Here is an 83,339-nt window from a genome sequence, read left to right on the forward strand (position 1 = left end):
TGAACGTCGGCCATGCGCTCTTCAAGGGTCGGGCCCTCGGGAACGAATGTGATGTCGGAAAAGCCGCGGTCGATGTAACCGCCGTGCTCGGCCGAGGACCCCTCATAGCCGAGCAGGGGCCAGACATCCTTGTTGTCGTAAATGCCGAAATAGGCGGTCCAGCGGACACCCTGGAAGAAGCCCTCATGCTGGAAGTGTCTTAACAGACCCTCACGCGCGTCCGGATCTTCAATTTTGGCATAGGGAACCCCAAAAAGTTCCTGCGCTTTCGCATCAATCTGATCCAGACCATCAGTGAGGCCCTTGGCCATGTCTGCATCAGCCTCGGCATTGGTCATGACGGTCATTGCAATGGCTTCGTAATGTGACAGATGCAAAAAATCGGGGTGCGGGTAGATATCCTGCACCATGCGCAGCAGGCTGGTGCTTTGCGCCTCAGTCAGAACTTCCGACGCCGCAAAGGCTGCGCTACTCAGCATGGCGTTAGTTGTGATGCCGGCCATGGTTGTCGTCATCAGGAACATGCGGCGGCTCATAGCCATGCGGTCCTCGTCCGATTTGCCTAGCCGGTGGAAACGAATACTCATTTTCTTCCTCCCAGTGGGTTTGTTTGCGCGGTCAGGCCGCTTTTTCTTCACGGGGTATTAACACAGACAGCCGATCCTCTGCGGCTCTGATCAATGCTCCGGGAAAGCTCTTTTGTTGAAGGGGTGCCCCCGACATGAGGGTGGTGATCGTGGTGTGGGCATCCGGTCGTAGAAGCGGCTCAGATGGGAAAGCCGCCTGATGTATCAGGCAAAGCTCGGCCCAGTGACCTGGATCAGGGAGGCGCAACAGGATCGCGGCATGCAGCAGCGCGACGCGACCGTCTTGAGTGGTCCGTACCCTTTGCGCCGTTCCGGCAAGTTTGCACCCCTTTACCAGCACATTCCAGGCACCGTCACAGAACGATCCGGGGCAGGCGCCTGTCTGTGCATCGATGTCAAAGCGGGTGAGCGCCTCGGCCAACGTGCCACAGATCAGAGCGTATCCATCCTCCACGGTAAAGTTCGGCCCGCAGGGCAGAACTATCGCAATGTTCAGCGTACATGGCCCCTGCGGAACGATGCCGCCACCACTTCCGCGGGTCACCACCTGGCGCCCAGCGGCCCGGGTGTCGTGTAAATGCGCCTTCATCGCCGCACGTCGCGCCAATGCTGCGGGAAGTACAAGCGCTTGATCTTCGGCCTGCCACAGCAGCATGGCGGGTTTGCCCGCCTGAAACATGGCCGTCTCACGTGCGATCCCATCTTCAGCAGTGGCAAATGGGGCAATAATCATGGCACGAATTCCTCGATCATTGTGCAAAGATCGGTCAGGAACGCGGCGGCAGGTGCACCGTCGATGGCTCTGTGGTCGAATGTCAGTGATAGGCCCGCATAGGGCTTCCAAACCACATTTTCCCCATCCCGTACTGGTGTGTCCACGGTGCGCCCGATACCCAGAATGGCGATTTGGGGCGTGTTGATGATCGGGGTGAATTGCTCCACCCGGCTAAGCCCAAGGTTGGAGATCGTGAAGGTGCCGCCAGTCATTTCAGGCACGGTCAGCTTGTTTGATTGTGCCCGCTGCACCAGATCTCGCCGCGCCGCACGCAGCTCCGGCAGGCTCATGCGGTCCGCTCCAAAGATCGCGGGCGCGGCAAGCAGGTTGCCCGGCAGCGCAATGGCAACACCAAGATCGACAGCATCAGTGAGATGCACTTCACGCCCTTCGACCCTGCCATTGATGTCGGGATGATTTTTGAGGGTCCGGATGACCGCCCCCATCAGCAAATCCTCGACCGATAGAGAATTCCCTTCACCCTTGAACTGCGCCTTGGCCGCCAGAAGGGCCGTCATGTCGGCACGGGCATGGTGGGTTAGCTGGGCGGCATCCCGCAGCGAAGCGCTCATCTTGTCGGCTATCATGCCGCGCGCGCCGCGCAGAGGCACCACCGTTGACTCTGTGACGGTTTGCACGGTCACGAGACCGCTCCGATCACATCGCCCTTGGCCGCAACCTCATCCTGCGCCTTGGCTATGCTTAGCGTGCCGGTGGCAGGGGCGGTGATCTCGTATTGGACCTTGGCTGTCATGATCTCGGCGATCAGCGCACCCTCGGTGACCTGTGCCCCGTCACTGGCCAGCCAGGCGGTGATGACGCATTCTTCATCGCCGTCCCAAAGGTCGGATGGAATGATGATATCGGTAGCCAATTGGCAGTCTCCTCTTGCGGCCACCCCATCATTCCAGGGTGGCATCTGCTTGTAATGGGTTTGTCTGAGGTTAGGCCGGAACCGGCGCTCCACAGATCTCACGCGCGGCGGCGACGATCTTGTCCGCATTAGGCAGGCAATGCTGTTCCAGAACGCGGGCAAACGGGATCGGCACATCCGGATAGGCGATGCGTTTGGGGGGGGCCTTAAGATCCGCCATATTGCTTTCGGTCACGGTCGCGATGATTTCGCCCGACACTCCGTAGCTGTGGTAATCCTCGTCCACCACGATCAACCGCCCGGTCTTTGCGACGCTGGCGCGGATCGTGTCGCGATCCAGCGGCACCAGAGACCGCAGATCTACCACCTCGGCTCTGATACCCTGATCGGCCAACCTTTCCGCCGCTTTCAGCCCGTGATGAACGCCTTGCGCAATCGATACGATGGTCACGTCGTGCCCTTCGCGAGCAATCGCGGCCTTGCCGATTTCGACCTCATAGCTTTCTTCCGGCACATGCACGATGGCGCCCGCTTCGGTGCCGAGCCAGCCCATACCCTGCAATCCCTTGTGATACATGTAAATCACCGGATTCGGGTCGCGCAGCGCCGCTGTCATCAGCCCCTTGGCATCATAGGCATTGGACGGACTGACCACTTTCATGCCGGGTAGATGGGCAAAGCTGCCATAGAGACATTGCGAATGCTGCCCTGCATCGGAATAGCCACCCCCGGTCGAGGTCATCAGCACCATGGGTACGTTGAAATTCCCGCCCGAGAAATAGGTGTTCTTGGCCATCAGATTGTAAATCGCATCAAAGCAGACGCCGAAGAAGTCAACGAACATCAGTTCGACAACCGGCTTCATGCCATCCTGTGCCGCCCCCACGGCGGCACCGATAAACCCAGTCTCCGAAATTGGCGTGTCGCGGACCCGTTCCTTGCCAAACTCCTCCAGCAATCCACGGGTGTTGCCAAAGACACCGCCCAGTTCCGCGATGTCTTCGCCCATGACGAACACGCTCGGATCATCGCGCATTTCCTGTGCGGTGGCCTCGGCCATTGCCCGGGCAATTGTAAGTTTACGTTCATTTTCCATTATCATTTCTCCCTTGGCCTATCAGGCGAACACAGCTGTCAGCGCGTCTTCAGGTTTCGGATCGGCGCTTTCGCGCGCAAAACCGATTGCTTCGTCCACAGCGGCCTGTGCCTTGTCTTCCAATGCATCCAGTTCCGCTTCGGTAAAGTTGCCGTCAGCCAGGAGCTTGGCGCGCATTGCCGGGATCGGGTCCTTCTCGAACAGCCCGTCCTTTTCACCGTCTGGGCGGTAGCCTTCGGCATCGCCCATAAAGTGTCCGGCCAGACGATAGGTTTCGACCTCGATCAGTGTCGGACCTTCGCCGCGACGCGCCCGCGCGATCGCTTCACCGGCAACCTCGTAGATCTTCATTGGATCGTTGCCTGGAATGTAATGGCCAGGAATACCGTATGCCGCCGCCCGGTCCGAGTTGCGCTGTATCGCGGTCGAGGCCTCTTTCGACACGGAAATGCCCCAGGCATTGTCCTCGACCACAACGACCATCGGCAATTTCCAGACCGCCGCCAGGTTCATGGCCTCGTGAAAGGCCCCCTGATTAGCAGCACCTTCACCGATAAACGATACCGCGACACCCGGCTTACCCTGTATCTGACGCGACAGCGCCGCCCCGGCCGCAGGCCCCATGCCTTGAGCGATAATCCCCGAACAGGCAAAGTTCACATCGGCGTCGAAGATATGCATATGGCCACCGCGCCCGCCCGACAGGCCCGTCGCCTTGCCGAAAATTTCGGCGGCCATCTTCTTCAGATCCACACCCTTAGCGATGGCCTGATGATGCGGGCGATGCGTCGCCGTCACGACATCTTCGGGATTCAGATGGGCACAGACACCAACCGCCACCGGTTCCTGTCCGTCTGACAAATGCATCTCACCTGGGATCGGTCCGTCCGCCATGTTGAAAACCGGCGACTTGCCTTCCATGTAGATTTTCTCGATGGCGTTTTCGAACCGACGGCTGGTCACCATCTTTTCATACATCCACGCCAAGGTGTCTTTTGCTGGCTGCATTGTTCCTCTCCTCCTTGTCGAAGAAAAGGCTGATGCAATCTTTATAGGTTGTGTAGCGTTTTCCCTCAGCGAAGTGAGACAACGGAAAAACTGTCTCATCTGGTTCGAGTTGGGACACTCAATTGGACAGACATGCGCCAAACAGCATTGAATTATAGAGCGTTCGTCGGTGAAATTGGTCGACTGTTTCGTGGGTCGAGACCTTCCGCTATTCAGCTACAACCACACCACTGACGAGGTTTGTTCCCGCATTTACAACCGCGTCCGCTTGGCGATGTATCGTTCCCATTGATGCACTGCGCAGCATCCGTTGCTAAGGGCTCACTGCCGACATTCTCTGCAGTATGGGTAGACGGGTAGTATGAGCCCATTGCTGCCGCTGGACAAGCTTTCGCCTTTCGCCTGTGCAGCACGTCGCAATCCCCGCATTCCGGACGTTCCCAGGCGCTTCACAGATGGCAGGGCTGCGGACTTTTCCGGCGTTGCCACTCTGGGTGTTCGCTGACGCAGCATCCACTCGCAGTTGCGACACACTCATTGCTGCGCTGCAGCCGATGCCGCCAGACCGGGCATTAAATGCCAGCCTGAGGGACGAAATTCGAACTCTCTTTTCACCGCAACCGAGACCGGCAAACGAGGAACGGTCAAATCCACCATTCACTTGCACAACGCAAATGTCCGGTTTCTAACGGTTCCAACATTTTTCAGATTATGTTTTGACCCCCGAAGCTGCAATCATAGTACACGGGCCAATGAAACCGGTGTCGGTTTCAAAGGCTTCCAGCGCGGTCTCTACTTCCTCCCAAGCAGCCTGTTTGGCCTCATCGTCCAGCCCTCCAAGCATTTGGTGTAGGGCCCCAAAGCTTTCCTGTTCAAAGCGCAGGCATTCCTGCGCCGTTTCAAGGACAACGGGCGCTTCGATTTTTTGCGTTTGAATATCACCGAGTCCGGCCGCTTCAAAAAGGTCTTCGATTACACCAGGTGCACCGAGGCTGAACGGGCCGGGCAATCCCGGAGCCGGTGCGGGAAGATTAGCGTGTTTGCGAATGATACCGACTGGGTCGGAAAAGAAACGGCATTCCTGCGGCGTCGCATAAACCAGAGCGCCTACCGATCCACCTTTGTGCAAGGCGGAGATCTGACTTTTCATCGAGCGTTTCTGATCCGGGAAGAAAATGAGGCCGACCCGTGAAATCACGGCATCAAACCGTTGATCCCCGGTCTTAAGGTTTTCGCCGTCCATAACTGTGGCACGCGCCTGTGTCAGTCCGGCCCGTTCAAACTGATCATTGGCAAGTCGGGTAAGGTTCTCAGAAAAATCGGTGGACAAGACAAAGCCGTCTGATTCGACGCGCCTCGCGCTCTGCAGCGCATCCTGACCAGAGCCACCTGCGATATGCAACACTATGGACCCTGACTGGACACCGCACATGTCCAGGAGCGTTTCGGTCGCTGGTCCGAGCCATCGATCCAGCAACGGCCCCCAGGCATTCCAGTGTTCAGCGACATTATCCCACTGACTTCGAGTGGAGTTCTTAAAGGCAACGGGATCAAAATTTGTCATATATCAATATCCTTATAGCAATTCGTGAAGCATGGCCGCAGCGCGCGATGCCCCGTCGGCGGCGACGGTATTCGGGATGCGTGGAGCGCCCAATTCCTCGAGCATGGCCGTCGCAATCCTTTCGGGATCGCTTTCGGCAAAAATCATCTTGCGTCCGGCGTTGTAGCGTTCCAGACGGCTGGCCACGTGGAAGTTTTGTTCGAAATGGTTGCGCAACGGAAAGTAAAGGAAGGGAGTGCCTGCTGCCGCAAGTTCCATGCAAGTGGTCAATCCGCCTTGCACCAAAGCCAGATCACAAGCCGCTAAGTGCCGGTCAAGATCTGGCACGAATGCACGCATCTCAACTCCATCGGGCAGATCAAACATTGCCGGATCAAGCCGCGGACCAGCAACCACAATGATCCGCAACTCCGGAATACGGGTGCGCGCCAATGGTACCGCCTTGAGAATTCGTTGGATCAGCGCCGCGCCGACACCGGACCCGCCGACAGCCACGATGCAGGTCGTGCGCCCGTCATCATAGCCGAATTCAACGCGTAGGTCGTCTCGGCTGCCAAATTCTGACGGATGCTGCCCGATGATGTAGTCGGAAAACTCGAAATGTTTCGGTATCCAGTCGCGCATTTGCGGTAACCCGTCACCGAAGTCCCGATTAACGATGTCGTCGCTCGTGCCCACGAAAATTGAGCGATCCCGGACATCTGGATGTCCTTCTACATGTTTGATCATCTCAGCATTGTAATCGGTAGTCAGGAACGCCTCACGCGGGCCGTTTTCCGCAAATGGCAGCCAACCTACGAAATCTGTAAACCACGCCATCGGCGCTTTTTTCAGGTCTGGGTGTTCGTGCCAGTAGTGGTCCACATCCCAAGCTTCGTCAGCGATCACCAGATCATAGGATTCTTCTTCCAGTACCTCTTGGAACACCATGAAATTCTTGATCAGGATCTCGTCCATGTTGCGGATCGCCTGAAAGGCGTGGAGATCATGTTCTCCACATTCGGCCTCAATATGCGCGCTTTCGTTGGCCAGCAATTTGCTGGCCGGATGGACGCGTTCGGTGTTGGCATCCAGAAACCGGATTACCGGGTCCTGCGCCAGCCAATCCACTTGCAGATCAGGGTGCAGCTTGCGTAGCTCACGTGTTACCGCCAGATCTCGACGTGCGTGGCCCAAGCCAATAGGAGAGGACAGATACAGCACCCGTTTCGGTGCACTCGTCACCTTGCGACTTTCGGGCTTCCACGTCCCCAGATGACGTGCGAGAAAATCGCGCATCAAGGTGTTGAACCGGGCGGGGAAACGCGCGTGGATTGCATGCCCGCCGTCCTCAAAGACCTGCAATTCACCACCCGTCAGCTCCGCGATGGCAAAAGATGTTTCCGGGGGAGTGACGTCGTCATTGTCGCCGACACAAATCAGGCTTGGGCATTGCACTTTGCGATACATGTCCTCGTCAATTGCGATCTCCGGTGTGTCTCGAGCCTCTTGCGTCATGATCAGCATTTCAGCATCACCTTCCAACGCCCAGGCGACGGCATCTTCGTGCTGTTTGGTGGAATGTGGTTCGTTATGAACCCGATCCAGAAAGAAGCGCACAAAATCTGGGTAATCCTTGCGCCAGTAGTCGGGATTGTATTTCTGCCAGAGCTGCGGATGGTCGACCAGATCGTTGGCATAGGCATCTGCCCGTTCTTTTTTGGGGGGAACAATCGGGCTCCACGCGCCGGTTGAGATAACAGCGCTGACGCGATCAGGGTGATAGGCCGCCACGGCAAAGGCGATGGCACTGCTGAAAGAAAGCCCGACAAGTGCAGCCTTTTCAACGCCGATTTCATCCATGACCGCAATCACATCGGCGACAATCTTGTCGATTGTGTAAGCGTCTGGATTATCGGGACGGTCTGATTTCCCATTGCCGCGTGGATCAAACGTAATGACCCGAAACCGCTCACTCAGATATGGCACTTGCGCTTTCCAGACGCGGGAATGGATAAGCGCCCAGGTCGGCACGAACAGGATCGTCTCGGCCCCATCTCCGTAGATTTCATAGTGCAGGTTTACGCCGTCACGATCGGTCGTACCTTCAGTATGGGGAAGTTTAGCGCGCATGATTGGGTTCCTCCTTTTGAAGATTCTCCAAATTCGCGATAACCTCGCCAACCTGGCGCAATGTTTTTCGGACGGGGTGAATCTGTTCCTCGTAGCCAAGCAGGATAAGCGCTTCGGCACCAATAAAGGCGCAGGCGATCAAGGACGCCATCGCCTCTACCGAGAGCGGACCAATATCTCCGTGTTCCTCAGTGGCCTCCTTCGCCAATGCAATCAGCAGTTCGTTCCATTGAGTAAGAGCTGCACGAACCGCGTCCCCGATTTTTGGGTTTGACCAGCCTGCGGCGATAAGTTCCTGCAAAACCCGAACATAACCAGACTGAATATCTTCATCGAGGAAGTCGCAGGCCAGAAACCACTTTTCGGAAATCCGAAGCGACGGGTTTGTGAACGTTTGTTTTTGCCGCTCTATCAATCCCGCGTTCATATATTCAAACAACGCAAGGATCATTCCTTCCTTCGACCCAAAATGGTACCGAATTTGGCTCATCTGCGTATTTGCAATCTCTGATACCCTACGCGTCGAAAGCCTTGCAAACCCTTCTTCGGTAAGTACCTGGCGGGCTGCCTCCAGTAGCTCTAGTTTGGTCTGTTCGACGCGTTCTGCTGTCACTCGGGCCATAGCGAATCCTTTCAAATTACTATTAATTCATTCGAACGAATTAATCAATATTGAGAAGTTTTCACTATCTGCATGAGGCAAGAGACTCTTTACAGGTTCAACGTATTTGGCTGCTTTGGCCAGGATTTCAGCCGTTGAAGTGGGCTCTTTAATTAGAGCTTCAAGAGACTAAGTCGCGCTATAACAGAACAATTCCTGCCTCAGCGCAACACTCGCGTCGCGCGCCATTTCATGAAGCGAATTAGTGTTTGAATCCACTTTGTCGAACGCTGCGCATTCAACGAAGGACACCTAAAATCGCAGGTTCGTTAGCGCAGATCACTTACGCCGCAGCCAACAAGGCTCTCCCGATTTTCTCGACATGGATATAATCGGTACCGCAACACCCGCCAAAAACATTCATCGTTGGATGAGCGGCCCTGATATCAACGTATTGATTTGCCAATTCATCTGGGTTTCCTTCTTCAAGATGCCCCAACTGGCACAACGTGCCGTGATCCAAAGAGGATGCGTTGGCCCGCAGTCCACGGATGCGGTTCGCCCAGAGCTCATTGCCCAGTGCAGGGCCAAAATCGACCGGATGCGAGCAGTTGATCATATAATACGCCGGAGCGTTTGACGTTGCCGCATCGACCATTTCAATTGCTTGTTTCAGCGTTTCACCGCTGCGAAGTCTGCAGTCTTTCTCAATCGTAAAGGAAATCACCGACGGGATGCCTGCCTGGGCTGACGCCTTTGCGATACCAATCGCCTCGTCTGTTGTGTTCAGGGTCAGTGCTGTGACGATATCGGCCCCGGCGGCTTTGAACGTCTCAATCTGTTCACTATGGTAGGCTTCGGCACTTTCTGGAGTGAGGTTTTGGTTTGTTCGATAGGCATCACCCTTCGGCCCGATGCAGCCACTGATAACGGTGTTTTCCGCTGTCAAACCAGCCTCAGCGGCGCACTCCCGGTAAAGCTCGAAGCACTTGTGGTTCATCTCAGCCAGGGCATTAGCAGAGTATCCAAGCAACGCACCCCAATCGCGACTTGCGCGATAAGTCAGGCTGTCGAAGATGAAGGGCGTTCCAAGTTTCTCGGCGATATTGGCGAAGGCTAGGTAGTATTCCCGCAACGCTACGGCTGATCGTTGGTCGTTCAGCAGATGAAATGCGCTAAATTCAGGTATCTCAAAGCCACGTTTATACATAAGCCATGTCTCGGTTCCGCCATCGGTTAAGAAAATGTCGTCCGTCTGATGTGGCAATCGGGGTGTAGGTTTGGTCATATCGTGCTCCTATCAATATGCTGCGCTGGCCTTATGCCTCAGGTGCGATGTTTTGATTGAAGCGGAACCGGTTTTGCGGGTCGAATTTGGTTTTTATCTCGACAAGCCGCTTATAGTTCGGGCCGAAACTTGTCTGCGTCAGCTCCGCGTTGTCCTCGCCATGGCCCGCAAAGTTCAGGTAGGCACGCCCATGATGGCCAAAACGTTCGGAATTTGACCAGCCGACCCGTGACCAGGCAATATTAGCGGCATCATCTGCCGGGTCTGACCAAATTCCATCAAGCGAATACATCCAGCCAAAAGAACGATCGCCGAATGCGGTGGCGTCGGCGGCGACCTTTGCTGTTGTACCGCCAAAATTCCAAAGCGATGAAATCGAATTGTCTGACGGGGCCGCCAATGCATTAGAAATCGCCAGATCGATCATTTCGTCTGACAAGTCGCTGAGATATCGCGCCTTCCAATAACACCGGAAATCTCCGGCGGGGACCAGAGTATCAAATAACTGTTGCACATCGCAGTAGTTCATCCGCCCGGAAAAATCCGTCGACAGTTCGCCAAGTTCACGAAGAGGCTGGGTCAGCACTTCGCCCTCGGCGGCGTCTCCGTTGTAAATGCATGCAAGGGTAAAGACCCGCTTGCCCCAGTATTCTTCAGGAAAATCTTCGCCGCCTGCCGTTGAAAACTCGCACAGTGAACCAACCTTGTCCCCGTGTTTTGTCAAAAAATCTCGCCATGCCCGGATTGGTTCTGGACCGTTTTCCACCAGGTATATTGGCGCGGTAAACATGACTTCCGGGCCCAAAGGGTGTAGGGAAAATTCAAAATTAACAACGACGCCAAAATTGCCACCACCACCTTGGAGTGCCCACAATAGATCTGGGTTTTCGTCAGTACTGGCGCGCACCAATGACCCGTCAGCCGTCACCACATCAGCCGCGACCAGGTTATCGATGGAAAGCCCGTGTTTGGCACGCAGCCAGCCAATGCCGCCCGACAGCGTGAGCCCAGCGACACCGGTGTCAGAAATCAAACCACCCGGCGTAGCGAGCCCATGTTTTTGTGTCGCCGTATCTACATCACGCCACAATGCGCCGCCCTGAACTTTGGCCAAACGAGCGGTTGGATCGACTTCAACACCGCGCATCCCAGAGAGATCGATCATCACGCCGCCGTCACACACCGCGTGCCCAGCAACATTGTGACCGCCGCCCTTAATCGAAATCGGCAAGTCCTGGGCAACGGCGAGCTTCACAGCCGCTTGGACATCCGATGCAGATTTGCACTGTGCAATGACGGCAGGGCGGCGATCTATCATCGCATTCCAGACCGCACGTGCGCCATTAAACCGGTTATCATCCGGGTCAATCAGATTACCACTAAACTCAAGTGAGAGCGTCTCTAACATGTTGGATAAGTCGTTCATCGTAGTTACCCCTTTTGATTTCTTTTCAGGCTAACCCAACTCCTCATATCGCAAGAAGTGGCAATATGGACGCCGCCAAGGCATACTGGACAAATGACCACGGCAAACGTGTCAAAACCGTGCTGAAATAGACAGGAGACCCTGATGAGCCACGGAAAGAACCCCCTGATTGTGTTGCTCGCAGCACCAGAAACCTCGGCCTCAGTATTATACGGGTTGTACGATGTGCTGGCCTCGGTTGGGGCTGTCTATTCAGACATGTTGGCCGGAACGCCGGGAAATGAAGTTTTGGATATCAAGATTGCCTCTGCGGACGGGAAACCATTTCACTGTCTGGGCAATATTCCAGTTGAGCCGCATATTGCGACCGACGACGAGGCCTCTCCTGACGCTGTCGTGGTTTGCGATATGTATACCTCGATTTATGACGTCCCAAAGGGGCGCTATCCGCGCGAAATTGCGTGGCTGCGGAAAGTTCATGACAAGGGAGCGCTTGTAACTTCTGTTTGTTCAGGTTCGCTTTTGCTTGCCGAAGGCGGGATGTTGGATGGCAAAGAGGCAACCGCCCATTGGGCATATCGTGACATGTTTCAGCGCCACTATCCCCAAGTTTCCTTTCGCAACGAAAGCATCTTGTGCTTAACGGAAGAGGCTGACGGGATTGTGACAGCAGGCGGCGTAAGCGCGTGGCATGATCTTACCGTTTATCTGATTGCCAAGCTTTGCGGATACCAGCATGCGATTGAAACCGCGAAAGTGTTCCTGATCAGCGGGCATTCTGAAGGACAATCCCCCTATGCTGTGATGACCCGGCCGATGGAGACATCCGATGCACAAATATCCGACTGCCAGACATGGATTGCCGAAAACTACGAGGTTGCCAAGCCGGTTGAACAAATGGTGGCGCGTTCTGGCCTGAATGCCCGAACATTTTCCCGCCGGTTCAAGGCGGCCACAGGATTTGCGCCGATAGAATATGTGCAGGCCCTTCGGATTGAAGAGGCCAAACAGATGCTGGAGACCGACGAACAGCTTGTCGATGAAGTTGGCGTATTGGTTGGCTATGAAGATCCAGCATCGTTCAGACGGGTGTTCAAGCGCGGCGTTGGCCTGTCTCCCGCCGCCTATAGGAAAAAGTTCCAACGTATCTCACAAATCGCAAAACCTATGGCTGCGAAAGCTTAGACAAATTCTGGGGTAATCTTAAAGCATCTTGAAACCAGCACATGAAAAGCTCGTTCACTGGAGCGGACATTCACGTAACTGCAGCGAAAGCTCAATTTGTCCCGCGATCTGTGAATTTGCCGTTTCAAAATTTCTGCACAATCGACGAATGGCCGATTTCGCCGCCGCACTGCATCACGGATTTTTACGCCTGTGCAGAAAATTCGGTGCTGCGAGCGCGCGCAGCGTAAAATCGAGAGTTCCGGTTAGGGCTCGTCGCGGACATTCTCTGCAGTGGGTTCAGACAGGTGGTTTGAGCCCCCACCAGTCATTGTTGAAGGGTTTGGTTGCTTCAGTGGCATTGGTCCGCTCCCAAACTGAAGCAGACGTAGCTAATAGTGGATAGGAGCGCAAACGCAGGTCTCAATGTAATCTTAGTTAATTCTAAAGTTTTGTTTTCTCGAGCCGTTTCTGCGTTTGGATAAAATGGTCAGCCAGTTTCTTTGCCAGCTCGCTTTGAAGATAAATACCGAGGTTCATTTCCTCATCCACCTCAGAAAACACTGCACCAGGGTAGTCTTGCGTGTGCTTGTCTACAAAGTTGTAAATATTCTGAACACGTCCGTTTCTTGTGGCCAAGACAAGGTTGCTCATAATCTCGCTGTTAAAGCTCACTGTCCTAAGGTCAATGTTGATTGGTTTAGGAGCACCAGTATTGACATTGACCTGCGCCCCGAGGCTCCCTCATTCATAACGAGAGTCTGCGGGTCTGGTTTTCATATTCTTGGTCGTCGGTTTGGGCAAGCGCTCTCTCGTTGTTTACTTCACAAACAACTGTCTGGCAGTGGTCGTGCGCGGAGCCTTCAAATTGCTCAAGCGCTCGACGCGCTTCTGCGGGTGTTTTGTTCGCCAGCGATGAATGGGGTCTGACGTGGTTGTAGTCGTATCGCCATAGGGCCAGCTTACGGCGGGCGTCATCCAGACTATCGAACAACTCCTCATTCAGCAGTTCATCACGCAGGCTGCCGTTGAACGACTCGATGAAGGCGTTCTGCTGGGGCTTACCTGGGTCGATGTAATACCAGTCCACGCCATTATCGTTCGCCCATTTTAGGATCGCTCGGCTGGTGAACTCCGTTCCATTGTCGCTGACAATGCTGGCGGGCTTGCCGTAAATGCGAACAAGCGCATCCAGTTCGCGTACGACACGTGCACCGGATATGGAAGTGTCGGCCATCAGGCATAGGTTCTCCCGACAGCAATCGTCATTCACTGCCAGAATGCGGAATTTACGAGACGCGCCAAAGGTATCTGACAGAAAGTCCAGCGACCAGCGTTCGCCGGGTCTCAGGGCCTCGGGCATCGGTGTCCGTGAGCCACGGGCCCGTTTCCGGCCCTTTCGCCCGCCCTTCTAATGAGAAGAGCTAGGGTACTTCGTCCCCACGCGCCTGCAACACAATTAGACAGGGCCGTGTCCTCGGCTGAAGCCTGCGGGCCGCACCAGCCCCATCGAATTGATTTGCACTTGCTACCCCCAACCCTCGCCGGGAGCAGGTTTTAGAGACGAGCGCCCAGAAAGGCTTCGCTCAAAAACAGTTATTAAAGGGAAACATGCGCAACGTAACCACTTGGCAGAAGGCAAAGCTATGCGGCGCAAAGGAAAGGATTTGTCGCAAAAGGCAAAACTATTTGTCGCCACATAGGAAATGTCGGGCGACACATAGTTTTGCCATTCAACGACAGCTAAACCGTTGATTTTGAATCAACTGGATTTTCTCAAGCACACAAGTTTTATCATTTGCGACTCAAAGTTTTGCCATCAGATCAGAGTAGTCGGAATGCATCCACCAGCCTTCAGTGCGACTTCTATAGGTGAGGCAACTATCTTTGTTCGACTCCGACCAAATCGGAATAGGAACGCTCCCCGCGAGTGATTTGCCGTTTGAGGGTGTTCTTTGCAGCTTTTACTTTACCCACGCTCAGGAGCGCCGTGATCGTTTGATGCTCCTGAAACGACTTCTTTGTTCGATCAGAACGCTTGGACAGATGAGTCCGCATGGTTTGGACGATGTCACCGACTTTTTGGTAACCATCTCTCAAATAGCTGTTTTCGCAGTACTTGAAAAAGGCGTGGTGAAATTCTGCATCTAGTTCCAAGTACTGCTCGAATTCATCCGCTTCCTGCGCTTCTGACATCTTCGAAACAATCGTAGCCAGTTCATTGATCAGAACGGTGGGGTTCTTTTCAAGCGCCTGCTCCAAAGCTGCAGATTCGAGGATGAGCCGATACTGGCAAAGCTGCACCACATCCTCTTGAGAAAGAGAGAATACGAAGGCTCCTCGATGAGGGAAGATCTGAACGAGTCCCTGAAGATTCAGAGCCGATAGCGCTTCGCGAATCGGAGTTTTGCTGATGCCCATGGCATTTGACAGCTTCACTTCCGGCAACGATTCACCCAGTTGAAACGTGCCATTGATAATGCCATTGCGAATGTGTTCTTCGGCAGTTTTACTCAATGAATCCGGGCGCTTGATCTGCAAAATCTCAGTCATTTTCACTTCGTCCCATTTCGCCTTTACAACACAATAACACATGTACGCTTGATTTCTATATTATATCTGATATCTCAGATGGTAGATTGAAAAATCAAATCCTAGGGAGGATACCTTGTTCAAGAAATCAACACTCGCGCTTGGCGTCGCCATGTCTGCCGGGCTTGCCTTCGCAGCGTCAGCTGAAACAGTCATAAAGATCGGGCACGGCGCTGCAGAAGCGTTTCACATGCATCGCGCACTACTGAAGTTTGAGGAGCTGGTCGAAGCAGGCTCAAACGGTGAGATCGACGTTCAGATCTTCCCTTCGTCGCAGATGGGGCCTGATCGTGAGTTGATCGAGGGCGTTCAAACTGGCGTTCTTGAAATGGCCATTCCGCCGTCTTCTTTCTTCGCAGGCTGGGATCCGGCTTTTGCGGTGATCGAGCTTCCCTACATGTATGCCTCCAAGGACATCGCCTTTGATGTTCTTGATGGTGAGGCCGGTGACGGAATGCTCGGGCGGGTCGAAAATCAGGGGCTCGTCGGTCTTGGTTGGCTAGAATTGGGCGTGCGCAACGTGACCAACAATGTCCGCCCGGTTGAAACACCCGAAGACCTCGAGGGCGTTAAGCTGCGCACCATGAAGGTTCCGGCGCATGTGGCAACCTTCGAAACACTCGGCGCCAACCCAACGCCGATGAACTTCGGCGAGGTTTACTCTGCCCTTCAGCAAGGCGTGATCGACGGGCAGGAAAACCCGCTGGCGATTATTACCTCACAACGTTTCTACGAGGTGCAGAAATACCTTTCGACCACGGGCCATGTCTTCGCGGTCTACATGCCGGTCGTCTCCAAGCCATTCTTTGACTCGCTGCCTGCGGAGCATCAGCAACTAATCCGGGACTCGATGGCTGCCGCACGTGACTATCAGGCTGAACTGGTCGCCAGCGAAGATGCGGAGCAGCTGGAACAGATCCGTGCCGCAGGTGTCGAGGTTCTGGAACTGACTGCAGAGCAGAGACAGGCCTTCGCTGACAAAACCGAAAGCGTTCGCCTGCAATATCGCGACGAAGTTGGCGCCGAAGCCTACGACGCTTGGGTCGCGGCGGTGTCCGCAGCAGGCGGAAGCTGACCCACGGTTTACTCAGCCAATCCGGGCACCCGCGCCGAGCAGGTTCGGGCGTCCCTTTCGTTCAAGGGGAGGTGAACGATGTCGGTTATCAAATGGATCGATATGAATGCCGAAAAGGTCCTAGCCAGTGCGCTACTAGCCGCGATTGTCGTGTTGATCTTTGGCAACGTGTTCATGCGCTACATCATGAATGCCTCTCTTTCATGGGGAGAAGAGCTAACGCTTTGGCTATTTGTCTGGTTCGTCTGGCTTGGCGTCAGTTATGCCTTCCATACCGGCGATCATGTGCGCATTACGGTCCTGCGCGATGTCCTGAGCGAGCGGGCAAGGCTTTACGCGGATGTTGTGATCGCGCTTCTTGTCCTTGGATTCCTGATCGTTCTTACAATTGAATGCATCAAGCTGATCCGGCAGCCCTTTGTGGCCAGCCAGACCTCAGTTGTTTTGGGGCTGCCAATCCCGATCCTGTATGCCTCAGCGCCGGTTGGTGCAGGCCTGTCCGCAATCCGCGTTACTCAGCATCTGATCCGAACCCTGCGCCTGATCGCAGAGACCAAAGCGTGAGGAACCCGGCATGCTTGCAACAACGCTTTTCCTGACTCTCTTCGCACTTCTGCTCTTCAGCGTGCCAATTGGCATCTGCCTGGGTCTAGCGACGATGATCGTGATTGTCTTCGTGGATGGCACTCCGCCGATGGTGCTTTTGGCGCGCTCGGTGGTGACAGGCGCAGACTCGTTTCCGCTGATCGCTGTTCCTTTATTCATCCTCGCGGGCGACCTGATGCAGCACGGTGGAATGTCGCGCCGTCTGGTTGGGTTCGCCAATGCACTGATAGGTCATATCCGGGGCGGGCTGGCTTATGTGAACGTGCTTGCCTGCGTGTTCTTTGCCGCCATATCCGGGTCGTCCCCTGCAACCGTCGCCGCCATCGGATCAAACATGATCCCCGAGATGGAAAAGGTTGGCTATACGCGCAAATTCAGCGGCGCTTTGACGGCGTCTTCAGGGATGATCGGCGTGATGATCCCGCCAAGTATCCCCTTTATCATCTACGGTGTTACTGCCGAGGTTTCGATCGGAAAGCTGTTCCTGGCGGGTGTTGTTCCCGGCATCCTCTTTGCCCTCATGTTCATGTTGGTCGCCCGTGTCCTGCTGCGAAAGGATGAGGTTGTTCAGCAATCGACAACCACGTTCTCAGGCCCGGGTGTTTGGCAGAGCTTCCGGTCTTCGATCTGGGCACTTCTGGTGCCTGTAATCATCCTTGGGGGCATCTACAGCGGCATCTTCACCCCAACCGAAGCAGGCGCCGTCGCTGTGGTTTACGCCGCCTTCACCGGCATCTTTGTCTATGGCGATATCACCGTCAGGGACCTGCCAGAGGTCTTAGCAGGCAGTGCAAAGACCAGTGGAACCATTCTGATATTGGTGATCATGGCGACCGCCTTTGGCAGACTGATCACGCTTGCAAGAATCCCGACGGAACTCGCCACAACAATCACCAGCCTGTCCGACAATCCGATCATCATCCTGTTGTTGATCAACCTGCTTTTGTTGGTGATCGGCATGTTCATGGAGACGATTTCGTCGATCATCATCATGACACCGATTCTGCTGCCGGTTGCAACTGCACTGGGTGTCGATCCGATCGTCTTTGGTGTCATTCTGACGGTCAATCTGGCCATCGGATTCTGTACACCGCCATTGGGTGTAAACCTGTTCGTGGCCAGCAGTATTTCGAAGGTCTCCATCGAAAGCCTCAGCCGGGCGATCCTGCCATTCTTTGCCGGCATGCTGATCCTGCTGATGTTCATCACCTATGTGCCCGCAATTTCTTTGGCCTTACCGTCCCTTTGGTGACCGGCTGAGGCGCTTCAAGCGTTAGACAACGAAACCAGAGGACTCTGATGGATCTGGACCTATCCCACCCGTCGATAGAAGATCTTCGGAAAACTGCGCAAAAGCGCATCCCGAAGTTTGCCTTCGAGTATCTCGACAGCGCAACAGGCCGGGAACTAGGGTTGAAGGTGAACCGTGACGCACTTGATTCCATCAGGTTCATGCCGCGTGTTCTATGCGGCCGAACAAAGGCCGATCTGCAGACTACACTAATGGGCAAAACATATGATCTGCCTTTCGGAATAGCACCTGTGGGCATGTCCGGCCTGATGTGGGCAGGTGCAGAGCGGATGCTTGCAAAGGCGGCGGTCGCGCACAACATTCCGTTTTCGTTGTCCAGCGTTGCGGTAGCGTCGCCGGAAGATGTGGCGCCCCACATTGGCAACAACGGGTGGTTTCAGCATTACCCGGTGAACTCTGGCGAGTTGCGCCGCGCAATGCTGCCGCGGATCAAGGCATCAGGGTTTCACACGCTGATCATCACAGTGGACGTACCAGAGGAGAGCCGGCGCGAACGACAACGCCGCGCCAACCTGACCGTGCCTCCAAAAGCTGACCTACGCACTCTGTTAGAAATGGCTTCACGACCCACCTGGTGCCTTGCGCATCTGCGCGAAGGCGTCATGCCACGCATGCGGTTCTTTGACGATTATGTCCCCACACGCGGGCGCGAAAGCTTTACCCACGCGGGCGCCTTGATCCGTGGGATTCCGGATTGGGAGTACCTGCGCGAGTTACGACAGGAGTGGGAAGGCAATTTGATCGTCAAGGGTGTCCTGCGGCCTGAAGATGCTCAAAAAATGGTAACCGAGGGCGTGGACTGCATTTGGGTATCCAACCACTCTGGGCGGCAATTCGAAGCCGGGCCCGCCGTGATTGATCAATTGCCGGGTATTCGCGATGCGGTCGGTACAGACATGCCACTGATCTACGATTCCGGCATTGCCTGGGGATTGGACATAATGCGCGCCCTGGCGAAAGGTGCAAATTTCGTCATGGTCGGACGCGCCTTTCAATATGCTGTCGCAGCGTTTGGAGCGCGAGGGGTCGACCATCTCGTTCACATCCTGAAAGCAGACATTGAGGCCAATATGAGTCAACTGGGTTCTGAAAAACTCTATAGCTTGTCCGAGCATCTTCTCAGGACTGGCTGATCAACCATGCCTGCACGCTGCGTATCACGCTCGCGTGCTCGCATCTTCGTCAAGCAGTCCATTTACGATCAAATCAGCGGTTGAACGCGAACACGCCATCGGAAGGTTATAGACCGTCGCTAGACGAGTCAGAGCCTTAACATCAACATCGTGCGGCATGGGTGACAGAGGGTCGACAAAGAAAATCAGCGCATCCAGTTTCTCTTCGCAGATCATAGCGCCGATCTGTTGATCACCCCCGAGCGGTCCACTTTTCAGGCAAGTCACATTCAGCTCTGGAAAGGCCTTTATTATTCGGCTGCCGGTTGTTCCTGTCGAAAAGATTTGCACGCCGGACAGGCGGGACTGTTGTAGACCCACCCATTCAACGATTTCGTCCTTTCGCGCATCATGAGCTACTAGCGCGAAACGCGACGCGTCAACGGATGAATTGTTCAACGTAGCTTTCTCCAAGTCCAACTTCCGCGAAGTGTTTTCGGCACAGATCAATCTTGGTAAAGACATCTTCGTAGCCAGTGACCTTGCCCCACGGATCAACATAGCACATCACGCCATTGACCTGAAAATATGTGACCATCTCTTCGACATCGTCCGGGACGACCAAAGTATGTGTCTCGCCAGGCGGCTCAAAGACATAACCCCCTTCTTCCGCCACCCAATCATGTTCCAGATAATGCCAACGTCCTTTCAGGACAAAGCCGTGGACAGGTTGCGGATGGCGGTGCCGCGAAAGAACTCCAGCTTTGCGCACTTTGAGAAGGTTCATCCAATAGCCTTGCGAGCGGTTCAGACAGAGCGGCCGGAACCAGACGTTTTCGGCCTGCGGAACCCATAGCCTGTCGTCCTCACTCATCGCTTTCGGGATCACGATCTCTTCTTGCGCATCCTTGGGGAACGGCAATTGATAAGGCATTCGGGCGGTGTCGTCGTCATTCATTGATTTTCCTCACATAGCGAGATAGCCGCCATCGACCGGATAGATCGATCCGGTCACAAAGCCGGCGTTTTCACTCAAAAGCCATTGCACAAGCGCGCCGACCTCTTCGGGTTTTCCCCAGCGTTTCATAGGCGTGCGCGCCATGATTCCTGCCGTTCGCGCCGGGTCTTCCCGTAGGCCTTGGGTCATCTCTGTTTCGATCCACCCTGGCGCGATGGCATTGACCCGGACGCCGTGTTCGGCCCAGCGACCTGCAAGCGCCTTGGTCAATTGTGCAACGCCGCCCTTGGAAGCGGAATAGGCTGGAACCAAAGGCCCACCAAAGGTGCTGAGCATGGAGGCGGTATTGACGATGGCCCCAGCAGTTTCCGTCAGCAACGGATGTGCGGCGAGGCAGCAGCGCATTGTACCGGTCAGGTTCACATCAAGCACCTTGGCAAATACGTCGATGTTGTATTCTTCTTCACGCATAAGAATACCTGCGCAGTTCACCAAAGCATCAAGACGCGTAAGATCGCTAAACACTGTATCGACAGAGACCTGATCAGTCACATCCAGGGTCTGTACCTTGATCCCGTCCTGGAGCACGAACGCATCCAACTCGGATTGTGACGCAGATGCAGCGATGACGGACCAGCCTGCCTCAGCCAGCGATCGCGCAACACCCGCACCGATCCCTCGCGTACCACCCGTAACAAGGGCCTGCTTCATCCAAGTTCCTCCAATACACTGGTGAAGGCGCGCGCGCGCCTGTCGATATCATCCAATGTATAGCTCGGTTTGAACAGTGCGGAGCCCAGCCCATATCCATCTACACCCGCAGCATGATACGACGCCATCGTATCCGGCGTTATGCCACCTACCGCAGCGACGACTGCGTCTGCAGGCAATACGGCGCGCATAGCCGCTATGGCAGCGGGGGGCACCATTTCCGCCGGAAAGAATTTGAGCACCGAAGCTCCGATATCCAATGCCGTAAAGGCCTCGGAGGGGGTCATGACGCCCGGACACCAATACAGACCCCGTGCGACAGCCGCGCGCCCGACGTCCGGGTTCATATTAGGCGACACGATGATCCGCCCGCCTGCATCTGCGACCGCCCCGACCTGATCCGTAGTCAACACTGTGCCAGCGCCGACTATGGCTTGAGCGCCATGTTTCGCAACGATCTGCGCAATCGATTCCAGCGGGTCCGGTGAGTTGAGCGGCACTTCAATAATCCGAAACCCGGCATCGAAGAGCACATCAGACACCGGGCGCGCATTTTCTGGTGCCAGCCCCCGCAAAATCGCAATCAGCGGGTTCTCAGCAAGAGCTGCGGTGAGGTCAATCATCCGACCAACCCCGCAGCGCGAGCAATCAGAAAATGCCCTTTCGCAACGATATCATCTGGCGCGCGACGGCTGTCGAAACCTGCAGTTCGAAGCGCTATTTCGTATCGGTCGGACAAATCGCTCCGTCCAACAACAGTGATCGTGCCGACGTCTTTTAATTCGCCGGTCGCGGCCGCAACCTCGGTCCCGATCAACAAGCCCGACAAGTAGTCGGCCGTAGCAACTTTTGGGATTTTGCCCATGAGAGGAAGCGTCCGAACATGAAACAGGCTGTGCAGCAGGTTCGACTCACCACTGAGGCCGGCCTTGACGCCCATCACGAATGCGTCTTCGCTGAAGGCGTCCTCCTTCATCAAGGTTCCAAGGATCGTGTGTTCTTTCAGCGCCGAAAAGATCTCACCTGTCATGTAGGTCGAAAAGTCCACGATCTTCCCATCCGCAACCTGAACCCATTTGCTGTGCGTTCCCGGCATCACGAACATACCTTCGCTCAAACCGAGCGAAGATGCCCCAATGATCTGGGTCTCCTCGCCGCGCATTACGTCGGGTCCTCCAGCATGTTCTGTCGAAGCACCTGTCACAAAATGAATTCGCGCTCCGTTGGCCGCTTCGTGGGGGACTAACGCCCGCGCAAGACCGCCAGCACCCAGCGGCATTTCGGCATACTGCGTTTCTACCCAGCCATTGCGGCTGGTGATCATGCCAGATGCCAGGATCGGCAGGTTTTCTTTAGTGACCCAAGGGCCGATGAGACGATCAAGAACCGACTCAAACGTTTGTCCTGCAACCTGCATTATGCCTTCAGGCGACGAGACTCCATCGATCACTTCGCCTTCTGTACCAATGAGAAATGCACGGAACGATGAAGTGCCCCAATCTACGCCGATCAGCGCGGGCTCAGATGCGACCGAATTCATTCAGCAGATCCTCGACGGTTTTGCCTTGGGCCACCCATTTACGGGTTTCCTCCTCTCGGTCAGCTTGCTCTTGAGCAAGGCGCACGGTTTCTTCGGCGATTTCCTGTGGAACCACAACGACGCCCATGAGATCAGCTACAATGAAATCTCCGGGGTTTATGACGACGCCCCCACAGGCGATTGGCACATTGATCGAAAGCTCTTCTTTACGTTCTGAGAACATTGTGTGCGTACCACGTGGCGTGATCGCGCGCGTCCAGATTGGCCAGTTGATGTCTTCCAGTTCATCTGTGTCGCGCCCGGTGCCATCAACGATCATGCCGCGGATACCACGGTTCTTAGCCAGGCCACCCATGAGGCCGCCACAGACCGAAGTTTGGCGATCACCACCCGCGTCCACGACGATCACGTCCCCGGGTTGTCCCATTTCAAGCGCTCTCAAAGGGTCGACCAGATCGCCTTTTGAAAGCTGAACCGTCACGGCCTGGCCTGTCACCTTGGCGCGGAAAGCAGGCTTGATGGCGCTGTCCATCACACCTGTTCGGTACTGCACATCCGCAAAAATGGCAGCGGCAGAGTACGCCTCCAACACCTTGTCGAATTTTTTGAGAAGTTCCGGGTTTCTTTCAAAATCATTGAAAACCCTAAGGTCCGTGCTGACGTCTGGCATTCTTGTCTCCTGTTATGCGGTAGATACGGCCAATGCGTCGGCATTGACTGTGTAGTCGGGTTTTTGTCCTGTCAGGACCTTGGCCACCTGAGTGGCCGCGGTGACCCGTGCTGCGTGTATGGATTCCTCGGAATAGTAGGCGGCATGTGGCGTTACGAGGACGTTGGGCAGTGTGAACAACGGGTTGTTATCAGGCGTCCAGTTGGCGCGCTTGGCCGGCTCTTCTTCGGGGTCGTCGAGCCCTGCAGCAGCCAGATGGCCTTCGGTCAGTGCCCGGAACAGCGCCTTGTTGTCGACCGTTGGACCGCGTCCAGTGTTCACGAGTATCGCACCGGGTTTCATGACGGAAAATTCGGCATCAGACAGAAAGTGATGCGTGTTCGGCGTCATCGGAGCCTGCATCAGAATATAGTCGGACCTAGCCAGCAATTCGGGCTTGCTCACCAGCTCGACCCCAAGCTTTGCGGCAGCTTCTCTTGGCAAATACGGATCATAAGCGATGACCGCAACTCCGAAAGATTGCGCCCGAGCTACGATGGCTTGCCCGATTTTACCCAGCGAGACGACACCCATCGTCCTCCCACGTAACCGGTAGACCGGCTGTCCGCTTTGCCACTGCCAGACCCCTGCATGAGTTGCCCGATCATAGTCGGGCAACTTGCGAGCCAGGGTCAGCCAAAGGGCAATCGCGTGATCGGCAACTTCCTCGGTACAATAGTTTTGCACGTTAGTGACGAGGATGCCTTTTTCCGTGGCCGTGCCAACATCCACGATATCCACGCCGACGCCATATCGTGCGATGACCTCACAGTTGCGCATCCGCGTGATCGTTTCCTTCCCGATCCGGGCATATTGATTCATCATCGCAGCGCAATGCGGCGCGACATCGAACAGGTCTTCCTGACGCTTGGCCTGAAGCGCGATCACTTCGGCACCCGCGGCTTCCAGGATTTCCGTTTCAACGGCGACGTCGCCAAAATCGTAGTCGGTTATCACGACCTTGGGCCTGTCCGTTCTGGGGGGAAAGTTGGCGCGATCAGTCATAGGCACCCGCCGAATAGGTCAATTCATACGAGTGACTGTAAAGCTCGAAGATGTTGCCAAACGGGTCCTCCATATAGACCATGCGATAGGGCTTTTCGCCGGGGTAATATTTACGCACCTGTTGCATGCGCTGGCGGCCACCCAAATCTTCGATGACCTTGATGCGACCTTCCAGATCCTCGTCCTGCACGCAGAAATGGAACAAACCGCGCCGCCAGTATTCAAACGGACGTTCCTCTTCGACGGTTCTCGGGAATTCGAATAACTCGATGCCGACGCCATCTCCCATCGACAAATGCGCGATGCGGAAGCTTCCCCAACCTTCCCCAAACACATCGTCGCACATCTGACCAATGGCGCTTTCGTCATGCAGGATTTCGGTTGGTTCCATCAGCACATAGAGACCGAATGCTTGGGAATAAAACTCCACGGCTTTTTCCAGGTCCGGAACCGTGATGCCGATATGTGAGAAAGTAAGAGCAGCCATGGGAGGCTCCTTTTGTTAGCAGTTAAAGAATGTTACGAACGATGCCGCCTTCGATCCGGTGCGCAGAACCGTTGGAGGCTGAGCTGGCCGAGATCGTGACGATCATGCGGGCGACCTCGTCTGGTTGGACAAAGCGCTGTATGAGCGATGTGGGTTCATCTGATTTGAAGTAATTGTCCACGATCGTGTCGAGCGGCTCACCCTTTTGATCGGCGAGGCCGTCAAAATAGGCCTCGACACCTTCTGTCCAGGTTGGACCTGGCAGGATCGAGTTAACCCGGACTTTCGTACCTTTTGTGAGCTCTGCCATACCACGTGTCAGACCTAACATGGCAGTTTTGGTGACAGAATAGTGCACCATCTGAGGCAGTGGTTTGACCGCTGCTTCACTGGCCATATTGATGATGGACCCTTCCCCCCGGCGTAGCATCTCGGGCAGGAAAATCCGGCTCATCCGAACGGCGGACAGGACGTTGATGTTGAAGTAATGCATCCAGTCGTCATCGGTCAGATCCTCAAACGGTTTGACCGAAAAGATGCCGACATTGTTGACCAGCACATCAACTGTACCGCGCGCTTGCGCGAAATCCGCCAGAGTTTCCGCATCAGCGGTTTTTGTTAGGTCGGCCGCAATGCCTTCAACCTCGCCCAGAGATGACAGGTCATCGACGCAGGCGGACACTTCCGCCTCGGTCAGGCCATGCACGATGACCCGCGCGCCTTCTTCCAGATAGACCCGGGCAGTGGCTTTGCCGATGCCGGAACCTGAACCGGTCACCAGAACCTGCTTATCTTTAAGTCCCAGATCCATCTCAGGCTTCCTTTTTAATGCTTGATGATTGCTGTGACGACGAGCGGCCGAATATACGCCCCATGAGGGCAGAGATTTCCGCGCGCCACATGTCTATGCCAACGGCCAACAGGATGATCAGGCCCAGCACGATGTTCTGAACGGACGACGGCGCCGCGTTCAGGTTAAGGCCATTCTGGACAATAACGATCGTCATCGCTCCCATCAGTGTGGCGAGGATGTTGCCACGCCCGCCTGCAAGACTGGCGCCCCCAACTACAGCAGCAGCAATGGCCTGCAGTTCCAGCGTCTGGCCATAGTTGGGCGAACCCGAGTTGAGGCGTGCTGACATCAGGATGGCCCCGACAGCCGTCATGAAACCCGCGATGACAAATGTCGTGGTCTGAACCTTACGGACGTTGATGCCCGTCAGAACGGCAGCGGCTGGGTTGCCACCCACGGCATAGATCTCTCGGCCGAGTTTTGTGAAGTTCATCGTGAACGCGGCAAGGGCATAGAAGAACACGAGGTAGAAGAACGGCAATGGAACGCCGAACAGCTTACCGTAAAAGATCGGCTCCAACGCTGGATCCAGCGAAAAGATCGGCGAGCCGTTGTTGAAGGTCAGCGCAAGGCCTCGAAAGGCAATCAATGCCGCCAGTGTGGTGATGAACGACGGGATGCGCCCGTAGGCGGTTATCAATCCGATAAAAAGACCGAGCAACCCGCCAAAAAAGAGAATGAGTGGCAGCGCCAAAACCAGCGGAATACCGATGAATTTCAACAACTGCGCAAGGATCATGGTTAGCAAGGCCACCATCGACCCTGAACTCAGATCAATGCCCGCCGCGAAAATCACGATGGTAGATCCAATTGCGATCAACGCCACAATGCTCACCTGCAAGGACAGGTTCGACAGGTTGCCTGGGTTCAGAAAGCGCTCTGTCGTAAGGGCGACAATCAGGGCGACGATCACCATGGCTGCAAATGGCCCAATCAATTGAGTGTCAAAGATCCGCTTCATGCGAAAGCCTCCTCAGGCTTGGAATGGGGAATGTCGGCGGAAGCGCGCACTAGATCGTCATGAGTAAGCTCAGATGCATCGACCGTGCGCGCGATTGTGCCATGTTGTACAACGGCAATCCGGTCACTCATCGCCAGCAACTCGTCATGGTCCGAACTGATCAGGATGATCGATTTTCCCGCACGGGTGAGCCTGTTGATCAGCTTGTAGACGGCGATCTTGGCGCCAATATCGATCCCCTGTGTCGGCTCATCGAGGATCAGGATGTCCGAGGCAGAGAACAGCCAGCGCGCGATCACGATCTTCTGCTGATTGCCACCAGACAGGAAATTGACCGTTTTTTCTTCGGCCTGGGTCGAGATTTCCAGATCGCGGATCAGATTATGGGTGGCTTGATCTTCCACCTTAAGGTTCAAGATCCCGAACCGGCTTAGCTCGCCTAAAGACGCTGCAGTGACGTTCCCGCTTGCGCGAAAGTTGAAGAACAACCCGTCAAACTTGCGGTTTTCCGGAACGAGGGCCAATCCAGCACGGATCGCATCGATTTCCCGGCGGAAGTGAACCGGTTTGCCGTTCAGCGTTACTTGCCCGGCAATCAATTCGTCGGTCCCGAACAGCGCGCGCGCAATTTCTGTGCGGCCACTGCCCAGGACGCCGCCCAAGCCCAATACCTCGCCCCGGCACAGTGAAAACGAAACATCTTTCACACCTGATTTTGTGGCCAGACCGGACGCCTCCAGCACAATACCATCGGTGGCGTTCCGCTCTTTGGGATAATGCTCACCAATGTCCTCACCAACCATGGCGCTGACAATCTCAGAGACGTTGATCTTGGTCTCACCACTTGCGCGCACAACGCATCCGTTGCGTAAGATCGTCACTTCATCGACGATCCGCTCAACCTCATCCAGCCTGTGAGAAACATAGAGGATGGCGGTGCCGCGTTCGCGCATATTTCGCAAAAGCTGGTGCAGGCGCTCAATCTCATCTTCGCCCAATGCCGCAGTTGGCTCATCAAGGATGATCATGCGGGCATCCATCGCGATGGCTTTCGCGATCTCGACCAACTGTTGCTCGCCTACCGACAGCGTACCGGTGATAGTTTCGGGTGAAACATCGACATCCATTTCCGCCAACACGCGGGCGGCTTCATCGTAGACCCTGGCCCAATCGATCACACCAAAGCGAGACCGAGGCATATTGCCAAGGAAGATGTTTTCGCCAACCGATAAGGTCGGCACGATCGAGAATTCCTGAAAAACTGTCGCGATGCCCAAATCGCGCGCCGCCTGCGGGTCGCTGATTGTGACAGACTTTCCATTGTACAGGATTTGGCCGCTATCTGGTTGCTGTACGCCGGACAAGGTTTTGATCATCGTGGACTTGCCACAGCCGTTTTCGCCCAGCAGCCCATGAATGGAACCGGGCATAAGCCGGATGCAGACCTTGTCGTTCGCCAAGACACCGGGATAGGCCTTGGTAATATCGACAAACTCCCAAAGGGGCGTTGCGGGTGTCATTGCGATTGCCTCGACAAAAATGAAATTCGGCTGGTTTGCAACCCGGCAGCACGCACGCGCGCCACCGGGATGCGGGGAGATGGCTCAGTATTCTTTGGACGGTTGTGGGAAGAGCTTTTCAGGCTCTTGCAGCACACTGATCGCGCCATCCTTGTCCTCAATCGATGTGGGCGTTTCGATCCAGCCACCGGGATAAGACCCGTTAAGCGCATCAATAGTGGCGTGCATTGCTGCTTTACCCATCAGGAATGGTGAAGTGTTGACGGTTGCCGTGATGTTGCCCGCCGCGATCTCTTCAAGGCCGGACGTGTCGCCATCATTGCCCAATAGAACGATGTCATTTCGGCCGAGTGCTTTCGCAGCAAAGGATGCTCCAATGATCATGTAGTCATTCGCAGCAAAGATCATGTCGAGATCGGGGTTCGACTGCAGGATATCCATGCCAGCTGTGTTGCCGCCTTCGACGTTCCATTTGCCATCGATGGATACAACGACTTCAAAGTTGTCGTTGCCCTCAATGCCGTCAAGAAAGCCACCGACCCGCTCGGTTGAGTGATACCCTGGCTGCCCTTCGATGATGCCGACCTTCAATGGTTGATCGCCATAGGTCTCGATGGCCCAATCAGCGATGGCCTGAGTACCATTGCGCTGAGAATACCCGACCACACCGTGGATCGGAGTCGGAAAGTTCGGGATGTCCGAGTTGATCATCAAAACAGCCATGCCCTTGTCAACGGCCTGCTTAAGTAGCGGCGCCGCAGCAAATTCATCATGCGTTCCAAAGATGATCGCATCCACATCCTGTGTCAGTACATCCTGGATCATACCCATCTGACCGTTGATATCCGCGCCAGACTGAGGCGCGAGCATGAAGACTTCGACCCCGGCCTCCGCAGCGACCGCTTTGATGCCCTCACCAATGGCGATGTAGTAGTTGAACTCGGTAGCCGGTGGCATATACGCGATCCGGAACGTGTCATTCTTGGGTTCAATCGCATCAATCGCAGCCTGTGCCCCGTCCTGCAACGGCACCGGTGTCGGATAGTTCTCGGCCATTGCGACCGTTGCCAGCGTGACGAATCCTGCGGCAAGCGTAGTGCTCATAAGCGTTTTCAACATTGTTTTCTCCTCCAGAAATTCGTTGGTTATCCGTTGAACGGCGTGTCGATCACGCCACGAATGCCGGGTTTCACGGCGAAGAGACCGCCGGATTCCGGTTCTTTTGATAAAGCGGCTTCGTCACTCATCAGCCGCGATGTCGTTATGAAAAGCGTGTCGAGGTCTGGACCGCCGAATGCGCAACAGGTGGGCTTCCAGACCGGCACCTCGATCACGCGATTGATCGTGCCGTTGGGTGCAACACGCACAACGCGATGGCCTTCCCATTCGGCATTCCAGACACCGCCTCCTGCATCCACGCAGGACCCATCGGGCAGGCCGGGTTCATCCTCGAAAGAAACATGCATCCGACGGTTCGAAACAGATCCACTATCAGTGTCGTAGTCGAACGCCACGATTTCCCGATCCGGGGTATCGGCAAAGAACATTGTAGTTCCATCCGCCGTGAAGCAGGTCGAATTGGCGCAAGACACCCCTTCGATGATTGTGCGCACGTTCAGATCCGTGTCGACGCAAATAACCGACGAATCGGCATTACCCGAGACTTCGTTCATCCCCCCGACAATCAACCGCCCCTGGCGATCAGTCCGCCCGTCATTCAACCGCGTCTCCGCGTTATTCGACTCGAATCGGGTGACGAGGGATTCTTCTTTCATGGCCTGATCGAGCAAAACGACACGATCTGCATAAGCAACGATCAGCCCTCCAGAGATCCGCGGAGCAAAGCAACATACGCGCTCTGGCATCTTATGAGACGTGCTTTTCGAAGTTACCGGATCAAATGAGAAAAGCGCGCTGCCTTCGATGTCGGTCCACCAGACAAGCCCATCGGCGGGATTCCAGAAAATCCCTTCCCCGTGCTGGTTCTTGCAGTCAACCACCAACTCTGCGCGCAATTTTTTGACCTCCATTATCGCATTCTGATATCTGATATACCAGCTTGCCTAATCTGGTGTATCAGATATCTTGCATCTAGCAACACCTTTTTTGGAGATATCCCCAGATGGCCCTTGAGAGACCCAAATCATTGCGTGAACTCGCACTGGAGCATTTGCGGAACAGCATTATCGATGGCTCCCTGAAGATGGGTCAGGTTTTGTCGGAGCGAAAAATCTCCGAAGAGCTGGGCGTGTCTAAGTCACCGGTCCGCGAGGCGCTCGCTCAATTGCGTGACGAAGGGTTGGTCAGTATCGAACCGCAAAAAGGCGCACGCGTGTTTTCCTTGTCTGAACCGGAAGTCACCCAAATCTGCGACTTCAGACAAGCGATTGAAACAGCCGCCTTCGAACTGGCATTGTCGCGTGACCCTGAAGGACTAGCGAATGAAATGCAACGCGTCGTGACGGAAATGGAGCGAGAACGGAGGCGCGGCAACGAGAAAGGCTACCTTTCACTAGATACCACGTTTCATCAGTTGATCTTCGAACATGCCGGGAACGATTATTTGACGGCTAGCTATACCCGATACATCGGTAAGATTGCAGCACTACGAACCCACCTGGCGAAGCTGCCGCAGCACACCGAACTCTCTTTTGATGAGCATGCGAAGATTGCGATTGCAGTGCGCGAAGGGGACATGGCCAAGATCAAGTCTCTTCTTACGGCACATATTGATCGCACGCGGCAGGCCTACAAGAGCGCTGCAATTGTTCTCGAAGGAGCCGCTGCGCCCTGACGCATAGAACAGCTGAGTTTTTGAAGGGGGGCGGGCCATATCGGCACCGCCCCTTTCTTGTTCCGCTTCACCGCTATCTCTTTTTGATTGACATCTGAGATATCAGATGCCAATCAAAAAGCGGGAGGAGCTTTGTATGACACCTGCAATGGAACATGGCGCACTGAGGTCACAGCCACTGATTCAACTGGAAGCGGCTGGCAAAAGCTTCGGAACGAACATTGTTTTGGACGGTGTCGACTTCGAGTTGAGACCCGGTGAAGTTCACGCGCTTTGTGGTGAAAACGGTGCTGGGAAATCCACCTGCCTCGGTCTTCTTTATGGACTTCACCAGCCTTCAGCCGGGCGAATCCTGTGCGATGGCAACCAGCAGCTGATTGAAAGCCCGTCACATGCGCAATCACTCGGTATTGGCTGTGTCTTTCAGGAACTCAGCCTCGCCGGTGCCCTCTCCGTAGCGGAAAACATCTTCGCAGGCCGCGTGCCCACCCGGTTGGGTGTCGTCGACTGGCCTGAATTGCGTCGTCGGGCGGAAGCGTTGTTGGCGGAGTTCGGTCTGGATATTGATGTTTCCATGCCGGTTGACGGCCTTCCGATTAGCTCCCGCCAGATCGTAGAAATTGCCAAGGCGTTGTCACTGAACTCCCGCGTCCTGCTTTTGGATGAGCCAACTTCAGCATTGGCACCCGATGAAGTGGACGCACTATTCGACGTCTTAAAGTCCCTTACAAACAAGGGGATTGGCATCGTGTATGTCAGTCACCACATGGCCGAGATCTTCCAGATTTCAGACCGCATCACTGTTCTGCGCGACGGACGCCGCATCAGCACATTGCCCGTGTCAGAAACCTCACAGGAAAAGGTCGTTGCCGAGATGATCGGCGGCGCACATCCCGGTGATGTCACCCGTTCGGATCAAGGCGGCGGCAACGAGGTTTTGAATGTAAAGAACCTGACGCACCCCGGCGAGTTTGAAGACATTTCGTTTTCCATAAAAGCCGGAGAGATCGTTGGTATTGCCGGTCTAATGGGCGCCCGCCGCAGCGAGATTGTCCGGTCCATCGCTGGACTGATGCATGGCGCGACAGGCGAAATCAGATTGCATGGCAAGCCAGTCAGCTTTGCGTCCTTGCGGCAAGCGATGCGCGCTGGTGTCGGGTTTGTCCCCGAGGAACGCAAGACCGAAGGTCTATTTCTGGAACAATCGCTCAGCGACAACCTGATTGCAGCCAGTCTTTCCGAACACACGTCTGTCGGTTTCATACGTGCCAGAACAATCAAAGCTGCGAGCCAGGCCGCCATTGACGCCTTCAGTGTCAAAACCAGCGGGATTACCGAACTTGTTGGCGATCTGTCAGGGGGCAACCAGCAAAAGATCATGCTGGCAAAATGGCTCAAACGTGCTCCAGCTCTTCTGATCATCGAGGAGCCCACAAAAGGTGTTGATGTCGGGGCCAAATTTCAGATTCACACAGAGCTTTTACGTCGAGCCGCCGAAGGGATGGCCATCCTCGTGGTGTCATCCGATTTCCCTGAACTTGTCTCTCTCTCTTCGCGCATCCTTGTGGTTCACGACGGTCGCCTCATGGGCGATGTCGCGGCAGCTGAGGCAACCGAGACTACGCTTCTTCAATTGGCCGCCGGAAACTCTGTTCCATCGGTGGATGCAACTCAACCCAATCAATCAGGAGTCGCGACGTGACCATGACAGCTCAAGCCAATTTGCCCATGAAACCACCCCTGTTGCGCCGTGTCCTGCAAGCCTTTGTTGATATTCGTGAGTTAACGCTGATCGTCCTGATCGCCGCCATCATCATCGTAATGTCCAACATCAACCCCTACTTCCTGAGCTTCTCGAACTTTCGAGCAGTAGCTGTGGGCATGGCACCGACCGCAATCATCGTGATCGGCATGGCGATCCTGCTTGCATCCGGTGGTTTCGATCTGTCGGTTGGTTCGGTAATGGCCCTGTCTTCCACCGTCGTCGCCATGCTGCTTTTGTCCGGTATGGCAATCCCGCTCGCCGTAGCCTGCGGGCTCATTCTAGGTGGCATCGTGGGCGTGGTGAACGGTGTGCTGGTGACCGGCCTCGGGATCAATCCGCTGATCGCAACGCTCGGTACGATGTCGATCGCACGCGGTATCGCCCTCGTATTAACCGAGGGGTTTTCAGTTTCCAGCCTGCCGGCGTCTTTCGCCTGGATCGGTAAAGCTGACATCGGCGGCTTTCCAGTGATAGTTTTGTTCACCATTCTGCTGGTGATCCTGTTTGATCTGGCCGTCCGCCATACGCCATTCTTTCGTCAGGTCTATTTCATTGGCGCCAATGAAAAAGCCGCGATGCTATCGGGCATCCACGTCACACGCGTGCGCATCATTCTGTACGCACTGACCGGTGTTCTGGCTGCTCTGGCGGGTGTCTTACTGGCCTCCCGCCTGATGAGCGGTACGCCCACGGCAGGCAATGGCATCGAACTGCAAGTTCTGGCGGCGGCCGTCATCGGCGGCGCATCTTTACGAGGAGGAGAAGGCACTATCCTCGGAGCTTTCCTTGGCGTCGTTTTCGTCGCGTTAATCAACAACACAATGACGATGCTTGCCGTATCGATCTACTGGCAAATGATCGTCATCGGCGGTGTACTCGTTACAGCAGTCGCCTTGGACATGCTGATCCGAAGCAAACGAGGCTAAGCCCGAAGCTTTCCAAATCTCAACAACAACCAAAGATCCTAAACAGGGAGACTATGATGACTGAATTGAATGTAAATCGACGCAGGTTGCTGACAGCGGGCACCACTGCTGGATTGGCTGCAGCGTTCGGACTGCCCATGCTGTCCAAAGAAGCCATGGCGCAGGCCGCTGGCAAGGAATACGTTTTCCTGTCCATCGTCACGCAAGTGCCGTTCTGGGTAGATTATCGCAACGCGATGGAAGATCTTGAGGAGTTGATGGGCATCAAAGCCACGTTCACTGGCCCTCTGGATTTCGACACTGCAGCACAGGCGCGCCAATTGGACGAACTGATCGCCAGACGCCCCGCAGGTATCCTCATCTTCCCCGGTGATCCGGCTACTTTGGCCCCAGGCGTAGAACGCGCGGTCGAGGCCGGGATTCCAGTCACGTGCTGTATCGGTGACATTCCTGACAGCCCCAGGTCCACTTTCCTTGGGATCAACGGCGTTCAGGCAGGACGTGTCGGCGGCGAGATGCTGGCACAAGCGATTGGCGGCAAGGGGAAGGTCATTCTCGGCACGTTCCCTGCTCCTTCCACGCTGGAACGGGTCGAGGGTTACAAACAAGTCTTCGCTGAGAAATACCCGGATATCGAAGTCGTCGATGTTGTGAACGACAAAGCCGACCCGTCCTATGCTCCGACAGCCTATCTTCAGGCCATTCAGGCAAATCCCGATATTGTTGGCATCGGCGGTACAGACGGTGACAGTGGCAAAGGTGCTGCGATAGCGGTCAACGAGGCGGGTCGCAAGGACATCAAGATCGTCGCGATGGACCGAAATGATGATATGCTTCCCTATATCGAAGACGGCACAATTCACGGCGCAGTGGCTCAGAAATCCTATCTGGAGATCTTTCTCGCCTTCCACATGATGCATTGGCAAAATACCGATGCGTTGAAGGTTTTGCCGGATTGGAAGGCCGCCGGGATCAACCCGCTGCCTGAGCGCGTCGAAACCGGGGTGATGCCGATCACATCCGAGAATGTTGCACAGTTTAAGCACGTCTAAATTGTCATCCCGGCGCGGCTTGTCGCGCTGGGACATAGTCAGGGAGCAAACATGCCAGACAGATGGAGTGTTCTGCAGCTACAGCAGGGCGATTTATGGCTGACACTCCTGCCAGACATCGGAGGCCGTCTGTGGGACGTGAGTATTCAAGGGCGCTCACTCCTCTTTCAAAACCCAGATCTTGACGGAGTGGAGGTGGACGACACCCGGATCGCCGATTTGCCTACACGCTCTCCACAATTTGGCTTTCCACTTTGGGGAGGCGAGAAGACATGGATCGCCCCGGACTCGTCTTGGGAAAACGGCGCTCCGTTTCCCGTGCTAGACAGCGGCTCCTATCAGATCACTTCTAGAACCAGCACTCGCATCGACATGACCAGCGCCGTCTGTCCCATATCTCATTTATCTGTTTCGCGTCGCATCACACTGACTTCTGAAAACAGCTGGGACATTGAACATATCGTTGCCAATCGCGGCACTTCCTCTCGCCTGACCGGCATTTGGTCAGTCATGATGCTTAACACTCCAGCCAAGATCGGCGTCGAAATGGATCATCCTGCGTTTTATCCTGTTTTCGGCTCTGCCGAACAGATGGTTGCAACGCAAAGCAGAAGCACTGTCGTGGATTGTAGCAGACTGCAGGAATTCAAGATCGGGCTACAGAACCCCAACAACCGAACGCTGATACGGTGCGGAACCGATGGCCCCTTGCTGATATGCTCAGTACCAGAACCTCAACAGGGTGACCGATTTGCGCATCACCGTCCGTTCGAGGTTTTCAATTCGGGCGATTACGCCTACTGCGAAGCAGAATGGCACTCACCCGTGCACGACCTCGAACCAAATGAAACAATGAGTTTTCGGCAGACGTTCCGATTATTGACAGACGATACACAGCAAATGCCAGCGAGTCTCACAAGCAACAAGGAATTCATGTCATGCATGTCCTGATCACAGGCGCTGGTGGGCATCTCGGCCGCGAACTTTTCGACACGCTAGAAAGCGACCCCGGTTATATCGTTTCCGGCATCGATATCCGTCCCGTTGACCATCCCGACATTCACACCGCAGACCTCTCCGACAACAGCAGTTGGGTCAGTTTGCTAAAGGGTGTGGATGTTATCGTGCATCTTGCTGGAGATAGAGAGCCAGCCGCCACCTGGGCATCCGCGATCAAACACAATATGGATGCAACTCTTTCTCTCTATCACCATGCGGCAGCCATGGGCGTCAGCCGAGTAGTTCTTGCCAGCTCCAACTGGGTTCACGGCGACAAGAGATTCACGCATGACGCGCTTAATAGCAAGACGCCTCCTGGCCCGGTGAATGCCTACGGAATGTCAAAACTGTTCTGTGAACAGACAGGGGCTTACTTCACCGAGCATCACGGACTGTCTGTCATTTGCCTGCGCATTGGCTGGACGCAATGGACTCATGACAACCAGCCCGGCACGCATATGGCGATGGGCCAATGGGGCCAAGAAATGTGGTTGAGCGATCGGGATTTCCTAAGCGGCATGCGCGCCGCAATTGATGCTAAGGATGTTTCCTTTGCAGCACTGAACCTAATGTCGGATAACCCGGGTATGCGTTGGGATATCACCGAAACGCAGCAAGTGATCGGCTATTCTCCGCAAGATGGGAGCCCGGCAAAAATTACCGCAAGTATTGCCTTTAGGTCTGCGCTGAAGCGCCTGTTTTCAGTCCGGCTCCCCAATTATTTCACGACACGTTTTCCAGATTGGTAGAGTACAAGGTCCGGGCATTGTTGTTGCGTTGCGCAATCAGTTTCCGAAACATATCCTTAAGGTAAGCGCTGAAAAGGTCAGCGTTGTTCGCATTGCGGTTGTAGGCGACCGACGTCTCGAGCGGCAGATTTCGCAACCATTGGATGTTTGATGGTGCGATAACAATCCGCGAACATCGCTAAGCGGTTTTATGTGAACCGATCTCTGGTTGAGTGATGGCCGTTCGGTGGAACGAGTACAAGAGGCTGCCTCGCGGGACAGAATTAGCTTTAGCTGCAAATTTACAAATTACCGCTTTCATCCGAATTTGATCCTTTGGATGCACGTCTGAAGCAAAGTATTTGAGACTGTTGAGCAGTACCAAGGTACGTGTTGTTGTTTGGGTTGCGGCAGAAATTGGATCTGCGTGATGTTACGAGGTCAAAACTCGTGTCGGTTAGTCAACGATTGTATCGCCCAATTTCTTTACCTCAGCACGCGTCCAACTTCGATATGTGCCATTCGAAAGTTGTTTGGCGACACCCCTGTTTTGGATTTGAAAAACCGCGTGAAATGGCCTTGTGCCGAAAACCCTAGAAGCTCCGATATCTCGGCGATCGTCACGCTCGGGTCACTGAGAAGATGTGATGCGCGTTCGCAGCACAGGGTATCGAGATAGGTGCGCGGCGAAAGGCCAGTACATTGGCGAAAGCGGGCATAAAATTGGGACCGGGACAACCCGACACCTTGTGCAACCACATTCAGATCCAGTTCTTTAGAAGGTTCTTGTCGAAAGGCCTTAATGGCCTTACGAATACGGTGATCGCTTACAAACGAGCGATCCGAGCTTTGCTCTGACATGACGTCGGTTCTTGAACATTGAAGGACCACCCAAACCAGATCGCGCAACAAAGTATCGAACTCCTCCTCATCACTATGTAAATCGGCCAGTTGATCCGCGAGCTGGGCAGCCTTCTCTTGCAATAGAGAACTTGTCGTTGCCGTTGCCCTGGCAAATGGTAGGTCTTTTGATCCCGTCAAGATTTGGTTTCCGTGCTCACCAAACCAAAGTGGATCAATATAGAGCGCCAAGAGGAGCGTTGGGTCATTTCCTGACGGGCGCTGATTTGAGTGCACGATCCAAGGGTTGACCAGCACCATTTGCGCGCCTGTCAGCTTCGCCCTTTTCCCGTCTACCTGATAAATCGTATCCGGGCCTGACAGTTTGATCAGCGCGTGGACTTGAGAATGCGCATGATCCAGCACCGGTTCCGTCGCGGACAACAAGGCGACGCGCCCAAACGCCCCCACGGCAATTCCCAATGCGTCAGCCATTTCCACCCCCACAGGCGCCGTAAATAATCGGACAAAAAGGTAAATACCACGAAGCAGAGGCAAAGACCACTCTGACTCAATGTGCGACCCTGGTGACAACGAATTGCTAAATCCACCTGTTGATATCCGGAGACGATAAGGAAAATGACTTTGGCCAAATTGCCTGAATTCTTGAAGACAGACTGTTATGTCGGCGGCGGCTGGGTAAGCGCCGGTTCAGACGCAAGATTCGATGTTTTGGACCCGGCAAATGGCGAGGTTTTGGCATCGGTCCCTCGTATGGGCGAGGCGGATACCGACAACGCCATCGCGGCAGCTCAGGATGCCTATGAAGGCTGGAGCAACCGCACAGCTGCCGACCGGGCAAGAGTGCTAAATGCTTGGGCTGCAGCAATGCGTGAGAATGCCGAAGAACTCGCCCGCCTCATGACACTTGAGCAGGGAAAACCATTGTCCGAGGCGCGGGTCGAAGTCGAATATGCCGCCAGTTTCTTTAGCTGGTTCGCCGAAGAAGGTCGCAGGCTATATGGCGATATTATTCCACCACATCGCACTGATGCGCGCATTCTTGTCACCCGCAATTCGCTTGGCGTTGTAGGGGGCATCACGCCGTGGAACTTCCCTTCGGCGATGGTGACACGCAAAGCCGCACCCGCTTTGGCCGCTGGCAATTGCATGGTTTTGAAACCGGCAGAGGCCACGCCGTTGTCCGCGTTGGCGATTGCTGCCTTGGGCGAGCAAGTTGGCGTTCCGGCGGGGGTATTCAACGTTGTCACCGGTGATCGTGAAGATGCGCCGTTGATCGGCAAGGCGTTGATCGACAACCCGGCAGTGCGCAAAATTGGGTTCACGGGCTCGACCGCCGTGGGCAAACAACTGATGCGCGATTGTGCCGGCGATCTGACCAAGGTCAGCCTGGAGCTGGGCGGCAACGCAGCCTTTATCGTCTTCGACGACGCCGATATTGAGGCCGCTCTTGAAGGCGTTCAGATTTGTAAATTTCGCAATGCTGGCCAAACCTGCATCGCAGCCAATCGCATCCTTGTGCAGGATAGTATCCACGACAAGTTCGTAGCCGCACTTTGTGCCAAGGCTTCAGAGATCGAAATCGGTCACGGGCTAGAGGATGGCGTTTCACAAGGGCCGTTGATCGACACACGCGGGCTGGAAAAGGTTGAACGACTTGTTGCGGATGCAACGGATAAAGGGGCCAAGCTTCACCTTGGTGGACAGCGCCACGCGGCGGGCGGAACCCATTATCAGCCAACTGTCATGACCGGTGTCACGCCTGCCATGGATATCGCGCATCAAGAGGTCTTTGGTCCCGTCGCGGCGATCTCTAGCTTCAAAGACGAAGCAGAGGCCATCGCGATGGCAAATGATACCCCCTACGGTTTGGCCGGCTATTTTTACAGTCGTGATGTTGGCCGGATTTTCCGCGTCGCAGATGCCTTGAAGACCGGCATCGTTGGCGTCAACACCGGCCTGATTTCGACCGAAGTTGCCCCCTTTGGCGGCGTTAAAGAAAGCGGTATTGGGCGTGAAGGGTCGAAATACGGCATCGAAGACTGGACCGAGTTGAAATACATCTGCCTGGCCGGTCTGGGGCGCGCGTCATGATCGTCGAAGAGCGCATCTACACCCTGCATATCGGCAAAGTTCCCGAATACCTGAAGCTCTATGAAGCCGAAGGTCTGGCGGTTCAGACGCGCATTCTGGGCAATCTCCTGGGCTATTATCAGGTCGAATTTGGCCCGCAGAACCAGATCGTTCACATGTGGGGGTATGACGATCTGGCAGATCGCCAGACCCGCCGCAAGGCGCTGGTTCAGGATCCGGAATGGATAGCTTACATCAAGAAAATCAGGCCTTTGGTGCGACATCAGGAAAACAAACTGCTGCTGCCCGCGCCCTTCATGCAGGCACGCGGATAAAGGGGGAAGACGATGGAATTGCATTTGTTTGAAGACAACCTATCAGACGGCCAGCAGGTTACGTTTGGCGATACAATTGCCCGCGCGATCTATGTGACCGCTGGTGAAGTGACCGTCGATGGAATGTTGCACCCAAGCGATGAGGGCTTTGTCACTGACGGTCCGGTGACACTGACCGCCGGGGCGGAAGGGGCTTCGCTGTGGCGGTGGGATCTGTCCGATGCAATGCCTGTTCAACCCGCGCAACACACTGCGGCAAAGCTATCAGGCGAAGTGCCCGCGCATCTGTCGACGTCCGGAAACTTCCTGCGGCTTGACAGCGTGACCTTTCCGGCCTCTGGCACGGCGATGCTGCACACCCATCGAGGACCGGGTATTCGCTGTCTGCGCGAGGGGAGTATTCGAATAGATACTGGCGGCATGTCGACCTCGTTCGGACCGGGTGGCGCTTGGTTTGAAACTGGTCCCCTTCCGGTGTTTGCACAAGCCGACCACGGTATGCACAGCCGGTTCATCCGCGCGATGGTCCTGCCTGATGCACTGCGCGGAAAATCCTCGATCCATTATGAAAATGAAGAAGATCGCGCCAAACCGAAATCCCAGAGCTATCGCAATTTCGGCGAGATCGGGCTGTCGTTGTGAACGCACAGTCCCAGCATAAGACCCTGACAGGTGCGCAAATTCTGGTTGAATGCCTGCGTCAGCAGGAGGTGGACCAGTGTTTTCTGGTGCCGGGTGAAAGCTATCTGGCGGTGCTGGATGCGCTCACGGATGCTCCCGAAATTGATATGACTGTATGTCGTCAGGAAGGCGGGGCCGCGATGATGGCAGATGCCTATGGCAAACTGACGGGCCGCCCGGGCATCTGCATGGTTACACGTGGACCGGGTGCCACCAATGCCTCGGCGGGACTGCACATCGCGCGACAGGACGCGACGCCGATGATCCTGTTCGTCGGTCAGGTGGCGCGCGACATGCGCGAACGCGAAGCGTTTCAGGAAATCGATTATCGCCGAATGTTCGGACAGGTCGCCAAATGGGTGGCCGAAGTGGACAGCCCTGACCGAATGGCCGAAATGGTCTCACGTGCATTTCACGTTGCCATGTCCGGGCGCCCGGGTCCGGTGGTTCTGGCACTGCCCGAAGATATGCTGGTGGAGCAGACGGTGATTAATCCGCCACAGCTTCCGGTCGTAGGCCCAGCACGCGCGACGATCACGGCTGGCGATGCTTCCACGTTGCTTGCAGCATTGGAAACATCCACCAATCCGATGATTGTCGTCGGCGGCGGGGCTTGGTCAGATCAGGCGCGGCTTGACCTAGAGGGTTTCGCCACCAGATGGGCGGTGCCCGTCGCGGCATCTTTCCGGTGTCAGGATTTCTTTGACAATACGCACCCGCTTTATGCAGGGGACGCCGGTATCGGGATCAACCCCAAATTGGCCGCGCGGATCAAATCTGCCGATGTACTGATCCTACTGGGCACAAGGTTCAGTGAGATGGAATCAAGCGGTTACAGCCTGATAGACATTCCCAAGCCCGCTCAACACCTCATCCACATCTATCCTGATCCGGATGAGATTGGACGGGTCTATGTGCCTGATCTCGGTATCGCGGCACCGGCAGCTGAAACTGTCGCTACCATGTTGGAATGCGCTGCTCCAAAGCATAAACTTACAGATCGACAGGTTCATGCCGAAGCTTGCAATGAAGATTACCGTGTATGGTCGACCCTGCCGGACGGGCGCGGCGATCTGGCTATGGCTGAGGTCATTGGGCATCTAAAAAATACGCTGCCGGAAAACGCAATCATCACCAATGGCGCCGGCAACTACACAGTTTGGGTTCATCGGTTCCTGAACTTTCGCACACACCGCACCCAACTGGCACCGATTTCCGGGTCCATGGGGTATGGCCTGCCAGCGGCTGTGGCGGCGGCGCGGACACACCCTGATCGTCAGGTGGTCTGCTTTGCCGGTGACGGGTGTTTTCTGATGCACGGGCAAGAACTGGCAACTGCCGCAAAGTATAACGTCAATCTGACCGTGATCGTGGTAAACAACGGAATGTACGGCACAATTCGCATGCATCAGGAACGGAATTATCCGGGCCGGGTCAGCGCAACAAATTTGGTGAACCCCGATTTTGCAATGCTGGCAAAATCCTATGGATGTCATGGTGAAACCGTAACACGCACAGATCAATTCGCGCAGGCTTGGGAACGGGCCTGTGCCCATCGGGGGCCAAGCTTGATCGAGCTTCAGGTCGACCCCGAGTTGATCACACCGACACAGACAATCAACGATTTGCGCAGTGCCGCTACACCACTTCAGCAGATTGAGACAGGATAGGAACACCACTATGGGCGACAAGAATGTAGTCATCATCACCGGCGGGGCTATGGGTATCGGGCGCGCCATTGCGGACCGGTTTGCCAAGGACGGATCTGCCGTAGTGATCGCCGATGTCTCGGGTGCAACCGAAGCCGCGGCTGAGATTGCAGCAACTGGTGCGCAAGCCCTCGGAGTGACTTGCGATATCTCTGATCCGGCGTCCTGCAGCGCTATGGCAGACGCGACGGTTACCGCCTTTGGTCGCATCGATACTCTGGTGAACAATGCCGGACTTTATTCGACACTGAAGCTGACTGAATTCAAAGACATCACTACGGAAGAATGGCAACGCGTGCTGAACGTGAACGTTATGGGCCAGGCGCTTGTCACTGCCGCCGTGCTTCCAACGATGCAGTCACAAGGCAGCGGCGCAATCGTGAACATGTCGTCAGGCACACCGTTCAAGGGTGTGCCGTACCTGCTGCACTATGTTGCCAGCAAGGGGGCGATCAACGCGATGACCAAGGCCCTGGCAAAAGAGCTTGGATCAGCTGGCATTCGCGTCAACGGCGTGGCCCCCGGTTTCACAATGTCTGACGGGGTCAAAGCAAACCCTCATCAGATCGAAAAGCTCAAGGATATCTCGGTTCAGGCGCGGGTCATTGCGCGTGATCAACTGCCCGAAGACGTCGTGGGCGCGGTGGTCTTCCTTGCCTCACGAGACGCGGCCTTCATGACCGGACAAACGCTGGTCGTCGATGGCGGGGCCTATTTTCACTAACCAACAAATCAAATCAATAGGGGAGAAACCAAATGAAACGTCGTACTTTTCTGAAAACCACATCGCTTGCCGCTGCGGCATTGGCAACACCGGGCCTTGCCCGTGCTGCCGGATCGAAAGCATTGCGCATCGGGACTATCACACCGGGCAGCCATTTCTGGACGCAGACGATGGACCGCGTCGGAAAAGCCATGGCTGAGAAAAGCGGTGGTGCGTTCGAAGCGCAGATTTTCCCGTCCGGCCAGTTGGGTAACGAGGCGACGATGATCCAACAGCTTCAGGCTGGCGGGCTGGACATGGGGTTTCTAACCGTCGCCGAATTTTCAAACCGTTTGGATGATATGGCTGCTCTGTTCACGCCCTATCTGGTGCCAGATGTCGCAAAGGCTTCCAAACTGTTGACCGGTCCCACCGCGACCGGAATGCTGGACCAATATAAAACACTGGGCATGAAGGGCCTTGGTTTTGGTTTGGGCGGCATGCGTCACCTGATTTCGCGTGACCCGGGGCTGACATCTGCCGATCTGGCGGGCCGCAAGTATCGCATCACACCATTTGCACCCCTGCGCGATTTCTATGAGCTGATGGATGTGGCACCAACGCCTGTTCCACTGCCGGGCCTGTTTGATGCACTGGCCAATGGTCAGGTGGATGGCGCGGATATTGACCTGGAGCTGGCCTGGAAACTGAAACTCTATGACCAGGCTCCAAACCTGACCATCACCAGCCAGATGATGTTCCCTGTCGTTGCAGTCGTTTCTGGTAAATACTGGGCCGCGCTGGATGGCGCAGAGAAAGAAATGCTCTCGCAGACGGTGTCTGAACAGATCGATTGGCTCTTTGCACAGTATATAGAGTTTGAGCCGAAATGGCTGAATGATCTTAAAGGCACTGGCATGAATGTGTCCGGCGCCGAACCCGGCTTCTTTGGGGATACGATACCCGAGTGGAATGCGATCTGGGAGCCTAAAGCCCCCTCTATCTCTGCCCTACGCGCCGAGGCAGAGGCATTGGCCTAAAATCAACGGCCGCCCGCGCAGACCTGTGCGGGTGGCCTATTCAAGCAGTATTCTAGGGGATGGAATGGGTTTCATAGTAAAGACGTCAGATTGGATCGCCAGGGTCGAAGCCGTTGTGCTGAAAATTCTGGTCGCCGCTGTGCTATTGCTGATGATCCTGAACGTCACCAGCCGCGCGATAAACTGGTCACTCTACTGGGTCGATGAACTGGCGATTAATCTGATGGTTATATTCGCCTTTGTCGGCTCCAGCCTGATGTTTGCCCAAAGGCGTAACTTTGCCGTCACACTCCTGTCCGATGCGGTGTCCGAGGCGACCCGTCGGTGGATGTCCATCGCCGTGCAATGCGTCAATCTGGGGTTCGCCCTGTTCCTAGCCTATGCATGCTGGGTCTGGTTTGACCCGGCGACGCTGGCCATGCATGGTTTTGATTTAGAATTGTTTTTTGAAAACACCTTCAACTCTGTCTATCAGGAAGTCACCAATACAATCGGTGTGCGCCGTCTATGGTTTTTCCTGATCATGCCGCTCTTTGCCCTCACCTTGACAGTCCACAGTGCAGCCTGTCTGTGGCGTGATCTGGCGGACAAACCCGAAAAGAGTGGCGCGCCATGATGACCGCATTGGCCTTTGTCGTTCTTTTATTCATCGGCGCCCCGATTGGCATCGTTCTTGCCGTCTCTGCCACGATCTATGTGCTGGACACCGGCAATACCGCTTTGATTGGATCTTATGCGCTGCAACTGCAATCGGGCATTGGTAAATACGGCCTTCTGGCGATTCCGCTGTTCATGATGGTGGGCGAAATGATGAATGGCGGAGGCATCACAACCCGGCTGATCGGCATGGCGCGCGCTGTGGTAGGCACCATGAAAGGCGGGCTGGTCTATGTGAATATCCTTGCGAACATGATGATGGCTTCGATCCTCGGCTCTGCCACCGCGCAGATTTCGATCATGTCCAAGGTCATGGTCCCTGAAATGGAGCGGGCCGGCTACCAAAAGACATTCGCCGTCGCCACAACCACGTCGGCGGGACTGTTGTCGCCCATCATCCCGCCGTCGATGATGTTTGTGGTCTATGGTGTACTCGCGCAAATCTCGATCGGGGATCTGTTTATCGCGGGCATTGTGCCTGGCTTGCTGATGGCATTTGGGTTCATGGGGGTGATCTTTATGATCGGCCTTTTCAACCCGTTCCCGGTCGCGCCTCCATTGACCCGCGCTGAGCGAATTGGGCTACTCCGCGACGGATTGCTGACCCTTGTGATCCCAGCCTCGATCATCGGCAGCATCCTATTGGGCATCGCCACTCCAACGGAATCCGCGGCCATCGCCGCTGTCATGGCCTATCTGATCGGCAGGTTTGTTACCCGCGAACTGGCAGACCGAGACATTCCTCAAATGTTGCTGACGGCAGGATCAAACGCGGCACTGGTGTTGTTCATGGTCGCCACGGCCAATGTATTCAGTTGGATCTTAATCTACGGTCAGATCCCGCAAAGCCTTGCCGAATGGGTCGTGACCGTGGCCGAACATCCCATTCTGTTCCTGCTGCTTGTGAACCTGATCATGCTGGCTGTTGGGATGATCATCGACGGTATCCCCGCGCTGATCATGGTCGTACCAATTATCCTGCCTGTCGCAACAACTGTCTATGGCATTGATCCCTACCACTTGGGCGTTGTGCTGTGCTTGAACCTGACGCTTGGCCTTGTGACACCCCCCGTCGGCGTTGCGCTCTATGTCGCGGCAACAGTGTCGGATGTGAAAGCCGGCGCAATCTTCAGATCAGCTTTGCCTTTCGTTGCCGTGGCAGGCGTGGTTGTGGTCCTGATCAGCGTGTTTCCGTGGTTAATCATCCGCTAAGAACGGCAATGTCTGCTATGTCGTTCATCGTGCTCATTCAGGATTAATGCAGCATCGGTCAAAGTGGGCTCGGAGCAGCCATCCAAGCACTTCGATCGAACGACTGCTTTGCCTTGCTTGCGAGGCAGCGCCTGGTCAGTCGATCAATTTCTGCAGTTCCCTGTCAGCGCGGATAAGTTCATTGATCGTCTTGCGCATTTCCTCGGTTTCTCTCGACCGTTCCCCATGCTTCCAAGACGGATGGCTTGGTCCCGCAGCATGCCCACCTCTAGCCCCATGCATGCGACAAACACTCCAACCTTGAACGGCGGGTGCGCGGCACCGCTGGCCGGTGGACTTTGCCGTTGCTGTGCACCTGGGCGCATCATTGAGTCTTTTCGTAGGGTCCATGAGGTTGTCGTCACTTTTTGTCATCCGACCGCCCCCCGTTTTGAACATTACCAACGATTGCCTGCCCGCCTTCTTTGACTTCAACGCGTTCGACACGGACGGTTTGATCTGCCTTGGAGCGGTACCTCTTCAGGGTTTCAACCTGACTGGTGAAGGTCCGCGCAAGTTTGTTGAGCGTCCGTTCCGCTGAATCTTGCTGAGGGAGAGATTTTACGTGGTTCAGGCGACGTGCCATCATCATCGTGGCCTGATGGATCGCGCCCATCTGGATCGCAAGCATGGCTTCGATCTCGTCCTGCGGCTTAACCCCAGCAACAACGGACATTACGAAGTTCGATGCCGTCTCGGAAACAGGGCTGTCCTGTTGCCCGAGAGCTGCCACTTGATTCATGACGCCTTCGAAGAACCGGTGGTCTGCTGTGCCCAGCTCATGCATTGCCAAAGCACTGGCTGCGTTTGGGTCTTTCGCTTTGTGGCCGACTGTAAGCCTTCGCGTTTCCTCCTCGAAGTCCAGCTTGATATCCGGGGCCCGGACACCTGATCTCTTTCGATCCCTCAGATCAGCAATCGCATTGGTCTCCGCTTGTGTAAGCTCGGAGTTCTTTGTCTGCAGATCGTTGCCATTGTCTTTCTGTGACTTGCTCATGTCCGCCTCGCGTAACAGGGAGTGGTTAGTATTAGTGTTCCGTTTCAGAACCGAAGGACCGACGAGAAACCGGTCTGACGGGTTCTGATTTGGAACCATGGGAGGTCTTTGGGTTGGCAGCCATTGCCGAGCGGGTCTGCAACTCGGCATAGAATGCAGGCACTTCTTGCCACTGCATCGCGTCATGGTGCTGCACCTTGGCTTTGACGGTAGGCAGCACCTTGCCTTCGCGGATCGCGGACACCGGGTTCTCTCCCGAGCGGAAGCCCTTAGACTTTGCCACGTCGAGTACTGTCTTGATCCGCTGCGACAGTCGCTTTGCGGTTTTGTGTTTCTCGGTCCAGATGGGCGATAAGCACATCAGTACTTCGGGCTGGCCAATACTGTCCACGGGCATACGGCCGATCTTGGGGAACGCGTAGTCGCGCAAGGTGTTAAGCCATTGCTGGCCGTGTTTGGCATTCTTCCATGTTGGCAGGCGGTCAATGTGAACTTGTCGGCTGAGTTCCTCAAAGGTCGGGATTTCACGCTGGGCGTTGAAGCGCGGGTTCAGCCCGGACTTTGCCATGCGTCGATATTCGAGGGCTCTTTCTCGAGCCTGGTTTAGTGTGACGACATCAGCGCCACCTAACCCGAAATCCGTGCGCAGCGGAGCGCCCTTGCGGTTCTTCTGCCCTTTGACCGTTACACGCACGATCCAGCGCCGTGCGCCCGATGGATCGACAACGAGATACAGGCCAGAACCGTCACCATGCCGACCCGTACCGAGATTCTCTACCAGCTTCTTTGTCAGCTTCCCGCTGAGCGCAGACATGAAAATACCACAAAATATACCACTCAACGAAAGGTACTAAAGACAATTCGGTCAAACTCAAGATGATACTACAAGATAGTAAGTGCCAATTATATTTGAGTTTACGGCATTTTGAACATGCCATGAAAATTTACTCAAATAGGTTGATGGCGGAGACGAAGGGATTCGAACCCTCGAGACCCTTCCGGGCCTACTCCCTTAGCAGGGGAGCGCCTTCGACCACTCGGCCACGTCTCCGCTGGCCGGTATATCCTTGCCTGTTAACCGGATACAAGACGATTTTCGCTGCCTCGGGCATTTTTCTCAGATTGGGCGCAACAGTGGCTGGGTCGCGTCAACGCAAAGCTCTCCAGCCCGGTGTTTGGCTTGCGATCACGGGTCATCTTCCGCGTTCAAACGACCCCGCCCGAAGTGATTGCAGTGACAAATCCACAGGAAACTTGCCAAACACATAAGGTTTAAGGCATATTTGCCTAGAGTTATTTTAAAAATTCAAGCAAATGAATTTATAGGGGCAAAAATCGGGCAGCAAGCGTATCGCGCCTAAAGTGTACCTCTTGGGGAAGGGATTTAAGAGTTGGCCTGGTTTAGATTGTTCGTTGTTGTGTGTTGCGTATTGAGTCTTCCTTCGCAGCTTTTTGCCAATATCGGTAAAGTCATAGGTGTCAAACAAGGCGCCGAAATCACACGCGGGGGCAAGTCGCAGCCGTTGCGCGTGGGTATGGATGTTCAGTCGGGGGATTCCATCTCGACCAACAGAAGTGGCGTAGTGCAGTTGGTTTTCGTTGATGAGACGAAAATCGCCGTCGGTCCCAACGCGAAAATGACGCTGGACGTAACCATGTTGCGCGGCAACAAGAAAGCCAAGAACTTTGCGGTTCAGGCCCTGGGCGGAAGTTTCCGCTTTATCTCGGGCAAAAGCAAAAAGCGGGCCTATTCCATCCAGACCCCCACGGCGACCATGGCCGTTCGGGGCACAACTTTTGACATGTGGGTCGTGCCCGGTACGCAAAGCGCCATGGTGGTTCTTGAAGGCCGGGTCGAGATGTGTGGCCTGAATGGCAGCTGCCAGGCAACCGGCCGGCAATGCAGCCTGTTTGCCACAACTCAGAAGGGCGGTGTCGGCAGACCTGCGGATCAGGCGCAATATGAAAAGGCCCTGCAGGAAGGTTTCCCCTTCATTCAGTCGCAGGACAGTTTGCTAGCGCCGTTGCAGGTCGATTACGGCGGATGCGGGACAGATGCTTTGCCTCTGCCACCACAGCAATCAGACGCCCCCGAACCCAGCCGCGCGCAGTCAGGGGTCCAGAGCGCTCAAAAGTCCGCGCCAAGCACCAGATCACCTTCGCCCGAGCCTCCATCGCCTGGGCCGTCAACGCCCGGACCATCATCAGTTGGCAGCGGCAACGGCGGAAACGTCGGCGGTAGCAGCGGCAGCGGAAGCGGCAACGGCGGCAACATCGGGAGCGACGGCGGCAGCGGTAGCGGTCAGGGTGGCAGCATCGGTGGTGTCAGTGGCGGTTCTTCAGATGGCAGCGGTGGAACGATTGGTGGCGGTGGCAGCGGCAGTGGCGGCAATGCCGGCAGCGGCAGCGCTGGCGGAAATGGGGGAAATAGCGGCGGCTAGCACAAACAGCGTACCTATGCACCCCTGCCAAAACAGCTTCACGCGCTCGGGCCGCGGAAACCACGGCGTTTGGAGACTAACGTGACCGGAAAGCCGAAAGAACGAACTGGTCGGCGGCGCGGCTTTCAGATTGTGGGATTATGCCTGATCCTGCTGGGCTGTTTTATCCGTGTGCTGGACCCCTATCCGGTGCGGATGTCGCGGCTGATCTATTTCGACATTCTGCAACGTATCTCGCCGCGGGACTACAACCCGGACCTTCCGGTGCGCGTTGTGGATATTGATGAAAGGTCGCTGGCCGCCTGGGGGCAATGGCCATGGCCGCGGACTCTGCTGACCGAAATGGTCGAGAACCTGGGCGATTATGGCGCAGCGGCCATCGCATTTGACATGTTGTTGGTAGAGCCCGACAGGTACTCTCCAGCGCGGCTGTTAAATGACCCCGCATTGGCAGGGGTGTTGACCGTGGATCCGGGCGCGGAAAACCTGGACAACGACCAGACCTTCGCTTCTGAAATTGCCAATTGGCCTGTCGTTCTGGGAACCGCTGCCCGGTTGTCGCAGGAGGGTGGCGTGGTCTTCCCCATGGCCGGGATCATTGAAATAGGCGAAGTACCGACTGCCGGGTTGGTTACGGTGCCGCATTGGACACCGCTGGCTCCTCCGCTTGATCAAAATGCAGCTGGGATCGGAGGGGTCAATGTCTCGCCCCTTGGCGGCACGGGCGTTGTACGCCGGGTGCCGGTTTTGTGGGCCGGCCCCGATGGTGCAATGCCCAGCCTTGGGATCGAGGCCCTAAGAGTGGCGCTGGGTGAATCCATCATTATTGCCGAGGGGGCACAAGACGAGGCTGGCATCATGCTGGCCGTCGAGATCGGAGGGTTTCGCTTGCCCACCACCGAAAACGGTGAAGTGTGGGTCAGGTACAGGCGCGACAATCCTGATCTCTACCTGTCGGCCGACGATGTTATGCAGCCCGAAGAGAACCCTGACCTGCGCGCCGAAATCGAAGGCAGGATTATTCTGGTCGGCACTTCGGCTGCGGGCTTGTTCGACATGCATCAGACCGCCCTGGGTGAATCCGTGCCGGGCGTATCGATCCATGCGCAGGTCTTGGAACAGATCATGACAGGTGAAATGCTCAGCCGGTCGGACGTCACTTCGGCGCTTGAATTGTTGTCTTTTGTCATCCTCGGTCTGGTGGTGACAGCTGTGATGGCCAGATTTGGCGCAGTGGCGTCGTTTGTCGCGGGTGGCGTGTCGGCCTCGGTTGTTTTGGGGATCAGTTGGCTGGCCTTTGACAACCAACTCGTTTTGTTCGACGTCACCTTTCCGATGCTGGGCGGCATGGCCAATTTCGGTCTGCTGGCAGGCTATCTCTTCATCTCGACCGAGCGCGAAAAACGCGTGATCCGTCAGATTTTTTCACACTATGTCGCACCAGAGATTCTGGACGAAATGGAAGTGTCGGGCCATCAGCTGCAACTGGGGGGGGAAACTCAGGAAATCACGGTGATGTTCTCGGACATCCGAGGGTTTACGCCCTTGTCCGAGTCGATTTCGGCAACCGATCTTGTGGCCCTGCTGAATGAGCTGTTCTCGCAGGTCGGCGATCAGATCCTTTTGGAACGCGGGACAATCGACAAATTCATCGGCGATGCGGTCATGGCGTTTTGGAACGCGCCCCTGCCGGTCGAAAATCACCCTTGTCGTGCCGCGCAGGCCGCGCTGTTGATGCGGCAGGCATTGATTGACTTCAATGCCTCTGACGTGATGCAGGACCGACCGCCAATTGCACTGGCAACCGGGTGCGCAACTGGTCAGGCCTGTGTTGGCAATATCGGGTCACGACGTAGGTTTAACTATACTGTCATCGGAGATGTGGTGAATGTTGCCGCGCGGATCGAGCAAAGCTGTCGCCACGTGGATTACGACATTCTCGTTTCCAATTCAGTATACGAAAAAACCAAACACGAAATGGCGATGCTTGAGGCGGGGTTTGTTGACCTCAAGGGAAAATCCGATCTGGAACCCGTATTTGTGCTGGTTGGAAATCAGGACCTGCTTGCAACCTCCGAGTTCCAAAAGCTTGAAGCGACGCATAATGCACTTGTGTCAGCAATCAGGCAGCGAAAGCCACAAAATCAGATCGAAAGAATATGTGAGGACTGCGTTGCACTGGCCGAATACCTGGAGCCCGGTCTACGCCGCTTCTATTTTGCCTTGTCAGGCCGGGCCGCAGATTTCCGTTCTGATGTTCAGGCGAGCGAAGTGTTTTTTAGTCACCAAAGCCACGAAAGAAAGACCTCCGCATAAATCGAGCGCACGGGAGGGTTTGCGAAACGGCACGATCTTGCAGAACTCCGCATTTTCCTCAAGAAAGGTACGGACAGTAAAAAACACAGCGATCGGCACTGGGGCTAACCCGGGTCAGTAATCACTGGGGCATAAAAGGACACGAGGCGCGCCACATGGTATTTAAGTTGGTTTCCTGCGATGGCGGAGGAATTCGAGGGTATCTGACATGTTTGATCCTGCAGGGCCTTCATGAAGAGACCGGTTGCCTGGACACCGCAGATGGCTTTGCTGGAACGTCCACCGGCGGCCTGATGGCTGTTGCATTGGCGGATGGCCGCACGCAGGGCAAGGATATGGCAAAGCTGATCGCCGATCTGGCCGCACATTACCGCGATGACGCCGACACGATATTCCGCGAGAACGAGCGCAACTTTCTGGACAAGGCGCTGGATGATTTGCTCAGACGTTTTCACCTGGGAGGTGGCCCCGGCATAACAGCGTCGCAATACAATGCCACAGGGCTTGAAGAGATCGGGCTTTCCCTCGTCGAGGACCGAACCATCGGGTCACTGTCCACGGATATGGTTTTGGCCGTCAACACAACCTGTCTGCACCGCAGCGACAAGATTGGCTGGGCTCCGTTCACGATAACCAACCAGAATCTGGAACACGAATCCTGGCTGGACATGAGCGCGGTCCGCTTGCTGGATGTTGCGCTGGCCAGCTCGGCCGCGCCGTCCTATTTTCCGCCACACCAGATCAAGGCTGGCGGCAAGGATTATGGGTACTTCGCAGATGGCGGAACTTTTGCCAACAATCCGGTGATGAACGGGATCAATGTCGCCATCGCCACAAACCGCGCACACGGGCTTGAGGATGTCGAGGCTCTGTCCATCGGCACCGGCCAACAACCTACAGACATTTCCGAAGAGATGGTCAAGAACCCCGACGACTGGGGGCTGCTCAAATGGTTCGGGATAACCTCAAATGCGCCACGTGGCGCCCTGATCGAATTGCTGCTGAACACATCAGCAGAGAACCAGTATTGGATGGCGCGTTTGGTGCTGAAGGACAGGCTGGTACGCATCAACCCTCCGCTTCCGAAAGTGGTGGGATTGGCGACGCATAAACCTGAATCCTATACGCTGATGGACAAGGCATATCAGGCAAGTAAGCAAAGCACCTATTGGGCAAACGCGGTCAAGATGATGCGCGGATGGGCTCGCAACTGACTGTCCTGTTACCATAAATTGGCTTTTCACCCTTCCGTCCCAGTCGTTTTTGTTGCCTTTGAAACAGGACCGCGTATGGTTAACGCGCAGTTCTTAACGCATTATTAATGTCTGCATTTTGGGGGAAGAAGTATGAGCGATCCCGGCATGGCCGAGAAGCTGGTTAAGGCATTGCAACGCCCGGATGGTGACTTGGCCCTGCGTCCCGTGCACTCCATTGGCATCGGCGCGACCGGGTATTTCAAGCCCTCTCCGATCGCCGGTAACTTTTGTGTCGCCGAGCATTTTAACACCGACAAGACGGACGTATCCGTCAGGTTTTCGAACGGATCGGGTTGCGCCGTAGTGCATGACGGCTGGTCGGATGTGCGCGGTATGGCGGTTCGGTTTCACCTGCCCGATGGCACCGATACCGACCTGATCGCTATGACCCTGCCCGAGTTTTTTGCGCCAACTCCAGCAACCTTTTTGGAGTTCGCCGAAAAGGCCGCGCCAAAACCCTATGAAGGCGAGACGCCCTGGCAGAAAATCTGGAACTACCTTCAGCTGATCCTGCCCAAACGCGATCCCTATCCCGGTGAAACCATCAGCCCCGATGACGGTGCCATCGCCTATGCGGACAAATACGCTTTTTCCCAATTGGGTGTGATGCAGGCGGCGCAGATCGGCGCGCCAACCAGTTATGTGCGTGCGGCTTATCACGCGGTGCATACCTTCATCGTCACTGGCTCGGACGGTGTGCGCCGCTGGGTTCGGTTTTCCTGGCAACCGATCGCGGGGGTTTTGAACACCAACCCTGAAAAAACGCCTGACGATGACTTTCTACGGGCCGAACTGAAAGAGCGTTTATCCAAGGACTCAGCCCGGTTTTCCCTGATGATGATGGTGGGTGAGGTCGGTGACGATTTCAACAATTCGTCGCGCCCCTGGCCACCGCATCGCAAACGCATCATGATGGGCACACTGACCGTCAATGCGGTGCCCGAAGATCAGATTGCGCAATCAGAAAAGCTTAGTTTCAATCCAGGTCTTCTAACCCCCGGCATCGAGGCCTCAGACGACCCGGTTCTGAAGATACGGATCGACACGTACAAAACCTCAAGTGCATGGCGTGGCGGATCACCCTGCCCGTTCTCGGAGGGCTAAAGAATGTCACAACAAAACAGTTGGTTTAACAGCTACGTCAACAGCCTGCCGGAACGGGGCTGGTTTAAATTCCTGTCCCGCTATATCGTCGTGCCCTATTGGAACTGGCGCGATCCAAAGCCAAAATTGCCCGGCGGACCGCGCCCCTCGCCCCAGCCGAGTGAAAACGTTCAGCGGATGATGAACCTGATCATGCCGTTGAAAGACCCCTCACCTGCCGGGCGCGCGCGGGCGACGCTTGCCATCGCCGAAAATGTGGAAGAAATCTTTGCCGGGCTGGACAATGTTGGCACCGTGCATTTTGCACGGTTCCTGCTAATTGACGATAATATCTGCATGATTTCGGTCTATGATGGCGACTTCAGCAACTACATCCGAGATTTCATCACCACGATCGGCAGTGTGTTTGACGACGTCATCTCGCTGGTCGACGGGGCTGAACACCTGATCCCAACCGAGCGCAATGTCGAAGAATTCATTGATTGGGTTCAAGAGCATGACCTGTTTCAGGCTGCCGATTTCCCGACCGATCTGTTTGGTCTGCAGGATGCGGCCAAAGGGCTGCCGCCTAACGAACCGCCCCATATGCTGGCGACGTTACCGCGCGAGTTTGTCCTGCAGCTGCACGCCAACCGCAATATCTCATTGGGAGGCGGCTACCGCGCCTATCCCGGAATTTCAGCCGCGCAAGTGCGCCAAAAATTCGGACAGGGCTGGTGAATACAAAACTCGATCTCGCCGACATTCAGGGCAATATTCTACGTGGCTATCGCCGCGAATATGTGCGCCATCTGATCCTTGAGGTCACGGACCGCACGGCAGCCAGGCAGTTTCTGGGGGCCGCTGTCGATGGCGGCAGCGACGCTGTTCCCGAAATCACACGCGGTGTTCTGTGGGAGGTCAAGCCACCCTTCTGCTTTAACATCGGCATCACCTATGAGGGGCTGCGCGCGCTCGGTACATCATCCGACAACCTAAAGACCTTCCCGTCAGAATTTGTACAGGGCATGACCAAACGCGCGATGAAACTGGGAGATTTCGGAGCAAGCGGGCCGGAAAAATGGCCTGCCCCGTTTGATCAGCCGGACCGTGTGCATCTGATTGCGTCAGTGCATTCAGATGTGCCCGAACATCTGGATATTGTCGAAAAGCAGGTCACCCAGGCCTTCACAGTTCTGGGCGTCCGCAACGGGCGCAACTTGCCCGAAGGAAAGGTGTTTTTTGGCTACGTCGACGGCATCTCGCAGCCTCGCTTTGAACAGGTCTATGACCCGGAACAAAAGGGTGTTGAAGAACCCATCGACCCGCTGGGCACCGCTTTGTTGGGTTATCCCACCAAGCAGGAGGGCGTGTGGTTCCGTGTTCCGTCACCCCGCTCGCTTGGGTTCAACGGGTCATTCAATGCCTTCCGCATTCTGGCGCAGGACGCCGCCGGGTTCGAAGCCTATCTGGATCAGGCCGCAGATGAGTTGATGGAGCACCCGGATCGCGATCAGCTGGTCGATCCCAACAATCTGGATCGCATCGGCAAGGGGCTCGACTTGCGGGGTGCGCTGCGCGAGGTCGTGGCTGCACAAATGTGTGGACGCTGGCGCAATGGGGTGCCGTACGAGCTGTCACCGAATGCCCAATGGCCCGATGATGCCGTCTCGCCCACCAATTTCGACTATACCCATACGTCACGCTGCCCAGCGGGATCTCATTTGCGGCGTGGCAACCCCCGCGGCGGACCAATCGTTCAGCGTATCGCCAACTATACACGGCGTCTGGTACGGCGCGGGATGTCTTACGGGCCTGATTTCGATCCGCAGAACCCAGATACCGAGGAACGCGGCCTGCTGGGCAGTTTCATCGGGGCCAATATCGGTGCGCAGTTCGAAGCGGTGATGTGCGACTGGATCAACCTGGGCTTGCAGGACCCGCGTATTACCGGTGCCAATGACCCGTTGCTTGGGGCCAATACACCCGAAACCAGCTGGTTTGACATGACCTTGCCGGACGGAGGCACAATTCGTTTGCACGGGTTTCCACGCCTGATCTACACGCGCGGCGGGGCCTATACCTTTCTGCCCAGCCTGACCGCGATCAAGTACCTGTCCGAACTGACGACCTAAGCCAAATCCGCCAGCGCCGCGTCGATGCGTTTCAGCATCGGCGACTGTCCGGCAGTTTCCACAATCACCCGGGCTTTGGTCAGGTGGTCTTTGGCCAGCGCTTTCTTTTTCTTCGCTTTGTAAAGCAGGCCTATGATCATGTCACAGCGGGCGATGTAATGCCCCTTTTCGTCGAACTGAGGGTTTGCGCGCACCTGTTCAATCATCGCCTTCAGACGCTTTTCGCCAAACAGCATGACCATTAGGATAGACCAGAAATTTACGACCAGGACCTTAAAGGACCCACCACCTTCACCGGTCAGAATAGCCAGATACATCTCGCACAGGAACAGGCGCGCCCAGTCGGCTGACACCATGGTGCCTTCATCCGTGCGTTTCTGAATCGCGTCTTCAATCTGGCGCAGCCCCTCTGCCACCTGACCCTTCAGGGCGTAGGCCACACCCAGCATTGTCGCCGGGCCAAAGGTGAACAGAGTCCATCCCTTTTCCTCGCAATCTTTGATATGCTCCTGAACCACTTCCATCGCGCCCGGTTTTTCCAGCGGCACCATGGCGCCCACACGGGCGGCCTCAGCTATGGCTAGTTCGAACTCGACCTGCGATTCCTTGCGCGCCTCTTCTGCCATCTTCAGCGCCAGCTCATGGTCGTCAGACACCATCGCAATCAGCGCCTTCATCGCCTTGCCATAGCCCAGCGCGCGGGGGTCGTTCTTGGATTTGCCCAAGGCGATCATCTGGTCCGAGGTCGCATGAGCCCGGGCCACGCGCCCGCGGGTCAGCTCATTCCACCCAACCGTCGCCAAAAAGAAATTCTGGATATAAGCGTCGTCGATCTGCTCCAGCGCCGCTTCGATCTCTTTTTTTCGGGCCTCAAACCGCGCGTTGTCGATGGGTGAATGATAGATCGACACGGATAGCTCGTTGACCATGGCATAGGCCCGGGATGCAGGATCCCTTAGACGTTTGGCCATATCGGTCAGTTCTTGCTGCACCCAGTGGGCTTCGTGGTATTTGCCGTTGCATACCAGACAGGACACGTAATGGTGCAGGAAAAGGGCATGATGCCGGTTGTCCCCGACCTGTTGCAAGATCGGCCGCACTGTACCTGCCAGATCAATAACCGTTTTGACTCGCAAAGAGATGTTTGAACACAGGGCGAAACTGGCGAGAAACTCGGCAAATTGTTCATTCGTGGCGCAGTCAGGGTCGGCCTGATACATCTCTAGTGCAGTGACAAAATACCTGTTGGCTTCGTCCAGTGAATAAACACCCAGGCTTTTGTCGCCAGCCATCGCGCTGTAGCGGAATGCCTGATCCCGACGGTCAGTTTGTCCGTAATGAAAGGCCAACATCTCGGCCGCTTCTTGCAGGCGGTTCGCATTGCGCTGAACCAAGGCTTCGGCGATGGCCAGGTGCAATTCGGACCGGCGCGACATAACCATACTTTGATAGACCGAATCCCGCAGCAGGACATGTTTGAAGATGTAATCAGAGGAGTTCGCCTCGCGAAACAGCACATCCTGCGCCTGAAGCCTTTGCAGAGTGGTACCGGTCTCGTCAGCATTCTCAACCAGTTGCGACAACAATCCGGGGTCGAACCGGCGGCCAATGACGGCAGCCGCCTGAAGCAATTCGCGATCCTCAGGCGACAGGCGGTCTATTCTGGCCGCAAGCAGGCTGCGCATGGTGACAGGCAGTCCGCTGTCCCCGATATCTGCGTCAATATGGGCTTTGCCATCTTCGACCCGCAAAGACCCCTGATCCAGCAAAAAACTCAGGATCTCTTCACCAAACAGCGGGTTGCCACCGGCGCGCTCTGTCAGTTGCTGCGCCAACCCGTCAGGCAGGTCTGTCACATCAAGACGGTTCTGCGCCAGACTGGCGAAGTCCGAGGCATCCAAAGGTTTCAGAGCGACGGTCGTCACACCACTTTGGTCCAGCCAAGGTGGCGCATATTCCGGCCGTCTGGTCTGTATGATCAGCAGATTCGAAAGATCAGTATCCGCAATCAGAATGCCCAGCAGATCCTCTGAGGCGCTGTCGATCCAATGGCTGTCTTCGATCAGCATCACGACCTGATCGCGGGCACACTTAGCCTTCAGCATCTCGCGCAGCAACTCGCGAATGCGCAAACCGATCAAGACACCGTCCAGACCCTCCAGCGACCCCGCGGGCGGTTTGATCCCCAGAAGGCTCATCATCAGCCCAAGGTTTTGCTGCGTAAACAACCCGGATTTCTCAAGCCCGACTTCCAGCTTCTTCTGAACCCGTAGAGGGTTGTCGGTGTCGTGGATCTGAAAGGAATTCCGAATAATTTCGAGGAAGGGCAGAAACGGGATTTGCTGACCGTCGGCAAAGCAGTATCCGGTCAGTATCGCGGTTTCTTCGGCCTGCAGCTGCTGCAGAAACTCAAACACAAGGCGGGTTTTGCCCAGCCCCGGTTCAGCCACCAAATCAATAACGGAACGCGCCGCCTTTGACCGCTCCAGCGCCGCCGACATCGCGCGCTGTTCTTGGTTGCGGCCAACATAGCTGCTGAGCCCCTGCGCCACCGAGGCGTCAAAACGGGCCGCATCTTCATGAATGGAATGCAGTTGCCACAGCTTTTGCGGCGTGGAGAGGCCTTTGATTTGGTGCTCACCGAAAAAGCTTAGCTCGGTGACCCATTCGACCAAGCCACGCGTTGTATTGCACAGCAGGGTTCCACCCGAGGGAGCAAGGTTTTCCAGACGCGCCGCCAAATTCACAGTGCTGCCAACGGCAGTGGTCGGGCCGCCCTCGCCCTGCACAGCGGCCATCAGAACTGTGCCCGAACTGATCCCCACCCGCATCTGCGGGCGCACCCCGAAACGGGCGTCAAACTCCCCAGCGGCAGCCAGGAACGCTGCATGGATGGACTGAGCTGCACGGCAGGCCCGCAAGGCCGGGTCTTCCAACGCGTCGGGAATCCCAAACAACGCCATGATGCTGTCGCCGGCAAAATCCCGGACTGTGCCCCCATGACCTTCCGCTGCCCTAACAAGCGTGTCATAGACCATGCGCACAAAACCCAGGGCTTTTTCTTCCTCTAGCCCGGCAACGATACCCGTGAAACCAACCATATCAGCGAACAGTACCGACACCTGGCGCCTTTGCCCCAAATCCGCTGTCTGCTGTGCAGGTTTTTCTGTTCCATCCGCCATGTCAGAGAATGGTTTACAGCACCGCGCCGCGCGCCGCTAGTATCTGCCGCTATGGAAACCGAAAAACTCGTTTACATGGCAACGAAAATGTCACGCATAGCCCTGTATAATAAAGACATTGCTACGCGATCTGCCGAGCCACCCGTCAGGCTGAGAACTCCAGCTTGAGCCCCGGACGTGGCCATCGCCCCTTGTAGATTTTGCCGGTGCTCGACGCGGTGATCCAGATATCGCGCATATCGCTGCCACCAAAGCACATATTGGTGGTGAACATATCCGGAATTTCTACGTGTTCGGTGGTGCCATTCAGGCTGAATACCGTGATGCCACCCGTAAACAGCGTGCCGACGCAGACGCGCCCGTCTTCCTCGACCTTGAGGCTGTCCAGCCACTGATATCCGGGCAATGTCTGAACCACATTCCCCGGCATTCCGGGAATCGGCCCGGGTTTGACCTGGCCCGGCCCCGTAATCTCCATCGCCCAGAGCCGCCCATACACCGTGTCCGAGACGTAAACAGTTTTGCCGTCCGGGGACAGACCCACCCCGTTTGGCATCGGAATCGTGGCAGCCTTGATCAGGGTTTTGCCATCAATAGAGGCGTAGTACAGCCCGCCGTAGCGGGTCGATTCCTCGTCTTGCATGCCGGTGTCGGTAAACCAGAACCCGCCAGACTTGTCGAACACCAGATCATCAGGCGCGATCAGCCGCTTGCCTTGGTAGTCCTCAAACAGGGTGGTTACGACGCCCGTCTTCAGATCGACACGATGCACGGACCCACCTTGGTAATCCGGCCGGATGGGGGCAGGCACTGTGATATGGTCAGGGCCAAAAGGTACAAAGCTATAGACGGCCCCGTTGTTGCAGACATACGCCGCCCCATCCGGCCCGATGGCAACGCCGTTGGGTCCGCCTTCGATCTTGGCCACGGTGCTGACGGTCCCATCCGGCGACAGGCGCGCCAGAATCTGGTCTTTGATATCGACAAACAGCACCGAGCCGTCATCCATTGCGACCGGGCCTTCAGGAAACCCCAGCCCGCTGCACATCTCTTTCAGTTCCAATGACATTCTCTTGCTCCCTGCTCGCATTGGGGCATCCAATGCTCCACCCTACTGTGGGAAACTCTGGCGGTATCGCCTTTGTATTACAAGTCCTTGGCGCAGGCATCGCACTGTCTGCGAGTTACTGAGAATACCCTGCCCGGCTTAATGCTTCACAGTTCGAAACAGCAGCAAGAATACAAACAGCGATCCTATTGAGGTGGTCACGATCCCCACGGGCAACTCTTGTGGGGCCAGCAAAAGCCGGCTGAGGATATCTGAGCCCGTCAACAAGGCCGCGCCAACAATGGCTGCTGTCGGCAACAGTTGGGTATGCAACGGCCCGGCGATCCCGCGGGCGATATGCGGCACCATCAGGCCGACAAAACCAATCACGCCTGCCACAGACACAAACATCGCCGTCGCAAGGGCGGCCGCAAAGAACATGCTGAATCGCAACCCCTGCACCGGCACGCCCAGGGTCGAGGCCGTCAGGTCCCCAGTCAGCAGCGCATCGAGCCAGCGGCTGCGATACAGCGAATAGATCAGGATCAGCAGCAACCCGGCGCACACAAGGGGGAATGTCTCCCACCGGGCCAGGCCCAGACCGCCCAGCATCCAGAAGATGACCGAATGCGCCGCGCGATTGTCGCCTGCGAAGATCAGATAGTTGGTGATCGCCGAGAACAGGAAAGAAACCGCAAGACCAGCAAGGATCAGCTTTTCCGGCGCACTGGTGCGCAATCCGTGAACCAGCGCCAGCACGATAGCCGATGCGACCAAGCCGCCGCAGAATGCAGCCAGCGGGAGTGTCCAAAATCCCAGTATGTCTCCGGTCACCGTGATGACAAACACGGCCCCCGCCGCCGCACCTGACGACAGACCAAACAGAAACGGATCGGCCAGATCGTTGCGGGTTGTGGTTTGCAGGACAACACCGACAATGCCCAGACCAGCCCCGATGATCGCGGCAAACAGCGCGCGCGGCAGGCGCAGATCGAACACGATCCGATGCAGGGGCGACATGTCCCCCTCGATCAGCCCTGTTCCCAGCAGGATGGCGGTGACTGTGTCGGATACAGGGATCGATGTGGTTCCGTAGACGATCGAAACCAGCAAAAGGGCGGCGATGACAGCCGCCCCCAGCAAGAATGTCAGGCCCAATCGGCCCATATCAGTTTAGGTCCGGGTGCATGGCATTCGCCATTTTCGCGATTGCCTTGATATTTGCAGGTCCGGGGGTCAGCTCTTCGTAGCGCAGACCGATCCAACGCTCGTTTTTCACGGCATCCGTTTGTGACATCACCGGATGCTCTTGCAGGAACTTAAAGGTATCCGCTGCCCCATTTCCGGTCTGGTAGTCCAGCAACACAAGGAATTCCGGGTTCGCCGCCGCGATGGCCTCCCAGGACGAACGGCCCCAGCTTGTGTCCATGTCATGGGTGACATTCTCACCACCAGCCGCGGCAATCATCGCGTCGGGAATGGCAAACTTGCCTGCCGTAAAAGGCGCGTCAGCCGGACCATCCAGCAAGAATACGCGTGGCTTGAACAGGTCGGCGGTCTGCGCCTGAATTGCGGACAGTTCTTGTTTCCAGCCGTCTACAAGCGCCTCTGCCTTGTCCTCGACATGCATGACTTTACCCAGGCGCAGGACATCGCCGAACAACAAATCCATGCTGGCCTCGGGGCGGGTTTTATTTAGGTGAACGCAGCTTTCCGTCAGGATCATCGTCTTAATGCCAAACGGTTCCAGCGTATCAGGGGTCACATCGCCACCCGGCTTCATGCCATAATACCAGCCAGCAAAGAACAGATCCGCCTCAACCGCCACAAGGTTTTCGACCGCCGGGTACTTCGGCGCAAGCTCGGGAATATCACCACGCAGAGTGTCGAATTCCGGGCTGGTCTTGTACCAGCCGGTGATACCGGTAAGACCGACGATTTTGTCCTGCAGGCCCAAAGCAAAGGCCATGTCGGTCATGTTCATGTCATGCACGACCAGCCGCTCGGGCTGAGTTTCGAACACCAGCGGCTCGCCGCAATTGTCAACTGTGACCTCATGCGCGGCAGCACCGGTCGCCATGGCTGCGACCAGCGCCACGGACCAGATGTGTTTCATTTGGGAAATCTCCTTCAGTTAATGTGAAACAGGGGTTCTTCGGATATCAAGCGCCGGAACAACCCGCCCGTCGTGCTGAAAGCACAGGTAGTCGACGCCAAATGTGTCGCGGACCCGCTCGGGGGTCAGCACTTCGGACACGGGACCAAATCCGGTCAGCCGTGTGGATTTCATCAACGCCACATGGGTGGCGAATTCGGGGATCATCACCAGATCGTGGACGATCATCACAACAGTGATTCCCAGATCGGCGACCAAGGACAGCATTCGCCCCTTGGCGTCCGGGTCGAGGTGGTTGGTCGGCTCGTCCAGAAACAAAAGCGACGGGTTCTGCGCCAAAGCCCGGGCGATATGTGCGCGCTGCCGTTCGCCCCCCGAAAGCACCGCCATCCGTTTGTCGGCCAGGGCGCTAAGATTTGTAAGTTTTAGAATTCGACCCAAGTCCCGCGCGTGATCCTCGGCGGCGCGGTCAGCGCGGATGGGGATCTGTCCCAGCGCGACGTAATCGCGCAATCGAAGACGGCCATCCGGAAGCTCTTGTTGGCTGACAACGGCAATCATCCGGGCACGCTCTTTCGCGGTCATCTGGCGAAGGCTGCGGCCCTTGATCAAAACATCGCCCAGCGCCAGTTCATTCGCCCCACACAGAAGGTTCAATAGCGTTGTTTTTCCGGCCCCGTTCGGCCCGGCAATCGCCAATATCGCCCCGTCCTCCAACCCGAAGGATACCCCCTGCAGCAGGACATCACCGTTCAACGCATAATACTCCAAATTACGCGCTGTCAAAAACGCCGAACCCGTCATGACGGCACCTCTGAGCCCAGGCATGGCATTCGGGACAGAGTTTTCGTCATCAGCCCGCGCGGTCGGTCCGTGGCATTGGTCCATCCATCGGCGCTGTTGCTATATTGGAGCGCAAATTCGGCCAACGCATCCATGTCCTGCGTGGTCTGTATGTCGCCGAACAAGTACTGGGCTTTGCCAACAGCCTGGAAACCCACGGTTGTTGGCCGATCACAGCCGGCCATGCAGGCGACAGTCCGGATGGCGAACCTACCGGGCAGCTTGCCCGTCAGCGCACCGCGCAGATCGTCATTGGTCAACGCGCCTGTGCAAGTCGAACAGATCAGAAGGAAATGATCAGATGTGTCTGGCATTGCCCGCTCCGATCAGGTTCGAGTGCAGACAGTCGGTGCCGGTCGTGCAAACACGCGTCAGACGTGCCATCAATGCCTCCTTCCAGGACGCCCCGCCCCGGGTTGGTTAAACAAATGATGGCAGGTCTCCTGACTTGCGGGTCGTCGCTTGGCCATCCTTCCCGGCACTGGGGCCAGTGGCTGTTTGGCGTCGCTTGCCGCTTACAGTTGCGGGGGCAGTCACGGATTTGGCGCCAATTGGCGAACCGCACCGTATTCCCTTTTCATCCCTTGGGCGCACCATCGAGAACCATCTGAAGATTGAGTGCCCGAGAAAGACGAATGCGTCAATACAGAAACGAAGTATGAGGAAATACGGTTCCTAATCGGCGCGGGTTGATGGCATGGAAAAGCGCGGCAGGCGCTAACAGATAGGCCCCTTCACCCCGATCCGTCTGGTCGCATCAACCCGAAGCGGGTCATGCCCATCAGAACTTCAACCCCTTGCAACTTCACGATCGCCTTTTCGGACCCTGGTCTCTTTATAGCCTACTCAAATCCTTCGCATTCCTGACAACAAAGGCGGGCCACTTCACTAAAGGGGCGTTCAGACTGTTGAAGCTGGGTCGGTCCGCCATGATCACCTGATCCCCCCGATGCAGAGGTATTTCAGCTCGAGGTAATCATCCATTCCGAACTTTGATCCTTCGCGGCCAAGCCCGGATTGCTTGACGCCACCAAATGGTGCGACCTCGGTTGAAATCAGGCCGGTATTGATTCCGACCATGCCGGTCTCGATTGCCTCGGCGACACGCCAGACCCGGGACAGGTCATTGGCATAGAAGTACCCCGCCAGGCCGAACTCAGTGTCATTGGCCAGCGCGATCACCTCGTCTTCGGTCTCGAACCGGATCAGAGGGGCGATAGGGCCAAAGGTTTCTTCGCGCGAAACTTTGGCGCTGGCGGGCACATCGGCCAGCAAAGTAGGCTCAAAGAATGTACCCTCAAGCCTGTTTCCGCCGGTAATAACGCGCGCGCCCTTGCTCAGCGCGTCTGACAGATGCTCCTGCACTTTGGAAACAGCAGCCTCGTTGATCAGCGGGCCGCTGGTCACGCCTTTGTCCATACCATTGCCCGGCATCAAACCCTTGATGGCGGCGGATAATTTGTCGGTAAAGGCGTCATAGACACCGTCCTGCACATAGATGCGGTTGGCGCATACGCAGGTCTGGCCATTGTTCCGAAATTTGGCGATCATGGCGCCTTCGACCGCCGCATCCAGATCAGCGTCGTCAAAGACGATGAAAGGAGCATTACCTCCAAGCTCCAGCGACATTTTTTTGATCGTGTCAGCCCCCTGTCGCATCAGAATCTGCCCGACGCGGGTGGAACCGGTAAAAGTGATCTTGGCGACTTTCGGGTTGGCACACATCTCTTGACCGATTTCGGCAGCGCGCGAATTGGGCACCACGTTGAAAACGCCAGCGGGCATGCCAGCACGCTCGGCCAACACTGCCATGGCGAGGGCAGACAGCGGCGTCAGCTCGGCCGGGCGCGCCACAAAGGAACAACCAGCCGCCAGCGCCGGTGCGACCTTGCGCGCAATCATCGCATTGGGAAAATTCCAGGGCGTGATTGCACCGACCACGCCGACAGGCTGTTTCAGCACAACGATACGCTTGTCAGGCTGATGGCCTGGAATGGTGTCGCCGTAGACGCGCTTGGCCTCTTCTGCAAACCATTCGATGAAGGACGCGCCATAGGCAATCTCGCCCTTGGCTTCGGCCAGCGGCTTGCCCATTTCTGCGCAAAGGATCATACCCAGATCATCCTGTGCCGCTATCATCAGATCAAACCACCTGCGTAGGATGGCGGCGCGCTCTTTGCCGGTTTTCGCAGCCCAGGCCTTTTGCGCTGAATGGGCTGCATCAATGGCCTGTTTGACATCTTCCACCGCGCAATCGGCCACCTGTGCGATCACCTCACCGGTGGCCGGATTGGTGACATCAAATGTAGTGGCGGCCCCGCGCCAAGCGCCGTTGATAAAGGCGCGGGATTCCAGCAGGGACTTATCCTTCAGGTTCATGCCTTTGCCCCTTTCACTGCATTGATCGAGGCTTCGAGGATATCCAGGGCTTCGGCAAAGATTGCGTCCTGAACGGTGATCGGCGCCAGAAAGCGGACCACATTGCCGTAGGTGCCACAAGTCAGCAGGATCAGGTTGCGCGTCAACGCTTCGGCCCGCACCGCATTTGCAAAATCCGCGTTTGGCGCAGAGCCATCAGCCGTGTTGAATTCGCAAGCAATCATAAAACCGGGGCCACGGATATCTGCGATTTCCGGCACATCGGCGCGGATCGCCTGCAAGCGCTGTTTGAGACGTGAACCCAACTCATTTGCCCGTGCGCAAAGGTCTTCCTCTTCGATTACATCCAGCACCGCGTGTGCCGCTGCAACGCCCAGTGGGTTTCCACCATAAGTGCCGCCAAGGCCGCCGGGATTAGCCGCATCCATGATCTCTGCCTTACCGGTCAGCGCCGCCAGTGGCAGGCCGCCAGCCAGGCCTTTGGCCATAGTGGTCAGATCCGCGGCAACGTCATACCGGGACATAGCAAACATGCTGCCCGTGCGGGCAAAACCGGTCTGAACTTCGTCAGCGATCATCACGATGCCATGCTGATCACACAATGCGCGGATATTCTGCACCAGCTCTGCAGGCGCGGGGTAGAAGCCGCCCTCGCCCTGCACCGGTTCAAAGATGATCGCTGCTACGCGGGCGGGATCCAGATCGGATTTGAACAAGCCGTTGATCGCCGTCATAGCGTCCTTGGTGGACACATCATGCAAATCGACCGGGAAGGGCACATGATAGACATCGGGCATCATCGTTCCGAAGCCCGCCTTATAGGGTTGGACCTTTCCGGTCAGGGCCATGCCCATGAAGGTGCGGCCGTGAAACCCGCCACCAAAGGCAATCACAGCCTGGCGACCGGTTGCCGCGCGTGCAACTTTGATCGCGTTTTCTACAGCTTCCGCGCCGGTTGTGACAAAAACGGTTTTCTTGTCGAATTCACCGGGCACAGCTTCGTTCAGGCGCTCTCCCAGGCGGATGTAATTCTCGTAGGGCACAACCTGATGGCAGGTATGGGTGAAACGCCCCAGTTGCTCGTGAACAGCCGCTATCACCTTGGGATGGCGGTGACCGGTATTGACCACGGCGATCCCGGCGGCAAAGTCGATATAGCGGTTGCCCTCGACATCCCATATCTCGGCATTTTCCGCACGATCAGCATAAATTTGCGTCATCATTCCGACACCACGGGCGATTGTGTTGTCGCGGCGAATTGCGATATCTGCGTTGTTCATTTTGTGCATCCTGTTGTCCAGCTCTGTCGGCCAATATGAATTCGGGCGGAATCTGTATGATTTTGGATGCTGCAAAAAGTCTGTTTATGACGATCCATAACTTATTGAAAAATATAAGGCCGCCCGTAGAGTGTTCACTATGATGAACACCATGAACACAGCTGACACGACGCCTTCTGACGAGATCGAATTGGGGCCGCGCCTGCGCTATCTGCGTGAAAGGGCTGGATTATCCCAGCGCGCGCTTGCCAAAAGGGTCGGCGTGCAGAACTCCACAATATCATTGATCGAATCGGGTCGGATGAACCCGTCAGTCGGGGCGCTGAAGCGCGTTCTGGATGGTATTCCTATCGGATTGTCAGAGTTTTTTGCGTTTGAGCCCGATCTGGATCGTAAAGTGTTCTTTGCTGCCGAAGAATTGCAAGAGATCGGCAAGGGCAAGCTGTCGCTCAAGCAGGTCGGGGGCAATCTGTTGGGGCGTTCCCTGCAAATTCTGCATGAGACCTACGGCCTCAATGCCGATACCGGAGCACAGAAGTACGAACATGATGGCGAGGAAGGCGGAGTGGTGGTGTCCGGGCGGATCGAGATCAGCGTTGGCAACGAACGCAAAATCCTGGGGGCGGGTGATGCCTACCTGTTCGATAGCCGCAAGCCGCATCGGTTTCGTCAGGTCGGTCCTGTACCTTGCGTGATCGTCAGCGCCTGCACTCCACCCACATTTTAAGGTCACGGGCCGTCAAAGCGGATCGGGCGCGGCATATTCATGGAACTTCCGGGTCAGCCACTCAGCCGCTATGCGGGTGACACCCCGTTCCAGCCGGTCTTTCTCGGCGACCAGATAATACGCCTGCTGCGCGGGTACCTCGGTTTCGAACAGGCGGATCAACTTGCCGTCGTCCAGCGCCTGTTCCGCCAATAAGGAATCGCTGATGGCCACACCGCTGCCTGCCATGGTGGCCGATATCAGCTGAGTCATATCCGAAAAGGTTGTGCCGCGCTGCACTTCAATAGTGTTTTGGGTCGCGGCCGCCAGCCAAATCACCCAATCGCTGGTGGTGTTGTGATGCAGCAGAGGGGCATTTTTCAGGTCATCGGGGCTGCGTATCTGGCCCAGACGCTCGATCAGTTTCGGACTGCAGACCGGGAAGGTTCGCGGCGTTGACAGATGCTGAACCGCTAGCCCGGGCCATGCGCCATCCCCATATTGGATGGCCAGATCCGCTTGTTTCGTAAGCACGTCAACCTGTCCGCTGTCACTGGTGATCTCAAGCGTGATGTTGGGATACAGGGCCGAGAATTCACCAATCTCGCGGGCCAACCAGTAGGTTCCAAACCCCGAAGGACAATTGATGCGCAGGTTCCCACGCGGCTCGGCATCCGGCGGATGCGCTGCAGCTTCGATCAATTCAAGCGCTTTGCGCACCTCATGCAGATATCGATTGCCCGCCGAGGTCAGTTCGGTCCGCCGCCCAGCCCGGTGGACCAGCTTGACGCCAAGCATCTCTTCCAGGTGACGCAGTTGATGCGAGACCGCGCTGGGCGTGACATTCAGCGCGCCCGAAGCCGCCTGCATGTTGCCCAGTTTTGCAATCGCATCCAACATCCGCAATGCGGTCATAGACGGGTAGCGTTTCCATTGGCTGTCAGCTGCTTTGCGGCCCATTGTGCTTTCCCCTGTTCAGCAGGGCTCCTACCCTTGAAGCCAGTGAGTTGAATTTATTTTGCGGATATAGCCGAAAACCTTTCATTTGACGATTAAAAAACTCTAGCTCAGTTTGTGCGCCAACTTGCCAGAACTGTGAGCAGGAGCAAACATGCCGCGCCTTTCCCAAGACCGTTTGGACCGCTATGCCGCTTTGGCGAACCGTGATCTCTTTGACCTCACGGATCCGGATTTCGGCCCCTTCCTGCGGCGCGCAGTGGCCGAAGGGGTTGAGATGATCTCGAACAACTTCAACACTCTGGGCATGTTCCGCGCGCCCCATAGTAAGGATCTGGATGCGCTGGATCTGGCCATGATCGGCTTGCCGCTGGATCTGGGTGTACCCAACCCGCGCCCCGGCACACGCAAGGGCCCCGAGGCCGTTCGCTATTGGTCGCTCGACCGCAATATGGTCAACCATTTCACCCGCACATGCCCGTTTGATCTGTGCCGGATTGCCGATTGGGGGGATTTGGAGTTTTCGACCAATCCCTACAGCCTGGATGCGTGCCTGGATGATATCACCGCGCTGTACGACCAGTTGATGGCAAAGGATGTGTCCCCGCTTAGCATTGGTGGCGAACACACCGGTACCTATGGCATTCTGCGGGCGCTCAGCAACAATGGCGAGGACCCGCTGGCGCTGGTGCATATCGATGCGCATGCGGATACGGCCTCCAACTTTCAGGGCGTGCGCGTATCGGATGCAACCCTGTTCCAGGTCGCCACGGTCGAAGGGTTTATCGACCCGGAGAAGACCATTCAGATCGGCCTGCGCGGGCGTGGAATTCCGCGCGCCGAGTTTGGCGCACAAGCCGGCATGCGGGTAATGCTGGCCGAAGAGCTGCAATCGAAAGGCGTGGAATACGCGCTGGAGGAAGTCCGCCGCGTGGTTGGCAGCGATCGGGTGTACCTGTCGATTGATACCGATGCGTTCGACTGTTCCATCATGCCCGGCACCACATTGCCCGAGCCGTTTGGCCTGACCGGCGAACAGGTGCGCGACATCATTCGCGGTCTTTACGATGTGAACGTCGTGGGCGCCGATCTGGTTGAACTCAGCCCGGTTTACGACCCGACGGGCATGTCCGCCTGCCTGGCTGCGGGCACCGCCTTCGAGATGCTGTGCCTGTTGGCTGAAGCGCGGGCGCGTCGGCAAGGCGCGCGTCGCCAGACCAGCTGGTCCAACAGCGATTCCGAAGGGCAGTTCCGGTGACACGTTTGGCTCAGTACATCTCAACCCACAGTCCCCAGCGTGATCTGGGTGCGGATCTGGTGTTCACTAACGGTCGGATCTACACCGTTGACGAAGACCGGCCCTGGGCCGAGGCCGTCGCGATCAAGGACGGCATGTTTGTGGCGGTCGGCTCCAACACGGATGTAACGCCGCTGATCGGGCCAGAGACCCATGTCCAGGATTTGGGTGGGGCTTTTGCCATGCCCGGCCTTTACGACATGCACACCCATCCCGATCTGGCTCTGGGGCCGAAGTATTCGGACTATCTGGATGTCGGCCTGGAAACTCCCGACCCGGAGCAGGTCAAACAGGCAATCCTTGCCTATGCCGCCGCGCATCCGACGGATGCGGCAAATGGCGGCTGGGTTTTTGGCAAGCATTTTGTCCACTATACGTTCCGAAAGGCAGGCATTGAGCCGGGCCGCGACTGGCTGGACAGTTTCATCACCGACCGACCGGTTGCGATCATGGATCGGATGTGGGGCAGTTGCATGGCCAACTCCAGGGCGCTGGAACTGGCCGGTGTCACCGCCGAGACGCATGATCCCAACAATGGCTATATCGTCCGCGATCCACTGACCCGAGAGCCCAACGGCATTCTGGTCGATGGTGCCTATGCCATGATCATGGCCGCGATGCCGCCCCCGCCGCAGCATGCGCTGCTGCGTGCCTATCGCGAAGGGGCGCGGTTCCAATCCGCCCGTGGCGTGGTGGCGACCAAATACCTGCATGTCTGCGAAAACCGTCTGGACGCGCTGCGGGCAATTGACATCAGCGGCGAGCTGCCCCTTCGGGTTGAGGCAGCGATCAGTTGGCAGGATGACATCTTTCCGGTTGCACGCCGATGGGAGCTGCTGTCGGGCGAACGTCATTATTACCGATCGAAACGGCTGAACGCCAATGCGGTCAAGTTCCACTTTGACGGCACCGCCGAGCCCAAAACCTCGTATTTCCTGTCGCCATGGCCGAATGAGAAAGAGTGGCGCGGCTCTCTCAACCTGACGCCCGAGCATATCTGCGACATGGTGGCCGAGATGGACCGCAAGCGCATCCGCGTGGTGGCCCATTGCACCGGTGACGGTGCATCTGACATCTTTTTGGATGCAGTCGAAGAATGCCGCCGCCGCAACGGGCCGGGCATGCGCCACCAATGCGCCCACAGCACCATTCTGCACGACGGCAACCTGCCGCGGTTCAAAGAGCTGGACGTGATCGCCGAATTCTCACCGGTGGGGTGGTATCCGTCGAACTTTACCATCGGGGCCCGCTCGGCCTATGGCGACAAGCTGCACAAGGCCTATAACGTGCGCGGCGTGCTAGATCATGGCGGCGTGGCGGTCATTGGCTCCGATTGGCCGGTCAGCAGCATCGACCCCTGGATCGGGTTCGAGGCGCTGGTGACACGGGCCAACCCCTGGGGCGAGATGGAAGGCCAGTTGGGTGATCCCATCACAGTGCCCGAGGCCATCGAAATGCTGACAATCAACGGTGCCTATTCCATGGGTATCGAAGATCAGGCGGGCTCGATCACTGCCGGCAAGGCGGCGGATATGATCGTGCTGGATCAGAACCTGCTGGATATCGACCCCAAAGGCCAGCTCCACAAGACCGAAGTGCAGATGACCATGCTGGATGGCGCGGTGGTGCATGACCCCAACGGCTGGACCAAAGACAGTCTGCAAGCGTGCCGGGTCACCTCGAACGTTCCGGATTTCTACCCGGTGGTGATCTGAGATGGACAAACGCATTCCCGTCACCATCATTTCGGGCTTTCTGGGGGCCGGCAAAACCACTCTGATCAACCAGCTGCTGCAGTCTGATCAGGCGTGCAACATCACTGTTTTGGTGAATGACTTTGGCGCGGTGAATATCGACACCGATCTGATCATCAAGCGTGAACGCGAGGTGATGGAACTGTCGAACGGCTGCGTCTGCTGTTCGATCCAAAGCGATATGGTCGCGCAACTGCACACGATGTTCACCTCGGACAATCCGCCGGAATACCTGTTGATCGAAACCAGCGGCGTTGCGCAACCGGGCCGCATCGCCTCGGTTTTCGGCTATCCACAGCTTAGCCGTTTTGCGCGGCTGGACAGCGTGGTCACATTGATCGACGTGGCCAATATCGACGGCCTGTCGGACGAGGCGCATCATCTGGTGCGCAGCCAGATCGAGGCCGCCGACCTGATCATCGCCACCAAGGCAGATCTGGTCGACCCTGAGGCGCGGCGCGCGATTTATGACCGCTGGCTGTTTGCTGACCTGCCGGCGCTTGAGGCGACCCATGGCGCGGTTCCGGTGTCGGTTCTGCTGGATCAGCGCCGTGGCAACTTGGAACAGATCAGCGCGCCCGAGACCGCGCTGCCCAATCAGTTCGTATCGGCGCATTGGTCCAGCGACAAATCGGTGTCCTACAAAAGGCTGCAAGCCAGTCTGAAACGCATGTCAGGCGCGCTGTATCGGGCCAAGGGCATAGTCTACTGCGACGAATTCCCGACAGAGCGCATCGTCTTTAATAAGGTCGGCGCCCGGATTGATTTCGCAAAATCAGGCGCTTGGGACGGAGTGCCCCGAACAGCCATCGTTGGCATCGGATATGCCAACGCCATCACCGCCGAACAGATCAGGCACGAATTGGAGGTCGCCCAAGGCCCCGGTTGAACTGGCGGTCTGCGCCCGACGCACAAACGACAAGACGAAGTTACGATAAGGAGGATATCATGAACTTCAAGCTTATCTCCCGCCGGACAGTATTCGGCACAATGGCGGGCGCGGTTGCGGCTGCATGCCTAGGTGCCGCTGCATCGGCCGACACTGTGCGCCTGCGTTTCCATACCTATTTCGGCACAGAAATCGACGATATCGCCAAAGAGTTCCGCGATGCCGTGAAAGACCGCACCGATGGCGAAGTGCGCATTCAGTACTTCCGTGGCGGCGAACTGGTGCCGTCCGACCAGTTGGTGGATGCGGTGGCCAAAGGCACAATTGATATGGCCCATGGCGTCGGCAGCTACTGGTCCGGCCAGGTGGACATCGGCAATATCGAAACCGGGCTGCCGGGCGCCTGGACCACAATCGAGGAAGCCAAGGAAGTTCTGGGCAGGCCCGAGGCACAGGCGCTGCTGACAGAAGCTTATGCCGAAGCTGGCACTGTGTTTCTGGGTAAATCCTATGGCTCGGACTATGATCTGCTGACCAAAGAGCCTATCACCAGTCTGGACGACCTGAAGAACTTCAAAATCCGTGCGACATCGAATGTGGCCAAAGTTCTGCAGCAATTCGACATCCCGACCGTGTCTCTGCCCGGGCAGGAACTGTATGTCGGCCTTTCGACCGGCGTTATTGACGGCGTCATCTATGGCAGCGCCGTGGATTACCATCACCTGAAGCTGAACGAGAGCGCGAAACATTACACCCGCCTCAACATGCTGACCCCGGGTTGGACTGAAACATATCTGGCCAACCCTGATACCTGGGCCAAGCTGAGCGATGAGCAGCGGACCATTGTGGAAGAAGAGCTTGCCAACTTTGCTGCCAATGTCGAAGCGTGGCTGAACGATGGCAACAAATCTTTCCCCGATGACATCTTTGAGTTCAGCACCCTGCCAGCCGAAGACACCAAGGCGTTGACCGAAGCGGCGCAAAGCGTCTGGGCAGAAGAGGCCGGGCGTTCCGAGCGAAATCAGAAGCTGATCGACCTGATTGTGGCAAACGCCAAGGCCCAGGGACGGCTTTGATGCAGATTGTGACAAGATATCTTGTCATTCAGGATGGCCTGTCCGAGTTTCTCGGTCAGGTCATTTCATGGCTGACATTGGCGATGATCGGCGTGCTGATGTTCGAAATTGTTGCCAGGTATTTCTTCAACAGCCCGACGATTTGGGCGCATGAAACCGGCACCATGCTGTATGGTGGCTTCTGCATTCTGGCCGGCGTCTATACGCTGCGCCATCAGGGCCATGTGCGCAGCGAAGTGATTTGGGGCGCATTGCCACCGCGTGTCAGGGCAGGCCTTGATGTCGTGACGTTCTCGCTTGCTTTGGTGGTGCTTGCGATATTCCTGAAATTGGCCATAGCCTTTGCCGCTGACAGCTGGGCGGTGCGCGAATTCTCAAACAAAAGCATCTGGCAGCCGCCGCTCTACCCGATCAAGACAGTTATTCCCGTCGCCGTTGGCCTGCTGCTGTTGCAGGTATTGGCGGAACTGGTGCGGGCAGTCCTGACCGCGCTTGGCATCGCTTACGACGATCCCCGGCGCGCAGAAGATGAGCCCGCGGACCCGGTGCTCGCCGCCGAAGCGCTGCCGGATCAGCCGACTGAATCCACAAAGCCAACAGGTAAAGACAATGCTTGATCTCGACCCGCTTGTCATCACGCTGATCATGTTTGCCTCGATGCTTGTGCTTATGGCGATAGGTTCGCCTTTGTCATTCGCATTGCTGACCTGCGGGGCCGTGATGGCCTATCTGGTCTATGGCGACGGCGGGCTGGATCTGTTGATCACCTCTACCTTCAGTTCGATGGATAATTTCCTACTGGTGGCGCTGCCGATGTTCATCTTCATGGGGCTTGTTCTACAGCGATCCGGGCTCACCGATGACCTGTTTTCGATGATGCACAAGCTGATGGGGCAATGGCCTGGCGGGTTGGGGATCGGCACCGTGATTATCTGCGCCTTGATCGCGGCGATGGCCGGGGTTTCCGGCGCAGCGACCGTGTCACTTGGCATTATTGCGCTGCCGTCGATGCTGAAACACGGGTATGACAAGCGGCTGGTGACTGGAACGATCATGGCAGGCGGCGCGCTTGGCTTTCTGATCCCGCCCTCGGTTCTGATGATCATATATGCCTTCCTGTCGCGCGATTCCGTGGGCAAGCTGTTTGCCGCCGGACTGGTGCCGGGGCTGATGCTGGCAACGATCTATATTGCCTATATCCTGATCCGCTGCCGGATTGACCCGAGAATGGGCCCGCCCGCGACCGAGACCTACTCGGCGATGGAAAAACTTGCATCCTTACGATTCCTCATCGCACCCGGCCTTTTGATCACCACGGTGCTGGGGTGCATCATCGGCGGAGTGACCTCTCCGTCCGAGGCTTCAGCCATCGGCGCATTCGGCGCATTGGTAATTGCGGCGCTCCAACGCCGTCTCAGCATGGACATGTTGAAATACGTCATGCTGTCCACCACCAAGATCATGGGCATGCTGATGTGGATCGCCCTGGCGGCAGTCTTCTTTTCCAAGATCTATGTCGGGCTAGGTGCAGGTCAGATCGTGACCGAACTGGTCGAGGATAACGACCTGGCGCCGATCTGGGTGATCATCACGATGCTGGCCACCTATTTCATCCTCGGCATGTTCCTCGATGACTTTGCGATCCTGTTCATCACAATCCCGCTGTTTGTCCCGATCGTAAAGGATTTGGGGTATGACACCACATGGTTTGCGGTGCTGTTCGTCCTGTCAATGCAGTCGGCCTATCTGACGCCACCCTTCGGCTATAACCTGTTTTACATGCGCTCGGTCGCACCGAAAGACATCACAATCGGTGACATCTATTGGTCGGCCATTCCATTTGTGATCCTGCAAATTTTTGGCCTGGCGCTTGTTGTGGCCTTCCCGCAAATCGCCATGTGGCTGCCCGGGTTGCTGTTCTAAGCGGCCCTGATCACCTGAAACAACCTCTCCGGCGGCGGCTTCGCCGGAGCGTTCATATCCTGCCTATTCCCGGTGATGTCATGCTGTTCTCCGCCGCCCAACACACTTCGCAATCCTATGTGGATCAGCGCATGCCCGAGTTGTCGGACTGGTGCGCCACGATATTTGACTACGGTGAAACGGCTTGGCGCGAGTACCGCTCGGCGGCCTGGTATGTTGAGCGGCTGCGGGCAGAAGGCTTCACGGTGGAAGAAGGATCCGGTGGCATGCCCACCGCCTTTTGCGCTGAATGGCATAATGGTGCGGGACCGGTGGTGGGAATGTACGCCGAATATGACGGCATTCCAGGTAATTGCCAGGCAGCGGTTCCATATCAAGCACCGCGCGAGGGCCTGAACATCCATGCAGGCGGCCACACGGACCCGCATTCAGGGCTGGGCATTGGTGCACTTGGCGGGCTTCTGGCAACCAAAGCCGCGATGGAAAAACACGGGATCAAGGGCGGCTTGCGTTTTACCGGTGAACCGGCCGAAAAGGTGCGCGGCTCCAAGCCCATTCACGCGGCCAAAGGATACTATGACGGGCTGGCGGGCATGTTGTCATTCCACCCTTTCTACATGCTGCCAATGTGCAATACAGTGCGCCGGGATACCCATTGCGGGGCCGCTTATTCGGTCATCTACCGGTTTATCTGTGATCAGCCAGAACATTGGGGTGCGCGCGATGGTGCTCCCATTCCACAGGCGCATAGCGCGGTACGGGCGCCCGGGGCCAATGATGCGTTGAACCTGATGTATACCAGCTCAAAATCCTTGCGCGACTCGATGCTGCCTCACTCTGGTGGCTGGTCTATCTCCGAGGCGATCCTGACCGCGGGACAAGCCACTGCCGACAACCTGCCAGCTGCCTTGGCTGACATCAATTACATGATGCGCGTCCCCACGATTGAGATGGCTGAACAGGTGGTCAAAGTTCTGGACCGCAACGCCCGCGCCGCTGCGGACATGACGGGCTGCCGCTATGAACGGCATTGGGTCGCCAAATCGCGCCCCGGTCTTGCCAACCACGCCATGGCGGATCTGGTCTGGGATGTTATGCAGCAGGTCGGCGCGCCAGCCTGGTCCGAAGAAGGATTGGAACTGGGGCGCGAGGTTCAGCGCAATCTGGGGTTTGCCCCCACCCCAAACCCGTTCATTGATGCGCTGACCCGATTGCAGGATCCACTCGAAGCCGAAGCTATCCTGCGCCAGTCGCTGCCGCCAGAACAGCAGAATTCAACCTCAGATGACTATACCGATATGTGCTGGCACACGCCGACTGCCCGGTTTTACGTCGCGCGCCCTGCCCTGCGCGCACCGGCTGGCGCGGGATTGCCTGCCTGGGCGATGAATGCACTTGGCGGAATGCCCGAGACAATCAACCCGATGGTACGGACCGCTGCCAAAATATGTGCAGCCTCGGCGTTGCGCCTGTTAGAAGATGAAGACGCCCGAACAGCTGCCATGGCCGAATTTGTCAAACGCACAGGGGGAGGTATCGCAGGGGCGAACTGGATTCCTCCGCTTTGTGATTACGAGCCGCCGTTCAACTTTCGCTGGCCCGAATATGTTACAACCCCGCGCGGATATGACTGGTGGATCCCAACCAAGAGGTAAATCCACTGGTGTCTGGCGCGCCCATTACCCTCTCATGACCCAAGCAGGATCACCGACGCGCCTTTTGGTTTCTTTCAACTGACGCTCAAGTAGGTCCCGCCGCTCTTGCCCGCTGGTTTGCGGGAACTCGTTCGCCGCCTGGACTGCCGTGCAGTGTCGACATCGGATCTGTCGCCTCGGTCGTTGGGGTGAGAAATGGAAATTGACGAACTGACGATGGCTTGACCCATTCGCCCCCAATCTAGATTTTTGAGAAGTTGTCCATTAACCCTCTACGTGCCAGCCATTTCCTTCAGTTTGCCACGACCGGGCGTTTGCCTGGTTATTCAGCGGCAGATGTCGTGGCCAAACTTTGCGGGATCACCTCATATCCCGGCTCTTCTGGTTCATCATCGGTCATTTCGGGCGGGAAACCGGGGGCCAGGATCGACAGCCCTGTCGCGTCCTCCAGACGGCGGATAATATTGGGCGACAATTCCCGGTCGCCATAGCGCGCAATGCCATCCTCGAAAATCTGGCAGATCAAAGGAGAGATTTCCAACGGCACGCCATTGCGTTCAGCAATGCTCTGGAACAGCCCCACATCCTTTTTCACAAGGTCCATGGTGAACGAGATATCGCGCGACCCGTTCAGGATGACCTGGCTTTCGGTGACATGAGAGAAGCTGTTGCCCGATGAGATCTTGATCGCTTCGTAAGCCGTGTTCAGGTCCATTCCGGCCGCCTTTGCGGTTACCAGTGCCTCGGCATTGGCGGCAAGATGGACGGTCGCCAGATAGTTGGTCAACACTTTGAGCATAGAGGCGCTGCCCAGTTCTCCGGTATGCAGGATGCGCCGACCCATGGTTGTCAAAAGCGGCAGGATGCGGTCAAACGTAGCCCGGTCGCAGCCGGCAAAGATTGAGATGTTTCCGGTATCGGCCCGATGACATCCACCGGATACCGGGCAATCCACAGCAGCCCCACCTGCCGCGATCACAAGATCACCAAGGCGCTCGGCTTCGGCCTGATCCGTGGTCGACATTTCCAGCCAGATCTTGCCCTCTTTCACCTCTGGCAACATCTCTTTCATGACCGCATCCGATGCCGCAGGCGATGGCAGACAGGTGATCACCGCGTCGCAATCGCGCATCAGCGCCGCAGCATTTTCCGCGACCTTTGCGCCTTTGCCCACCGCCACGTCCATCAGATCAATGTTCAAATCAAGCACGGTCAGATCAATCCCGTTCCGCAGCAAGCTGCCAGAGAGCTTGCCGCCGACATTGCCAAGACCAATAAATCCAACCTTCATCATTTCATCCTTCCGTAAGTGTGTAGGGTCAACCTGAGCTTTTCTGCTGAGCCGAAAACCGGCAATTGATCTCGGAAAGTGAACCCTCACCAAAACCGTAGACAAGCGTCAGCCATTTTATCACCCGCTTGATCCAAATTCGAAAATGATAAATAAATGAATTTACCACAAAAAATATTTGGTGATAAATGCCCGCAAAGCCGATAAACCTGACCTGGTTGCGCAGCTTTGAGGCCGCAGCACGGCATATGAACTTTACCGATGCCAGTGTTGAGCTTGGCCTGACGCAGACTGCCGTCAGCCTGCATATCAGATCGCTTGAGCAGCAGATCAACAACAACCTGTTTCACAGGCGTGCACGGCACCTGACTTTGACAGAGTTGGGGCAAGCCTATGCCACAACGGTGCGGCAGGCTTTTGCGGATATTGACTTGGTTTCGGCAAGCCTGTTCGGACCGATTGCCGCCAGAACGATTACCATAAAGGCTCCGATCTCGACGGCGGCGCTTTGGCTATCACCCCGATTGCCCGAGTTCCGACAGGAACATCCCGGGATTGATCTGCGGGTGGTTACGAATATCTGGACCGAGGCGACAAATCTGGAAGGGGTTGATGTCGAGCTACGCCTTGGCCGAGGGGACTGGACCGATGCGCAGTCGGAAAAACTGTCCGACGAAACGATCATTCCGATCTGCGCCGCAAACAGCAAAAAAAAGGTCAGGCAAGCCAAAGACTTTCTGCACGGCCCGCTGATCCACATTCTGGGACACGAGGGCAATTGGGAAAGGTATTTCGGTGCAAACGGCTGTTCCATGCTGCCGGAGGTGCCGCAGTACTTCATGGATACCACGATTTCAGCATTGCAATTGGTAGCGAGCGGAGGCGGTTACGCGACGGTCCTGAGTCGTCTGGTCGAAAAACAAGGCGGCCTCACCTCTGGCATAACTCCGGTGGGCAGACCCATTCCCTTTCCGGACGCGCATTATCTGATGCGTCGCCCATCCAAACGCGTAACACGTCCCGAGGTGGATCTGTTTGAAGCCTGGCTGCGGGATCAATTCGCTTCGGGCAATGTCTCTTAGGTCGCATAGGCAAAAAGGAACCTTCGCTTCGTCCCAAGTCTTTAGATTTTACGCGGCTGCCTTCACCTGGTCGAGCTGTCTCATGTCAAATGGCTAAGCACCTATTCTCGCGACAGCCATCGCTGGAACCGGCTGATCAACTCTCGTTCTTCTGGTTAGGATGTTCTTGGGCTTCAAAGTGAAAGGCACGACAGGTCAGGCCTGACTTAGAAGCCAATCAGAAAAGATCCGGGCGGGTTCAGTCACGGCAGCATAGCTTGGTTGAACGATAAAGTAGCCGTAGTCAGAAAGCTCTGCCGGAGACAGCCGGAATAACTTCCCTGCCTCCAGTTCGTCTTGGACAAGATCATCCATCAGAGCAATGCCCTGACCATCAACCACAGCTTGCACCCGAACGTTGGGGTCCGGAACAATCAATACGTCGTGCCGCGTCTGCTGGGGAAGCCCGGTGGTCTCCAGCCAGTCCGACCACGCGTTGCTGTCATCGCGGTCCCGCAGCAACGTCAACTGCGAGATGGCACGTTCCATACCCAGCTCATCGACAAGGCGGGCAGTATCGGAATTGCCGACAGGGTAGGCAGGCGATGGCAAGAAAGGTGTCACAACACCATTGTTCCGGCCGCCATTGCCCCACCTGACCGCAAGATCGATGTCCTGCACTTCATGGTCTGAAAACTCGATCATCGGCTGTATGCGTAACTGCACGTCCTGATGCGCCTGCATGAAGGTCATCAGACGCGGCGAGAGCCATCGCGCAGCAAAATAGGTTGAGACCCCCACCGTCAGACTCCGGGCGAGTTTCCCTCTGAGGGCGGAAAGCTGTGTTTCAATTCCATCGAAGTGGCCCTGACAAGCATCCTTCAGCTTGACCCCCTCACCAGTCAACGCCACGCCGCGCGTTGTGCGTCGGAACAGAACCATACCCAATTCGGCTTCCAGCGTCTTGATCTGATAGCTGACGGCCCCTTTTGTCATGTTCAGCGCTGCCGCGGCCTCCGAAAAGCTCGGGTGGCGGGCGATCTCTAGAAACAATCTGAGAAGGTCGTGATGTCGGAAGCGTGATTTCATGGGCATGAGTATAAATTTTTTGAACGCGGTGAAAAGAAAAACTCGATTTTTCAACACCACTTTGCCGTGTTTATTTGCCTAACGGTAATCAAACGGAGAGAGAGCGTTGGGTCATTTGAACACTCCGGATACTCCTGGCACTTCTGTACGTGGTCGCCCCAGGGCGCGGCGCAGACGTATGAAGCGCCATAGCTCTTCCACTTTGCATCCGACATTCCAGGGACGCCGGATTCCGGCATACAATCTTCTAAGTAGTCAGGACCTGATCAGAATCGAAGATCAGGCGGATTGGATTCTGGACACCATTGGCGTTGAATTCAGAGGAGACAGGACCGCTCTGGACTTGTTTCAACAGGCGGGCGCCCGGATCGATGGAGAACGAGTTCGTTTTGAGCCCGGGCAAGCCCGCGAACTGTGCTCTACCGCTCCTGAAGAATTTGATCTGTATGGGCGCGATCCGATGCACACCGTGAGACTTGGTGGCGACAATGTCGTGCTGATGCCCGGATATGGGTCACCTTTCGTAAGTGATCTGACGTGCGGCCGGCGCTATGCCACTCTCGAAGACTTCCGCAATTTCGTGAAGCTCGCCTTCAGCACACCCGCCTTGCACCATTCTGGTGGCACTGTGGTGGAGCCGACAGATGTGCCGGTCAACAAGCGCCACCTTGATATGATGCTGGCGCATCTTACCCTGTCCACCAAACCCTTCATGGGGGCGGTCACCGCACCCGAGCGCGCACGCGACAGCATCCAAATGGCCGGGCTGGTTTTTGGGCACAACGTTATGGAACGCCACGCGGTCATGCAGGGCAATATCAACGTTAATTCGCCGTTGGTCTACGATCATACCATGTCAGACGCGCTTCGGATCTATGCCGGGGCAAACCAATGCGTCTGCGTCTCTCCGGCGATCTTTGCGGGTGCCATGGGGCCGCTTTCACTTACGGCGGTCGCAGCGCAGACTCTGGCCGAAGCAATGGTAGGCATTGCGCTGACGCAACTGGTTCGACCAGGCTGCCCGGTTGTCTTTGGTTCGTTCCATTCCACGATGAACCTGCGCTCCGGTGCTCTGACCTTTGGCTCGCCCGAAGCGAACCTGGCCACAATGGCGTTGACGCAACTGGGGCGCAGGCTTGGTGTGCCCGTTCGGTCGGGTGGCGGGCAGATGACCGCGTCCAATGCGCCCGACGGACAGGCCATGCAGGATAGTACCGGCGCGATGTGGGCAACGCTTTTGTCAGGCGCGCATCAGGTCTGGCATGCCGCGGGGTGGCTCGAAGGTGGGCTGGTCATGTCCTATGAGAAATTCATCATGGACGTCGATCACTGCGGTGCAATGTTGAAATTACTGCAAGGTTTCGACACTGACGAGGAAACCTATGGCCGCGATGCCTATCTCGAGGCTGGGCCGGGCGAGAACTTCCTTTCTACCAGCCACACACTGCGCCATTACAAAACGGCCAATTTCGAACCGCAGATTTCCGATGCTGGAACTTATGAAGCCTGGGTCGAGAACGGTTCACTCACCGCTGATCAACGGGCAACCGCGCGCTGGCAGCAATTGCTGGATGACTACCAACAACCTGAAATGAACCCCGACATTCGTGCCGCGCTTGAGGATTTCGTTGCTGAGCGCAAGGCGGCGATGCCGGACGAATGGTACTAAAAGGGACATGACATGACCAAGGAACTCAGCCGCACATCGGCCCTCGCATCGCGACACACCGCGCTTGGATCAGGGTTGGAGGACTGGAACGGAATGGGCACTGCCTGGACCTACAATACTGACCCGAATGACGAGCACGACGCCGTGCGCGACAGGGCCGGCATGTTTGACATGTCGCCGCTCAAGAAAGTGTTTGTGCGTGGCGTTGAGGCTCAGGCGGTGCTGGATCACTTGACGACGCGCGATCTGTCAAAAGTACCGCCGGGCAAGGCGGCCTATCTTTGTGTGCTGACCGAAGCGGGCGGTATTGCGGACGATGCCATTGTGTCAAACAATGGCGGCGACGAATGGATGATCGTGCATGGATCTGGTGATACGATGGCGCTTCTGGAAGCCTCAGCAAAAGGGCGCGGCGTTCAGATCGATTTCACCGATGACCTGCATGATGTGTCGGTTCAGGGACCAGCTGCGCTGGATATCCTAAATGCTCATACAGATATCGACGTGGCTGCATTGGCCTATTTCGAACACGCGCCTGCGACGCTCTTTGGTCACGCCTGCCGTATCTCGCGAACCGGTTACTCCGGCGAGCGCGGGTATGAAGTTTTCGCCAACGGGGCTGTAATCACCGATATCTGGGACAAATTGGTAAACACAGGCGTCACACCATGCTCCTTTACGGCGCTGGACAAGGTTCGCATCGAGGCGGGTCTTCTGTTTTATGGCTATGACATGACCGAGGAAAATACACCTTGGGAAGTCGGCCTGGGCTTTACGGTCAGCAGGTCAAAAGGCGACTTTCGCGGTAAAGCCGCCCTGTTGGCGGCGCGCGGACAAGAGCAGGTCAACAACGTCTGCCTGGACATCGACCACCCCGACATGGTTGCTGGTGGTGAAACACTTTCACTCAGCGGCAAAGATGTGGGCGTGATCAATAGCCCTTGCTATTCACACCGGATGGGGAAGTCCCTCGCCCTTGCCCATGTCCACCCCGATCTACCGCTCGGAACATCGCTAGAGGTCGCAGGAGACGGTTTCGATACAACTTCCAAAATCGTGTCCAGCCCCATCTATGACCCCAAGAAAACCCGAACACATAGTTAGGCGGAGACGCAAAATCAGATTTACAGTGAATTCGGCTGCTATAACCGGCCGTGCATTCAATTTGACCTGAGATCCCAGTTTCCCCCGTCTCGCGGAGGGTCCTTATTGTTTGCTTGTTGGCCTTACGCGGCCAGTTCGTCCATCGTCGTTTTCTCAGCAAGTTTCCTAGGCATCATCCGCGTCGGCTGACAGTGCGATCGACGACTATGTTTTGGAATTTCTTTTGGGTCGAGGTTCGGGCTAAGCGAGGCTGGGATTTGCAGCGTTTACGTTTCTGTAGGT

76 protein-coding genes, 1 tRNA gene, 1 pseudogene and 1 riboswitch (1 of these 79 cut by a window edge) are annotated in these 83,339 nt (G+C 56.2%); of the genes and pseudogenes, 36 read left to right on the plus strand and 42 right to left on the minus strand.

Translation table 11 applies throughout. The annotated features are described in order from the left end of the window. The 11 genes from RUM8411_RS16440 to RUM8411_RS16490 form a co-directional block, all read right to left on the minus strand. Positions 1-587, minus strand: the 5' portion of a protein-coding gene (locus RUM8411_RS16440; RefSeq protein WP_085823806.1) for a hypothetical protein. It extends 7 nt beyond the left edge of the window; 587 of the gene's 594 nt are visible here — the first part of the coding sequence; the start codon lies at positions 585-587; its stop codon lies beyond the left edge, outside the window. Positions 588-618: 31 nt separating this feature from the next. Then, positions 619-1,320, minus strand: a complete 702-nt coding sequence (locus tag RUM8411_RS16445) for a lipoyl protein ligase domain-containing protein (RefSeq protein ID WP_085823807.1) — start codon at positions 1,318-1,320, stop codon at positions 619-621. After that, positions 1,317-2,006: a 2-oxo acid dehydrogenase subunit E2 gene (locus tag RUM8411_RS16450; protein WP_234995270.1), complete on the minus strand. Its 690-nt coding sequence runs from the start codon at positions 2,004-2,006 to the stop codon at positions 1,317-1,319. The genes RUM8411_RS16445 and RUM8411_RS16450 overlap by 4 nt, the downstream gene beginning before the upstream one ends. Next, positions 2,003-2,236: a biotin/lipoyl-containing protein gene (locus RUM8411_RS16455; protein WP_085823808.1), complete on the minus strand. Its 234-nt coding sequence runs from the start codon at positions 2,234-2,236 to the stop codon at positions 2,003-2,005. The genes RUM8411_RS16450 and RUM8411_RS16455 overlap by 4 nt, the downstream gene beginning before the upstream one ends. Before the next feature lie 70 nt (positions 2,237-2,306). After that, the gene (locus RUM8411_RS16460) at positions 2,307-3,332 is read right to left on the minus strand and encodes an alpha-ketoacid dehydrogenase subunit beta (RefSeq protein ID WP_234995271.1); all 1,026 of its coding nucleotides are present in this window, start codon (positions 3,330-3,332) and stop codon (positions 2,307-2,309) included. A 21-nt stretch (positions 3,333-3,353) separates the two neighbouring features. Continuing rightward, on the minus strand, positions 3,354-4,340 hold the full coding sequence (locus tag RUM8411_RS16465) for a thiamine pyrophosphate-dependent dehydrogenase E1 component subunit alpha (protein ID WP_234995272.1): 987 nt from the start codon (positions 4,338-4,340) through the stop codon (positions 3,354-3,356). A 709-nt stretch (positions 4,341-5,049) separates the two neighbouring features. Beyond that, positions 5,050-5,904 (minus strand): class I SAM-dependent methyltransferase, encoded by an 855-nt coding sequence (locus RUM8411_RS16470; RefSeq protein WP_085823810.1) that lies wholly within the window; start codon positions 5,902-5,904, stop codon positions 5,050-5,052. Between the two features lie 12 nt (positions 5,905-5,916). Beyond that, positions 5,917-8,016, minus strand: a complete 2,100-nt coding sequence (locus RUM8411_RS16475; RefSeq protein WP_085823811.1) for an alpha/beta fold hydrolase — start codon at positions 8,014-8,016, stop codon at positions 5,917-5,919. Then, positions 8,006-8,638, minus strand: coding sequence for a TetR/AcrR family transcriptional regulator (locus RUM8411_RS16480; RefSeq protein WP_085823812.1), 633 nt, complete (start codon positions 8,636-8,638; stop codon positions 8,006-8,008). Before RUM8411_RS16480 ends, RUM8411_RS16475 begins: the two co-directional genes overlap by 11 nt. Positions 8,639-8,960: 322 nt before the next feature. Then, complete coding sequence (locus RUM8411_RS16485; protein ID WP_085823813.1) at positions 8,961-9,905, minus strand: homocysteine S-methyltransferase family protein; 945 nt, start codon at positions 9,903-9,905, stop codon at positions 8,961-8,963. A 31-nt stretch (positions 9,906-9,936) separates the two neighbouring features. Further along, positions 9,937-11,331, minus strand: a complete 1,395-nt coding sequence (locus RUM8411_RS16490) for an FAD-binding oxidoreductase (RefSeq protein WP_085823814.1) — start codon at positions 11,329-11,331, stop codon at positions 9,937-9,939. Between the two features lie 144 nt (positions 11,332-11,475). Between RUM8411_RS16490 and RUM8411_RS16495 the strand changes: the two genes are divergently transcribed. Then, positions 11,476-12,516, plus strand: a complete 1,041-nt coding sequence (locus RUM8411_RS16495; protein WP_085823815.1) for a GlxA family transcriptional regulator — start codon at positions 11,476-11,478, stop codon at positions 12,514-12,516. Between the two features lie 423 nt (positions 12,517-12,939). On the opposite strand, the gene RUM8411_RS16505 is transcribed toward RUM8411_RS16495, so the two are convergent. From RUM8411_RS16505 to RUM8411_RS16515, 3 genes and pseudogenes are all read right to left on the minus strand, one after another. After that, positions 12,940-13,149, minus strand: coding sequence for a hypothetical protein (locus RUM8411_RS16505; RefSeq protein ID WP_085823817.1), 210 nt, complete (start codon positions 13,147-13,149; stop codon positions 12,940-12,942). A 94-nt stretch (positions 13,150-13,243) separates the two neighbouring features. Further along, positions 13,244-13,897: pseudogene (locus tag RUM8411_RS16510) on the minus strand (integrase core domain-containing protein); the annotation flags it as partial. 479 nt (positions 13,898-14,376) lie between these two features. Further along, positions 14,377-15,048 (minus strand): GntR family transcriptional regulator, encoded by a 672-nt coding sequence (locus tag RUM8411_RS16515; RefSeq protein WP_085823879.1) that lies wholly within the window; start codon positions 15,046-15,048, stop codon positions 14,377-14,379. 115 nt (positions 15,049-15,163) lie between these two features. Here RUM8411_RS16515 and RUM8411_RS16520 point away from each other — a divergent pair, with 115 nt between their 5' ends. The 4 genes from RUM8411_RS16520 to RUM8411_RS16535 all read left to right on the plus strand — a co-directional run bounded on the left by RUM8411_RS16520 (position 15,164) and on the right by RUM8411_RS16535 (position 19,213). Further along, on the plus strand, positions 15,164-16,162 hold the full coding sequence (locus RUM8411_RS16520) for a TRAP transporter substrate-binding protein (protein ID WP_085823818.1): 999 nt from the start codon (positions 15,164-15,166) through the stop codon (positions 16,160-16,162). 78 nt (positions 16,163-16,240) lie between these two features. Then, positions 16,241-16,726: a TRAP transporter small permease gene (locus RUM8411_RS16525; RefSeq protein WP_085823819.1), complete on the plus strand. Its 486-nt coding sequence runs from the start codon at positions 16,241-16,243 to the stop codon at positions 16,724-16,726. Between the two features lie 10 nt (positions 16,727-16,736). Continuing rightward, the gene (locus tag RUM8411_RS16530; RefSeq protein ID WP_085823820.1) at positions 16,737-18,020 is read left to right on the plus strand and encodes a TRAP transporter large permease; all 1,284 of its coding nucleotides are present in this window, start codon (positions 16,737-16,739) and stop codon (positions 18,018-18,020) included. 47 nt (positions 18,021-18,067) lie between these two features. Next, complete coding sequence (locus tag RUM8411_RS16535; protein ID WP_085823821.1) at positions 18,068-19,213, plus strand: alpha-hydroxy acid oxidase; 1,146 nt, start codon at positions 18,068-18,070, stop codon at positions 19,211-19,213. A gap of 24 nt (positions 19,214-19,237) precedes the next feature. Here RUM8411_RS16535 and RUM8411_RS16540 read toward each other — a convergent pair whose 3' ends face one another. The 13 genes from RUM8411_RS16540 to RUM8411_RS16600 all read right to left on the minus strand — a co-directional run bounded on the left by RUM8411_RS16540 (position 19,238) and on the right by RUM8411_RS16600 (position 29,966). Next, on the minus strand, positions 19,238-19,651 hold the full coding sequence (locus RUM8411_RS16540) for a methylglyoxal synthase (protein WP_234995273.1): 414 nt from the start codon (positions 19,649-19,651) through the stop codon (positions 19,238-19,240). Further along, positions 19,632-20,150: a 2,4'-dihydroxyacetophenone dioxygenase family protein gene (locus tag RUM8411_RS16545; protein WP_085823823.1), complete on the minus strand. Its 519-nt coding sequence runs from the start codon at positions 20,148-20,150 to the stop codon at positions 19,632-19,634. Before RUM8411_RS16545 ends, RUM8411_RS16540 begins: the two co-directional genes overlap by 20 nt. Positions 20,151-20,159: 9 nt before the next feature. Then, complete coding sequence (locus RUM8411_RS16550) at positions 20,160-20,861, minus strand: SDR family NAD(P)-dependent oxidoreductase (protein WP_085823824.1); 702 nt, start codon at positions 20,859-20,861, stop codon at positions 20,160-20,162. Then, entirely contained in the window at positions 20,858-21,484 is a 627-nt protein-coding gene (locus RUM8411_RS16555) for a 2-dehydro-3-deoxy-6-phosphogalactonate aldolase (protein ID WP_085823825.1), read from the minus strand. The genes RUM8411_RS16550 and RUM8411_RS16555 overlap by 4 nt, the downstream gene beginning before the upstream one ends. Next, positions 21,481-22,401 (minus strand): 2-dehydro-3-deoxygalactonokinase, encoded by a 921-nt coding sequence (locus RUM8411_RS16560; protein WP_085823826.1) that lies wholly within the window; start codon positions 22,399-22,401, stop codon positions 21,481-21,483. The genes RUM8411_RS16555 and RUM8411_RS16560 overlap by 4 nt, the downstream gene beginning before the upstream one ends. Next, positions 22,382-23,071 (minus strand): RraA family protein, encoded by a 690-nt coding sequence (locus RUM8411_RS16565; RefSeq protein WP_050606106.1) that lies wholly within the window; start codon positions 23,069-23,071, stop codon positions 22,382-22,384. The genes RUM8411_RS16560 and RUM8411_RS16565 overlap by 20 nt, the downstream gene beginning before the upstream one ends. Positions 23,072-23,083: 12 nt before the next feature. Then, positions 23,084-24,115 carry a C-terminal binding protein gene (locus tag RUM8411_RS16570; protein WP_085823827.1) on the minus strand — a complete coding sequence of 344 codons (1,032 nt, stop codon included), beginning with the start codon at positions 24,113-24,115 and terminating at the stop codon, positions 23,084-23,086. Next, positions 24,108-24,602: a lactoylglutathione lyase family protein gene (locus RUM8411_RS16575; protein WP_058276296.1), complete on the minus strand. Its 495-nt coding sequence runs from the start codon at positions 24,600-24,602 to the stop codon at positions 24,108-24,110. The genes RUM8411_RS16570 and RUM8411_RS16575 overlap by 8 nt, the downstream gene beginning before the upstream one ends. A gap of 22 nt (positions 24,603-24,624) precedes the next feature. Next, positions 24,625-25,413: an SDR family NAD(P)-dependent oxidoreductase gene (locus RUM8411_RS16580; protein WP_085823828.1), complete on the minus strand. Its 789-nt coding sequence runs from the start codon at positions 25,411-25,413 to the stop codon at positions 24,625-24,627. Position 25,414: 1 nt separating this feature from the next. After that, on the minus strand, positions 25,415-26,416 hold the full coding sequence (locus RUM8411_RS16585) for an ABC transporter permease (RefSeq protein ID WP_058276294.1): 1,002 nt from the start codon (positions 26,414-26,416) through the stop codon (positions 25,415-25,417). After that, complete coding sequence (locus RUM8411_RS16590) at positions 26,413-27,936, minus strand: sugar ABC transporter ATP-binding protein (RefSeq protein WP_085823829.1); 1,524 nt, start codon at positions 27,934-27,936, stop codon at positions 26,413-26,415. The genes RUM8411_RS16585 and RUM8411_RS16590 overlap by 4 nt, the downstream gene beginning before the upstream one ends. 84 nt (positions 27,937-28,020) lie before the next feature. Further along, the gene (locus tag RUM8411_RS16595) at positions 28,021-29,055 is read right to left on the minus strand and encodes a sugar ABC transporter substrate-binding protein (protein ID WP_058276292.1); all 1,035 of its coding nucleotides are present in this window, start codon (positions 29,053-29,055) and stop codon (positions 28,021-28,023) included. 26 nt (positions 29,056-29,081) lie between these two features. After that, positions 29,082-29,966 (minus strand): SMP-30/gluconolactonase/LRE family protein, encoded by an 885-nt coding sequence (locus RUM8411_RS16600; protein ID WP_234995274.1) that lies wholly within the window; start codon positions 29,964-29,966, stop codon positions 29,082-29,084. 92 nt (positions 29,967-30,058) lie between these two features. Here RUM8411_RS16600 and RUM8411_RS16605 point away from each other — a divergent pair, with 92 nt between their 5' ends. From RUM8411_RS16605 to RUM8411_RS16630, 6 genes are all read left to right on the plus strand, one after another. Further along, positions 30,059-30,730, plus strand: coding sequence for a GntR family transcriptional regulator (locus RUM8411_RS16605; RefSeq protein ID WP_085823830.1), 672 nt, complete (start codon positions 30,059-30,061; stop codon positions 30,728-30,730). A gap of 136 nt (positions 30,731-30,866) precedes the next feature. Next, the gene (locus RUM8411_RS16610) at positions 30,867-32,432 is read left to right on the plus strand and encodes a sugar ABC transporter ATP-binding protein (RefSeq protein WP_085823881.1); all 1,566 of its coding nucleotides are present in this window, start codon (positions 30,867-30,869) and stop codon (positions 32,430-32,432) included. Between the two features lie 2 nt (positions 32,433-32,434). After that, entirely contained in the window at positions 32,435-33,421 is a 987-nt protein-coding gene (locus RUM8411_RS16615) for an ABC transporter permease (RefSeq protein ID WP_234995277.1), read from the plus strand. A gap of 56 nt (positions 33,422-33,477) precedes the next feature. Continuing rightward, positions 33,478-34,473 carry a substrate-binding domain-containing protein gene (locus tag RUM8411_RS16620; protein WP_085823832.1) on the plus strand — a complete coding sequence of 332 codons (996 nt, stop codon included), beginning with the start codon at positions 33,478-33,480 and terminating at the stop codon, positions 34,471-34,473. 51 nt (positions 34,474-34,524) lie between these two features. Next, on the plus strand, positions 34,525-35,424 hold the full coding sequence (locus RUM8411_RS16625; protein ID WP_085823833.1) for a hypothetical protein: 900 nt from the start codon (positions 34,525-34,527) through the stop codon (positions 35,422-35,424). Next, positions 35,412-36,221 carry an NAD-dependent epimerase/dehydratase family protein gene (locus RUM8411_RS16630; RefSeq protein WP_085823834.1) on the plus strand — a complete coding sequence of 270 codons (810 nt, stop codon included), beginning with the start codon at positions 35,412-35,414 and terminating at the stop codon, positions 36,219-36,221. Before RUM8411_RS16625 ends, RUM8411_RS16630 begins: the two co-directional genes overlap by 13 nt. Positions 36,222-36,686: 465 nt before the next feature. Here the strand turns inward: RUM8411_RS16630 and RUM8411_RS16635 are convergent, their stop codons facing one another. Beyond that, positions 36,687-37,598, minus strand: a complete 912-nt coding sequence (locus RUM8411_RS16635; protein ID WP_143534925.1) for a helix-turn-helix domain-containing protein — start codon at positions 37,596-37,598, stop codon at positions 36,687-36,689. A gap of 81 nt (positions 37,599-37,679) precedes the next feature. Here RUM8411_RS16635 and RUM8411_RS16640 point away from each other — a divergent pair, with 81 nt between their 5' ends. The 8 genes from RUM8411_RS16640 to RUM8411_RS16675 all read left to right on the plus strand — a co-directional run bounded on the left by RUM8411_RS16640 (position 37,680) and on the right by RUM8411_RS16675 (position 45,471). Then, entirely contained in the window at positions 37,680-39,155 is a 1,476-nt protein-coding gene (locus RUM8411_RS16640) for an NAD-dependent succinate-semialdehyde dehydrogenase (RefSeq protein WP_085823836.1), read from the plus strand. Further along, the gene (locus tag RUM8411_RS16645; RefSeq protein WP_085823837.1) at positions 39,152-39,469 is read left to right on the plus strand and encodes an NIPSNAP family protein; all 318 of its coding nucleotides are present in this window, start codon (positions 39,152-39,154) and stop codon (positions 39,467-39,469) included. The genes RUM8411_RS16640 and RUM8411_RS16645 overlap by 4 nt, the downstream gene beginning before the upstream one ends. A 12-nt stretch (positions 39,470-39,481) precedes the next feature. Beyond that, entirely contained in the window at positions 39,482-40,111 is a 630-nt protein-coding gene (locus tag RUM8411_RS16650) for a hypothetical protein (protein ID WP_085823838.1), read from the plus strand. Further along, complete coding sequence (locus RUM8411_RS16655; RefSeq protein ID WP_200818595.1) at positions 40,108-41,820, plus strand: thiamine pyrophosphate-binding protein; 1,713 nt, start codon at positions 40,108-40,110, stop codon at positions 41,818-41,820. The genes RUM8411_RS16650 and RUM8411_RS16655 overlap by 4 nt, the downstream gene beginning before the upstream one ends. Before the next feature lie 10 nt (positions 41,821-41,830). Next, positions 41,831-42,583 (plus strand): SDR family NAD(P)-dependent oxidoreductase, encoded by a 753-nt coding sequence (locus tag RUM8411_RS16660; protein WP_085823839.1) that lies wholly within the window; start codon positions 41,831-41,833, stop codon positions 42,581-42,583. A 32-nt stretch (positions 42,584-42,615) separates the two neighbouring features. Next, positions 42,616-43,602, plus strand: coding sequence for a TRAP transporter substrate-binding protein (locus RUM8411_RS16665; RefSeq protein ID WP_085823840.1), 987 nt, complete (start codon positions 42,616-42,618; stop codon positions 43,600-43,602). A gap of 64 nt (positions 43,603-43,666) precedes the next feature. Further along, complete coding sequence (locus tag RUM8411_RS16670; protein WP_159453919.1) at positions 43,667-44,218, plus strand: TRAP transporter small permease; 552 nt, start codon at positions 43,667-43,669, stop codon at positions 44,216-44,218. Continuing rightward, positions 44,215-45,471 carry a TRAP transporter large permease gene (locus tag RUM8411_RS16675; protein ID WP_085823842.1) on the plus strand — a complete coding sequence of 419 codons (1,257 nt, stop codon included), beginning with the start codon at positions 44,215-44,217 and terminating at the stop codon, positions 45,469-45,471. The genes RUM8411_RS16670 and RUM8411_RS16675 overlap by 4 nt, the downstream gene beginning before the upstream one ends. 400 nt (positions 45,472-45,871) lie before the next feature. Here RUM8411_RS16675 and RUM8411_RS16680 read toward each other — a convergent pair whose 3' ends face one another. The 3 genes from RUM8411_RS16680 to RUM8411_RS16690 all read right to left on the minus strand — a co-directional run bounded on the left by RUM8411_RS16680 (position 45,872) and on the right by RUM8411_RS16690 (position 47,558). Continuing rightward, entirely contained in the window at positions 45,872-46,507 is a 636-nt protein-coding gene (locus tag RUM8411_RS16680) for a hypothetical protein (RefSeq protein ID WP_085823843.1), read from the minus strand. A 31-nt stretch (positions 46,508-46,538) separates the two neighbouring features. Continuing rightward, complete coding sequence (locus tag RUM8411_RS16685) at positions 46,539-47,321, minus strand: tyrosine-type recombinase/integrase (protein ID WP_234995275.1); 783 nt, start codon at positions 47,319-47,321, stop codon at positions 46,539-46,541. 147 nt (positions 47,322-47,468) lie between these two features. Continuing rightward, positions 47,469-47,558 (minus strand) — tRNA-Ser (locus RUM8411_RS16690). A 379-nt stretch (positions 47,559-47,937) separates the two neighbouring features. On the opposite strand from RUM8411_RS16690, the gene RUM8411_RS16695 reads away from it, so the two are divergent. The 6 genes from RUM8411_RS16695 (at position 47,938) to RUM8411_RS16720 (ending at position 55,738) form a co-directional block, all read left to right on the plus strand. Next, positions 47,938-48,948 carry a FecR family protein gene (locus tag RUM8411_RS16695; RefSeq protein ID WP_234995276.1) on the plus strand — a complete coding sequence of 337 codons (1,011 nt, stop codon included), beginning with the start codon at positions 47,938-47,940 and terminating at the stop codon, positions 48,946-48,948. An 81-nt stretch (positions 48,949-49,029) separates the two neighbouring features. After that, the gene (locus RUM8411_RS16700) at positions 49,030-51,264 is read left to right on the plus strand and encodes a CHASE2 domain-containing protein (RefSeq protein ID WP_143534926.1); all 2,235 of its coding nucleotides are present in this window, start codon (positions 49,030-49,032) and stop codon (positions 51,262-51,264) included. Between the two features lie 155 nt (positions 51,265-51,419). After that, positions 51,420-52,478 (plus strand): patatin-like phospholipase family protein, encoded by a 1,059-nt coding sequence (locus RUM8411_RS16705; RefSeq protein WP_085823845.1) that lies wholly within the window; start codon positions 51,420-51,422, stop codon positions 52,476-52,478. 132 nt (positions 52,479-52,610) lie between these two features. Further along, entirely contained in the window at positions 52,611-53,624 is a 1,014-nt protein-coding gene (locus tag RUM8411_RS16710) for a catalase (protein ID WP_085823846.1), read from the plus strand. 3 nt (positions 53,625-53,627) lie between these two features. Next, the gene (locus tag RUM8411_RS16715) at positions 53,628-54,344 is read left to right on the plus strand and encodes a hypothetical protein (RefSeq protein WP_085823847.1); all 717 of its coding nucleotides are present in this window, start codon (positions 53,628-53,630) and stop codon (positions 54,342-54,344) included. Next, complete coding sequence (locus tag RUM8411_RS16720) at positions 54,341-55,738, plus strand: Dyp-type peroxidase (RefSeq protein WP_085823848.1); 1,398 nt, start codon at positions 54,341-54,343, stop codon at positions 55,736-55,738. Before RUM8411_RS16715 ends, RUM8411_RS16720 begins: the two co-directional genes overlap by 4 nt. Here the strand turns inward: RUM8411_RS16720 and RUM8411_RS16725 are convergent. The 8 genes from RUM8411_RS16725 to RUM8411_RS16760 form a co-directional block, all read right to left on the minus strand. Then, positions 55,735-58,860: an ATP-binding protein gene (locus RUM8411_RS16725; protein WP_159453920.1), complete on the minus strand. Its 3,126-nt coding sequence runs from the start codon at positions 58,858-58,860 to the stop codon at positions 55,735-55,737. The two genes, RUM8411_RS16720 and RUM8411_RS16725, sit on opposite strands and share 4 nt — an antisense overlap. 205 nt (positions 58,861-59,065) lie before the next feature. Continuing rightward, positions 59,066-59,989 carry an SMP-30/gluconolactonase/LRE family protein gene (locus RUM8411_RS16730; RefSeq protein WP_143534927.1) on the minus strand — a complete coding sequence of 308 codons (924 nt, stop codon included), beginning with the start codon at positions 59,987-59,989 and terminating at the stop codon, positions 59,066-59,068. Positions 59,990-60,127: 138 nt separating this feature from the next. Beyond that, entirely contained in the window at positions 60,128-61,135 is a 1,008-nt protein-coding gene (locus RUM8411_RS16735) for a FecCD family ABC transporter permease (protein ID WP_085823850.1), read from the minus strand. A gap of 1 nt (position 61,136) precedes the next feature. After that, the gene (locus RUM8411_RS16740; RefSeq protein WP_085823851.1) at positions 61,137-62,084 is read right to left on the minus strand and encodes an ABC transporter substrate-binding protein; all 948 of its coding nucleotides are present in this window, start codon (positions 62,082-62,084) and stop codon (positions 61,137-61,139) included. Positions 62,085-62,102: 18 nt separating this feature from the next. Then, entirely contained in the window at positions 62,103-62,888 is a 786-nt protein-coding gene (locus RUM8411_RS16745; protein WP_085823852.1) for an ABC transporter ATP-binding protein, read from the minus strand. After that, on the minus strand, positions 62,885-63,241 hold the full coding sequence (locus tag RUM8411_RS16750; RefSeq protein ID WP_085823853.1) for a DUF1636 family protein: 357 nt from the start codon (positions 63,239-63,241) through the stop codon (positions 62,885-62,887). The genes RUM8411_RS16745 and RUM8411_RS16750 overlap by 4 nt, the downstream gene beginning before the upstream one ends. Positions 63,242-63,343: 102 nt before the next feature. After that, positions 63,344-63,550, minus strand: a riboswitch (cobalamin riboswitch). A gap of 310 nt (positions 63,551-63,860) precedes the next feature. Continuing rightward, positions 63,861-65,306: an NAD-dependent succinate-semialdehyde dehydrogenase gene (locus RUM8411_RS16755; RefSeq protein WP_085823854.1), complete on the minus strand. Its 1,446-nt coding sequence runs from the start codon at positions 65,304-65,306 to the stop codon at positions 63,861-63,863. After that, the gene (locus RUM8411_RS16760) at positions 65,303-66,586 is read right to left on the minus strand and encodes a 4-aminobutyrate--2-oxoglutarate transaminase (RefSeq protein WP_085823885.1); all 1,284 of its coding nucleotides are present in this window, start codon (positions 66,584-66,586) and stop codon (positions 65,303-65,305) included. Before RUM8411_RS16760 ends, RUM8411_RS16755 begins: the two co-directional genes overlap by 4 nt. Positions 66,587-66,728: 142 nt before the next feature. Here RUM8411_RS16760 and RUM8411_RS16765 point away from each other — a divergent pair, with 142 nt between their 5' ends. After that, complete coding sequence (locus RUM8411_RS16765) at positions 66,729-67,313, plus strand: cupin domain-containing protein (protein WP_085823886.1); 585 nt, start codon at positions 66,729-66,731, stop codon at positions 67,311-67,313. A gap of 12 nt (positions 67,314-67,325) precedes the next feature. On the opposite strand, the gene RUM8411_RS16770 is transcribed toward RUM8411_RS16765, so the two are convergent. Next, positions 67,326-68,252, minus strand: a complete 927-nt coding sequence (locus RUM8411_RS16770) for a LysR substrate-binding domain-containing protein (RefSeq protein ID WP_085823855.1) — start codon at positions 68,250-68,252, stop codon at positions 67,326-67,328. Between the two features lie 151 nt (positions 68,253-68,403). Here RUM8411_RS16770 and RUM8411_RS16775 point away from each other — a divergent pair, with 151 nt between their 5' ends. The 7 genes from RUM8411_RS16775 (at position 68,404) to RUM8411_RS16805 (ending at position 76,843) form a co-directional block, all read left to right on the plus strand. Then, complete coding sequence (locus RUM8411_RS16775; protein WP_085823856.1) at positions 68,404-69,507, plus strand: arginase family protein; 1,104 nt, start codon at positions 68,404-68,406, stop codon at positions 69,505-69,507. Next, complete coding sequence (locus RUM8411_RS16780; protein ID WP_085823857.1) at positions 69,504-71,261, plus strand: amidohydrolase; 1,758 nt, start codon at positions 69,504-69,506, stop codon at positions 71,259-71,261. Before RUM8411_RS16775 ends, RUM8411_RS16780 begins: the two co-directional genes overlap by 4 nt. A gap of 1 nt (position 71,262) precedes the next feature. Beyond that, positions 71,263-72,189, plus strand: coding sequence for a CobW family GTP-binding protein (locus RUM8411_RS16785; RefSeq protein ID WP_085823858.1), 927 nt, complete (start codon positions 71,263-71,265; stop codon positions 72,187-72,189). Between the two features lie 59 nt (positions 72,190-72,248). Further along, on the plus strand, positions 72,249-73,265 hold the full coding sequence (locus RUM8411_RS16790) for a TRAP transporter substrate-binding protein (RefSeq protein WP_085823859.1): 1,017 nt from the start codon (positions 72,249-72,251) through the stop codon (positions 73,263-73,265). Beyond that, complete coding sequence (locus RUM8411_RS16795; protein ID WP_085823860.1) at positions 73,265-73,882, plus strand: TRAP transporter small permease subunit; 618 nt, start codon at positions 73,265-73,267, stop codon at positions 73,880-73,882. Before RUM8411_RS16790 ends, RUM8411_RS16795 begins: the two co-directional genes overlap by 1 nt. Beyond that, positions 73,875-75,188, plus strand: a complete 1,314-nt coding sequence (locus RUM8411_RS16800) for a TRAP transporter large permease (RefSeq protein ID WP_085823861.1) — start codon at positions 73,875-73,877, stop codon at positions 75,186-75,188. The genes RUM8411_RS16795 and RUM8411_RS16800 overlap by 8 nt, the downstream gene beginning before the upstream one ends. A gap of 80 nt (positions 75,189-75,268) precedes the next feature. Beyond that, positions 75,269-76,843: a zinc-binding metallopeptidase family protein gene (locus RUM8411_RS16805; protein ID WP_085823862.1), complete on the plus strand. Its 1,575-nt coding sequence runs from the start codon at positions 75,269-75,271 to the stop codon at positions 76,841-76,843. Between the two features lie 322 nt (positions 76,844-77,165). Here RUM8411_RS16805 and RUM8411_RS16810 read toward each other — a convergent pair whose 3' ends face one another. Next, positions 77,166-78,134: an NAD(P)-dependent oxidoreductase gene (locus RUM8411_RS16810; RefSeq protein WP_085823887.1), complete on the minus strand. Its 969-nt coding sequence runs from the start codon at positions 78,132-78,134 to the stop codon at positions 77,166-77,168. Between the two features lie 188 nt (positions 78,135-78,322). Between RUM8411_RS16810 and RUM8411_RS16815 the strand changes: the two genes are divergently transcribed. After that, positions 78,323-79,216, plus strand: a complete 894-nt coding sequence (locus RUM8411_RS16815) for a LysR substrate-binding domain-containing protein (RefSeq protein WP_085823863.1) — start codon at positions 78,323-78,325, stop codon at positions 79,214-79,216. A gap of 195 nt (positions 79,217-79,411) precedes the next feature. On the opposite strand, the gene RUM8411_RS16820 is transcribed toward RUM8411_RS16815, so the two are convergent. Beyond that, positions 79,412-80,290: a LysR family transcriptional regulator gene (locus tag RUM8411_RS16820; protein ID WP_085823864.1), complete on the minus strand. Its 879-nt coding sequence runs from the start codon at positions 80,288-80,290 to the stop codon at positions 79,412-79,414. A gap of 109 nt (positions 80,291-80,399) precedes the next feature. Here RUM8411_RS16820 and RUM8411_RS16825 point away from each other — a divergent pair, with 109 nt between their 5' ends. Further along, positions 80,400-81,953 carry a trimethylamine methyltransferase family protein gene (locus RUM8411_RS16825; protein WP_268808362.1) on the plus strand — a complete coding sequence of 518 codons (1,554 nt, stop codon included), beginning with the start codon at positions 80,400-80,402 and terminating at the stop codon, positions 81,951-81,953. 12 nt (positions 81,954-81,965) lie between these two features. After that, complete coding sequence (locus tag RUM8411_RS16830) at positions 81,966-83,057, plus strand: aminomethyl transferase family protein (RefSeq protein ID WP_085823866.1); 1,092 nt, start codon at positions 81,966-81,968, stop codon at positions 83,055-83,057. The last annotated feature ends 282 nt before the right edge of the window (positions 83,058-83,339 follow it).

It is taken from the genome of Ruegeria meonggei (genome assembly GCF_900172215.1).
GTDB classification, from domain to species: domain Bacteria; phylum Pseudomonadota; class Alphaproteobacteria; order Rhodobacterales; family Rhodobacteraceae; genus Ruegeria; species Ruegeria meonggei.

What these genes read in the sequence shown, in the direction of transcription:
- RUM8411_RS16445 (WP_085823807.1), bottom strand. Translation starts at nt 1,320, where the DNA reads ATGATTATTGCCCCATTTGCCACTGCTGAAGATGGGATCGCACGTGAG.
- RUM8411_RS16575 (WP_058276296.1), bottom strand. Translation starts at nt 24,602, where the DNA reads ATGGCTGCTCTTACTTTCTCACATATCGGCATCACGGTTCCGGACCTG.
- RUM8411_RS16480 (WP_085823812.1), bottom strand. Translation starts at nt 8,638, where the DNA reads ATGGCCCGAGTGACAGCAGAACGCGTCGAACAGACCAAACTAGAGCTA.
- RUM8411_RS16615 (WP_234995277.1), top strand. Translation starts at nt 32,435, where the DNA reads ATGACAGCTCAAGCCAATTTGCCCATGAAACCACCCCTGTTGCGCCGT.
- RUM8411_RS16560 (WP_085823826.1), bottom strand. Translation starts at nt 22,401, where the DNA reads ATGAATTCGGTCGCATCTGAGCCCGCGCTGATCGGCGTAGATTGGGGC.
- RUM8411_RS16730 (WP_143534927.1), bottom strand. Translation starts at nt 59,989, where the DNA reads ATGTCATTGGAACTGAAAGAGATGTGCAGCGGGCTGGGGTTTCCTGAA.
- RUM8411_RS16490 (WP_085823814.1), bottom strand. Translation starts at nt 11,331, where the DNA reads ATGAACGACTTATCCAACATGTTAGAGACGCTCTCACTTGAGTTTAGT.
- RUM8411_RS16605 (WP_085823830.1), top strand. Translation starts at nt 30,059, where the DNA reads ATGGCCCTTGAGAGACCCAAATCATTGCGTGAACTCGCACTGGAGCAT.
- RUM8411_RS16470 (WP_085823810.1), bottom strand. Translation starts at nt 5,904, where the DNA reads ATGACAAATTTTGATCCCGTTGCCTTTAAGAACTCCACTCGAAGTCAG.
- RUM8411_RS16580 (WP_085823828.1), bottom strand. Translation starts at nt 25,413, where the DNA reads ATGGATCTGGGACTTAAAGATAAGCAGGTTCTGGTGACCGGTTCAGGT.
- RUM8411_RS16790 (WP_085823859.1), top strand. Translation starts at nt 72,249, where the DNA reads ATGAACTTCAAGCTTATCTCCCGCCGGACAGTATTCGGCACAATGGCG.
- RUM8411_RS16830 (WP_085823866.1), top strand. Translation starts at nt 81,966, where the DNA reads ATGACCAAGGAACTCAGCCGCACATCGGCCCTCGCATCGCGACACACC.
- RUM8411_RS16530 (WP_085823820.1), top strand. Translation starts at nt 16,737, where the DNA reads ATGCTTGCAACAACGCTTTTCCTGACTCTCTTCGCACTTCTGCTCTTC.
- RUM8411_RS16515 (WP_085823879.1), bottom strand. Translation starts at nt 15,048, where the DNA reads ATGACTGAGATTTTGCAGATCAAGCGCCCGGATTCATTGAGTAAAACT.
- RUM8411_RS16630 (WP_085823834.1), top strand. Translation starts at nt 35,412, where the DNA reads ATGCATGTCCTGATCACAGGCGCTGGTGGGCATCTCGGCCGCGAACTT.
- RUM8411_RS16620 (WP_085823832.1), top strand. Translation starts at nt 33,478, where the DNA reads ATGACTGAATTGAATGTAAATCGACGCAGGTTGCTGACAGCGGGCACC.
- RUM8411_RS16660 (WP_085823839.1), top strand. Translation starts at nt 41,831, where the DNA reads ATGGGCGACAAGAATGTAGTCATCATCACCGGCGGGGCTATGGGTATC.
- RUM8411_RS16815 (WP_085823863.1), top strand. Translation starts at nt 78,323, where the DNA reads ATGCCCGCAAAGCCGATAAACCTGACCTGGTTGCGCAGCTTTGAGGCC.
- RUM8411_RS16805 (WP_085823862.1), top strand. Translation starts at nt 75,269, where the DNA reads ATGCTGTTCTCCGCCGCCCAACACACTTCGCAATCCTATGTGGATCAG.
- RUM8411_RS16585 (WP_058276294.1), bottom strand. Translation starts at nt 26,416, where the DNA reads ATGAAGCGGATCTTTGACACTCAATTGATTGGGCCATTTGCAGCCATG.
- RUM8411_RS16505 (WP_085823817.1), bottom strand. Translation starts at nt 13,149, where the DNA reads ATGAGCAACCTTGTCTTGGCCACAAGAAACGGACGTGTTCAGAATATT.
- RUM8411_RS16710 (WP_085823846.1), top strand. Translation starts at nt 52,611, where the DNA reads ATGAGCGATCCCGGCATGGCCGAGAAGCTGGTTAAGGCATTGCAACGC.
- RUM8411_RS16535 (WP_085823821.1), top strand. Translation starts at nt 18,068, where the DNA reads ATGGATCTGGACCTATCCCACCCGTCGATAGAAGATCTTCGGAAAACT.
- RUM8411_RS16770 (WP_085823855.1), bottom strand. Translation starts at nt 68,252, where the DNA reads ATGGGCCGCAAAGCAGCTGACAGCCAATGGAAACGCTACCCGTCTATG.
- RUM8411_RS16555 (WP_085823825.1), bottom strand. Translation starts at nt 21,484, where the DNA reads ATGATTGACCTCACCGCAGCTCTTGCTGAGAACCCGCTGATTGCGATT.
- RUM8411_RS16640 (WP_085823836.1), top strand. Translation starts at nt 37,680, where the DNA reads ATGACTTTGGCCAAATTGCCTGAATTCTTGAAGACAGACTGTTATGTC.
- RUM8411_RS16745 (WP_085823852.1), bottom strand. Translation starts at nt 62,888, where the DNA reads ATGACGGGTTCGGCGTTTTTGACAGCGCGTAATTTGGAGTATTATGCG.
- RUM8411_RS16785 (WP_085823858.1), top strand. Translation starts at nt 71,263, where the DNA reads ATGGACAAACGCATTCCCGTCACCATCATTTCGGGCTTTCTGGGGGCC.
- RUM8411_RS16795 (WP_085823860.1), top strand. Translation starts at nt 73,265, where the DNA reads ATGCAGATTGTGACAAGATATCTTGTCATTCAGGATGGCCTGTCCGAG.
- RUM8411_RS16775 (WP_085823856.1), top strand. Translation starts at nt 68,404, where the DNA reads ATGCCGCGCCTTTCCCAAGACCGTTTGGACCGCTATGCCGCTTTGGCG.
- RUM8411_RS16550 (WP_085823824.1), bottom strand. Translation starts at nt 20,861, where the DNA reads ATGAAGCAGGCCCTTGTTACGGGTGGTACGCGAGGGATCGGTGCGGGT.
- RUM8411_RS16735 (WP_085823850.1), bottom strand. Translation starts at nt 61,135, where the DNA reads ATGGGCCGATTGGGCCTGACATTCTTGCTGGGGGCGGCTGTCATCGCC.
- RUM8411_RS16680 (WP_085823843.1), bottom strand. Translation starts at nt 46,507, where the DNA reads ATGAGCAAGTCACAGAAAGACAATGGCAACGATCTGCAGACAAAGAAC.
- RUM8411_RS16570 (WP_085823827.1), bottom strand. Translation starts at nt 24,115, where the DNA reads ATGACTGATCGCGCCAACTTTCCCCCCAGAACGGACAGGCCCAAGGTC.
- RUM8411_RS16625 (WP_085823833.1), top strand. Translation starts at nt 34,525, where the DNA reads ATGCCAGACAGATGGAGTGTTCTGCAGCTACAGCAGGGCGATTTATGG.
- RUM8411_RS16705 (WP_085823845.1), top strand. Translation starts at nt 51,420, where the DNA reads ATGGTATTTAAGTTGGTTTCCTGCGATGGCGGAGGAATTCGAGGGTAT.
- RUM8411_RS16595 (WP_058276292.1), bottom strand. Translation starts at nt 29,055, where the DNA reads ATGTTGAAAACGCTTATGAGCACTACGCTTGCCGCAGGATTCGTCACG.
- RUM8411_RS16765 (WP_085823886.1), top strand. Translation starts at nt 66,729, where the DNA reads ATGAACACCATGAACACAGCTGACACGACGCCTTCTGACGAGATCGAA.
- RUM8411_RS16565 (WP_050606106.1), bottom strand. Translation starts at nt 23,071, where the DNA reads ATGCCAGACGTCAGCACGGACCTTAGGGTTTTCAATGATTTTGAAAGA.
- RUM8411_RS16460 (WP_234995271.1), bottom strand. Translation starts at nt 3,332, where the DNA reads ATGGAAAATGAACGTAAACTTACAATTGCCCGGGCAATGGCCGAGGCC.
- RUM8411_RS16485 (WP_085823813.1), bottom strand. Translation starts at nt 9,905, where the DNA reads ATGACCAAACCTACACCCCGATTGCCACATCAGACGGACGACATTTTC.
- RUM8411_RS16495 (WP_085823815.1), top strand. Translation starts at nt 11,476, where the DNA reads ATGAGCCACGGAAAGAACCCCCTGATTGTGTTGCTCGCAGCACCAGAA.
- RUM8411_RS16760 (WP_085823885.1), bottom strand. Translation starts at nt 66,586, where the DNA reads ATGAACAACGCAGATATCGCAATTCGCCGCGACAACACAATCGCCCGT.
- RUM8411_RS16740 (WP_085823851.1), bottom strand. Translation starts at nt 62,084, where the DNA reads ATGAAACACATCTGGTCCGTGGCGCTGGTCGCAGCCATGGCGACCGGT.
- RUM8411_RS16675 (WP_085823842.1), top strand. Translation starts at nt 44,215, where the DNA reads ATGATGACCGCATTGGCCTTTGTCGTTCTTTTATTCATCGGCGCCCCG.
- RUM8411_RS16810 (WP_085823887.1), bottom strand. Translation starts at nt 78,134, where the DNA reads ATGAAGGTTGGATTTATTGGTCTTGGCAATGTCGGCGGCAAGCTCTCT.
- RUM8411_RS16800 (WP_085823861.1), top strand. Translation starts at nt 73,875, where the DNA reads ATGCTTGATCTCGACCCGCTTGTCATCACGCTGATCATGTTTGCCTCG.
- RUM8411_RS16525 (WP_085823819.1), top strand. Translation starts at nt 16,241, where the DNA reads ATGTCGGTTATCAAATGGATCGATATGAATGCCGAAAAGGTCCTAGCC.
- RUM8411_RS16820 (WP_085823864.1), bottom strand. Translation starts at nt 80,290, where the DNA reads ATGCCCATGAAATCACGCTTCCGACATCACGACCTTCTCAGATTGTTT.
- RUM8411_RS16750 (WP_085823853.1), bottom strand. Translation starts at nt 63,241, where the DNA reads ATGCCAGACACATCTGATCATTTCCTTCTGATCTGTTCGACTTGCACA.
- RUM8411_RS16685 (WP_234995275.1), bottom strand. Translation starts at nt 47,321, where the DNA reads ATGTCTGCGCTCAGCGGGAAGCTGACAAAGAAGCTGGTAGAGAATCTC.
- RUM8411_RS16715 (WP_085823847.1), top strand. Translation starts at nt 53,628, where the DNA reads ATGTCACAACAAAACAGTTGGTTTAACAGCTACGTCAACAGCCTGCCG.
- RUM8411_RS16610 (WP_085823881.1), top strand. Translation starts at nt 30,867, where the DNA reads ATGACACCTGCAATGGAACATGGCGCACTGAGGTCACAGCCACTGATT.
- RUM8411_RS16650 (WP_085823838.1), top strand. Translation starts at nt 39,482, where the DNA reads ATGGAATTGCATTTGTTTGAAGACAACCTATCAGACGGCCAGCAGGTT.
- RUM8411_RS16755 (WP_085823854.1), bottom strand. Translation starts at nt 65,306, where the DNA reads ATGAACCTGAAGGATAAGTCCCTGCTGGAATCCCGCGCCTTTATCAAC.
- RUM8411_RS16600 (WP_234995274.1), bottom strand. Translation starts at nt 29,966, where the DNA reads ATGGAGGTCAAAAAATTGCGCGCAGAGTTGGTGGTTGACTGCAAGAAC.
- RUM8411_RS16665 (WP_085823840.1), top strand. Translation starts at nt 42,616, where the DNA reads ATGAAACGTCGTACTTTTCTGAAAACCACATCGCTTGCCGCTGCGGCA.
- RUM8411_RS16475 (WP_085823811.1), bottom strand. Translation starts at nt 8,016, where the DNA reads ATGCGCGCTAAACTTCCCCATACTGAAGGTACGACCGATCGTGACGGC.
- RUM8411_RS16670 (WP_159453919.1), top strand. Translation starts at nt 43,667, where the DNA reads ATGGGTTTCATAGTAAAGACGTCAGATTGGATCGCCAGGGTCGAAGCC.
- RUM8411_RS16645 (WP_085823837.1), top strand. Translation starts at nt 39,152, where the DNA reads ATGATCGTCGAAGAGCGCATCTACACCCTGCATATCGGCAAAGTTCCC.
- RUM8411_RS16465 (WP_234995272.1), bottom strand. Translation starts at nt 4,340, where the DNA reads ATGCAGCCAGCAAAAGACACCTTGGCGTGGATGTATGAAAAGATGGTG.
- RUM8411_RS16545 (WP_085823823.1), bottom strand. Translation starts at nt 20,150, where the DNA reads ATGAATGACGACGACACCGCCCGAATGCCTTATCAATTGCCGTTCCCC.
- RUM8411_RS16590 (WP_085823829.1), bottom strand. Translation starts at nt 27,936, where the DNA reads ATGACACCCGCAACGCCCCTTTGGGAGTTTGTCGATATTACCAAGGCC.